The organism is Paenibacillus piscarius, assembly GCF_022234545.1.
Taxonomy (GTDB): Bacteria; Bacillota; Bacilli; order Paenibacillales; family Paenibacillaceae; genus Paenibacillus_AQ; species Paenibacillus_AQ piscarius.
In genome coordinates this window covers 230,686-346,028 of the sequence record NZ_JAIEUI010000004.1, presented here as the reverse complement: position 1 = coordinate 346,028, position 115,343 = coordinate 230,686, and the positions used below count along the sequence as shown (strand labels likewise).

At 57.5% G+C, this 115,343-nt stretch carries 94 protein-coding genes and 1 riboswitch (1 of these 95 running past the window's edge); of the genes, 62 read left to right on the top strand and 32 right to left on the bottom strand.

Annotated features, from left to right (window positions below; genetic code table 11):
• A protein-coding gene (gene hcp, locus K1558_RS09775; protein ID WP_238651499.1) for a hydroxylamine reductase crosses the window boundary here: on the top strand, positions 1–1,574 show its 3' portion. Its footprint begins 70 nt before the window's first position; 1,574 of the gene's 1,644 nt are visible here — the last part of the coding sequence; its start codon lies beyond the left edge, outside the window; it ends in the stop codon at positions 1,572–1,574.
• A gap of 79 nt (positions 1,575–1,653) precedes the next feature.
• On the opposite strand, the gene K1558_RS09770 is transcribed toward hcp, so the two are convergent.
• Together K1558_RS09770 and K1558_RS09765 are read right to left on the bottom strand one after the other, a co-directional pair.
• On the bottom strand, positions 1,654–2,628 hold the full coding sequence (locus K1558_RS09770) for an aldo/keto reductase (RefSeq protein WP_238651363.1): 975 nt from the start codon (positions 2,626–2,628) through the stop codon (positions 1,654–1,656).
• A 5-nt stretch (positions 2,629–2,633) separates the two neighbouring features.
• On the bottom strand, positions 2,634–3,563 hold the full coding sequence (locus tag K1558_RS09765; protein WP_238651361.1) for a LysR family transcriptional regulator: 930 nt from the start codon (positions 3,561–3,563) through the stop codon (positions 2,634–2,636).
• A gap of 96 nt (positions 3,564–3,659) precedes the next feature.
• Here K1558_RS09765 and K1558_RS09760 point away from each other — a divergent pair, with 96 nt between their 5' ends.
• On the top strand, positions 3,660–4,577 hold the full coding sequence (locus K1558_RS09760) for a DMT family transporter (protein WP_238651359.1): 918 nt from the start codon (positions 3,660–3,662) through the stop codon (positions 4,575–4,577).
• A gap of 90 nt (positions 4,578–4,667) precedes the next feature.
• On the opposite strand, the gene K1558_RS09755 is transcribed toward K1558_RS09760, so the two are convergent.
• A complete protein-coding gene (locus K1558_RS09755) occupies positions 4,668–6,275 on the bottom strand; it encodes a flagellar assembly protein A (RefSeq protein WP_238651357.1) in 1,608 nt (535 codons plus the stop codon).
• A gap of 108 nt (positions 6,276–6,383) precedes the next feature.
• Positions 6,384–6,479, bottom strand: a riboswitch (cyclic di-GMP riboswitch).
• 690 nt (positions 6,480–7,169) lie between these two features.
• Between K1558_RS09755 and biuH the strand changes: the two genes are divergently transcribed.
• Genes biuH through atzF form a run of 8 tightly spaced genes read left to right on the top strand, consistent with a single transcriptional unit; the run spans position 7,170 to position 15,420 of the window.
• Positions 7,170–7,853 (top strand): biuret amidohydrolase, encoded by a 684-nt coding sequence (gene biuH, locus K1558_RS09750; protein WP_238651356.1) that lies wholly within the window; start codon positions 7,170–7,172, stop codon positions 7,851–7,853.
• A 28-nt stretch (positions 7,854–7,881) separates the two neighbouring features.
• A complete protein-coding gene (locus tag K1558_RS09745) occupies positions 7,882–8,895 on the top strand; it encodes an ABC transporter substrate-binding protein (RefSeq protein ID WP_238651355.1) in 1,014 nt (337 codons plus the stop codon).
• A 13-nt stretch (positions 8,896–8,908) separates the two neighbouring features.
• Positions 8,909–9,718 carry an ABC transporter ATP-binding protein gene (locus tag K1558_RS09740; RefSeq protein WP_238651354.1) on the top strand — a complete coding sequence of 270 codons (810 nt, stop codon included), beginning with the start codon at positions 8,909–8,911 and terminating at the stop codon, positions 9,716–9,718.
• Positions 9,715–10,467, top strand: coding sequence for an ABC transporter permease (locus K1558_RS09735; RefSeq protein ID WP_238651353.1), 753 nt, complete (start codon positions 9,715–9,717; stop codon positions 10,465–10,467). Before K1558_RS09740 ends, K1558_RS09735 begins: the two co-directional genes overlap by 4 nt.
• The gene (gene atzD / locus K1558_RS09730; protein ID WP_238651352.1) at positions 10,464–11,537 is read left to right on the top strand and encodes a cyanuric acid amidohydrolase; all 1,074 of its coding nucleotides are present in this window, start codon (positions 10,464–10,466) and stop codon (positions 11,535–11,537) included. Before K1558_RS09735 ends, atzD begins: the two co-directional genes overlap by 4 nt.
• 28 nt (positions 11,538–11,565) lie before the next feature.
• Complete coding sequence (locus tag K1558_RS09725) at positions 11,566–12,006, top strand: cupin domain-containing protein (RefSeq protein ID WP_238651351.1); 441 nt, start codon at positions 11,566–11,568, stop codon at positions 12,004–12,006.
• A gap of 13 nt (positions 12,007–12,019) precedes the next feature.
• Positions 12,020–13,657, top strand: a complete 1,638-nt coding sequence (locus tag K1558_RS09720) for a PucR family transcriptional regulator (protein ID WP_238651350.1) — start codon at positions 12,020–12,022, stop codon at positions 13,655–13,657.
• A 5-nt stretch (positions 13,658–13,662) separates the two neighbouring features.
• A complete protein-coding gene (atzF, locus tag K1558_RS09715; protein WP_420800423.1) occupies positions 13,663–15,420 on the top strand; it encodes an allophanate hydrolase in 1,758 nt (585 codons plus the stop codon).
• A gap of 57 nt (positions 15,421–15,477) precedes the next feature.
• On the opposite strand, the gene K1558_RS09710 is transcribed toward atzF, so the two are convergent.
• The gene (locus K1558_RS09710; protein ID WP_238651348.1) at positions 15,478–16,581 is read right to left on the bottom strand and encodes an FUSC family protein; all 1,104 of its coding nucleotides are present in this window, start codon (positions 16,579–16,581) and stop codon (positions 15,478–15,480) included.
• Positions 16,582–16,879: 298 nt separating this feature from the next.
• Between K1558_RS09710 and K1558_RS09705 the strand changes: the two genes are divergently transcribed.
• Genes K1558_RS09705 through K1558_RS09690 form a run of 4 tightly spaced genes read left to right on the top strand, consistent with a single transcriptional unit; the run spans position 16,880 to position 20,712 of the window.
• Entirely contained in the window at positions 16,880–18,004 is a 1,125-nt protein-coding gene (locus K1558_RS09705) for an ABC transporter ATP-binding protein (RefSeq protein ID WP_238651347.1), read from the top strand.
• A complete protein-coding gene (locus K1558_RS09700; protein WP_238651346.1) occupies positions 17,994–18,800 on the top strand; it encodes an ABC transporter permease in 807 nt (268 codons plus the stop codon). The genes K1558_RS09705 and K1558_RS09700 overlap by 11 nt, the downstream gene beginning before the upstream one ends.
• Positions 18,797–19,642, top strand: coding sequence for an ABC transporter permease (locus tag K1558_RS09695; RefSeq protein WP_238651345.1), 846 nt, complete (start codon positions 18,797–18,799; stop codon positions 19,640–19,642). Before K1558_RS09700 ends, K1558_RS09695 begins: the two co-directional genes overlap by 4 nt.
• Complete coding sequence (locus tag K1558_RS09690; protein ID WP_238651344.1) at positions 19,639–20,712, top strand: ABC transporter substrate-binding protein; 1,074 nt, start codon at positions 19,639–19,641, stop codon at positions 20,710–20,712. Before K1558_RS09695 ends, K1558_RS09690 begins: the two co-directional genes overlap by 4 nt.
• 424 nt (positions 20,713–21,136) lie before the next feature.
• Here K1558_RS09690 and K1558_RS09685 read toward each other — a convergent pair whose 3' ends face one another.
• The 4 genes from K1558_RS09685 to K1558_RS09670 all read right to left on the bottom strand — a co-directional run bounded on the left by K1558_RS09685 (position 21,137) and on the right by K1558_RS09670 (position 24,344).
• Positions 21,137–21,811, bottom strand: a complete 675-nt coding sequence (locus K1558_RS09685) for a hypothetical protein (protein ID WP_238651343.1) — start codon at positions 21,809–21,811, stop codon at positions 21,137–21,139.
• A 134-nt stretch (positions 21,812–21,945) separates the two neighbouring features.
• On the bottom strand, positions 21,946–22,770 hold the full coding sequence (locus tag K1558_RS09680; RefSeq protein WP_238651342.1) for a class I SAM-dependent methyltransferase: 825 nt from the start codon (positions 22,768–22,770) through the stop codon (positions 21,946–21,948).
• Between the two features lie 30 nt (positions 22,771–22,800).
• On the bottom strand, positions 22,801–23,652 hold the full coding sequence (locus tag K1558_RS09675; RefSeq protein ID WP_238651341.1) for a 1,4-dihydroxy-6-naphtoate synthase: 852 nt from the start codon (positions 23,650–23,652) through the stop codon (positions 22,801–22,803).
• Entirely contained in the window at positions 23,652–24,344 is a 693-nt protein-coding gene (locus K1558_RS09670) for a futalosine hydrolase (RefSeq protein WP_238651339.1), read from the bottom strand. Before K1558_RS09670 ends, K1558_RS09675 begins: the two co-directional genes overlap by 1 nt.
• A 291-nt stretch (positions 24,345–24,635) precedes the next feature.
• Between K1558_RS09670 and K1558_RS09665 the strand changes: the two genes are divergently transcribed.
• The 6 genes from K1558_RS09665 to mprF all read left to right on the top strand — a co-directional run bounded on the left by K1558_RS09665 (position 24,636) and on the right by mprF (position 32,179).
• Positions 24,636–25,109, top strand: a complete 474-nt coding sequence (locus K1558_RS09665) for a MarR family winged helix-turn-helix transcriptional regulator (RefSeq protein ID WP_274528482.1) — start codon at positions 24,636–24,638, stop codon at positions 25,107–25,109.
• 275 nt (positions 25,110–25,384) lie between these two features.
• Complete coding sequence (locus tag K1558_RS09660; RefSeq protein WP_238651337.1) at positions 25,385–25,786, top strand: DoxX family protein; 402 nt, start codon at positions 25,385–25,387, stop codon at positions 25,784–25,786.
• A gap of 110 nt (positions 25,787–25,896) precedes the next feature.
• The gene (locus K1558_RS09655) at positions 25,897–26,847 is read left to right on the top strand and encodes a ring-cleaving dioxygenase (protein WP_238651335.1); all 951 of its coding nucleotides are present in this window, start codon (positions 25,897–25,899) and stop codon (positions 26,845–26,847) included.
• Positions 26,844–27,461, top strand: coding sequence for an alpha/beta hydrolase (locus K1558_RS09650; protein ID WP_238651334.1), 618 nt, complete (start codon positions 26,844–26,846; stop codon positions 27,459–27,461). The genes K1558_RS09655 and K1558_RS09650 overlap by 4 nt, the downstream gene beginning before the upstream one ends.
• Positions 27,462–28,041: 580 nt before the next feature.
• Positions 28,042–29,271, top strand: coding sequence for a multidrug effflux MFS transporter (locus K1558_RS09645; protein WP_238651332.1), 1,230 nt, complete (start codon positions 28,042–28,044; stop codon positions 29,269–29,271).
• A gap of 238 nt (positions 29,272–29,509) precedes the next feature.
• Complete coding sequence (mprF, locus tag K1558_RS09640) at positions 29,510–32,179, top strand: bifunctional lysylphosphatidylglycerol flippase/synthetase MprF (RefSeq protein WP_238651330.1); 2,670 nt, start codon at positions 29,510–29,512, stop codon at positions 32,177–32,179.
• A gap of 184 nt (positions 32,180–32,363) precedes the next feature.
• On the opposite strand, the gene K1558_RS09635 is transcribed toward mprF, so the two are convergent.
• Positions 32,364–34,016 (bottom strand): ATP-binding cassette domain-containing protein, encoded by a 1,653-nt coding sequence (locus K1558_RS09635; protein WP_238651328.1) that lies wholly within the window; start codon positions 34,014–34,016, stop codon positions 32,364–32,366.
• Positions 34,013–34,825 (bottom strand): ATP-binding cassette domain-containing protein, encoded by an 813-nt coding sequence (locus K1558_RS09630; protein WP_238651327.1) that lies wholly within the window; start codon positions 34,823–34,825, stop codon positions 34,013–34,015. Before K1558_RS09630 ends, K1558_RS09635 begins: the two co-directional genes overlap by 4 nt.
• A 123-nt stretch (positions 34,826–34,948) precedes the next feature.
• On the opposite strand from K1558_RS09630, the gene K1558_RS09625 reads away from it, so the two are divergent.
• Positions 34,949–35,557 (top strand): biotin transporter BioY, encoded by a 609-nt coding sequence (locus K1558_RS09625; protein WP_238651326.1) that lies wholly within the window; start codon positions 34,949–34,951, stop codon positions 35,555–35,557.
• A gap of 681 nt (positions 35,558–36,238) precedes the next feature.
• On the opposite strand, the gene K1558_RS09620 is transcribed toward K1558_RS09625, so the two are convergent.
• The 3 genes from K1558_RS09620 to K1558_RS09610 form a co-directional block, all read right to left on the bottom strand.
• Positions 36,239–37,729: an alpha-amylase gene (locus tag K1558_RS09620; RefSeq protein WP_238651325.1), complete on the bottom strand. Its 1,491-nt coding sequence runs from the start codon at positions 37,727–37,729 to the stop codon at positions 36,239–36,241.
• Between the two features lie 108 nt (positions 37,730–37,837).
• Entirely contained in the window at positions 37,838–38,683 is an 846-nt protein-coding gene (locus K1558_RS09615; RefSeq protein WP_238651324.1) for a DUF72 domain-containing protein, read from the bottom strand.
• Positions 38,684–38,841: 158 nt separating this feature from the next.
• A complete protein-coding gene (locus K1558_RS09610) occupies positions 38,842–40,434 on the bottom strand; it encodes a histidine kinase N-terminal 7TM domain-containing diguanylate cyclase (protein ID WP_238651323.1) in 1,593 nt (530 codons plus the stop codon).
• Positions 40,435–40,776: 342 nt separating this feature from the next.
• On the opposite strand from K1558_RS09610, the gene K1558_RS09605 reads away from it, so the two are divergent.
• From K1558_RS09605 to K1558_RS09580, 6 genes are all read left to right on the top strand, one after another.
• Positions 40,777–41,556 carry an ABC transporter ATP-binding protein gene (locus tag K1558_RS09605; protein ID WP_238651322.1) on the top strand — a complete coding sequence of 260 codons (780 nt, stop codon included), beginning with the start codon at positions 40,777–40,779 and terminating at the stop codon, positions 41,554–41,556.
• 2 nt (positions 41,557–41,558) lie between these two features.
• Entirely contained in the window at positions 41,559–42,371 is an 813-nt protein-coding gene (locus K1558_RS09600; RefSeq protein WP_238651321.1) for an ABC transporter permease, read from the top strand.
• Positions 42,371–43,270: an ABC transporter permease gene (locus tag K1558_RS09595; protein ID WP_238651320.1), complete on the top strand. Its 900-nt coding sequence runs from the start codon at positions 42,371–42,373 to the stop codon at positions 43,268–43,270. The genes K1558_RS09600 and K1558_RS09595 overlap by 1 nt, the downstream gene beginning before the upstream one ends.
• A gap of 84 nt (positions 43,271–43,354) precedes the next feature.
• On the top strand, positions 43,355–44,464 hold the full coding sequence (locus K1558_RS09590; protein WP_238651319.1) for an ABC transporter substrate-binding protein: 1,110 nt from the start codon (positions 43,355–43,357) through the stop codon (positions 44,462–44,464).
• A gap of 26 nt (positions 44,465–44,490) precedes the next feature.
• Positions 44,491–45,954 (top strand): CoA-acylating methylmalonate-semialdehyde dehydrogenase, encoded by a 1,464-nt coding sequence (locus K1558_RS09585; RefSeq protein ID WP_238651318.1) that lies wholly within the window; start codon positions 44,491–44,493, stop codon positions 45,952–45,954.
• A gap of 32 nt (positions 45,955–45,986) precedes the next feature.
• Positions 45,987–47,354: an aspartate aminotransferase family protein gene (locus K1558_RS09580; protein ID WP_338019677.1), complete on the top strand. Its 1,368-nt coding sequence runs from the start codon at positions 45,987–45,989 to the stop codon at positions 47,352–47,354.
• On the opposite strand, the gene K1558_RS09575 is transcribed toward K1558_RS09580, so the two are convergent.
• The gene (locus K1558_RS09575) at positions 47,320–49,008 is read right to left on the bottom strand and encodes a PucR family transcriptional regulator (RefSeq protein WP_238651316.1); all 1,689 of its coding nucleotides are present in this window, start codon (positions 49,006–49,008) and stop codon (positions 47,320–47,322) included. The genes K1558_RS09580 and K1558_RS09575 overlap by 35 nt on opposite strands.
• Positions 49,009–49,318: 310 nt before the next feature.
• Here K1558_RS09575 and K1558_RS09570 point away from each other — a divergent pair, with 310 nt between their 5' ends.
• From K1558_RS09570 to K1558_RS09555, 4 genes are read left to right on the top strand one after another with little or no spacing between them, the layout of a single operon-like run.
• Positions 49,319–50,710: an NAD(P)-dependent oxidoreductase gene (locus tag K1558_RS09570; RefSeq protein ID WP_238651313.1), complete on the top strand. Its 1,392-nt coding sequence runs from the start codon at positions 49,319–49,321 to the stop codon at positions 50,708–50,710.
• 43 nt (positions 50,711–50,753) lie between these two features.
• Positions 50,754–52,043 (top strand): NAD-dependent dihydropyrimidine dehydrogenase subunit PreA, encoded by a 1,290-nt coding sequence (gene preA, locus K1558_RS09565; RefSeq protein WP_238651311.1) that lies wholly within the window; start codon positions 50,754–50,756, stop codon positions 52,041–52,043.
• A gap of 1 nt (position 52,044) precedes the next feature.
• On the top strand, positions 52,045–53,472 hold the full coding sequence (hydA, locus tag K1558_RS09560; RefSeq protein ID WP_238651310.1) for a dihydropyrimidinase: 1,428 nt from the start codon (positions 52,045–52,047) through the stop codon (positions 53,470–53,472).
• A gap of 1 nt (position 53,473) precedes the next feature.
• Entirely contained in the window at positions 53,474–53,716 is a 243-nt protein-coding gene (locus K1558_RS09555) for a hypothetical protein (protein ID WP_238651308.1), read from the top strand.
• Between the two features lie 209 nt (positions 53,717–53,925).
• On the opposite strand, the gene K1558_RS09550 is transcribed toward K1558_RS09555, so the two are convergent.
• From K1558_RS09550 to K1558_RS09535, 4 genes are all read right to left on the bottom strand, one after another.
• Positions 53,926–54,441, bottom strand: a complete 516-nt coding sequence (locus K1558_RS09550) for a GNAT family N-acetyltransferase (protein WP_238651307.1) — start codon at positions 54,439–54,441, stop codon at positions 53,926–53,928.
• A gap of 111 nt (positions 54,442–54,552) precedes the next feature.
• Positions 54,553–55,227 (bottom strand): hypothetical protein, encoded by a 675-nt coding sequence (locus tag K1558_RS09545; RefSeq protein ID WP_238651306.1) that lies wholly within the window; start codon positions 55,225–55,227, stop codon positions 54,553–54,555.
• Between the two features lie 177 nt (positions 55,228–55,404).
• On the bottom strand, positions 55,405–56,499 hold the full coding sequence (locus K1558_RS09540) for a response regulator (protein ID WP_238651305.1): 1,095 nt from the start codon (positions 56,497–56,499) through the stop codon (positions 55,405–55,407).
• A gap of 11 nt (positions 56,500–56,510) precedes the next feature.
• Entirely contained in the window at positions 56,511–59,654 is a 3,144-nt protein-coding gene (locus K1558_RS09535) for an ATP-binding protein (protein WP_238651304.1), read from the bottom strand.
• Between the two features lie 279 nt (positions 59,655–59,933).
• Between K1558_RS09535 and K1558_RS09530 the strand changes: the two genes are divergently transcribed.
• Positions 59,934–60,569 carry a TVP38/TMEM64 family protein gene (locus K1558_RS09530; RefSeq protein WP_238651302.1) on the top strand — a complete coding sequence of 212 codons (636 nt, stop codon included), beginning with the start codon at positions 59,934–59,936 and terminating at the stop codon, positions 60,567–60,569.
• Here the strand turns inward: K1558_RS09530 and K1558_RS09525 are convergent.
• The 5 genes from K1558_RS09525 to K1558_RS09505 all read right to left on the bottom strand — a co-directional run bounded on the left by K1558_RS09525 (position 60,555) and on the right by K1558_RS09505 (position 68,236).
• Positions 60,555–62,072 (bottom strand): aminotransferase class V-fold PLP-dependent enzyme, encoded by a 1,518-nt coding sequence (locus K1558_RS09525; protein WP_420800422.1) that lies wholly within the window; start codon positions 62,070–62,072, stop codon positions 60,555–60,557. The genes K1558_RS09530 and K1558_RS09525 overlap by 15 nt on opposite strands.
• Before the next feature lie 96 nt (positions 62,073–62,168).
• Positions 62,169–62,645: a DsrE/DsrF/DrsH-like family protein gene (locus K1558_RS09520; RefSeq protein ID WP_238651299.1), complete on the bottom strand. Its 477-nt coding sequence runs from the start codon at positions 62,643–62,645 to the stop codon at positions 62,169–62,171.
• A 73-nt stretch (positions 62,646–62,718) separates the two neighbouring features.
• Positions 62,719–64,863 carry a bifunctional diguanylate cyclase/phosphodiesterase gene (locus tag K1558_RS09515; RefSeq protein ID WP_238651297.1) on the bottom strand — a complete coding sequence of 715 codons (2,145 nt, stop codon included), beginning with the start codon at positions 64,861–64,863 and terminating at the stop codon, positions 62,719–62,721.
• Positions 64,864–65,119: 256 nt separating this feature from the next.
• The gene (locus K1558_RS09510; RefSeq protein WP_238651296.1) at positions 65,120–65,743 is read right to left on the bottom strand and encodes an acetate uptake transporter; all 624 of its coding nucleotides are present in this window, start codon (positions 65,741–65,743) and stop codon (positions 65,120–65,122) included.
• A 120-nt stretch (positions 65,744–65,863) separates the two neighbouring features.
• On the bottom strand, positions 65,864–68,236 hold the full coding sequence (locus K1558_RS09505; RefSeq protein WP_238651294.1) for a bifunctional diguanylate cyclase/phosphodiesterase: 2,373 nt from the start codon (positions 68,234–68,236) through the stop codon (positions 65,864–65,866).
• Positions 68,237–68,413: 177 nt separating this feature from the next.
• Between K1558_RS09505 and menA the strand changes: the two genes are divergently transcribed.
• From menA to K1558_RS09480, 5 genes are all read left to right on the top strand, one after another.
• On the top strand, positions 68,414–69,373 hold the full coding sequence (menA, locus tag K1558_RS09500) for a 1,4-dihydroxy-2-naphthoate polyprenyltransferase (protein ID WP_238651293.1): 960 nt from the start codon (positions 68,414–68,416) through the stop codon (positions 69,371–69,373).
• Between the two features lie 45 nt (positions 69,374–69,418).
• A complete protein-coding gene (locus K1558_RS09495; RefSeq protein ID WP_238651292.1) occupies positions 69,419–70,417 on the top strand; it encodes a Gfo/Idh/MocA family protein in 999 nt (332 codons plus the stop codon).
• A 209-nt stretch (positions 70,418–70,626) separates the two neighbouring features.
• Positions 70,627–71,427, top strand: coding sequence for an ABC transporter ATP-binding protein (locus K1558_RS09490; RefSeq protein WP_238651291.1), 801 nt, complete (start codon positions 70,627–70,629; stop codon positions 71,425–71,427).
• On the top strand, positions 71,420–73,084 hold the full coding sequence (locus K1558_RS09485; protein ID WP_238651290.1) for a hypothetical protein: 1,665 nt from the start codon (positions 71,420–71,422) through the stop codon (positions 73,082–73,084). Before K1558_RS09490 ends, K1558_RS09485 begins: the two co-directional genes overlap by 8 nt.
• A gap of 213 nt (positions 73,085–73,297) precedes the next feature.
• Positions 73,298–75,307, top strand: a complete 2,010-nt coding sequence (locus tag K1558_RS09480; RefSeq protein ID WP_238651289.1) for a putative bifunctional diguanylate cyclase/phosphodiesterase — start codon at positions 73,298–73,300, stop codon at positions 75,305–75,307.
• Between the two features lie 205 nt (positions 75,308–75,512).
• On the opposite strand, the gene K1558_RS09475 is transcribed toward K1558_RS09480, so the two are convergent.
• Positions 75,513–75,872, bottom strand: coding sequence for a hypothetical protein (locus K1558_RS09475; RefSeq protein WP_238651288.1), 360 nt, complete (start codon positions 75,870–75,872; stop codon positions 75,513–75,515).
• Positions 75,873–75,876: 4 nt separating this feature from the next.
• Entirely contained in the window at positions 75,877–77,571 is a 1,695-nt protein-coding gene (locus tag K1558_RS09470; protein ID WP_238651286.1) for a methyl-accepting chemotaxis protein, read from the bottom strand.
• Positions 77,572–77,821: 250 nt separating this feature from the next.
• On the opposite strand from K1558_RS09470, the gene K1558_RS09465 reads away from it, so the two are divergent.
• A complete protein-coding gene (locus K1558_RS09465) occupies positions 77,822–78,253 on the top strand; it encodes a MarR family winged helix-turn-helix transcriptional regulator (RefSeq protein ID WP_238651285.1) in 432 nt (143 codons plus the stop codon).
• A 79-nt stretch (positions 78,254–78,332) separates the two neighbouring features.
• Here K1558_RS09465 and K1558_RS09460 read toward each other — a convergent pair whose 3' ends face one another.
• Positions 78,333–80,198, bottom strand: coding sequence for an LTA synthase family protein (locus K1558_RS09460; RefSeq protein ID WP_238651284.1), 1,866 nt, complete (start codon positions 80,196–80,198; stop codon positions 78,333–78,335).
• 241 nt (positions 80,199–80,439) lie between these two features.
• On the opposite strand from K1558_RS09460, the gene K1558_RS09455 reads away from it, so the two are divergent.
• Both K1558_RS09455 and K1558_RS09450 read left to right on the top strand, forming a co-directional pair.
• Positions 80,440–82,755, top strand: a complete 2,316-nt coding sequence (locus K1558_RS09455; protein WP_238651283.1) for an ATP-dependent DNA helicase — start codon at positions 80,440–80,442, stop codon at positions 82,753–82,755.
• A 62-nt stretch (positions 82,756–82,817) separates the two neighbouring features.
• On the top strand, positions 82,818–83,786 hold the full coding sequence (locus K1558_RS09450) for a Gfo/Idh/MocA family protein (protein ID WP_238651282.1): 969 nt from the start codon (positions 82,818–82,820) through the stop codon (positions 83,784–83,786).
• Positions 83,787–83,813: 27 nt separating this feature from the next.
• Here K1558_RS09450 and K1558_RS09445 read toward each other — a convergent pair whose 3' ends face one another.
• Both K1558_RS09445 and K1558_RS09440 read right to left on the bottom strand, forming a co-directional pair.
• A complete protein-coding gene (locus K1558_RS09445; RefSeq protein ID WP_238651280.1) occupies positions 83,814–84,497 on the bottom strand; it encodes a CidB/LrgB family autolysis modulator in 684 nt (227 codons plus the stop codon).
• Entirely contained in the window at positions 84,494–84,865 is a 372-nt protein-coding gene (locus K1558_RS09440) for a CidA/LrgA family protein (RefSeq protein ID WP_238651279.1), read from the bottom strand. The genes K1558_RS09445 and K1558_RS09440 overlap by 4 nt, the downstream gene beginning before the upstream one ends.
• Before the next feature lie 111 nt (positions 84,866–84,976).
• Between K1558_RS09440 and cidR the strand changes: the two genes are divergently transcribed.
• From cidR to K1558_RS09405, 7 genes are all read left to right on the top strand, one after another.
• Positions 84,977–85,861, top strand: a complete 885-nt coding sequence (gene cidR / locus K1558_RS09435; RefSeq protein ID WP_238651278.1) for a cidABC operon transcriptional activator CidR — start codon at positions 84,977–84,979, stop codon at positions 85,859–85,861.
• Between the two features lie 114 nt (positions 85,862–85,975).
• The gene (locus K1558_RS09430) at positions 85,976–86,251 is read left to right on the top strand and encodes an aspartyl-phosphate phosphatase Spo0E family protein (protein WP_238651277.1); all 276 of its coding nucleotides are present in this window, start codon (positions 85,976–85,978) and stop codon (positions 86,249–86,251) included.
• A 144-nt stretch (positions 86,252–86,395) separates the two neighbouring features.
• Positions 86,396–87,802, top strand: a complete 1,407-nt coding sequence (locus tag K1558_RS09425) for a DNA-binding protein (protein ID WP_238651276.1) — start codon at positions 86,396–86,398, stop codon at positions 87,800–87,802.
• A gap of 459 nt (positions 87,803–88,261) precedes the next feature.
• Positions 88,262–88,648 (top strand): MarR family winged helix-turn-helix transcriptional regulator, encoded by a 387-nt coding sequence (locus K1558_RS09420; protein WP_238651275.1) that lies wholly within the window; start codon positions 88,262–88,264, stop codon positions 88,646–88,648.
• Positions 88,641–90,377: an ABC transporter ATP-binding protein gene (locus tag K1558_RS09415; RefSeq protein WP_238651274.1), complete on the top strand. Its 1,737-nt coding sequence runs from the start codon at positions 88,641–88,643 to the stop codon at positions 90,375–90,377. The genes K1558_RS09420 and K1558_RS09415 overlap by 8 nt, the downstream gene beginning before the upstream one ends.
• On the top strand, positions 90,374–92,266 hold the full coding sequence (locus K1558_RS09410) for an ABC transporter ATP-binding protein (RefSeq protein WP_238651272.1): 1,893 nt from the start codon (positions 90,374–90,376) through the stop codon (positions 92,264–92,266). Before K1558_RS09415 ends, K1558_RS09410 begins: the two co-directional genes overlap by 4 nt.
• Positions 92,267–92,733: 467 nt before the next feature.
• Complete coding sequence (locus K1558_RS09405) at positions 92,734–94,956, top strand: MMPL family transporter (RefSeq protein ID WP_238651271.1); 2,223 nt, start codon at positions 92,734–92,736, stop codon at positions 94,954–94,956.
• 60 nt (positions 94,957–95,016) lie between these two features.
• On the opposite strand, the gene K1558_RS09400 is transcribed toward K1558_RS09405, so the two are convergent.
• From K1558_RS09400 to K1558_RS09390, 3 genes are all read right to left on the bottom strand, one after another.
• Positions 95,017–95,334, bottom strand: a complete 318-nt coding sequence (locus tag K1558_RS09400; protein WP_238651270.1) for an antibiotic biosynthesis monooxygenase — start codon at positions 95,332–95,334, stop codon at positions 95,017–95,019.
• A gap of 64 nt (positions 95,335–95,398) precedes the next feature.
• Positions 95,399–96,118 carry a 3-ketoacyl-ACP reductase gene (locus tag K1558_RS09395; RefSeq protein WP_238651269.1) on the bottom strand — a complete coding sequence of 240 codons (720 nt, stop codon included), beginning with the start codon at positions 96,116–96,118 and terminating at the stop codon, positions 95,399–95,401.
• A gap of 135 nt (positions 96,119–96,253) precedes the next feature.
• Complete coding sequence (locus K1558_RS09390; protein WP_238651268.1) at positions 96,254–97,813, bottom strand: FAD-dependent oxidoreductase; 1,560 nt, start codon at positions 97,811–97,813, stop codon at positions 96,254–96,256.
• Between the two features lie 274 nt (positions 97,814–98,087).
• On the opposite strand from K1558_RS09390, the gene K1558_RS09385 reads away from it, so the two are divergent.
• From K1558_RS09385 to K1558_RS09335, 11 genes are all read left to right on the top strand, one after another.
• Positions 98,088–98,489: a Fur family transcriptional regulator gene (locus K1558_RS09385; RefSeq protein ID WP_238651267.1), complete on the top strand. Its 402-nt coding sequence runs from the start codon at positions 98,088–98,090 to the stop codon at positions 98,487–98,489.
• 184 nt (positions 98,490–98,673) lie between these two features.
• Positions 98,674–99,486, top strand: a complete 813-nt coding sequence (locus tag K1558_RS09380) for a uroporphyrinogen-III synthase (RefSeq protein ID WP_238651266.1) — start codon at positions 98,674–98,676, stop codon at positions 99,484–99,486.
• A gap of 71 nt (positions 99,487–99,557) precedes the next feature.
• Positions 99,558–100,190: a ThuA domain-containing protein gene (locus K1558_RS09375; RefSeq protein WP_238651264.1), complete on the top strand. Its 633-nt coding sequence runs from the start codon at positions 99,558–99,560 to the stop codon at positions 100,188–100,190.
• A 104-nt stretch (positions 100,191–100,294) separates the two neighbouring features.
• Positions 100,295–100,642, top strand: a complete 348-nt coding sequence (locus K1558_RS09370) for a phasin family protein (protein ID WP_238651262.1) — start codon at positions 100,295–100,297, stop codon at positions 100,640–100,642.
• On the top strand, positions 100,643–102,313 hold the full coding sequence (locus K1558_RS09365) for an ABC1 kinase family protein (RefSeq protein WP_238651260.1): 1,671 nt from the start codon (positions 100,643–100,645) through the stop codon (positions 102,311–102,313).
• Between the two features lie 344 nt (positions 102,314–102,657).
• Positions 102,658–104,490, top strand: a complete 1,833-nt coding sequence (locus K1558_RS09360) for a DEAD/DEAH box helicase (protein ID WP_238651258.1) — start codon at positions 102,658–102,660, stop codon at positions 104,488–104,490.
• A 422-nt stretch (positions 104,491–104,912) separates the two neighbouring features.
• Complete coding sequence (locus tag K1558_RS09355; protein ID WP_238651256.1) at positions 104,913–105,743, top strand: M15 family metallopeptidase; 831 nt, start codon at positions 104,913–104,915, stop codon at positions 105,741–105,743.
• Positions 105,744–105,901: 158 nt separating this feature from the next.
• Positions 105,902–106,243, top strand: a complete 342-nt coding sequence (locus tag K1558_RS09350; protein WP_238651255.1) for a DUF3243 domain-containing protein — start codon at positions 105,902–105,904, stop codon at positions 106,241–106,243.
• Positions 106,244–106,425: 182 nt separating this feature from the next.
• The gene (locus K1558_RS09345) at positions 106,426–106,911 is read left to right on the top strand and encodes a glutathione peroxidase (protein ID WP_238651254.1); all 486 of its coding nucleotides are present in this window, start codon (positions 106,426–106,428) and stop codon (positions 106,909–106,911) included.
• 229 nt (positions 106,912–107,140) lie between these two features.
• On the top strand, positions 107,141–108,775 hold the full coding sequence (locus K1558_RS09340; RefSeq protein WP_238651253.1) for a formate--tetrahydrofolate ligase: 1,635 nt from the start codon (positions 107,141–107,143) through the stop codon (positions 108,773–108,775).
• 704 nt (positions 108,776–109,479) lie between these two features.
• Positions 109,480–110,844: an FAD-dependent oxidoreductase gene (locus tag K1558_RS09335; protein ID WP_238651252.1), complete on the top strand. Its 1,365-nt coding sequence runs from the start codon at positions 109,480–109,482 to the stop codon at positions 110,842–110,844.
• Between the two features lie 60 nt (positions 110,845–110,904).
• Here the strand turns inward: K1558_RS09335 and K1558_RS09330 are convergent, their stop codons facing one another.
• Positions 110,905–111,291 (bottom strand): nuclear transport factor 2 family protein, encoded by a 387-nt coding sequence (locus K1558_RS09330; protein ID WP_238651251.1) that lies wholly within the window; start codon positions 111,289–111,291, stop codon positions 110,905–110,907.
• Between the two features lie 282 nt (positions 111,292–111,573).
• Here K1558_RS09330 and K1558_RS09325 point away from each other — a divergent pair, with 282 nt between their 5' ends.
• The 4 genes from K1558_RS09325 (at position 111,574) to K1558_RS09310 (ending at position 115,318) form a co-directional block, all read left to right on the top strand.
• Complete coding sequence (locus K1558_RS09325; protein WP_238651249.1) at positions 111,574–112,401, top strand: formate/nitrite transporter family protein; 828 nt, start codon at positions 111,574–111,576, stop codon at positions 112,399–112,401.
• Positions 112,402–112,839: 438 nt separating this feature from the next.
• On the top strand, positions 112,840–114,054 hold the full coding sequence (locus tag K1558_RS09320; RefSeq protein WP_238651247.1) for an MFS transporter: 1,215 nt from the start codon (positions 112,840–112,842) through the stop codon (positions 114,052–114,054).
• A 66-nt stretch (positions 114,055–114,120) separates the two neighbouring features.
• Complete coding sequence (locus K1558_RS09315) at positions 114,121–114,645, top strand: GNAT family N-acetyltransferase (protein ID WP_238651244.1); 525 nt, start codon at positions 114,121–114,123, stop codon at positions 114,643–114,645.
• On the top strand, positions 114,635–115,318 hold the full coding sequence (locus tag K1558_RS09310) for an MOSC domain-containing protein (protein WP_238651242.1): 684 nt from the start codon (positions 114,635–114,637) through the stop codon (positions 115,316–115,318). The genes K1558_RS09315 and K1558_RS09310 overlap by 11 nt, the downstream gene beginning before the upstream one ends.
• Positions 115,319–115,343: the final 25 nt, after the last annotated feature.

Below are 115,343 nucleotides of genomic sequence, written 5' to 3'. Positions count from 1 at the left end.
CCAGTGAAGTAGCGAATCTGCAGGACCTGCTGGTGTATACGCTCAAAGGCATTGCCATCTTCGCGCGCTGCGGCCGTGAGCTGGGGATCACCGATCCGGTTACCGAGAAATTTACGATAGAGAGCTTGTTCGCTACCATTACCAATGCCAATTTTGTTCCCGAATATTTCACCTCGAAGATCCGTGAGGGATTGGCCCTGCGGGACACCTGGCGCAGCCGAGTGCAGGATGCCGGAGTGGAGGCTTACCTGGCCGATCATGACGCAGCCAAATGGAATGCGGGTACAGATGAGGAGCTGATGGACAAGGCGGCCACCGTTGGTGTACTGGCAACCGCGCATGAGGATATCCGCTCTCTGCGTGAGCTGCTGACCTATGGCCTGAAGGGCATGGCAGCCTACATGGAACATGCGGCGGTGCTGGGCTTCTATGAAGCGGGCGCACATGCTTTTATGGAGAAGGGTCTGGCGGCTACACTGGATGACAACCTGGACGGCGGGCAGCTGACCGCGCTGGTGCTGGAATGCGGCAAGTTCGGCGTGGATGTGATGGCGCTGCTGGACCGTGCAAATACGGCGGCTTACGGCAACCCTGAGATTACCAAGGTGAATATCGGAGTCGGCACGAATCCGGGCATTCTGATCAGCGGACATGATCTGAAGGATATGGAGGAGCTGCTGAAGCAGACCGAGGGAACCGGAGTGGATGTGTATACGCACAGCGAGATGCTGCCGGCTCACTATTATCCCGCCTTCAAGAAGTACGGCCACTTCGTGGGTAACTACGGCAACGCCTGGTGGAAGCAGAATGAGGAGTTTGCCAGCTTCAACGGCCCGATTCTGATGACCACGAACTGCATTGTACCGCCGAAGGAGAGCTATAAGGACCGGCTGTACACCACAGGCAACACAGGTTATCCGGGTGTTCGGCATATCGCGGCAGGAGCCGACGGGGTGAAGGACTTCTCGGCCATCATTGAGCAGGCGAAGAGCTGCGGGGCTCCTGTGGAGATTGAGACAGGCGAGATTGTCGGCGGCTTCGCTCATGCGGCGGTGATGAATGTGGCGGATCAGGTAGTCGGAGCGGTGGAGAGCGGCGCAATCAAGCAGTTCTTCGTGATGGCCGGCTGCGACGGACGGATGAAGAGCCGGAATTACTATACAGACTTCGCGACCGAGCTGCCGCAGGATACGGTCATTCTTACCGCAGGCTGCGCCAAATACAAATACAACAAGCTGCCGCTTGGCGATATCGGCGGGATTCCGCGGGTGCTTGACGCCGGACAGTGCAATGATTCCTACTCGCTGGTAGTGATCGCACTGAAGCTGAAGGAGGTCTTCGGCCTTGCAGACATCAACGACCTGCCGATCTCCTATAACATTGCCTGGTATGAGCAGAAGGCGGTTATCGTGCTGCTGGCGCTGCTGCATCTGGGTGTGAAGAACATTCACCTGGGCCCGACTCTTCCGGCATTCCTGTCGCCCAATGTCGCTAAGGTGCTGGTGGATACCTTCGGTATCGGCGGGATTACAACGGTGAAAGAAGATATGGAGCAGTTTATTGCTGCTGTGTAGAGTGTATTATAGGTAGGCAAAAAGAGTCCCCGGCCGGGTGCGGCCGGGGACTTATGCGTATGCGGCAATCGGCCGGCGGTTACGGCAGCCGGTAGAAGGCGAACGGCTCGCCGCTGCGGAAGACGGCGCTGGCTTGCTCCAGCCGCTCCAACGTCTGCTTGTCCAGCTTGACGGAGAGGCTAACCAGATTCTCCTGCACCTGCTCCGCACGGGTGGCGCCAACAATTACCGTGGAGACGGCGGGACGGTTCATCAGCCAGGCCAGGGACAGTGCTGCTGGTGAAGTGCCCAGCTCCTCGGCTATTGCTTGGACCTGCTCCCCGAGCGAGATGCGCTCCGGAGTCAGGAAGCGGCGGAAGTTCGGGTCGGTGACTGCTCTCGAAGCTGCAGGGGCGCTGCCGCCGGAAGCGTATTTGCCGGTGAGGATGCCCCCGGCCAGCGGGAAGTAAGGGATGATCCCGAGGCCCTGATCGAGAGACAGCGGCAGCAGCTCGGTCTCCGGGGTGCGGTCAGCGAGCGAGTAGCTGCACTGGATCGAGACATACTTGGCCCAGTGCCGGGCTTCGCTGATGCCGAGCGCCTTCATCAGCTCCCAGGCGGCATAGTTGGAGGCTCCGATATAGCGCACCTTGCCCGCCGTGATCATGTCATCAAGCGTGCGGAGCGTCTCCTCCAGCGGGGTATAGGGATCGAAGGTGTGGATCTGATACAGATCCACATGGTCGGTCTTCAGGCGGCGCAGGCTGCCCTCCAGCTCCTGCATCAGATGGCGGCGGGAGGACCCGCTGCCGCCGGGGCCGTCATGCTTCGGCAGACCGGCTTTGGTTGTCAGCACGGCATCCTGGCGCCTGCCTTCAAGCGCAAGGCTGATGATCCGCTCCGACTCGGAGCCGGCATAGATATTGGCGGTGTCGATGAAGTTAACTCCCTGATCCATGGCAGTATGGATGATGCGGATCGAGGTCTCCTGGTCCGCCCGCTTGCCAAATGCATTGGTTCCCAGGCCCAGGGCGGATACCTGCAGCCCGCTGTGTCCCAGACGGTTATATTGCATAATGATCACTCCTCGATTATAGTAGTGTGTCCGGCTGCTCCGGCCAGGGATGGCAATGGAGCCTCTGTGCCGGAGAATAGCTGTGTTGCGGTATCTATCGCCACCTGTACGGCAATCGAGGCCTCCTGCAGGGAAGGGACGGCCAGGTGAATATCACGGTAAGCCCCCTCAGCAAGCTCCCGGACGACGACCTCCGGCGGGAGTGACAGTAGGGAGAGCTGGGACATGACGCCGACAGCTAGTCCCTCCTTAATCATATTCAACGAGGTAGGGTAGCTGCTTACTTCATATTTCACATTCAACGTGCTGCCGGCTCTGCGGAATACCTCAACAACCGGAGGCTCATAACCTGATCTGCAGAGCAGCATAGGCTCGTCCTCCAGCTCCTTCACGCTAATGACCGGCTGCCGGGCCAGCCTGTGCTTACGGGGGAGCACGGCATAGAGCTTCTCCCGGAACAGCGGCACGGTATCGAACTCTTCCCCCGGAGAAATCACCAGACCTATGTCAATGTAGCGCGAGGCCAGCCATTCCTTCACTTCGGCGACCGAGCCTTCATGCAGGCTGATCCCGATGCCGGGATACCCGGCTGAGAGGGTGCGGATGATCTTCGGGACGAAAAAGGCGGCGGCCACCGGGAAGGCCCCGATGCGGATATGGCCCTTCTCCAGTCCTTTCTCGGCGGCAATCTCCTGGTCAATCTTGTCAAGGCCGCTGAGAATGCTGCGGCAGATGACCAGAATCCGCTTGCCGATGCCGGTCAGCATCAGTCCATTGCGCCGGTCCCGCACCAGCAGCTTCACATTCAGCTCCGCTTCAAGGGCGGAGATGGCCCGGCTTACTGCAGGCTGGGTCATATTCAGCTCAAGACCGGCCTTGGTGAAGCTGCGGCTCTCGGCGATTAACACGAACAGGCGAATCTGAGTGTTATTCATATCTTATTTGTTATACCCCTCATGACAATTATTCATTTCAATTATGACTGGAACTATTGTATCATTTGATAAGAAAACAGGGCAAGGGGTGAACGAATGCAGAAGCGAAACCAAACGATAGGTCTGTTAATCTTCCTGGTTCTGGTCTGGGGAATTAACTGGCCGCTCTCCAAAATAGCCTTAACCTACGCTCCGCCCTTGCTGTTTGCCGGCATCCGTACCGTCATTGCCGGTATTCTGCTGATTCTTGCCGCTCTGCCGAAGTGGAGTCGGCTGCAATTCAGGCGGCTCTGGCCGGTCTATCTGGCGTCAGCCTTCCTGAGTATTGTCTTCTATTATGGCTTTCAGACAGTGGGCTTACAATATGTTCCGTCAGGGCTGTTCTCGGCGATTGTATTCCTGCAGCCGGTGCTGCTGGGGATCTTGGCCTGGATCTGGCTGGGAGAGCGGATGTACGGGCTTAAGATTGCCGGACTGGTCATCGGCTTCCTTGGGGTCGGTTCGCTAAGTATTGGAGGATTGACCGGCAGTATCTCGGCAATCGGCGTACTGCTGGCCTTGGCCAGTGCCGTCAGCTGGGCGCTGGCTACGGTGTACACCAAACGCAATGCGGCCAGGGTCGATATGCTGTGGATGACAGCGATGCAGATCATGATCGGCGGAGTGATCCTGCTGGCCGCAGGCTCCGTCTCAGAGAGCTGGAGTGATATTACCTGGAGCGGAACCTTTGTAGCGAACACACTGTTCATTGCGGTTTTTGTGATCGCGCTTGGTTGGATGGTCTATTTCAAGCTCATCAATGAAGGGGAGGCGGGCAGGGTGGGTTCGTTCACCTTCCTGATTCCGCTGGTATCGATCGGCTCCAGTGTAATTCTAATGCATGAGCAGATCACGGTGAATCTGATTGTGGGTATGGTGCTGATTGTCAGCAGTATTATTCTGGTAAATGCGAGGCTGGGCCGGGCTGCCGGACAGCCAGTGCAGCCCCCGGTAACCGAAACCGGCAAGAACTAAGAAACGGCTGCTCCCTGTGTAAGGGGGCGGCCGTTTCTTAGTTCAGGGAACAGATCTGCCGAGGCGTGAGCAGATCAGGCTTCTATGCCGTTACTTGCGCAGCAGCAGTGCTCCGCCCGATTCCAGGCGGCTGTCCTGCGAGTCGGCCAGACTGACCATCACATACTCCTCCTGGAGCTGTTCAATAGCTTCAGCCAGCCTGCGCAGCAGCTTGGCGAGGCTGCTCAGGAGGTTGTCCGTAAGATGTTCAGTGAACTGGCCCGGATGGGCGAGGATCTCCAGGAGCTGCCGAAGCTGAAGCGTATCCGGCGCATGCTCCCCGTGCATAACATCCAGTGCGCCTTGCAGTCCGCAGGTCATGCCTGCGAAATGGCTGTATTTATCCTCCAGCAGCAGCAAGACGACCAGTCCGTACTTCACAGATTGCTGCCGGGATTTAACATTCCGGGCCAGCTGTCCTGCCGCTTCCCGCAGTCCCTGCGTCTCAGCCAGCAATAGGCTGGAGAGACGGTGCAGACGGTGCTGTTGTACCCCGGGAAGTCCGGCGTACAGGCTGCAGCCGGTGACTTGGCCGCTGACATAGATGCTCCCGGTCGCTATAACCGTACTTTGGCTTACACTGCCGTAGATATACACGTTCCCCAATGCTTCAATGACGGCTGGCCCTTCAATGCTGCCGGTGATAATGAGATCGCCGGCGAACAGGAAGTCCCCGGCGTCCTTCACCATCTCCGGGGTAATGAGCCGGGCCGGCGGGAAATCGCAGGTTCTGACGCTGCCGGCTCCCTTACAGATCCGGGGCCGGCCGGAGTGCAGCGCCACGATGCTGCCGCAGGGGAGGAGGCGGGCATTCGCTCCTGCGGTGAAGAGGATATCCTGCGGCGGAGGCGGAGGCAGCACTCCGCCGGCCGTATCGTAGCCGGGAATGCCTTCCTCAGCCGGCACCTTACGGGCGAAGACCTCGCCCTCCCGGGCGAAGGGTGCTCCGGGGAAGCGGAGGTATTCCAGTATATCTGCCGCTTCCTCCCGGTGGTTCTCCCGGAGCATTCCGTTGCCCTCCAGCGTATGCGCCGGGAGCGTGAGCTCCAGATGCGATTCCCGGCCGGGCCGCGGGGCTCTTCCTTCGGCGATGCAGACCGGAAGATAGGTGGGGTTCTCCAGCTCGGCATATAGGGCCGGAATATTCAGGTTGCGCTGAATGTAACGGTTGTCCAGTGAAGCAATAATCTGTTCTACGGTGAGCGTGGATAACAGCGCAGCCGGATTGGGCCGGGCACGGACCACCGCCTCACAGGCCGCAGGGCAGTTGACCAGATTCCAGGCGTACTTCTCAGCGCGGTACAGCGTGAAGTAGACCTTGAGCTTGTCCGGGGAGACGGTAATCTGGTACTGCGGCTTCTCGCAGATCTCCCAGGAGATATCATCCGCCGCGGTTACTCCGGTCGGTTGTGTGACGGTCTTGCCGTTAATCTTCAGGACAACAGGGTGAACCGCAGAGATTCTGGCGGGTGTACCGCCAGGAAGCGGAGGGGTGATGAAGATCTGGTTGTTCTGCACAAGGATGATTCCATTCCTATCTCCATTGGTCCCGTCAGAAGCTCGCCCCTCTACAGAGAATGAATCCAGCAGCTCGCCCCGCTCAAGCATCAGGGACTCCACGAATTCATATCGTTTTGGTTCGATGAACTGCTGCGGCATTATAGTAACCTCACTTTTTTGTATAATCAATGGCGTTCGTACAGACAAGAACATCATAGAGCCTGGAAGCGGGAGCACCTCCCGGGACAGCCGGCTTACGTGGTCTCTATTGGCGGCCTGGCAACCATGAACGCCGGTCCTGCCGGCGCTTGTAGGCCCATTGCTTTGCGTCCTGCCCTTTCGGGAAGTTTGCCTTTAGAAATAGAACAATGATATACACTCTGTATGAGGAAGGTTATAGATCGACTGCAATCGACAAAAAAGGCCGAAACTGGTTCCTTCGTTATATTAACTTCTGCAAACAAGCTTAATTCTAGTACTTAAAGAGCTATTTTTCAACTATATTATGCCTATTTATCAAGTTTCTTAAAATCTGCAACACCAATTTTTCGGAAAAACTGGTTTCCCCAGCAATTACAGCTTATGGAAAGGAGGTACAGATGTATGCGGAAAACCGGATACGATATGCAGCGGCGGGGATGTGCGGATGGAATGTAATCGAAAAACCGATCACAATTGGCTGGCGTGGGGCGTATGGGCGGAATGTAGTCGAAAAACCGATCACATTGGGCGGACGCAGGGATATGAGGGGCGGATGTAATCGAAAAACCGATTACATTGAACGGGCGCAGGGTATGAGGACAGATGTGGGTGTGAGGTTCGTAGGTACACAAAGGTAGAAAGCGGCCGAAACCGCGTCCTTTTCACCCTTTATGTGTCATATATATGTTAACTATGTTAAAAAACACAAACATTTATCCTATTATTTCGTAATAAAAACGAAGACACTCTAAATTGTTTGTAATATAATCTAACTCATATCAAGGAAACAGACACGAGTGTTAACAAAGTTAACATTTATAGAGACAGGGTAACAGGAGAGGAGCATGAACCATGCAGATTGCAGCAGCACCTTACACTTGGCCGTATGACGGCGCGCTTGATCCGGCAAAGACGGCACTGATGATTATCGACATGCAGACGGATTTCTGCGGCAAAGGCGGCTACGTGGACAGAATGGGCTACGACCTCTCGCTGACGGCAAGAGCCATCGCACCGATTCAGCGGCTGCTGGCCCGTGTCCGGGAGATTGAAGGCTTTACCGTGATTCATACCCGGGAGGGCCATAAGCCCGACCTGTCCGATCTTCCGGCGAACAAACGCTGGCGGAGTAAGCAGATCGGTGCAGAGATCGGCTCGGCGGGACCGGCGGGACGTATCCTGGTACGGGGTGAACGCGGCTGGCAGATCATTGACGAGCTGGCACCCGCCGACGGAGAGTACATTGTGGATAAGCCGGGCAAAGGCAGCTTTTATGCAACAGACCTGGACCTGATCCTGAACAATAAAGGCATTACCCATCTGATTCTGACCGGCATCACCACCGATGTCTGTGTGCACACCACGATGCGGGAAGCGAATGACCGCGGGTATGAGTGCCTGATTCTGTCAGATTGCACGGGTGCTACGGATGAAGCGAATCATCTGGCGGCACTGAATATGGTTCAAATGCAGGGCGGCGTCTTCGGCAGTGTGAGCGACTCACAAGCGGTGCTTCAGGCACTGGAGCAATACTAAACTACTTCATATAACTGGGGGAATCATCATGTGGAACAAGTCCAGAACCAAAGCGCTTATGCTGTTAACCTCGCTGCTTCTGCTACTGACAGCCTGCGGCAATAATGCCGGGACAGAGAAGGCCGAAGGCCAGGGAGCGGAAGGCTCCGGTGAGCTGAAAAAGGTAGTCCTCCGGTTAAAGTGGATTCATCAGGCACAGTTTGCTGGCTTTTATACCGCAGTGGAGAAGGGTTTCTATAAAGAAGCAGGGCTCGATGTTGAGATCCGTCCGGGGGGCTCGGATTTCCCGGCGGTGCAGATGGTCGCTTCCGGCAGTGAGGAATTTGGTGTAACCGGGGCAGATCAGATTATTATCGCCAGAGAAAAGGGCGTGCCGGTTACCGCACTATCGGCCATCTACCGTAAGACCCCGTTCGTGATGTTCGCGCTCAAAGAGTCCGGCATCAAGACAATGGAAGACCTGGTCGGCCAGAAGGTGGGCATCAAGCTGGGCGGCAATGAAGAGCTGACCTTCCGGGCCATGGAGAAAAGCGCAGGCATCGAAACGTCGCAGATTGAAGAGATGCCGATCAAATATGACCTCAGCCCGCTGCTGACCGGACAGGTCAAGGCTTGGCCCGGCTACGTGATCAATGAAGTGCTGGCAGTCGAGGAACAGGGCAAGGAAGTCAACATTATTGACCCGAACGACTACGGCATCAATTTCTATGCCGACACGCTGTTTACCACTGAATCGGTGATCAAGAAGGACCCGGAGATGGTACGCGGATTCGTTCAGGCCTCGATGAAGGGCTGGGATTACGCGGTGCAGCATCCGGAGGAGGCGGCAGAGTTCGGTCTGAAATACGGGGAGAAGCTCGATCTGAAGCATGAGGTTAGTATGATGAAGGCCAGCATTCCGCTGCTGGAGCCGGAGAAGCTGCCGCTGGGCTCGATGGATGAGGCTGCCTGGAAGACGCTGCAGGAGAATCTGATTGATCTGAAGTTTGTCAAAAAAGAGCAGGACATCAGCGCATTATTCACCAACGAGTATCTGAACTAAGGAGGGACCGAAGATGACAACAGCGATCAAAGAACAGATGGATACTGCCCCTGTACAGCATCCCGGTGCCCGCGAGGTCATGCTCTCCCTGCGTAATTGTTCCTTATCCTTCGGAGATGTACCGGTTCTCAATAATGTCAGCCTTGATGTGTACCGGAATGAATTCATCTCCATTCTCGGGCCAAGCGGCTGCGGGAAATCAACGACACTGCGGCTGATGCTGCGGCTGTTAAGCCCGCAAGCAGGCGGTGAGGTAGCCTACTCCTCGCCTGATCTGTCGCTGGGCATGGTCTTCCAGAAGCCGGTCCTGATGCCTTGGCTCAGTGCGCTGCAGAACGTCATGCTGCCGCTGGAGCTGGGCGAGAAGAAGAAGTTCAGCAAGAGCGAAGCACGGGAAAAGGCGGAAAGCGCCCTGCGGCTGGTCGGGCTGCAGGACTACCTGAACCATTACCCGCATCAGCTCAGCGGCGGGATGCAGCAGCGGGCGGCGATTGCCCGCGCACTCGCTGCCGATCCGACCGTGCTGCTGATGGATGAGCCGTTCGGCGCACTGGATGAATTGACCCGCGAGAAGCTGAACTTCGAGCTGCTCCGGCTGTGGGAGAGTCCCGAGACCAGTCTCAGCAGCATTGTGATGGTGACCCACTCCATTCAGGAATCGGTGCTGCTGTCGGACCGGGTTGTGATGATGTCACCCCGCCCGGCCGGTGTTACAGATATTATACCGGTGCCGCTCCCGTCCCCGCGTGAAGCCGGGATGGAGGAGCTGCCGGAATTCCACCGGACCGTCAAGGCACTAAGGAAGCAGGTGAAGCATCTATGACCGCCAGAATCAAAGACAGTCTGTATCCCGTTACTTTTGCGCTCGGCTTCCTGATTCTGTGGGAGCTGGCGGTGCGGCTCCTTGCCGTGCCGGTATACCTGCTGCCGGCCCCTACGGCAGTGGTCTCGGCCCTTACCGGCTCGCTATGGTCACATACGCTGGTTACGCTGGGCGAAGCACTGGCCGGATTCATTCTGGCCAACATCCTCGGCCTGGTGACCGCCATTATATTCGTGCATTCCAAGCCGATTGAGAAAGGGATGTTCCCGCTCGCCATCGCCCTGAAGACGACCCCGCTGGTAGCACTGGCGCCACTGTTGGTTGTATGGCTGGGCACAGGGTATTCGTCGAAGGTGATTGCTTCGATGCTGATCTGCTTTTTCCCGATTCTGGTCAACAGTGTCAAGGGCCTGAAGGCCATTGAATATGAAGCCTGGGAGCTGTTCTCGACCTATAAAGGGACGAAGCGCGAAATCTTCTGGAAGCTGCGCCTGCCGACGAGTCTGCCTTATATCTTCTCTGCCCTCAAAATCTCGACCTCGCTGGCCATTGTCGGAGCGATTGTCGGCGAATTCGTCGGTGCGAACAAGGGGCTGGGCTATGTGGTGCTGGTCTCTTCCTATCATATGGATACCCCGGTGATGTTCTCGGCGATTATTGCCTCCGCGCTGTGCGGCCTGCTGCTGTTCTGGAGTATCGGGCTGCTGGAGAAGAAGGTTATTTTCTGGACCAGGAGTGATGATCTATGATGAAATGCTCGGTATTCAAAATCCCTGCAGGCGCGCCGCACGATATGTCCGGCCTGCAGATGTTAATTGAAGACGGACGGCTCCGGCCGGAAGAGGTGGTCGCCGTATTGGGCAAGACCGAAGGGAACGGCTGTGTCAACGACTTCACCCGCGGTTACGCGGTCATGGCGCTGAAGGCGTTCTTCGCGGCATCCGCCAAGGGAGGAGCTGCCGATATCTCCTACGTGATGTCCGGCGGAACTGAAGGCGTGCTTAGCCCGCACTTCACAGTCATCAGCCGCAGCGGCCAGGCGGAGCCTTCAGGCTCTGTTGGCGGGCAGAAGTCGCTGGCGGTAGGCGTAGCCAGAACCCGGAACTTCCGGCCGGAGGAGCTGGGACGGCTCAGCCAGGTGGATGAAGTAGCCGATGCGGTCGCCCGGGCCATCCTGGATGCAGGGATCGCTTCTGCGGAGGATGTGCATTTTGTACAGATCAAATGCCCGCTGCTTACCGCAGAGCAAATCTATGAGGCGCATAGCCGTCAGGCGTCGCTGGTGACAGAGGATACGTACAAATCGATGGGGTATTCCAGAGGCGCTTCCGCCCTGGGTACCGCTGTGGCCCTTGGCGAAGTGGAGCGCTCTTCGCTTATAGAAGAAGAGATATGTGTGAACTGGGACAAATACAGCACCGTCGCCTCCACCTCGGCGGGCAGCGAGCTGGCCTGCTGTGAGGTCATTGTCTTCGGCAACTCGCTGGCTGCGGACGGCCCGTACTATATCGATCACGCCGTCATGAAGGATGCAATCGACGGCGCTGCGCTGCAGGGCCTGCTGGACCGCTATCCCGGCGATGAGCTGGTCCAGGTGCTGGCCAAGGCTGAGGCCGACCCGGACGGCGTGATCCGTGGACGGCGGCATATCATGCTGGATGATTCCGACATCAATCATACCCGCCACGCCCGGGCGGTGGTCGGCGGAGTGCTGGCCTATGTCGGCAGCGACCCGATGATCTACGTCTCCGGCGGGGGCGAGCATCAGGGCCCGAAGGGCGGAGGTCCGGTGGCGGCGGTATTCCGCAGGCAGAGCTAACTATAACTTATCCATTCTGGAGGAATGAATGATGCATACACAGACACAGGTTACCGAAGTGCTGAGCGCGGCGGACATGACATGGGAGCTTATGCCCAACCACATTGAGTTGTATCACCGGGAGATCGTCTCGGCCGAGCAGGCGGACCGTCTGGGCATCCGCATGAGCTCTATTCTATGGGAGAAGCTGGGCGTCGACGGGCAGGTCGTGCCGCATTATCATGATGTCGCCGAGATTATCCATATCACAGCGGGTGAGGTCAAGCTGCTGTCAGGCGGGGAGTGGTACAGCTACCGGGCCGGAGATACATTCCATGTGCCTGCGGGCGTTATCCATTCCGTAGCGAATGTTGGCGATACGCCGTCGGAGCAGATCAGTATTTTTGTACCGGTGGAGGCGGATGTGCCGGGGAACAGCTTTTTTGGGACCACACTGATTGAGGATGTCTACTCTAACAAGCTAAAGTAAAGGCGGCGGAGCCATGGGTACCCAAGTCATCAACGGATTAACCTGCAGCGACCTTCTGCTCATTCCCGATCTGAAGGAGGCGGTTGTCCTCGCCGGAGCGGGAGGGCTGGGCCGTTATATCAACCGGGTCAATGTCATGGAGGTGCCCGATGTGATTGACTGGGTCCGGCCCGGAGAATTCCTGATTACGAGCGGCTTCCCCTTTCAGGGCCAGCCGGAGCTGCTGACCGCGATTATCCCGCAGCTCCACCAGAAGGGCGTGTCCGCGCTTGGAATCAAGACGAAGCGTTATATCGATGAGGTTCCGGCCCGGGCGCTGGAGCTGGCGGACCAGCTGGACTTCCCGGTGTTCGAGCTGCCGGCGTCGACCTCCTTCTCCGATGTCGTGCGCGACATCATGGAGCGGGTGCTGGTCCAGGAGGCGCGCGAGCTGTCTCAGCTGCAGAGCCGCTTCCAGAAGCTGTCCCGGCAGCTGCTCCACGGCGACGGCATCGAGGATTTCCTGCAGACGCTGGACGGGATGCTGCATAATCCGGTCGTGCTGCTGGATGAGACCGACCAGGTCTTCTGTTCCCCGCAGGCGGAGGCGCTGGAGCTGGCGGAGCAGCTTCCGGCCTGGATGCAGCTGCGCCAGGAGGGCAGTCTCGGCACCACCTTCCTGACGGTCGGGGAACGGCGCATCCGCGCCTATGTCTCGGCCGTCAATGACAAGGGCCCGGACCAGTGCCTGCTGGTGCTGCTGGAGTGGAACAGCGAGCTGTCCGTTGTGGACCAGCTGACCATTGACCGGGTCGGCGTGCTGGTCGGGCTGGAGCTGATCAATGCCGGCGCGCGCCGGGAGGTGGAGCTGAAATATGTGGACCAGTTCCTGCAGGACTGGATCAGCGGGCGGATTACCGCTGCCGGGGACCTGAAGCTGCGGGCTGAGGCCTGCGGCTGTCCGCTCCCGGAGCAACCCTTGCGCGCGGTAGCCGTAGGCTGGCTGGATGCGAAGCCGGAGCTGAAGCAGCTCCAGCAGGTCGTAAGACGGGTGCGGGCCAGAAGCGAGCTTCAGCAGATGAAGATCACCATCATGGAAGGGGAGCTGGTGCTGACAGTGCCTGACCAGCCGGAGCTTCCGGTGGAGGAGGTGCTGGCCCCCTTGCTTGGCGAGCTGAACCGGGCATTCTCCAATGGGGAGTGCGCCTTCTGTATCGGCGACCTTGCGGCAGGCCCTGACCAGGTGCGCTTCAGCTATGAGTCGGCCCGCAAAATCGCCCGTATCCGCGAGATCAGCGGCTACAGCGGAACGTATGTGGATTACCGGAAGCTGGGGGTATTCCGGCTCCTGTATCATTTGCCGGAGCAGGAAGAGATCAATGAATACAGGGACCAGTATATCGTTCCGCTGCTGGAGTATGACAGCAGGCATAACGCCTCCTTGCTGCATACCCTCCAGCTCTATTTCAAATGCAATCGTAACATCAAACGGACCTCCGGCGAGCTGTTCACGCATTATAATACCGTCACCTACCGGATTGACCGGGCCTGTGAGCTGCTCGGGCTGAACCAGGATGACGGGAACGATATGCTGGAGCTGCAGCTTGCGCTCAAGCTGCATGAGATGGGCCAGGGCCGCAGCAGACATGCGGATTCACAGAGAAGGAGATGAGCATCATGACGGTTAAGAAGACTTTTCCCGCCAAGCTGACCACCGAGTGGCTGCATAAGCAATATGCAAGCGGCGAGTTAAGCCCGGAGGAGGTGATCCAGGAGATCATCCGCCGCGCGGAGCGCGACCAGGCGATGAATATCTGGATTGAACCCCCGGCTGAGGCGCACATCCGCCCTTATCTGGAGGCGCTGGGTGAGCTGGACCTGGAGCGCCGTCCGCTGTGGGGCCTCCCGTTCGCGGTCAAGGATAATATTGATGTGCAGGGGCTGCCGACAACGGCGGCGTGTCCTGAATATGCTTATCAGCCGGAGGAGGATGCAGCGGTTGTGGCAAGGCTGATTGCCGCAGGGGCCATCCCGGTCGGCAAAACCAATCTCGACCAGTTCGCCACCGGCCTGGTCGGTGTACGCAGCCCGTACGGCGAGACGCATAATGCCCTGCGTCCCGAATACATCAGCGGCGGCTCCAGTGCGGGCTCCGCCGTGGCTGTGGCCCGGGGCCAGGCGGTGTTCAGCCTGGGCACCGATACGGCAGGCTCGGGCCGCGTGCCTGCCGCACTGAACGGGCTGGTCGGCTTCAAGCCCAGCCTGGGGGCCTGGCCGGTGCGCGGCGTTGTACCGGCCTGTGCCAGCCTGGATTGTGTGACCGTGTTCGCACACAATCTGGATGAGGCCCTCGCGATGGACCGCGTGGCCCGGGGCTTCGACGCGGCCGATCCCTGGTCGCGTGCCGTCAAGCGGCGGTCCGCCGCACTTCCCGCGAAGCTGCTGCTTCCGGCGGACCCGCCCGGGTTCTATGGACCCCATGCGGACGAATACCGTCAGGCCTGGGAGCGGGCAGAAGCGGCAGTCCAGGCAATGGGCCTGCCGGTGGAGCGGGTGGACTGCACGCTGTTCTACGAAGCGGCAGCCATTCTGTATGAAGGGCCCTGGGTCGCAGAGCGCTGGGCCGGCCTGGGCGCATTCGTGGAGCAGCACCGCGAAGCAGTGCTGCCGGTAACGGCGTCCATCCTGTCGTCCGGGGCGGCGGAGCAGCATACCGCCGCCAGCCTGTTCGCCGCGATGCACCGGCTGCAAGGTTATAAGCGTGAAGCGGAGCTACTGCTGAGCGGGGCTGTGCTGGTGCTGCCGACCTGCGGCGGGACCTGGACCCGGGAGCAGGTCGCGGCTGATCCGGCCGGGGCCAACTCGGCGATGGGCCGCTATACGAACCACTGCAACCTGCTTGATCTGTCGGCGCTGGCGGTTCCGGCCGGCGAGGCTGCCGGGGATCTGCCGTTCGGCCTTACTCTGTTCGCGCTGGCGGACGGCGAGCATCTGCTGGCCGGAGCCGGCGCGCAGCTTCTGGCGGAACGCCTGGCACCGGATGAGGATGCCGGCATGGTGACGCTGGCCGTCTGCGGGCTGCATATGCGCGGCTTCCCGCTGGAGCAGCAGATGCTGGCGCATGGTGCCCGGTTCTGGCAGACGGCGCAGACCGCCCCTTGCTACGAACTGGTCAAGCTTCCCACGAAGCCGGCCAAGCCGGGCCTGCTGCGGCAGGCGGAAGGAGGCGGCGCGGTGGAGCTGGAGCTGTGGCGGATGCCGGTGGAATCGCTCGGGGCGTTCGCACAGCTCATCCCGGCCCCGCTGGGCCTGGGAAGGGTGCTGCTTGCGGACGGCCGGGAGGTAACCGGCTTCATCTGTGAGGGCTATGCCGGAGCGCAGGGCGGAGCCGAGAACATTACGGCGTACGGGGGCTGGAGATATGTGCCTGCCTGATTGAAGAGCGGAATTGATCCGCGGCAAATAGACGACAAAAAAGGGACGCTTCCAGGCTTAAAGCTTGTGGAAGAGTCCCTTTTGTATGAATTGTATTGCCCGGGCAGGATGGGCCTTGACTGGCTGCGGTGCAGCCGAGAGGGCCGCGTAATCGGCCCGTTCAATCTCTTCAAGAATCCGGTTCAGGTGGGAGAACACCGCGCCGAGATCGCGGAAGGCGGCCAGCGGGCATTGGTCCTGCAGCTCCGCATACCAGGCAAGCTGGAGATCGCGGGCCCGTCTCAGGCTCTCAGGGAGTGAACGCCCGCCGGTTTCAGCATCCGACAATGTCCGTGTGCCGTATAGAGCGATGCAGTCTGACGTTGCGCTTAGGACCTCCAGCATCCAGTCGGCGGCGGCATAATGGGCCGGCAGCAGAGCGATCTCTTCGGCAATGCCTTTGACGTAGGCATGAACCTTGATCAGATGCGAGGTCGATTGTGACAGCTTGCCGATGTCCTTGCGGCACTGGTAGTGAGACACTGTGTAGTGAATCTCTTTCTGCAGCCGGTCGCTCTTCTTCAGCATGTCCCCGGAGGCTTCAAGGGCCTTCTTGGCCTCTGCAGCATCCCGCCCGCTTGCGGCAAGTCCGGTCAAGGCATCGGATAAGGTCAGGCTGCCCTTCAGCGCCAGTTCCTTCACCTTGACGAAGCTCTTGGGCGGAACGATAATCATATTGATGATCAGGGCGATCAGCACACCGATCAGCGTCTCGGCGACTCTCCAGACGATATATTGGTCATGATAGAAGGTGAGTGCAAGCACCGAGGTGACGCCAACCTGCGAGACGGCCTGGATGTTGATCCGGCAGGCGGTGGCTACCCCGATCCCGATCAAGAGCATCAGCAGGATCGACAGCGCGCCCACATCGAAGAACTTGCCCACGATCAGGCTGACAATGCCGCCAAGGACCACGCCGGTCATGCGGTAGACGCCTTTTTCGAGGGAGGCCTTGACACTGCTCTGGGTAATCAGAATCGCCGCCAGCGGCGCGAAGTACAAGTAATGGTCCCCGTAGATGATGTGCACGGCCAGCCACGAGAGAGAAGCGGCGAGCGTAATCCGTATCATATATAAGGATAATCCGAACTTTTCAAGGCGCTCCTGTAAGCCCTCGTTCATGTCTGTCATCTTCTTTCATGTAAATAGGAAAAATTTTATGGTTTTCATCCGTTTTCATTATAGCACCTCAAAACAGGCTGGAGGCGGGCAAGATTTTACGAACTTGTTAAGTTTTTGTGCGCGATTTCACAATGTAAGCTATCGCATATGTTGCAGGATTCCTTTATGCTATATATTATGGAAGTCTGTCGAACCAAGGCAGGAATTGTCGCTTCATTGGCGCCCGGGCTGGCTCCGGCCGGATTGTCCCCCGCAGGAAGCGGGTAAAATAGGTTGTACCTACATAAGGTAAGGGAGGTTGTTAGCTATAGCTACCCCGGAAGGCACTATTATTTCTTTTGATCAGGTGATTAAGCAATATGACGACGAAGAGCCGGTACTCAAAGGCGTAAGCTTTGAAATTGAACGCGGTAAATTCTACACGCTGCTGGGCCCGTCGGGCTGCGGCAAAACGACCATCCTGCGGCTGATCGCCGGCTTCGCGGAGCCAACGGAGGGTTCGATCTATCTGAACGGCAAGATCATCAACCACATTCCCGCCAACGAGCGGCAGGTCAATACGGTGTTTCAGGATTATGCGCTGTTTCCGCACCTGAACGTATTCGAGAATGTGGCCTTCGGTCTGCGCATTAAGAAGCTTAAGAAGGATGTTATCCGGCAAAAGGTGCAGGAAGCGCTGCGCTTCGTCAACCTGGTCGGCTATGAGCAGCGGGCCATTAATGAAATGTCCGGCGGACAGAGACAGCGTGTAGCCATTGCGCGCGCCATTGTCAACGAGCCGCAGGTGCTGCTCCTGGATGAGCCGTTGTCGGCGCTCGACCTGAAGCTGCGTACCGAGATGCAGTATATTCTGCGGGAGATGCAGCAGCGGCTGGGCATTACCTTCATCTTCGTTACGCATGACCAGGAAGAGGCGCTGGCGATGTCTGACTGGATCTTCGTCATGAACGGCGGCAGAATCGAGCAGAGCGGTACGCCGAACGATATCTATGATGAACCGATCAACCGGTTCGTGGCCGACTTCATCGGCGAGTCGAATATCGTGCCGGGCGTGATGATAGAGGACTATGTCGTGGAATTTAACGGCCACCGGTTTGAATGTGTCGATGCCGGCCTGCGGCCGAATGAAGCCGTGGAGGTTGTCATCCGTCCAGAGGATCTGGAGATTGCTGCGGTTGAGGCGGGCAAGCTGAAGGTCCGGGTGGATTCGCAGCTGTTCCGCGGCGTGCATTACGAGATCAGCTGTTACGACGGCTCGGGCCATGAATGGCTCGTCCATTCGACCCGTAAGGCGGAGGTAGGCTCCGAGATCGGGTTGTATTTTGACCCGGAAGCTATCCATGTTATGCGCTTCGGTGAAACGGAGGAAGAGTTCGACAAGCGTCTGGAGGCCTACGGCGAGGTGGAGAGCCATGAACAGTAAGGGTAAATCGTATTACCTCATCCCCTACTATCTGTGGATCGCGCTGTTTGTCATTGCCCCGGTGCTGCTGGTGGTCTATTATTCGCTGTTCGATCTGGACGGGAAGCTGACGCTGGATAATTACGTTAACTTCTTCACGCCGGTCTATATGCGGATGATGCTGAATTCGTTCTGGTATGCGTTTCTGATCACGCTGTTCTCGCTGCTGGTGGCGTATCCGGCCGCTTATCTGCTGACGCGCACCAAGCATAAGCAGCTCTGGCTGCTGCTGATTATTCTGCCGACCTGGATCAATCTGCTGCTGAAGACATATGCCTTCATCGGCATCTTCGGCACCTTCGGCCCGGTCAACAACTTCCTGGACCTGCTCGGGCTGGGCGAACAGCAGATCCTGTTCACAGGGTTCAGCTTTGTGTTCGTGTCGGTGTATATTTTCATTCCGTTCATGATTCTGCCGATCTTCAGCGCACTGGAGGAGATGAACCTGTCGCTGGTCGATGCGGCGCGCGATCTGGGCGCTTCCGGCTGGACGACATTCCGGCGGGTGGTCTTCCCGCTGACAATCTCGGGCGTGCGCTCCGGCTGCATGGCGGTATTCATTCCGGCGCTGTCGCTGTTCATGATTACGCGGCTGATTGCCGGCAACCGGGTGATCACGCTCGGTACGGCCATTGAGCAGCACTTCCTGGTCACGCAGGACTGGGGCATGGGCTCGACCGTCGCGGTGTTCCTGATCGCTATTATGGCGCTGTTCATGATTCTGACCGGCGGCTCGCGGAAGGGGGTGCGCGGATGAAGAACACACGTAAGGTCAAGAATAAAAACGGCATCGCTAATATTTATCTGGTGCTGGTCTTCCTGGTCCTGTACGCACCGATTTTCTATCTGATGTACTACTCGTTCAACAGCGGCGGCACGATGCATAAGTTCGAGGGCTTCACGCTGGATTATTACCGCGAAGTGGTGGCCGACACCCGGCTGATGATTATCGTCATTAACACGCTGGTTATCGCGCTGCTGTCCTCGGCCATTGCGACGGTAATCGCGGTGATCGGCGCACTGGCGATTCATCATGTCCGCAGCCGCCGGGCGAAGAACACACTGCTCTCACTGAACAATGTGCTGATTGTCAGCCCGGACGTTATTATTGGAGCCTCGTTCCTGATTCTGTTCACCATTGTCGGGATCAAGCTGGGCTTCACCTCCGTGCTGCTCTCGCATGTGGCGTTCAGCATCCCGATTGCCGTCATCATGATCCTGCCGCATCTGCAGGAGATGAGCCCGACCCTGACGGATGCCGCCCGCGATCTCGGCGCTACGCGCCGCGATGTGCTGACGAAGGTCATTCTGCCGATCATCAAGCCGGGAATTTTCAGCGGATTCTTCATGGCGCTGACTTACTCCCTGGACGACTTTGCGGTGACCTTCTTCGTTACAGGCAACGGCTATTCCACCCTGTCGGTGGAGATCTATTCCCGCGCCCGGCAAGGGGTCTCGCTGTCGATTAACGCGCTGTCCACGCTGATCTTCCTCTTCACCATTCTGCTGGTGATCGGATATTACTATCTGAACCAGCGCAAGAGCCGTCCGCCGATGCAGATCGCCGAGCCGGTGGCCGAAGCGGGGGTGCCTAGATGAAGCAGTTAGTGAATACATTCCTGGCCATTCTGATCGTCGCCTTCGGGCTGATGTTCCTGGCCTCCCGGCTGAACTCAGCCCAGGGTTATTCGGGCGGCAATACGCTGACGATCTATAACTGGGGGGACTATGTGGACCCCGACCTGCTGAAGCAGTTCCAGGAGGAGACCGGAATTACGGTCATCTATCAGACATTCGATTCTAATGAAGCGATGCTGACCAAGGTAGAGCAGGGCGGTACGATCTTCGATGTCGTCATCCCGTCCGACTACGCCATCGCCAAAATGCGGGAGGAGAATCTGCTGCTGCCGCTGGATCACAGCAAGCTGCCGAATCTCGCCAACATCGATGCCAAGTTCATGGATCTGTCCTTCGACCCCGGCAACAAGTATTCGGTTCCTTATTTCTGGGGAACGGTGGGAATTATTTTCAACCCGGATATGACGAAGGGCATCGATTTCAGCAGCTGGGATTCCTTGTGGGATAAGCGATTGAAGAATAATATCTTCCTGGTAGACGGTGCCCGTGAGGTCATGGGCATGGCGCTGAACAGCCTGCACTACTCCGTCAACGACACGAATGAGAAGCATCTGCAGGAGGCGCTGGCCAAGCTGAACAAGCTGTCTCCGAATGTGAAGGCGATTGTGGGCGATGAGGTCAAAATGCTGCTCGCCAACGAAGAGGCGGCGGTCGGGATCGTCTGGTCCGGCGATGCCTCGGAGATTATGGACGATAACGACAAGCTCGATTTCGTCGTGCCGGAGGAAGGCTCGAACAAATGGTTCGACAACATGGTCATTCCGCGTACCGCCGGCAATGTCGAGGGCGCGCACAAGTTCATCAACTTCATGCTCCGCCCCGAGGTTGCGGCCCAGAACGCGGAATACGTCGGCTACTCCACGCCGAACGTGCCCGCGCTGAAGCTGCTGCCGGAGGACATCTCCGGCGACGAACGCTTTTACCCGCCCGCCGAGCTCACCGACCGCCTGGAGGTCTACGACAACCTCGGCAAGCGGATGCTCGCCCATTATAATGAACTGTTCCTGATGTTCAAGATGAATAAGAAGTAACAGGCGGGCTGTAGGCCTGCATTGAAGCCCCCGTTTGTGCGTATGTGCAGGCGGGGGCTTTTGGATTTGGGCAGGAAATGGAGGGGATGAGAACGGGGCTTGGGGGCTGGTATCGAACTAACCTCGGTTTTATGGTGCGGGAGCGGACAGCAGTTGGATTTTATCCACTTATAAATGTACGAATGGAGGTTGTGGCAGAAGCAGTTGGAAAAACAGCAGTTAATTTCTCGCAGTTCACCCGATGTCGGCAAAGCTTAGAGCAATAGATGCTGTTTTTTCACTTGTTGCCGGAAATTCTTCAGAAACCGGGAATTTAAGATACGTTTTTCCAATTGTTTGCCTCAGAGAGGGGGACGGTACCTTCCGTTATTCCCTACGAATGCCCTTTATAGCTGGCAGCTGCGAATGAGTCAGCGAAAGCAGATTAGTTAAAATAGTTCAGCACCCCACGCTTCAGCTCATAGCGGGCGGTTCGTTCCTGGTTCCCCGTGGGGATGGGAAGAAGCCAGCCCTGATCTGAGAGATTGCGCAGCATTCGGACAGCAGTTCTGTAATCAACGGAGAAGTGCTGCTTCACATCCTGCGGACGTATCGGCCTGGCCAGATGAATGGTCAAACGAATCACCTCCTGCTCCAATAGACGCACACGTGATACCGGGGCTTCGGCAGGCTGATATTTGCCCAGCACCATCCGCAGCAACGTCATACAGAGTTCAGGCCGTTGTTCCACATCATCATACGCGAAGGAAATGACGTGGTATCCCATGGCATACAGGAAGGTCTCACGGTTCAATTCGCCGCAATATTTGTTCCGGTCCATATCACGGACATGTGCAGCATAACCCTTGATCTCTATCAGCAGCTTCACATATCCGGGCAGCCAAGCAAAGTCAGCAAAATAAGATCGTCCCCGCCAGTCCAACACCTCGTACTCCGGGTGAAGTCCGGTGAACTGCCCCCGCAAAGGCCACCATACGTTCTTGAGGAACAATACCTCGGCATGACGATGTCCCCGCTCCAGCCTTGCCTTGCGTTCGCCCTCAGTTCTGCTCCCCAGATGGCTGCTGATAAATTGTCCATGTGCTTCTTCAAACTTCATCCTAATCATTCCTCTCTCCAAAAATAGAAAACGCCCCGGCTTCCCCTAAAGGGTTAACCGGGACGTTCTTCGTCTCGCTGATATAAGTATAGGTTAGATATGGAAATTTGGCTAGAATAGAGCGAGTAAAAACGTCACTTCACCCCAACCCGCATCCGGTAGCTGACCGGCACCTGCAAGGTGCGGCCCTGGAAGAACGCCTGTACCTCGGCCGAGAATGCGGCGATGTCCTGCGTAAGGGAGGCCGGGCTGAGCTTCAGGAGTGACTGGATGCCGCCCTGGCTGAGGGCCAGACCGATATAGCGCTCGGCATCACATGACTCGAAGTTGTGGAACACAATTTCCCTGGCATAGGTGAACCATCCGCTGGCCTGGATACGGCCCAGATGTCCCTCTTTGTCCCATTTACGGGCCTGGTCGGGGGCAGGCTGAAGCTCGGTTAGCAGGGCATCCGATGCGGCAATCATCCGGTTGTACCGTGCTTCAATGGACGGCTGCAGCACCAGAGGCCAGTCGCAGTCATAGGCGGCGAACACTCCGCCGGGCCGCAGGCAGCGGGCGATCTCCTGAAGGGTGCTGGCCGGGTCCATCCAGTGGAAGGACTGCGAGCAGGTAATGATGTCCACACTCTCCGCATCAAAGGGGAGCTGGTTGGAGTAGCCCGGGACAAAAGACAGGTTATCCTCCCCGCTGCCTAGAAGACGCAGCTTCTCCTGCGCCTTCCCCCGCATATCGGGATTAGGCTCTACGCCGGTGACGGCATCGGCAGCGTCCTTCCATAGGAAGGTGGACAGTCCGGTGCCGCAGCCGATATCGGCCACATGGGAAGGACGGCGGCCCAGGTAATTGCTCAGCACGGTAATCACCAGCTGCGGAGCTTCGGGCCGGTAACGGTCGTATTCATCCTGGTATCCCAGGAAACGGTCGATATTCGCCTTGCTGTTGTCAGAAGGAATCATAGGAACAGCCTCCTTGCGAAGTGGAATCAATCAGCGGAGAAGCCACGGGTCAACGGCAGGAACTAGTCCCTCCGCAGCGGCCCGGGTCAGCAGTGCAGAGATAGCGGCATAGCCATCCTCGCCCAGATTCATCGTGAACTCGTTGACATAGAGGTCAATATGCGACTTGGCGACCTCCGGCGACAGCTCCTGAGCGTGACTCAGCACATACTCCTGGCAATCCAGAGGATGATCCCATGCATATTGGAGCGAGCTGCGAATCCAGCCGCTGATGGCCTCATGATCCAGATCGCGGCGGGCGATAATCGCCCCGAGCGGGATCGGCAGGCCGGTGTCGCTCTCCCACCAGCTTCCGAGGTCGGTCAGCAGGTTAAGATTATAGGACGGATAAGTGAAGCGGGCCTCATGGATGACAAGTCCTGCATCTATCTTGCCCTGCTGTACAGCAGGCATGATCTCATCAAAAGGAAGAACGACGATCTCGGCCGGGCCGTCCGGTATCTGCTGCGCCGCCCAGAGGCGGAAAAGCAGATAGGCGGTGGAGCGCTCGCTCGGCACGGCAATTCTGCGGCCGGACAGCTCGCGCGGGTGCTTGATGGCACCGGCGCCTTTGCGGGTCAGCACCAGCGGGCCGCAGCCCCGTCCCAGCGCGCCGCCGCAGGACAGCAGCTTGTACTTGTCCAGCACCCAGGGGAGGGCGGCGTAGGAGATTTTGAGCACCTCCGGCCCTGCACCGTCTGCTGCCAGCCCATTCGTAATATCAATATCGGCAAACATTACATCCAGCTTGGGTGCGCCGGGAACCAGGCCATGCGCCCAGGCATGAAAGACAAAGGTATCGTTCGGACAAGGGGAATAAGCAATATGAAGCTCTTGTGTCATTACAGCACCTCCCGTAAAATAGCCGCCGCCGCCGCCAGAGCGTCCAGCGCTTCATTGATCTTCCACGCGGCCCGGTCGCGCGGGCCGACCGGGTTCGAGATCGCGCGCACCTCCAGCGCCGCGATCCCCAGCGCCTGGGCGGCCACGGCAACCCCGTGGCCTTCCATCGCCTCCGCCGCCGCCTCCGGGTGGCGTGCGGCCAGAGCCGCGGCCGTCCCGGCGGTGCCGGTCGCGGTCGACACGGTAAGCACGGGACCCGTGCTTACCGTAAGGCCGGCCGCTGCCAGCGCGGCCGCAAGGGCCTGCACCGTGCCGGCCGGGGCAGGCACGGACACGCTGCCGAAGCCAAGCTCGGCAGCGCTGCGGAAGCCCTCCGGCGTCTCAGCGCCGAGGGCCGCGTCCCGCATCTCGCTGGCGACGACCAGCGAGCCTACGGGTGCGCGCCCCGCGAAGCCGCCGCCGATCCCGGCGCTGACGGCGCAGCCGTAGGAGCCGGCTGCCAGGGCGGCGGCGGTGCCCGCCGCTGCCGCAGCGGGCCCGGCCCCCGCTGCGATGACATTGAAGCGGCGGCTGCCGGCCAGGCCGCGCAGAACCGCGTCGCGCTCGGCCGCGACGGCGGTTACGATCAGCACGCGCGGCTGCTCTTCTGCTTTTTCGGGGTGCACGGAAGTAGAATCAAGCTTTGCTTCCATAATAGTCTCCTTCTATAATGAAGATTCTCAAGTCTCAATAATCAATAAATTCGCTTGTTGCCCGGTTGGATCAGGGATACTCACCTTTTGAAAGTCTACGCCGTTTTGGGGAACAGGTCAAATTCACTGCGGGTGGACGGAGAGGGGAAGGGGTGTTTGAGTATGCAAACCCTGGGTCACTGAATTATTAAAGTTAGGGAGTTGACAGATGATTCGGAGTGGAGTATATTTATCTTAACTTAAAGATAATTAATTTGAAGATAAACATAGAGAGGATAGGAGGTGCCCTATATGAGCAGTAAGAATAAGACAGCAGCCACAGCGGCTGACGCACAGACGGAGCTGGAGCAGGCGGCATCGCTGAAGCTGTTCGTGGTCCTGTCCAAGGCATACAAGAGCCTGATGGATTTGGCAGTGAAGGATATGAAGAAGCACGGGCTGGCTTCAGCCGAATTCATGGTGCTGGAGGTTCTGTATCACAGAACGCGGATTCCGCTGCAGCAGATCGGTGAGAAGATTCTGGTCACCAGCGGCAGCATCACCTACAACATCGACAAGCTGGAGAAGCGCGGGTTACTGAGGCGCGTTCCCTGCGAGGACGACCGCCGTGTGACGTATGCAGAGATTACAGAGGCGGGGCGTGAGCTGTTTGATGATATTTTTCCGCAGCATGTTGATTTCATACACAGTCTCATGGGCGGATTGGACAGCGAAGAGAAGACCCAGGCTGCACTGCTGCTGAAGAAGCTGGGCAAGGGTGTGTAGAAGCGCTCACCGATATGCAGGGGCTGTAATGATGCCTGACGTTAATTGAAGAAGTAGCTTGTATCCCCTGCCTGATTGATTGCAGATAAGGCCCGTTATATATAGAACTAGTATAGAGCAGTAAAGGCTGGCGTACCCTTGCGGGCCAAGGATTTACGCCGGATCTGAAGGCGTAATGTTCATTTTAAAGTGCGGCATACGAGGAAGCACAAAATTTTTTAGTCAATATCTTAACATTAAGATAATCAAAATCGAGAGAATGGAGTGTGTTTAAAATGGTTAGTGTAGGTTTATTGTTGATGAGATTGGTAATTGGTGTGGCGTTCATCGGGCATGGCGCGCAGAAGCTGTTCGGCTGGTTTGGCGGGTTCGGCCCCAAAGGGACAGGCGGCTGGATGGAGTCCATCGGCATTAAGCCTGGTGTACGCATGGCAGTGCTGGCCGGTCTGATGGAGCTGGTGGGCGGGCTGCTGTTCACCCTCGGTCTGCTGACTCCGGTGGCTGCGGTGCTGATTGCTGCAACAATGCTTGGTGCGATTGCCAAAGTCCATGCGCCTAACGGCTTCTGGTCCACCGCGAATGGGATCGAGTTCCCGCTGATCGTGCTGGTGGTTGCGGTAGGTGTAGCGCTGACGGGTCCGGGTGCGGTATCGCTGGATGCCCTATTTTTCAACTAATACGTACGGCAAGCCGATCTTGCTCTGAAAATCATAGAAAGAACCGTGACACAACGTTAGCCTCTTTTTACGAAAAATAGTACCATAACAACTATCAGGAGGGTTTACTCATGACTATGCATACTGCCGGGATTCATCATATTACTGCTTTTGTTCAGGACGCCCAGCGCAATGCTGATTTCTATGCCGGTATTCTGGGCCTGCGGCTTGTCAAAAAAACCATCAACTTCGATGCCCCCGAGGTCTACCACCTCTACTTCGGCAATGAGCAAGGCGCTCCGGGCACCATTATCACCTTCTTCCCCTGGGCCCATGGACGCAAGGGCAGAATCGGCGGCGGCCAAGTGGGAGTAACGACTTATGCTGTACCTGTTGGCTCCCTGGGATTCTGGGAAAAGCGGCTGGCCGCTTATCAGATTCCGGTGACCGCTGTCAGCCGGATCGGTGAATCGTATCTCTCGTTCGCTGATTATGACGGCTTGCGGATTGAACTGGTGGAACGGGAAGCGGGCGCGCTGAGCACCTGGTCCTTCGCCGGAGTACCTGTAGAGCACGCGATTAAAGGCTTCGGGGGAGCTGTCCTCTACAGCTCAGCTCCCGACCGGACGGCCGACACCCTCTCCCGTACGCTAGGTATGGAGCGGATTGCAGAGGGAGACGGCTATATCCGGTATAGAGCGGCTGGAGACATCGGCAATATTATTGACCTGAAAGCTTCTCCGGTTCCGCAGGGGTCCGGCGGTACAGGAACGGTTCACCATATCGCCTGGCGCGCCAAGGATGACAGCGAGCAGCTCGAATGGGGCCGCCGCGTACAGAGTCACGGCTACCGGCCGACACCTGTGCAGGACCGCCAGTACTTTAATGCCATCTACTTCCGGGAAGAAGGGGGAATCCTGTTCGAGATTGCGACTGATCCTCCAGGCTTCGCCCTGGATGAAGCGCCGGAGGCGCTGGGGCAGAAGCTGATGCTTCCGCCATGGTTTGAACCGCAGCGTGAGGCGATTGAAGCTAATTTAAGCGCTTTTGAAATCCGTGAGATTGGAGTGAAGCAAATATGATCCATGTATTCGAGCAAGGCACTGATGCAACTCAGCCGACACTGGTATTATTCCACGGCACAGGCGGCAACGAACGTGATCTGCTGCCGCTGGCCGAGCTGCTGGCACCCGGCGCTTCCGTGCTGGGGATCCGCGGCAATGTACTGGAGAACGGGATGCCCCGCTTCTTCCGGCGGCTGGCGGAGGGGATCTTTGATGAGGAGGATCTCATCTTCCGCACCCATGAGGTGAAGCAGTTCCTGGATGAGGCGGCGGCCAAGTACGGCTTCGATCCCGGCAATCTGGTGGCGGTCGGCTACTCGAATGGGGCAAATATTGCGGGCAGTCTGCTGTTCCACTACGGGAACATCTTCCGGGCGGCGGTGCTGCTGCACCCGATGGTTCCGCTGCGCGGTCTGACGCTTCCTTCACTTGAAGGGGTCCCGGTCTTCATCGGGGCAGGCACCAATGATCCGATTATCCCTACTCCCGAGACCAAGGAGCTGGAAGCGCTGCTCAGCGGAGCCGGAGCCGAGGTTACCTCCCACTGGGGCAATCACGGACACCGCCTGAGCGCCGCTGAAGCGGAGGCGGCCAGAGACTGGCTGGCTAATCTTACCGGTTCAGCAAAGTGACATTAGCATCACCCATCACCGTGAACAACCGCCTGCGGGCCTGCCGATCATAGAGGATTGGCGGCTGCCGCAGGCGGTTGTTTGTTGTTGTGGTGATGGGCGGGGGCGGACGGGCCGAATGTATGTGGAAAACCGAACACATTGGGTAGTCGCGGAGGGCAAGCGGGTACGTGGCTTAAAGTCGGCGCTAATTGGGGTTGCGTTTGTTGCACTTCGTGCAGGATATGCGCACAGGTCGCTCCTGTCGGGCCACAATGTTGCACATATTGCAGGATTTTTCTAAATTTGTTACTGGCTTTAGCACATTGTTGCATCTTTTGCAGGAATTTCGGAGCTCCGGTGCTGGTTGGGCTGTGAATGTTGCATATCGTGCAGGAATTCCGTGCAGACGGCTTCTATTGAGTAACATTGTTGCATTCTGTGCAGGATTTTGCGGGTAGACCGCCCGCATCCATCCGTTCTGCCGAACCGCTCCTTCCGCCGCCGCTCCATCTCCCGAACCAGAATTTCATTGAACATTCCAGCGGTAATCGGTACTATGGAGAAATATAAAAACGGGCAGAAAGGTTGTATCGTATTCATGATAAAGCATAATCCGGTTTCGAGCCTGGCCGAGGGCGGGCCGTCCAGAAGCCAGCGGCTGCAGCTTGCAGTCATTCTGGGGGCGATTGCCACCATCGGCCCGCTGTCGATTGATATGTATTTGCCGGCTTTGCCGGAGCTTAGCGTCTATTTCGGCACCAGTCCGGCGATGGTTCAGCTCAGCTTAACCTTTTTCCTGCTGGGGCTGGCTTCCGGCCAGCTGGTAGCCGGACCGCTGAGCGATGTGCACGGACGCCGGACCCCGCTGCTGATCGGGATGATCATCTATGCCATATCTTCATTGCTCTGCGCATTCAGCCCGTCGATCGGCCTGCTGGTCTGCCTGCGGTTCATCCAGGGGCTGGCCGGCTCCGTAGGTGTCGTGATCTCCCGGGCGGCGGTCCGCGATATGTACAGCGGCTCCGAGCTGACGCGCTTCTTCTCGCTGCTGATGGTCGTCAACGGGCTGGGCCCGATCTTCGCACCGGTCATCGGCGGGCAGCTGCTGAGAGTGACTGACTGGCAAGGCGTATTTGTTGTCTTATTCGTCTGCGGTCTCCTCTTCGCGGCGGTTATTCTGCTGCGGCTGCCGGAGACGCTGCCCAAGGACAAACGTATCCAGAGCGGGCTGGCCGGAACGCTGCGCACGTTCCGTACCCTGCTCCGTAACGGCCGGTTCATGGGCAATGCTCTCTCTCAGGGCTTTGTCACCGCAGCGATGTTCGCTTATATCTCGGGATCTTCCTTTGTCCTGCAGATCATCTACGGGGTATCCCCGCAAATGTATAGCCTGATCTTCGCGGTGAACGGCTTCGGTATTATTCTGACCGGGCAGGTAGCCGGACGGCTGTCGGCAAAAGTGGGCGAGCGCAAGCTGCTCGTCTGCGGCCTCCTGCTCAGCACCGCAGGCGGTATCCTGCTGCTGGTCACCCTCCTGGCCGGAGGCGGGCTGGCACTAATCCTGCCTTGTCTGTTCGCCGTGGTCTCCAGTGTAGGCTTAGTGGGTACCACCAGCTTCTCGCTGGCGATGCAGGACCAGGGTGAGACCGCAGGCAGCGCCTCGGCGCTCCTGGGTCTGCTTCCCCTGCTGCTTGGAAGCTGCGCTGCCCCGCTGGTCGGGCTTGGCGGCAGCGGCTCGGCCCTGCCGATGGCGATCGTCATCGCCGGTGCCGGCCTCCTGTCGGTGCTGTCCTATGTGCTGCTCTGCCGGGGAGAGTCCCGGCCATGAGCCGCAAGGATTTCGGTATTCTGCTGCTGGCCTGCACCCGAGGCGTCCCCTTCCTGTTCATGCGGACCGGATTCATATGATTTTTTTGCAGGGATGTACCTGCCTATGGCTGTCTAACCCTTATAGAGCATGTGACCATTATACGGGCCTTGCCCGGCCGATCTTGTTATAATGGTTGGTGTAATGGCTGAACAGGATCAGGCAACATGCGTGTTCGGCAGTTAGGACAGGTGAATTCATGCATAATGTGATCAAAAATAAACTCGAACGCTTCAGGCTCGTCCGCCTGCTGGTCTCGATCTACCGGATCAAGGCGGTGCGGGCGCTATTTCCGCTGCTGATCATCGGGCTGGTGTACTTAGAAGGACAGCATGAGCTGAAGCAGATTCATTTGGGCAAAATCATCCATGACCTGAAGTCCGTTCCCGTGCCTGCCATCCTGCAGATGCTGGGCATCTCTCTGCTGTCCGTTGCGGTCATGAGTACTTACGATTATCTGATCCGCAGGCATTTCCGCTTGCAGACCGGGGCCTGGCGGACGTTCCGGTATGCCTGGATCGCCAATACGTTCAATAATATGATCGGCTTTGCCGGGCTGGCCGGTGCCGGTCTAAGGACGCTGCTCTACAAAAGAAGCCATGTGCCTGCAGCCGTGCTGGCCCCTGCGATTGTGTTCCTGTCGCCGCTGATGATTACGGGACTCTCGCTGCTCGCCTGGGGTACGATCACCGGGCTGCTGCCGGCGGACCGGCTGCTTGCGGCGCATCATTGGCTGATCTTCGCCGTCTGGGGGATGGCACTGTATCTGCCGGGCTTCGTGCTGCTGCAGCGTTCCTCGCTTTTTGCCAAATGGATCAACCGGGGGGAGGGGAGAACCGCCTGGCTGACTGTGGGCGCTTCGGTGGGGGCGTCTCTGCTGGAGTGGGTGTTCGCCGGACTGACCTTCTGGATGATTGCCGGAAAGCTGCTGGGCGAGGCTCCGTTCATTCTCATCTTCAGCATCTATGTCGTGGCCGCCATTGCCGGCATTCTGAGCATGGCTCCCGGCGGTATCGGGGCCTTCGACCTGATTGCGCTGCTGGGGCTGACCCAGCTTGGCTTCAAGACGGACCATGCCATGGCGGTGCTGGTCATCTACAGATTGTTCTATTACATCATTCCGTGGCTAATGGGATTGGTGCTGGCTGCGCTGGAGTTTGGACTGCCGGGCACCAAGGGCGCTGAACGCAGCATGGACAGGGTGGAGGCCCCGCTGACGGTCTGGCAGAAAATATGGGGCTGGCCCGGCCAATACACCTTCCTGAGCGATCTCGGGGTATGGGCGCTTGGCAAGCTGGTGCTGGCCAGCGGCTTGCTCCTGCTGCTATCCGCAGCTACACCTGAGCTGCTCTACCGGCTGAAGGTAACGGAGGAGCTGCTGTCTCTGCCCGTGATGCAGATCTCGCACCATCTGTCGGTGCTGATCGGCTTCATGCTGATTCTGCTGTCGCGGGGAATTTCCCTGCGCGTGCACCGGGCGTATGTGTGGACGAGCGTGCTGCTTTTTGGCGGAGCGGTGTTTGCGTTCACGAAGGGGTTTGACTATGAGGAGGCGCTGTTCCTGCTGCTGGTTGCCCTGATTCTCTGGATCTCCCGCACCCGGTTCTACCGCGTCAGTGTCCCGCTTGGTACGAGAAGCACGGTCTGGTGGCTGGTTCTGACCACGCTAATCGCCCTCTGTTATTATTGGCTGGGCAGCTATACCCACCATGGCTTCCTGAAGCATCTGCCGGCCGGTGTTCAGCCGGAATGGCTGCGGAGGTACGGCAATGCGGCGGTTACGGCGGCAGGCGGGCTGATCTTCTCCTGGCTGCTGCTTAGCATGATGGCTGCGCTCAGGCCGCAGCGCAAGGCAGACGCCATTCTGGCGGATCAGGATATGGAGCGGCTGGAGCGCTTCCTCTCGGAAGGCTGGGGCAATGCGCTGAGTCACATGCTGTTCCTGGGCGACAAAAGCTTCTTCTGGGCGCAGGCAGGCAAGGTGCTGTTCGCCTTTTCCAGGGTGCGGGATAAGCTTGTGGTGCTGGGTGACCCGCTGGGCCCTCCGAGCCTGTTCAATAATGCGATCAGCGAGTTCAGGCAGGCGGCCGATCTGTACGGTCTCTCGGTGGTGTTCTATCAGGCGACGCCGGCCAATCTGCCCGTGTATCATGAGCAGGGGTACCGGTTCTTCAAGCTGGGGGAGGAGGCGCTTGTGCCGCTGGAGAGCTTCACGACCAGCGGACCGCAGAACGCTAATCTGCGCAGCGTTAGAAACCGGTTCGAGCGGGCGGGCTATGTCTTCGAGATTACGGATGCAGTGCATGCTGCCGAACTGCTGCAGGAGCTGCGTCTGGTGTCGGAGGAATGGCTGGCCGGACGACAGGAGAAGGGCTATTCGCTGGGCTGGTTCAGCGAGCCGTATCTGCAGCTGGCTCCGCTGGCGCTGCTGCGTGCACCGGATGGCCGCCTGCTGGCTTTTGCCTCCTTGGCCCCGGGGTATGACCGTCACAAGACGGTGTCCGTGGACCTGATGCGCCACTGCAAGGATACACCGAACGGTACGATGGATTACCTGTTCCTGAAGCTGCTGGAGTGGGCGAAGTCGCGCGGCTACAGCTGCTTCAATCTGGGCCATGCCCCGCTGTCCAGTGTCGGGCGCAATCCCGGGGCGCTGCGGGAGGAGAAGCTGGCCCGGCTTGTCTTCGAGCGCGGCGGCCACTGGTACGGCTTCTCCGGCCTGCGCCGGTACAAGGAGAAGTTCGGCCCTGCCTGGGAGCCGCGATATCTGGCCTATCCTGCTTCCGTCACCCTTCCGCTGCTGACCATTGATCTGGTTCGGCTGGTCTCGCGCCGCCCGGAGCAGAAGAGCGGGGGCGCTGCGGAATAACAGATATAACGAATATTATAGGTATAGGGCGATTCAGTAGAACCACACAAATATGAAGACGGCTGCCGTCCTTAGAATAGGACATGGCAGCCGTCTTTTTATGTCTAGGCAAGTTAGTAATCCGGGGGAGAGAACAGGGCCGGAGATTGGGCGGAGCTGCCAGTTATATTCCGCTTGACTGAAGTCAGCTGATCCGCGCTATCCACCAGAGCATGGCTGCAACCGCCAGAATGCACAGTGCTGCCGCTGTATCGCGTCTGCTCCAGGATAGCTGGTATACCGGGGTCCGCTGCCGGGCGGGATCATATCCCCGTGATTCCACAGCAGTCGCCAGCTCGTCGCCCATGCCCAGCACCAGGATCAGCAGAGGAACGATCATAAGCACAATCTGTCTGGGCGACCAGCGTCCGGGTCCCCGGGTGCGCCGTCCGCGTGAACGCAGGGCGAGCTGAAGCTGGGCCAGCTTGCCGAGAATCCACGGCACGAACTGTAAGGTTACCGATACGGCCAGCGACCAGTTGCGGGTGCGGATGCCCAGAGCGCGCAGCGGAGCGATGGCCCATTCCAGCCCCTCCTGCAGGGGGGCGCCGGTTGTGGTCTCGGTGAACAGGAAGCCCAAGGCGATCAGCAGCAGGAAGCGCAACACACTGATCCCCCCGCGCAGGATTCCTGCATAACTGAACCCGACCGGCCCGAGGGCGAAATCCGGGGAGCTCCAGCTGAGCCCGGACAGCAGCCAGAGGAACAGGAACATCACGAGGAACGGCCGGAAGAAGCGGGCGGCTCTGCGCCAGGAGACATGTGCCGATACGGCAAGAACGGCCAGCAGGCCTGCCGTAAGCAGCAGCGGAAGCAGCGTATCCGCCGCCAGCAGGGCCAGCGAGCCGAGCAGCATCCCCAGCCATTTGACCCTGGGGTCCAGATGCTGCCAGCCGCTCCGGGCAGCAGGCTGCTCTGACTCCAGGCTCCGGCCGGCCGGCCGGTCTGCCCCGGCTCTGGCCTGAGGTGCTGCAGCGATCGCAGGCGGGCCGTCAGCCTGCGGCAGCGGCAGGGGGTGCTGCACCAGTCCCGCCAGCAGCTCCTCCAGACTGTGCGGCATGGCTTCAAGCAGGCCGCGTTCCACCGCCCTGCGCCCTATGGAGGCATACGCGGGCGGGGTGAGGCCAGCCTCAGCCAGCAGACAGGGTTCAGCTGCCAGAATGGATGCAGGCCCGTCATAGTGGACCGTGCCTTGCCTCATCACGATGACCTGATCGGCTGCCGGCAGGAAGCTGTCCAGGTCGTGGGTGCCGACAATGAGTGTCATGCCGCTTCCGCGCAGCTCCTGCACCAGATCGAGCAGCGCCCCCGCCGCCTGCGGGTCCAGCCCGGCCGTGGGCTCATCAAGAATTAAGAGCCCCGGCTGGACAGCCAGCGCGCCGGCAATACAGACACGGCGCTTCTCGCCTCCGCTCAGCAGGAAGGGGGAGCGGGCGGCGAATTCATCATAAGCCAGCCCGGTCTGCTGCAGAACGCTGGCGATGATCTTCGTCCGCTGCACCTTGGGCACGCCGCGCTCTGCCAGGCCATACTCGATGTCCTTATGCACCGTGCCCGCGAATAGCTGGGTCTCCGGCTGCTGAAAGACCATCGATACGCTCTTCCCGGCATCATGGCGAATCTGCCCGGAGGAAGGCACCGCCAGCCCCGCGAGCAGGCGGAGCAGCGTGGACTTGCCGCTCCCGTTCACTCCGCATAGAACGGTCAGCGTACCGGGCGGGATATGAAGCGAGATATCCCGTAGTGCCAGCCGGCCGTCTGTGTACCGGAAGGAGATCTGCTCTGCCTGTATGCTCATAGCAGCGCCTCCAGCTCCGGCGTGGTCAGCGGCAGCAGGTCCAGCGGCCAGCCCTGCTGCTGCAGCAGCAGGCCGACACGGACGGCCGGAGCGGGAATCCAGCCGAGAGTATCCGGCAGCTCTGAATCATAGAACAGGCTGCGCGGGCCGCCGTCATAGAGCAGCTGCCCTCCGCCCAGTACGGCGATACGCGGGCTCTCCGCCAGCTCCTCCATCCGCTGGGTCACCCAGAGAATGGTTGTTCCTCTCCGCCATAGCTCCCGGGCCAGGTCCAGAATGTCCTGTCTTCCCGCCGGGTCCAGCATGGAGGTGGCCTCATCGAAGATGATCAGCTCCGCCTCCAGTGCCAGGCAGCAGCCGACGGCCAGGCGCTGGCGTTCCCCGCCGGACAGGGTAGCGACATCGGCCCCGGCCTTGTGAGCCAGTCCCACCTGCTCAAGAATCCCGCTGATCCGTGCCAGCATCCGGTCCCGGTCCAGTCCCCGGTTCTCCAGCCCGAAGGCGATATCCTCCTCTGGAGTAGAGCCGACCGTCTGTGATTCAGGATTCTGAAACACCAGTTGCACGTGCTGCTTCACTGCTGTGCGGCTGCCGGGCTTGCGCAGATCGAGCCCGGCCACAGTCAGGCTGCCGCCGGAGGGGGTAGAGAGCCCGTTGAAGGTGCGGATGAGCGAGGTTTTGCCGCAGCCGTTCGCTCCGGTGAGCGCCACCCATTCCCCTCTCCCGATATCAATATTTAGCCCTTGCAGTACCGTACGGGTGTGCTGTCCCTCCCGCACAGACAAGGTGAGATTGTGCGCCCTGATCATCCTCATGCCTGCTTTCCGTCAATCTTATAGTCAACAATTGCTACCCATTATAACAAACATTCCAGGATTGATGTATCCAGAGGGGGATGGTATAGTGATCCTAAAAAAAGGGGGACTCCGGCCATGAAGAAATGGACCACCCGCGGCCTGATTTTCAGCGCGTTATTCGCAGCAGTCATGATTGCCCTGAGTTATCTGAAAATCTCGCTGCCCTTCTCCACGGTCCCCATTACGATGCAGACCCTCGCAGTAATGCTGGCCGGGTCTATTCTCGGGGCCCGCTACGGCTCACTGGCGGTGCTGATTGTCATTGGACTTGCCGCCGCCGGGTTCCAGGTGATGGGCGGCAGCGGCGGACTCGCGGTGCTGACAGGGCCTACCGCCGGATATATTTTCTCCTGGCCGTTCGTGGCCTGGCTGATCGGCTTCTTCGCTGAGCGGATCAAGCAGGACAGATACACCTTCTTCAAGCTGCTGGCGGCCAACTTCGTCTGCGGCGCGCTGCTTGTCTATCCCGGCGGTGTAGCCTGGCTGGCCTATTCCACCGGCATGAATTCGCTCGGCAAGGCCTTAACAGCAGGCATGTGGCCCTTTATCCCGGGCGATCTGCTCAAAGCCGTATTATGCTCAGCGGTGGTCACCGCTGTATGGAGAGTGTATCCGATCGAACGCATCCTGAACAGTGACGCTGGCACCTGGACAGACGGGGATCAACCTACTGTTAGCCGGTAATTGTATGTGTCAGGGCAACAGGACGGATGGGCAGTCAAGGAAGCCAGATCATTGTACACTGAAATTAGACAAGCAGCCGGACGGTCCTCCAGCCAACAGTTATCCTCCAGCGAGTGATCTTCTGTAACCTGTAGGGTCCTGATCCCGGCAAACTGAAAAGGCGACTCTATAGCCACTATGGCTGGGGTCGCCTGTTTGTGCTGTTCAACTAACTTAGTTTGGGAAAATTATCTTCGCGGCGGGACGAATTGTGGATAAATTGTGCATAAGTCTGGGGGTAAATCCCTCTGATCAGTCCAATCGTAGCAAGAAAGTGGGATAAATGCTGCTGAGACTGATTAAATTCGTATGTCTATCGGGAGTAAAGTTAAAGTAACATGTTTCAGCTTGTGGAAAAGTAATATTAGTGTTGTGGATAAAGCATGGAATTTGTGCATAAATTGTGGATAAGATGAAATCGGATGTGGATAATGCTCTAGTGGGGGGCTCGTATTCGAGATCAGCTGGTGAAAAGTTAGTTTGAGAGTTGTTTAGAAGCACAAGTGCACCTGAATCGGGCCAAAAGTGGGCATGAGGCGGAAACGAGGAGCACTTGTGCACCAAAAAGCCAAAAAAAGCGGGCAACGCAGCCGCATTTCCGGCCACCTTGCCCGCTCCAGCGTTTACCCGCCGAACGGCGGATTAATCCTCCTCTGCCGCACAGGCGTCCGCCGGCTTCGGCTCCGGCAGCGCCCAGACAGAGACGCTTCCCCCGTTCACGGGGAAGACGGCCCAGCCGTCTTCGCCGATGGTGACCGTCTCCCCGCGGTTGCGGGTGAAGTCCTCCCACACCTCGCCGCGGCGCTCTTCGCCTACGAACATCCGCTTCTCGCCGTTGTCGCCGTTCGAGATCACCACAGCACAGCCGGAGCCTTCGATCTCCGGCACGCCGCGCCGCACCCAGCCGATGGTGTTGGGATGATCGAAGTAATCATCCTGCTCCCCGTAGGCTTTGGTGTACCGGGCGCAGAGCAGCGGGTCGATGGCATCCTTCTTGCCCTCCATCGGAGCAGGGCCGCCGATGCCGTAGTAATCCCCGTAGAACACCACGGGGTAGCCGTCGCGCCGCAGCAGAATCAGAGCATAGGCGCTCTGCTTGAACCAGTCGCCAACCCACGATTCCAGCGCTTCATGCGGCTGGGAATCGTGATTGTCCACGAAGGTTACGGCATTGGCGGGGTGGGTCTGGACCAGCGTATCGTCCAGAATATGCCTTAAGTCGAAATCTCGGCCGGCCAGCGCCGCCGAGTAGAACTTATAGTGCAGCGAGACATCGAACAGGTCGATCTGGTAATCGACCGTGTTCAGGAATTCGCGGCAGGCCTCCAGGTTGGAGTTCCAGAATTCGCCGACGATGTAGAAGTCCTCGCCGCGTTTCTTTTTCATCTCCATGGCGAATTCCTTGATGAACTCGTGGTTGATATGCTTGATCGCATCCAGGCGGTACCCGCTGCATTGCAGCGTATCGACCAGCCATTTGCCCCAGTTCAGCATCTCCTGCTTCACTTCATCGTTAAGATAATCGATATTCGCGAACATCAGGTAGTCGTAATTGCCGAATTCATCATCGACATTCTGATTCCAGCTCCGGTTCGTCCCGTCAATGCGGAACACGCCGGTGCGGCCCTCCTTGGCATCGAAATCGGTACCGTTGAAGTGCGTATGGTTCCATTTGAAGCTGGAATGCTCATTCCCCCGTCCCGGAAAATCGAACTTCGTCCATCCCTCAATCTCGAACGGCTGGGAAATATCCTTGTTGCGGTCGTTAGGATCAACCTCAATCACCTCAAACACCTCGGTCTCATCCGCTCCGGCCTTATGGTTCATGACCAGGTCGACATAGACGGCAATACCGTTCTTCAGACACTCGGCGATGGCATCAATCAGTTCTTGCTTGGTTCCGTATTTCGTCCGTACGGCGCCCTTTTGATCGAATTCGCCGAGGTCGTAGAGGTCATAGACCCCATAACCGGTGTCTTCCGGGGAGACCGCTTTAGTCACGGGGGGGACCCACACGGCATCAATGCCTGCCGCCTTCAGCTCCGGAGCCATCTGGGCAAGGCGCTTCCAGTGCTCTCCGTCCGCCGCAACATGCCATTCAAAAAACTGCATCATGGTATGGTTTCTCTTCATACGCTTATGGCCTCCTTTACATGGATAAGACGACATAGGTGGACTACAGGTCTGTATATTCTATGCGTACAGCACGGTGTGAGAGTAATATATGTAAATCTGTGTACATCAGGTGAATAAATCAAGCTGGCGCGGGGCGAGTCCGCCGTCGATACCGAGCAGCGATTGCAGCTCCAGCGCATTGGGGGTAGCGTCCCCGGCAGAGTTATTGTTGAATACGACATAAATGTCCTTGCAGGTCTGCTCAAGCGCCAGCAGCCGGTCCCGCCATTCCGTCAGCTCTTCCGTGCTGTAACGGTACAGGTAGCGCAGCTTGCGCCAGTCGGGGTGGCTGCTCTGGTTCCAGCCTCCGATATTGCGGCCGTGCAGCCGCACATAGGTGAACTCCGGCGAGGTAGCCACCGGAACAATCGGGATGGAGCCTGAGCCCGCCTGCGGCTCATCGGCAACGGTATGAATCCAGCCCTCCTGCTCAAGGAAGCGGAGCGTCCGGTCACGCATCTCTGGACTGTACCAGGACTCATTGCGGAATTCGACCGCAGAGGGCACATCAAGCATTCTCTCCTTAATCTCCCGCAGAAATTCCACATTGTCCCGGGTGCAGTCGAACCAGGGCGGGAACTGGAACAGCGTCATGGCCAGCTTGCCGGCCGAACGCACAGGGGCGATGGAAGTATGGAATGCCTGGTACATCTCCTCCGGTGTGTCGTAGTAGTTCTTCGAGCCGCGCAGATGTCCGGTCATTCCCTGATAGGCCTTCACAATGAACTTGAAGGACTCCGGGGTCTGATTCACCCACTTCTCATAGTTCTTCACCGGCTGTACGGCATAGAAGGAGCTGTCGATCTCAACGATTGAGAAATAAGCGCTGTAGGCAGGAAGCCGCTCGGCGGGCTTGATTCTGCCGTACAGCTCCTCATGGTCGCCGAAGCCGGTAAGCCCGATCTTAATCATGGTAAGCCCTCCTTGTCGGTCTGATCTCACCGGTAGCAATACTGGCTACCTACTTATTAAACTGAAAACCAGTCAAAGCAAACAAAGGGCCGGGGAATGGGTGAAACAGAGAGCGAAGGGAGGCTGATGGAGAGCAGGTTGCCGGGGAGCTTCTCCCATCACCCGGGCATATAGCGGGTGATGGAGGCACCGCTGGACAGATGGACGGTGTTACGGCCGTTCCGCTTGGAGGAGTAGAGAGCGTGGTCGGCTTCGGAGAGTAGCTCCTCGAGCGGCTGCGGGCTGCGGAAGGCTTCGGCCGCGCCGAAGCTGGCCGTTAAGGTGATGGGACCGGACAGGGTGGACAATACGCTCTGCTCCAGATCGGCGCGGATGCGCTCAGCGGTCCCGGCGGCCTCCTGCAAGGTTGCACCCGGCAGGCTGAGGACGAATTCCTCACCGCCATACCGTCCGAAAATATCATCAGGCCGTAGATGCCGGCGGCAAACGTTGACTACATGCTGAAGCGCCATGTCTCCATATTGATGGCCGTACCGGTCGTTAATGCTTTTGAAGAAGTCGACGTCGAGCAGGATGATGGAGAAGGGGGTGGCGGTATCGGCGGCTTCCTTCAGCCGCTCACGGCTCAGCTCCAGGTAATGGGTGCGGTTATAGATCCCCGTCAGGCTGTCGATAGTGGCGAGCTGCAGCAGCTTCTCCTGAAGCAGTGTGCGTTCTGTGACATCGATCAGCATGATCATCCGTCCGGCCAGCAGCCCGTCATGCTTCAGCACGGGAGAGGAGCGGACCTGGTAGTAGCGGACCTCACCGTCTGCATGCCAGACCAGCTCCCGTTCTTCACTGTCCTGCGGGTTGGAATTCATGACATAATCAGCCGCCTCCCGTCCTGCCGGAAGGAAGAGCTGGGCCAGCGGTCTGCCGATAGCGGCGGCGTCCAGACCCTCCAGCATCTCCGCCGCAGCGCGGTTATAGTCCACCAGCTTATCGGAGAGGTCCATCACCAGCACGCCGTCACGCATACTCTCGAACAGATTCTCGCGGGCTATGGGTGCTGCGGTCAGCATCCCCCGGGAGAGAATTGCCCAGATATACAGGGAGGAGGTCACACTCATCACCACGGGCACGGGGTCCATGCCGTAAGGGGTCAGATCCATCAGGTAGAGAAAAGCGCCCAGGGCCGGAAGGAACTGCCCGGTGAAGATAATCAGCATCTGCCGCAGGTAGGCCCGTCTCATCCGGCTCCAGCGCCACAGAATCAGACACATCCCGGCCAGCATACAGCCGAAGGTCAGACTGCCCTGCACGATGTACCAGGGGCCCATCACAATATCCACCAGCGGCGCAGGCGCATTTTGCCGGAAGTAAATGGATTGGTAGAACAGGTGGTGGAGGTCGTTGGTCCATACCAGCACCGTAGAGATCAGAGGGATGGAGTATAAGAAAATCAGTAATTTGCGGGTAATCAGCCGCTCCAGGCCTACGAAGTGCATAATCATCAGCAGGCTTGAAGGGGCAATATAAGGCATTCCAAGGTACTCCAGCTGGATCCAGAACTTGATCTCCTGCATGGAGCTTCCGGAGAGTTCGAGTGCGAAGGCGAACGTGTACACGGCCGAGGCGGCGGAGCTGACGATGAAGGCGTTAAGCCCGGAGAAATCCGTTTTGCGGTAAAAAGCAAACAAGGCCAATAGCGCACTCAGCACACCGGATATGGAGACGATAATAATGTAATTTGAAATCATAGATTCCATGGAAGGGCCTCCAGGTGTTGAAATCAGTAGTTAAATGATAGCACACATCCGCATAGATGATAGGGGCGAGCGGGCTCGGACCGGCGGAAGGCGTAATGCTTACTATTTTTATCGGCATAACGCTGCCGATATTAACAATACAAACGGCTAAATAACAGATTACATACCTGGACAAAATGACGGAAAATCACGACCTCCCTTTTACGCTTTGTCTAGTGTGGGAGTTGCGCGCAGCGTGTAACATGTTAATTAACCCTACATTGAAAACGAATGAATGTTTTTAGAGAGATGTTGTGTTATATTAATTAACATTAAATTAACTCAGGAACGGAGGAGAACCGGATGTCATTAGCGGCAAAGATTCCTGAAATCCAACTGGACAGCGTTGAGATGCGCTACCGGACCGAAGCGGCGGATGTGCTCGCGCTGCATCAGGTGAGCCTGGATATTGCCAAGGGTGAATTTGTCTCCCTGCTGGGTCCTTCGGGCTGCGGTAAGACGACCTTGCTGAGACTGATGGCAGATCTTATAACACCAACTGCAGGGGATATTAGGGTAGCCGGCAAAAGTGCCAAGGAAGCCCGGCTGGCCCAGAAATACGGTATAGTCTTCCAAAGTCCTGTCTTGTACGACTGGCGGAAGGTGAAGCACAATATTACGCTGCCGCTGGAGCTGCTGGGGGTCAAGCGGTCCGTCCGCGAGGAGAAGGCGCTGGAGCTGCTGGAGCTGGTCGGTCTGCAGGGCTTCGCCGACAAATACCCCTGGCAGCTCAGCGGAGGGATGCAGCAGCGCGTCGCCATTGCCCGGGCGCTCTCCATGGAGCCGGAAATTCTGCTCATGGATGAGCCGTTCTCGGCGCTGGATGAATTCACGCGCGAGCGGCTGAACGAGGAGCTGCTGTCCGTGTGGAGCAAGGTGCAGAGCACGATTGTGTTCGTGACCCATAGCATTCCTGAATCGATCTTCCTGTCGGACCGGGTCTTCGTCCTGTCTCCGCACCCGGGGCGGCTCTCGGCAGTTGTGGATATTCCGCTGCCGCGTCCGCGTACACCACAGATGCGGAACAGCCCGGAATTCTTCGAGCTGGTTGCCCGGATTCGCGGCAGCTTCGAAGGGGTGTAGCCATGAAGCTGAACCCTGCGGTGATGCTCAGGCGCGCGCTGCCGCTGTTCGTCTGGGTCTGCGGTCTATTGATCCTGTGGGAGGCGGCCTCGTGGTGGCTGCTGCATGTGGCTCGAACGCCGCTGGCCCAGTCTAAGCTGCCTTATGTGCATGAGATAGCAGCCACACTCTGGAAGTACAGCGGTACGCTCTTCCGGGAAGGGGGAGCGACCTTCGGCAATGCCGGGGCCGGGTTCCTAATCGGAGCCTTCGCCGGGGTGCTGCTGGCAGTGCTGATGAGCCTGTCGCGCACGATCGAACAGCTCGCCTTCCCTTATGCGGTAGCTTCGCAGATGATTCCGATTCTGGGCCTTGCGCCGATTATCTACGGGATTGTGCGCGATGAGCAGGTGTCGAGAATTATCATCTCCGGGTATATTACCTTTTTTCCGGTCGCACTGAATATGCTGCGCGGTCTGCGCAGTGTTGAACCCTCTGCCCTGGAGCTGATGCATTCCTATGCCGCTAAGACGTGGACAGTATATTGGAAGCTGCGGCTTCCAGCCTCGCTCCCCGCGCTGTTCAGCGGGCTGAAGATTGCTGCACCGCTGGCGGTTACCGGGGCTATCCTCGTTGAGCTGATGGGCGCGCAGCGGGGAATCGGAGTCATCATGCTGCGCAATCTCTATTATGGTCCATCCCATGCATACATGTTCTGGTCTACGGTTCTGGTCGGTGCCCTGCTCGGGATCGCCAGCTATGGGCTGATGAGTCTGATCGAGCGTCTGGCCGCCCCATGGCAGCCTGAATTCCGCTCCCAAGGAGGCGGGCGCTGATGGAGAGCCATCCTGTCCGGGAGATTCCGTATGCCGCATCCGGCGGTAAAGAGGAGGATGCCCAGCTGAAAACATCCTCTAACAACACTGTTGAGACTATTCCTGATCGTAACAGAAGCTTTGGAATATCCCTGAAATGGCTGAACCGCGGAGTGGCTCTGCCGCTGTTGGCGGGAATCCTGTTCCTGCTCCTGTGGGAAGCCCAGATCTTTCACAGCCTCTTCGGCCTGAAAAAATACCAGCTTCCCCTGCCCTCTGCCATTGCTGAAGCGATGCGGGATAATATCAGCCTGCTGCTCTCTTACACCGGCTATACTCTTGCTGAGGCGGTCCTCGGGATGCTGATCGGGTCCGCCTGCGGCTTCCTTATTGCCCTGGCTGCTACCGCCTGGCCCCGCTGGGGCGGGAGCAGCCTGACCATGGTGGCGGCGCTGAATGCGGTGCCGATCGTTGCCCTGGCTCCCATCATGAACCTGTGGTTCGGGGACGGCATCGGCTCGCGGGCCGCGATTGTGACGGCAACCACGATGGCGGCGATGGCGATCAATGCCTACAAGGGCATGGCCGCCGTTGATCCGCTGGCGCTGGATCTGATGCATTCCTATGCGGCCGGCAAGCCGGCGGTCTTCCGCTATCTGCGGATACAGAACAGTCTGCCTTATGTATTCACCGCGCTGAAGATCAACGCCACCGCCAGTATGATCGGAGCGATTGTCGGGGAATTCTTTTTCTCCTCGCGGGGTCTGGGTTATCTGCTCTCGAACTCGATCAAGGTGGCGAAAATGCCGCTGGGCTGGTCCTGCATCGTGCTGGCGGCCATTGCCGGAGTGATCTTCTACCTGGCCGTTGAACGGCTGGAGAAGCTGTTTATCAAGTGGCATCCCTCCCGGCGTGCGTAATATTGGGAGTGAAATGCATAGAGCATCATCAGTAACCATGCTGTGCAGGGCCGATTACAAAACTAGACGGTAGGGGGAGTTGCAATGAGACAAGGAACACAGGGCAAGGTGCGCATCAGGTTATGGGTGGCGGCGGTGCTGATGCTGCTCCCGCTGCTTGCGGGCTGCGGCGGGAATAATAATGCAGGTGCTCCAGCGGCAGAGGCGGGCGGCGGTAATGCGGCTACAGCGTCACCGGAAACGGCAGCCACCAGTGAACCGGCGGCTGAGCCGGTGACGGTGAAGCTGCAGCTGAAGTGGGTGCCGCAGGCGCAATTCGCCGGCTACTTCCTGGCCCAGGACAAGGGCTATTATGACGCTGAAGGGCTGAAGGTCGAGATTCTGCCCGGCGGGCCCGACATCGTACCGGAGCAGCAGGTGGCCGGCGGATCGGCCGACATCGGCGTAGACTGGGTGGCGAGCCTGCTGACCAGCCAGGAGCAGGAGATGCCGCTGGTCCAGATCGCCCAGATTTTCCAGAAGAGCGGGCTGGTACTGGTATCCAAGAAGGAGGCGGGCATCAATACCCCAGCGGACTTGAAGGGTAAGAAGGTCGGTAACTGGATGGGCGGCAATGAGTTCGAGCTGCTGGCGCTGTTCGACAAATATAAGCTGGATTCAGGCAAGGATCTGAACTTCACCAAGCAGGGCTTCACCATGGACCAGTTCCTCGGCGGCGAGCTGGATGCAGCTTCGGCTATGACCTATAACGAATATCAGGTTGTGCTGGAGTCGGGCGTCAAGCCCGAGGAGCTGAGCGTTATCGATATGAATGACGAAGGCGTGGCGATGCTCGAAGATAACCTGTTCGCGAACAAGGAGTGGCTGGAGGGCAATAAAGAGACGGCCGCCAAGTTCGTCCGTGCATCGCTGAAGGGCTGGGCGGATGCGATTGCCGACCCGGAAGCGGCGGTAGACAGTGTAATGAAGCTTGCCGAAGCAGGAAGCACCACCAGAGAGCATCAGCTGACCATGATGAAGGAGGTCGCCAAGCTGATTCAGCCGGAGGGCTTCGACGCTTCCAAGCTGGGTTACACGGATGCGGCAGCATTCCAGCAGACGGCGGACATTGCGCTGAAGTTCGGTGTGATCAAGACCGCCGCCAAGGTGGATGAGGCGTATACGAATGAGATTGTGGAGATGGCGGCGAAATAACGGTGTCAGGGGAAGGGGTGCAGGCGATGTCACTGCTCGCAGGGCAGGCTGTGCAAGTTAAGAATTATGTGAACGGAGCCTGGATGGAGTCCGGCTCTGGACAGCAGGAGGAGGTACTCAATCCGGCGACAGGCGAAGTGATTGCTTATGTACCGATCTCCAGCCGGGAGGAGCTGGAGGCAGCAGTGGAGGCAGCTGCCGGGGCTTATCCCTTATGGTCCAAAGTGGCCGTGCCCCGCCGGGCCCGCTACTTCTTCCAGTACCAGCAGCTGCTGGTGCAGCACTGGAGAGAGCTTGCGGAGCTGATCACACTGGAGAACGGCAAGAGCCTGGAGGAGTCGCTGGGCGAGGTGCAGCGCGGCATCGAATGCGTAGAATTCGCCGCCGGTATCCCTACGCTGATGATGGGCAGCCAATTGCCGGATATCGCCACAGGCGTTGAGTCCGGCATGTACCGCTATCCGTTGGGAGTGGTAGGCGGCATCGCCCCGTTCAACTTCCCGATGATGGTGCCCTGCTGGATGTTCCCGCTGGCCATTGCCTGCGGCAACACCTTCGTGCTGAAGCCCTCCGAGCGGACGCCGCTGCTGGCGAATCGGCTGGCCGGGCTGTTCGCGGAGGCGGGCTTCCCGCCGGGGGTGCTGAATATCGTGCACGGGGCGCATGAGGTGGTGGACGGCCTGCTGGCCCATGAAGCGGTGAAGGCAGTCTCCTTCGTCGGCTCGCAGCCGGTGGCGGAATATGTATATAAGCAGGGAACGGCGCACGGCAAGCGGGTCCAGGCGCTGGCCGGAGCGAAGAACCACTCAATTGTGCTGCCGGATGCCGATCTGGACAATGCGGTGAAGAACATTATCTCCGCCGCCTTCGGCTCCGCCGGGGAGCGCTGCATGGCCTGCGCCGTCGTGGTGGTGCATGAGGCGGTGGCCGATGAGCTGGTGGGCCGGCTGGCCGCAGCCGCCAGCGGGCTGAGGATCGGAGACGGGATGGAAGACGGTGTCTTCCTGGGACCGGTCATCCGGCAGGGGAACAAAGACCGGACGATTGCCTACATTGAGTCGGGGCTGGCCGAGCAGGCGGAGCTGGTGCTGGACGGCCGGAAGGCCGCTGCGGCGGCGGGCGGAGGATTTTTCCTCGGGCCTACGATCTTCGACCATGTGCACACAGGGATGGCGATCTGGCGTGAAGAGATCTTTGCGCCGCTGCTGTCAGTGGTGCGGGTGAAGGATCTGGGGGAGGCGATCGCGGTGACGAACCGGTCCTCTTTTGCCAATGGAGCCTGTATCTATACCGACAGTGCCAGTGCCATCCGCCAGTTCCGCGAGGAGATCGATGCCGGGATGCTGGGGGTGAATCTGGGCGTGCCAGCCCCGATGGCGTTCTTCCCCTTCTCGGGCTACAAGAAGTCGTTCTACGGCGATCTTCATGCGAACGGCCGCGACGGCGTGGAGTTCTATACCCGCAAGAAAATGATTACCGCGCGTTACTAAATCTGCGGCGAGTGCCGAGAGGAGTGAGGGCAGTGCAGAGCCTGGGCCAAGACAGCGAGCTGGCGCTTCAGCAGGACCAGCAATATTTGTGGCATAACATGACCCCGTATAGCGAGAAGAATCCGCCGATGATTGCCGCCGCAGCGAGCGGTTCATGGGTGACGGATCTGGACGGTAAGCGGTATCTGGACGGGATGTCCGGCCTGTGGTGCGTGAATGTCGGCTACGGGCGCAAGGAGCTGGCAGAGGCGGCGTATCAGCAGCTCCTGACCCTGCCTTATTTCCCGCTGACCCAGAGTCATATGCCCGCTATCGCCCTGGCTGCGAAGCTGAACGAATGGCTGGAGGGCGATTATGTGATCTTCTTCTCCAACAGCGGCTCCGAGGCTAATGAAGCTGCCTTCAAAATCGCCCGCCAATACCACCGCCAGACCGGTCAGCCGGACCGCCATAAATTCATTGCCCGCTACCGGGGATATCATGGCAGCTCGCTGGGCGCGCTATCCGCGACCGGACAGCCGCAGCGCAAATACCGGTACGAGCCGTTGGGTAGCGGGTTCCTGCATGTGGCGCCGCCCGACAGCTACCGCCGCCCGGACGGGATGACGGAGGAGGCCTTCAACCTCCAGTGCGCGCAAGCGATTGAGGATACGATTATCTGGGAGGGAGCTGAATCGGTGGCGGCGGTGATCATGGAGCCGGTAATTACCGGCGGCGGCGTGATTGTGCCGCATCAGGTCTATATGGACCGGGTCCAGGAAATCTGCCGTACCCACGGCGTACTGCTGATCATCGATGAGGTGATCTGCGGCTTCGGGCGGTCCGGCCGCCGGTTCGGACACCACAATTACGGAAGCAAGCCCGATATTGTAACGATGGCCAAGGGGCTGACCAGCGCCTATCTGCCCCTGTCGGCCACTGCCGTGCGGAGGGAGATCTACGAAGCCTTCAAGGATAACAGCGATGATTACGGGCATTTCCGCCATGTGAATACCTTCGGCGGGAACCCGGCCGCCTGTGCGCTCGCCCTCCGCAACCTGGAGATTCTGGAGCAGGAGAAGCTGATTGAACGCGCCGCTGTGCTGGGCAAGCGGCTGGCGGATGCCTTCGCCCGGCTCCTCAGCCACAAGCTGGTAGGCGATATCCGCAGCTTCGGGCTGGTGCTGGGTATCGAGCTGGTGGCGGACCAGGCCACCCGCGAGCCTGCCCCGCTTAGCACCGTCAAGGGCATTATTGCCGACTGCAAGGCCAAGGGGCTGATTATCGGCAAGAACGGGGACACGGTGGCAGGCTACAATAATGTGCTCACCCTCGCTCCGCCTTTATCCTCCACCGATGAGGATATCCAGTTCATCATTGATACCCTTACAGCTGTGCTGAACGGGCGCTGGGCAGAGTGAGCTTCTCCGGGTAGAGCAGCTGGTAGGCCCGCAGGGCGACCTGGATGGAGATCCGGTTCTCCGGGAGCATGAAGTCCTCGCCCAGCAGCTCGGTGATTTTGTCCAGCCGGTAGTATAGCGATTGCCGCACGATGAACAGGCTGCGCGCGGCAATCTGCTTGGAGCCGTCATGGTCGAGATACACGCGCAGCGTCAGCAGCAGCTCGCTGCCCTTCGCCTGGTCGTGGTCAATCAGCGGGCCGAGATAGCTGCGGATGAAGCTCTCCAGCGTCCGGCCGTCATTCAGGCTCAGCAGCAGCTGGAAGACACCCAGCTCCTCATACATGAGAATCGGCTTCTGGTAACAAGAGTAGAGCGACAGCGCCTGAACCGCTTCCTGGTATCCGGCATGGGCGTGCTTCAGCCCCCGGTGGGACTTGCTGACGCCGGTGACGAGCTGCAGGTCCTTCAGCTTCTCGTCGGCGCGGATATGCTGCAGGGCGTCCAGCGCCTGCTGCAGGCGCAGCTTGCCGGGCACCCGCGACTGGATGTCCAGTGCAATGACGGTCAGGCGGTTGTTCTTCAGCGTAATCAGCGGGCGGAGCGAGTGCTTCTCGAAGATCGAACGCAGCAGGAGCGAGAGGTGGAAGGTCATCGATTCCCAGTCGTTCTCCGGGCTGTTCCACTTCACTTCAGGCGGATTCTCGATCTCAATCAGGCAGACACGGTAGGGCAGCTCATTCACCAGATTGAAGTCAGGGCCGACCAGCCCCTTGAGCCGGTTGTCATCCTGGCTGCGTCCCCCGACCAGCTCCTCCACCCACAGATTCTCCGAGAAAAGCTTCCGCTCCTCCATATACCGTGTCCGCAGCAGCTCCTGCGCGATCGACAGGGAGGCGGAATCCAGCAGCAGGCAGTCGAATTCCTGCGGCTTGTGCGGGCAGACCATCAGGATATACGCCCAGGTCTGGTCCAGCGCGCCCACCGGCTTCACCGCAAGGGTCTTATGGCCGTATTCGCGGAGCTGGGGGGCGGCCTCCGGCTGCACTCCGTCCATCTCTTCGCGGAAGGCTGCGAAGGCATCCAGCAGCGGCTGCTGTTCTCCGGGCGGCAAGGCCGGGAAGAAGAGCGGTTTGCTCTGGGGCTGCACATAGACGATCTGGGTGCGGGTGCTTTTGCATAACAATTGCAGCACCTTAAGGGTTCCCTGCGAGGTCAGGGTCAGCCGGTGGAATTCACGGGAGATGCTCTCCAGCTCCTGCAGCATCCGGTGATGGCGGTTGATAATCAGGGAATGCAGATCGAGAGTGATATCGACAAAGCGCACAGTGCGGGTGAACTGAATCAGCGGAAAATCGTGCAGGTTAGCCAGAGCGATCATCTCCTGCGGAATCTCGCTGAAATAGGTCCCCAGCTCAATACACAGGCAGGCGGCGTTCCGGTCGATCAGATTCTGCATGAAGGAACAGGCGGCGGCTGTATCCCGGCTTGCGCCCATGCCGGTGGTCAGAATCATCTCTTCCCCGTGAATCAGACTCTCCAGGCTCGGACTCTCCAGCACATGTACCCAGCGGACCGCCCGGTTCAGGCCGCTCCGGCCCCCGATCAGCTCGGCCTCTGCGAAAAGCGGCCGTTTCAGCGCATCACGGATCGTTAATACTAGCTCCCAGTCCATAAGCTTCCTCCCCCATTTACAGTCAGTCCCGGCCGCTCCTGGCGCACCGGGTAAAAAATAGACTTTTGAAATTAGACAATCTGTCTAATGTAACCCGGAAACGAAATGACTATAGTGTTGAATAAGATATGTCAGGAAAACTAACTTATTATGGAGTGTGATTAGAGCTTTCAGTAGTGGTGGTGTCTATTTTACTACAATAATGGTTAGAAGTAAGTGAAATATTCAGGGAATTTCAATAATAATGTTATATTATATGACGTGATTCTACTTGAGAGCGGAAGCTGCTCATCCAGAAGGAGGGTAATCCATGGAGCTGACCTCACCGTTAACGGCAGATACACCGGATCTGATCCTGCGAAATTTCGCCGAAGTGGAGCAAGGACTCACCCGTAAGGGGGCTATCGAGGAGTCCAACCGCTGCCTGTATTGCTATGATGCGCCCTGTATTAAGGCCTGCCCGACCGGCATTAATATCCCGTCCTTTATCAAGCGGATTGCTACCGACAATCTGCGGGGCTCGGCACAGACCATTATGGATTCCAATCCTGTAGGCGCTAGCTGCGCCCGGGTCTGCCCGACGGAGGAGCTGTGCGAAGGAGCATGTGTCCTGAATGACGCTTCCGCGCCGATTCAGATCGGTCTGCTGCAGCGGTATGCTACCGACTGGGCGCTCCGCAGCGGCATTCAGCTGTTCCAGGCGGGAGAGCCTAACGGGCTGAAGGTCGCTGTGATCGGGGGCGGGCCCGCTGGCCTGTCTGCGGCACGGGAGCTTGCGCGTGAAGGCTTCAAGGTAGTCATCTATGAAGCGAAGCCGTTGGCCGGCGGGCTGAATACCCACGGCATTGTCTCGTTCCGGCTGCCGCAGGATATCTCTCTCTGGGAGGTGGAGCAGGTGGAGAAGCTGGGTGTAGAGATCCGCACGGGTGTGAAGGTAGGCGCGGATATTTCCATTGCCGGGCTTAAGGCGGAATATGATGCTATTGTGCTGGCTGCGGGGATGGGCAAGGTTCCGCCGCTGGGCATCGAGGGCGAAGGCTTGTCCGGTGTCTACGATGCGATCGAGCTGGTCGGGTCCACTAAGCCGGGCATGACAGCGCCTGAGCTGGCTGGCCGGCGGGTGGCGGTCATCGGGGCGGGCAACACGGCCATCGATGCTGCTACCTGCTCGGTGCGGCTGGGCGCAGCGAATGTGAAGATGGTCTACCGCCGGACCCGGGCGGAGATGACGGCGTATGATTTCGAATATGAATTCGCCAAGCAGGAGGGCGTAGAATTCAGCTGGCTGACCCTGCCGAAGCGGATCATCGGCGATGAGCAGGGCAAGGTCACCGCCCTGGAATGCGTACAGATGAGGCTGACCGGCGAAGCGGGGCCGGATGGACGCCAGGCTCCGGTACCGGTGGAGGGCTCGGAATTCCTGCTTCCGGTGGATGCGGTGGTAATAGCCATCGGCCAGCAGCGGCGGCTGGACCTGATTGAGGCACTGGGGCTGGCGCACCGCCGGGGTGTGGTGGAGATTGATGCGAAGACTGGCCGGACCTCTGATCCGCAGATTTTTGCCGCCGGGGATATGGTGTTCGGCACAGGCGCAGGGGAGGCGATGGTCGTCTCCGCCGCACAGCAGGGCAAGGCAGCCGCCTATGCAATTTGCGAGCAGTTGTCCGGGCGTCTGGATCGTGCAGCCGGTTCGGCTGTATAACCTGGGCTTCTATTTAGCTTCTTAGGAGAGGGAGGGAATCGAAATGGCAGATCTCCGTATTGATTTTGCAGGCATTCAGTCACCGAATCCGTTCTGGCTGGCCTCGGCGCCGCCTACGAATACAGGCTATCAGGTGCAGCGCGCCTTCGAGGCGGGCTGGGGAGGCGCGGTGTGGAAGACGCTCGGCGAGCCGGTGATCAACACCTCCTCCCGGTTCGCCGCTGTTCATTTTGGCGGGCAGCGGGTGGCAGGCTTCAATAATATTGAGCTGATCACTGACCGGCCGCTGGAGGTCAATCTGAAGGAAATCGCCGAGACGAAGAAAAGGTTCCCGGACCGGACAATCATTGCCTCCCTGATGGTAGAGCCGAAGCGGGAGAAATGGCATGAGATCGTCAAGCGTGTCGAGGCAGTCGGCGTGGACGGGCTGGAGCTGAACTTCGGCTGTCCGCATGGCATGGCGGAGCGGGGGATGGGCGCGGCTTCCGGCCAGCAGCCGGATCTGGTGCAGGCGCAGACGGCGTGGGTCAAGGAGGTGGCACAGACGCCGGTCATCGTGAAGCTGACCCCGAACATCACCGACATCACGGTCGTTGCCCGCCATGCGGTCAAGGGCGGCGCCGATGCGATCAGCCTGATCAATACGATCAACAGTCTGGCCGGGGTGGACATCCATAGCTGGAACACGATTCCGCATGTCGGCGGACAAGGGGCGCACGGAGGCTATTGCGGTCCGGCAGTCAAGCCGATTGCCCTCAGCATGGTGGCGGAATGTGCCCGCGACCGTGAGGTCGGCGTACCGATCTCCGGCATTGGCGGTATTTCCACCTGGCAGGATGTTGTGGAGTTCATGCTGATGGGCTCGACCGGAATTCAGGTCTGCACGGCGGTGATGCACCACGGCTTCCGGATTGTTGAAGAGATGATCGACGGCTTGAACAATTACCTGGATGACAAAGGCCTGTCCTCCGTTATGGAGCTGATTGGCAAGTCTGTACCCAGATATTCCAACTGGGGCGACCTTGACCTGAATTACAAAGTGGTTGCGCGGATCAACGAGGAGCACTGCATTAACTGCAACAAATGCCATATTGCCTGTGAGGATGCCTCGCATCAATGCATCGATATGCTGACGGATGCTGCGGGCAAGGCCATTTTGCAGGTGCGTGAAGAGGATTGTGTAGGCTGTAACCTGTGTTCCATTGTCTGCCCGGCAGACGGCGCCATCGATATGATTGCTGTGGACACGGGGGCAGCCCCGATGAGCTGGAATCAGCGCAATCAGATCATTAGCGGACTGGGCAGCTCCTATTCCGAAGTGGAGGTGGGTTAAGATGAAGAAGCTGATCAAGAACGGGATTATCGTTACGGCAGCGGATACGTACAGCGGAGAGGTCCTGATTGAGGATGGAATCATTACGGGTATTGGTCTTGACCTGGATGCGGCAGGGGCGGAGGTGATCGATGCTTCCGGCTGCTATGTGTTCCCTGGCGGGATTGATCCTCATACCCACCTGGATATGCCCTTCGGCGGCACAGTGACTGCCGATGACTTCGAGACCGGCACCATCGCCGCTGCCTATGGCGGGACGACCACCGTGATCGACTTCTGCCTGACCCAGAAGGGCCAGCCGCTTCAGCAGGCCGTAGATACCTGGCATAACAAATCGCAGGATAAAGCCGTCATTGACTACAGCTTCCATCTGATGGTCTCAGAGCTGAACGACCAGGTGCTGGGCGAGCTGCCGCAGATTATCGAGCAGGAGGGCATTACCTCGCTGAAGGTATTCATGGCCTACAAAAATACATTCCAGGCCGACGACGGCGTACTCTACAAGACGCTGCTGGCAGCGAAGCGCGAAGGGGCGCTGGTGATGGTACACGCTGAGAACGGCGATGTGATTGAGTATCTGGTAGACCAGGCGCTTGCCGCAGGAAATACCGATCCGGTGTATCATGCTCTGACCCGTCCTCCTGAGCTGGAAGGCGAAGCGACGGGCCGGGCGGCGTATTTGACCGGGATGGCGGATTCGCAGCTCTATGTTGTGCATGTCACCTGTGCCGAGGCCGTGTGGAAAATTGCCGAAGCCCGCAAAAAGGGGCTGCGCGTCTACGGCGAGACCTGCCCGCAGTATCTGGCGCTGGATGTGACGGCGCTTGCGCAGCCGGATTTCGAAGGGGCCAAGTATGTGTGGTCGCCTCCGCTGCGCGAGGTGTGGAACCAGGAGGTGCTGTGGGATGCGCTCTGGAGCGGCACGCTGCAGACGATCGGCTCCGACCAGTGCTCGTTCAACTTCAAGGGGCAGAAGGAGCTGGGGCGGGGCGACTTCTCGAAGATTCCGAACGGCGGGCCGACGATCGAAGACCGGTTCAGCCTGCTCTACTCCGAGGGCGTGGAGAAGGGGCGGATTACCCTGAACCGGTTCGTGGATATCATCTCCACTTCAAGCGCCAGACTGTTCGGCCTGTTCCCGCAGAAGGGGACCATCGCGGTCGGCAGTGACGCAGATATCGTGATCTTCGACCCGGCAGCAGAGCGGATTCTGTCTGCGGAGACCCATCATATGAATGTGGACTATAACGCATTTGAAGGGATGAAGGTGAAGGGCGAGCCGGTCTCGGTACTCAGCCGGGGCGAATTCGTGATCCGTGACAAGGTATTCGTCGGAGCCGCAGGTAAGGGCAAGTACCTGCACCGCAAGCGCTTCGGGGCCGCTCAGACGGCCCCGGCTGCGGCAGAGATCAGCGGGGGAGTGGTCTGAGATGTCAGCATTCGCAGAGTTCGAGGAGGAGCGCCGGCAGATCGACAGTCTGCTCGGTCAGGGCTATACGGTTGCGGGCATTATGGAAGACCTGGACGGCGCCAGGGTCAAGTTCATCCGCAGGGAGCAGCCGTCCGGAGCGCCGGTGGAGCTGCTGCTGCTCACCGCCGATGCGCGCAAGCATGTGACGGCAGTGCTTCATGGCGGAACCGGATCGGTGAAGGCGCTTGAAGCCCACGCATAAACGTAAACCGGAATAATGGAGATCAAGCTACGAACGTCGCTGACGTGGGCTTGGTCTTTTTGTGTGTGCAGGGAGTTGTGAGTTACGTCTACCCGTGGATAAGTGCGCTTACGAATGGCCGGCAGGCAGGTAACTGGTCCCGATGTAATAAGAAAAACCGATCACATTGGGACCGGGGAGCGGCGCGCACTCCCATGGTTGCCCTCTGACTAGCAGGTTGGCGAAGAGTTCATTCGTATGTATTCATGGCGGAGGATCGACATGATCTGGATGGACTCAAATCCCTCTTCAGTCCGTAGACATTCGCGCAGTGTGCCTTCCAGCTTGAAGCCGGTATTGGCATAGAGCCGTTGTGCTCTTACATTATGATCTTTAACATCCAGCCATAGCCGGTGAGTATCTGTATGAGCGAATGCCCAATGGATCAGCAGCTTCAGTGTTAAGGTTCCATAGCCGCGGCCCTTGGTCTGAATGACAAGCCGTCTGATGTTAATTGTGAGATCCGGGTCCTGAATTCCGGTAAGGATTACGTAACCCTCGCTTCCCCCCGCTGGACCCTCGACAATGAGATGTATGATATCTTTGTCCGTCAAGGCTGCTGCGTGCTGCTCCCTGCTCCACTGTCCAACGAACCTGCGGTTTAGCTCGTGCCCTTCGGCAGACAGGACAAAGTCGAGATCCTCCAGTGTCGTGGGCCGTAAATTGATAAGGTCTGAATGCAGCATTATCTCCACCTGCTTCCCTGAGTATGTATACAGCCATAGTACAGGAAGTATCGCCAGCTGCCAATCTGTTAGAGTAAGTAGGTGGAGTGGATCTGGTCCGCAGAATATCTTCTATACCAGACGTTTGCCTAATGGACGTTCGGAGAAGACCGAGACGGAAGGGGATGGGACAATATCCACCCGAGCCGGAGCGCTGACCGTCACATCGGGGGAATAGAGGTAGAAGCTGCTGCCTGCCTCGGAGGTACGGATTCGGGTGAATTCATTGGCCAGACTGATCAATGAGGAGGAAGCCAGGGTGTGTTCTTTGATCCGCAGCTTGAAGGTGGCCAGGGTCTGGTTCACGGCCGGAATGGACTGCTGCCCGCCGTCTGCTTCGACCTGGATATCAATACCGCGTATACTGGTGTTCATTCCGAGATAGATGCTGCCGTCCACAGGGTTCTGGAAATGGAATGCCTGCCGGTTACTAACTTCCTCTCCTGCCGTATAGTTGCCTTCGGTATATACGGAGTGCTGCGTGTATTCGAGGTTGCTGAACACCTCACTGTCGTATTGAACAATAAAGTTGAAGTAGCTGTAGCCGTTGTCGCCTGGAGCAAAATCTCTCAGATGTACCTGAACAGTGACCTCTTCGCCTGGCGAATAGGTCTCTTTGTCGGTGGTGACCTCAACACGCATTGCCGGAGAGGTAGTATCCACGGTTACTTCGCGGATCATGGATAACATCAGCGGAAGAACCTTGATGCGTCTGACAGCTTGTTTGAAGCGGAACCTTCTATTCATGTTACATCCCCCATTGCCCTAATTGATTGCATTCTTGTGCACAAATGCTAGTCTATATGAGCAATGGTAACAATTGTCACTGATAAAACACTGATAAAACGCTGATAAAAGTCGAACATTGCCATAAAATATCGAAAACTCACACTCTGTACGGCCCGGCAGCCGGACCGTACGCCCCTACCTGCCCAGCCGCTCATACTCCTCGGTGAACCAATCCGGCAATTCATCGCCCGTCTCCGCAATATATGAATTACGGAACTGGGTGTAACTGCGATGGGCACGCAGCGGCTTGCCGATTTCGTAATAGATGGAGATCAGCCGCAGAGTATAGCTCTCCTCCAGCGGTTCCAGCTCGGTCAGGCGCACCGCATAATCCTCGGCCTCGTACGGTCTGCCAGTCTGGACCAGCTCCAGGGTAAGCTGCTCCAGCAGCTTAAGATACAAGCGGCGGTATTTATCACGCGCGGCATATACCCACAGGCTGTCCAGCGATTGCAGCAGATCGCCTGTATACAGGGCCGCCGCCCTGCGCATGTCTTCGAACTGGTTACTCTGCAGAGCGAGTGTGGCAGCATCGTAGAACTGCTCGGTGTCACCCTCAATACCGCGCGATTCCAGCCGGTAGTTCTCCCTGTTGAAGCTCAGCTCGATGCTGTCCTCGAGCCCCGCCTTCTTCAGGGTTTTGCGGATCTGATAGACGGTGGTGTGCAGATACTGCTTGCCCTTCTCATAATTCCACTGGGGGAACACATCGTTCAGAATCAGGCTGACGCTGCCCTGCCGGTGAATCCACAGATAAGCGAATAGCTCCTGCGCCTTGTGGGTTCTCCATTTCACGGTGCCCTGCGGGCTGGTCAGCTCATCATTCCCGAGGAGACGGAAGGCCATCTGTTCATCCCCAGTTCCGGCGGTTACGGAGGTCTTACGTTTGCTGAGCAGCTTGTTCCAGGTCTTCAGCAGACGCGAGGGGTCCACGGGCTTCAGCAGATAATCCATCGCCGACAGGTCGAAGGCCTCGACGGCATAATTCCGGTAGGCGGTGACAAATACAATGTCGGTATCCGGCGACAACGGCAGCAGCTTCTCGGCAAAAGCGAGCCCGGACAGCTCCGGCATCTGAATGTCCAGGAACAGAATATCCGGCTTCAGCTCGGCGGCGGCGGTGAAGGCCTCATACGGATTATCGTAAGTCAGAACAGAGGAGATACCCTCACACTGGAGCAGCAGCTCCTGCATCTGCTCCAGTGCCGGCTGTTCGTCATCAATGACCATGACTGAGATACTCAGGAGAACTCATCCTTCCACTTGGGATTTTCCATTGGGATTGTTATAGTTACATCTATGCCTCCGTCGGCTCCGCGGGTGATCACCAGCGGACGGCCGAACTGGGTCAGCAGCCGCCGGTTAATATTGCGCAGGCCGATGCCGGTACCTCCCCCATGCGGAGAACGGTATCCCTCCATCATCCAGGAGGATAATTGTTCATCGCTCATTCCCTTCCCGTTATCGGAGACGGTAATCAGGATGTCATTGCCTTCTTGCCGGGTGGAGATGATAACTGTTCCTCCACCGATCTTCTCCATCAGTCCGTGGCGGACGGCATTCTCTACAATCGGCTGTACAATCAGCGGCGGCAGCGGGAATTCGCTGACCCCGATGTGATACCGTGCCTTCAGCCGCTTGCCGAACCGGGCCTGCTCCAGCGACAGATAGGCTTCGATCAGCTCCAGCTCTTTCTCGAACGGAATGGCGGTCTCCTGGTTGCTGAAGTCGAAGCTCCCGCGCAGGAAGTGGCTCAGATCATAGAGGAGCTGCTGGGTCTTCTCGGTATCGCGGGTGCTCATCCAGATGATGGTGTTGATCGCATTGTAGAGAAAATGGGGCTTGATCTGCGCGCGCAGCATGGCGATCTCGGAGCTGAGCCGCTCGGAGACTGACCGTCTGAGCTGGACCAGTGTATTGACGCGTCCCTTGAGATCGCTCCAGGCATACGGCTTATGGATGAAGTCATTCGCACCGGCGCGGAAGGCTGCCTCATTGAAATGAAGCTGCTGTCCCGCAGTAGCCATCAGGACCGGCAGATCCAGAGGGGTGTAGGTCTGGCGGATGAGCCTGCACAGCTCAAGGCCTGACATTTCCGGCATCATAACATCGATAATACAGAGATCGAAGCTGCGGTCAGCGGCGAGCAGGGCGAGCGCTTCCCTGCCGCTGCTGCGGGTGGAGATGCTGTACTGCTCCAGCGACAGCAGATTGGTCAGCGCCTTCAGATTGGCATAATCGTCATCGACAATCAGAATACGCGGAGCATGGGGCGCTGCCGGATCAGCCGATTGCGGAGGGTCGGCTGAACGATACCTCCAGCTGTCGTCCAGCATCTCCGGCGGCGGCTGGACCGGCCGGTCCGGCTGGAGGAGCGGCGGTTCCCCGGCTTCCCGGGCACAGGCGGCTTCCGCTTGCGTCCCCGGGAGAGTGAAGGTGAACGTGCTGCCGTAGCCTACCCGGGATGACACAGAGATGCTGCCCCCGTGCAGCTCTACCAGCTTGCGGCTGATGGCAAGACTCAGCCCAAGTCCCCCGGTCTCCAGCGAGTCAGCCTCACTGATCTGCTCATAATCGCGGAAGATGCTCTCGAACTGATCTTCGGGAATGCCGCGTCCCGTATCAGTCACCGCAACGGACACGAAGGCCTCCTGCCAGGCGGCCTCGATCACCACACTGCCGCGGTCCGTGAACTTCAGCGCATTATCCAGCAGCGTGTAGAGAATCTGCATCAGCCGCTGCTCGTCCGCCTGGACCAGATAGACGCCCGGCGGAATGTGGTTCTTGATGCGGATGCTGCCCTTCTTGTTAAGGAACTGGAAGACCTCAATGACAATCGCGGCCACCCCTTGAACATCTACCGTCCCCCAATGCAGAGTGATACGCTGGTGCTTGATCTGCTCATAATCCAGAATGTCCCGGACCAGGAAGGCCAGCCGCCTGCCGGTCCCGAGAATCAGCCGCATATCCTCCCGCTGGGACAGGCTGAGCTGACCGCCTGCTCCCTCATGCATAGACTGGGCGATATTGATAATGGCATTCAGCGGGGTGCGCAGCTGGGTCGAAGTTTTGAGCAGGAATTCGTCCTTATCCCTGTCCTTACGCTCCAGTTGAAGGGACAATTGCTTGATCGTCTGATACGCATGGGCATGACGCGCGGACAGGAACAGCCCCTCGGCCAGAATAAAGACCGGTCCGGGCAGCGGCGGGACAATATAGAGCTCTGTGCCCAGGAAGAGATTGCTGGTTAAGGAGCAGGTGAACATGACGGCGGCAACAACCCCGATGAGCAGATAATAGGAGCCGGTCTCGCGCAGGTAGATGGCCTTCACCATGATATAGAAGGTGTAACAGACAGAGATGAAGCTGACTGCCAGCAGGATTCCGGTGATTCTGGAGTAGACCAGCGTGGATGTCAGCAATACAATACCGCAGAAGGCCAGGGCATAGACGAAGCAGAACCGCTTGAAGAACCGGGAATAGAGTGCAGGAAACAGGGAATACGTATAGCTGGACATACAGTAGAACCCGACCATCCCGGATATGGACTGCAGCTTGCTGAACCACTCATACGGCAGGGATGGGGCATAATCGAACAGCAGCTTCTCGCTGTGTGTCAGCATATAGAGGACGATCATGAAGCAATAGATTGCCAGATGAAGTGAGGACTTATCCTCCTTGCGCTGAAATCCCTGCCCGAAGAAATAGAAGCCGATACAAGCAAAGCCCGCCACCAGCAGGATATCGTAGGTGCTGTTCCGCTCGTTGACCGCCTGGATGGCGGCGGGCGTTCCGATGCGGAGGGGTTCGGCAATACCTCCGCCGGCATAGGTGAAATCGGAGACATGGATCAGAATCTCCGCAGTGTTGTTCTTGCTGCTGAAGGTTACGGTATAGGGCTGGTTGCGCGGCTCCGTAGCCTGCCGGGATTCGCCCGGCGTTCCGCTTCCGCCCAGGCGCTCACCGTTCACGAACACCTCGCTGGCATTGCGGATATTCGTCACCTTGAGGGAGTAGACCGGTACCTCGGGCGGAAGCTGGACCAGCAGGCGGTAGGTCGCATAGCCGTAGCGGGAGAAGCCGGTGGCTTCGCTCCAGGGGGCCCATGCTCCGGGCACAGGCATATAAGCCGGCGTCTCTGGAGCCGGGCGGGTGCTCTGCGGGTCCAAGTGCTGCTGCCAATAGAACTCCCATTCTCCGCCCAGCGGATAAACCGAAGTGTCATCGAAGGTGCAGGCGGACAGATCCGCCCAGCCGGACCGGGGCGTATAGCAGGCCGGTGAAGTGCTGCGGAGCAGCGGAAATACAGCGGCTCCGGTGAGCAGGCCGATGCAGAGCAGGGCCAGCACTCTTTGAGCCAGCAGGCTGTAATCAAATGTTCTCATGAAGACCTCACTTCGGGCTGGCGGTAGATTCAGTCAAGATTTCCGTTCATACAGGAGTCAGCCCGGATTCATAATGTCCGGGTACCCTTTGAATTCATCATATCTCCGGCGGCTTACGCTTGTCCAGCCTGTTCGTCCGCGGATCGACACGGAATATCCCCCGTTATGGATCTACTCCGGGTCTCAGAGAAGCTGAAAGTATTGTATAATTGAAGCTCACTTGCTGTATCTCTAGGGGAATAGCGAAGAATTCTGTATGTCACAGGGAGCGCTGAAGAAATGTATGCAATAGATATCATGTCATGGCTGACCGAGGAACGGCTGCGGATGCTGCTGGAGCAGTACCGTTCGCTCGGGCCGCTGCCGGGTGTGGGGCTGACCTTCATGAAGTCCTTTGTGCCGCCGCTGCCGACGATTGCGATTGTCGGTCTTAATGCAGCGGTGTACGGATTATGGCTGGGGTTCCTGTATTCGTGGATCGGTCTCGTGGCTGGCTGTACCGTTACCTTCCTGATTATCCGGGCGATTGCCACCCACCCCTACCTGGATAAATGGGCGAAGCGGCCCAAGGTGGCCAAGGCCATGACCTGGGTCCGCCAGAGCGGGTTCAGCTACGTATTCCTGCTCAGCCTGTTTCCGGTGGGCCCGTTTGTAGTGATTAATATGGCTGCCGGCCTGGCCGGAATGAAGCTGCGCTCCTTCCTGATTGCCTTGTGCGCAGGCAAAGCGATTATGGTGCTCGCCGTATCTTATATCGGCAACGATGTGGAACGGTTCATCCGCCATCCGGGGGAGCTGATCTATGTGGTGCTGTTCATCGGATTGTCACTCTGGGGGGTCAAAGCGATTGAGGCCGGGTTCGCCCGGCGGGCGCGGGAACGGGAGCTGCGCAGCAAGCCGCTACAGAACGAATAGTCTGCTGATCTCCTCTGGTGTCCCGCCCCGTTCTGCGGCATGCAGCCAGCTGTTCGTAGCCGCATTGTAGCTGTAGTCGCCTGCCCATTCTTCATGATGGGCCGCGATGGACCTTACGGCGCAGAGCATATGCTCCACCTCACGGTCGGTCATGATCGGGTGCAGGGACAGGCGGACCCAGCCCGGCTTCAGCGACTGGTCTCCGGCTTGAATCGCCTGGATGAACGCCTTGGATTGCTCAGGGCCGAGCCCGAGCAGCTGATGGCCGTAGGGTCCGGCGCAGGAGCAGCCTCCGCGGGCCTGAATGCCGAAGCGGTCATTCAGCAGCCGTACCGCCAGATTGTAATGAAGCTCCTTCATGGTGAAGGAGATGATGCCATGGCGCTCGGACTGGGCTCCCTCCAGCACGGAGCAGCCGGGAATCTGGGCAAGCCCGGAGAGCAGCCTACGGCACAGCTCCTGTTCCCGGAGGGCCATATACTGGCCGGGGCCGTTCATCTGCTCCTTCAGACGGATGCACAGCGCGGTGCGGATGGCCTGGAGGAATCCGGGGGTGCCGCCGTCCTCACGAACCTCGATATCATCGATATAGCGGCGGCCGCCCCAGCGGTTCACCCAGACCACGGTGCCTCCGCCGGGCTCATCCGGCAGGCGGCCGGTGCAGAGGGCGGTGTCGAACAGCAGCACGCCGCCGGTGCCGGGGCCGCCAAGGAATTTGTGCGGGGAGAAGAAGACTGCGTCCAGCTTCTCCAGCGGGGAAGCCGGGTGCATGTTGATCTCTGCATAAGGAGCGCTGGCGGCGAAGTCCACGAAGCAGACCCCGCCATGCCGGTGCATCAGCGCCGCGAGCTGATGGTAGGCGGTCTCTATGCCGGTGACATTGGAGCAGGCAGTGAAGGAGCCGATCTTGAAGCGGCGGCTCCGGTAACGCAGAAGCAGCTCCTCCAGCTGCTTCAGATCCACCCGTCCGCCCGCTCCGGACGGAACGGTCACCACATCGCCGATGCCCTCCTGCCAGGGCAGGAGGTTGGAGTGATGCTCCATATGGCTCACGAAGATGACCGGCCGCTCCTCCGGCGGGCAGACGGCTTCCGGCGTCAGCCATTCCGGCAGCTTCAGGCCCATAATCCGCAGCAGCTTGTTCACTGCCCCGGTGGTGCCGTTGCCGCAGAAGAGCAGCGCATCGGCGGGACCGGCATTGACATGCCGGCGGATGATCTGCCGCGCTTCCTGATAGGCCAGGGTCATCGTCAGTCCGGTGGTGTTAGAGTCGGTATGCGGATTGCTGACATAAGGGCCGAAGGTCTCCTGCATTTTGCGCTCAATCGGCTCATACAGGCGGCCGCTGGCGGTCCAGTCGGCATAGAGCAGCGGCTGGCGCCCGTACGGGGTGGAGATCAGATGGCGGCTGCCGATCGTATGCTCACGGAATGCCGCGAAATGCTCCTGCAGTGAAGACGGCACCTCTGCTGCAGCGGGGCGTTGGATACTGAGCACGGACAATCCCTCCAGGCATATGGCTTAAGTCTTGGTCTGCCCCAGTATATGCCCCTGGCGGGAAATAGGTTAATGCCCATGAGATGCCCTTCAAAAGCCTTCTCAGATAAAGAGCTGAATATCGCTCTCCAGCGCGTCTCTCAGATAAGCGGCAGCATCGATAATCTCCACCTCCGGCAGCAGCTCCTCGGGCTTGAAGCCCATTATCTCCACCGACAGCTTGCAGGCGTAGAACTTGATGTTTTTTTTGCGCGCGCCCTTCAGGAAATGAATCAGCTTCGGGGCATGCTGGTCCTCCATCATCTCCTCCAGCATCAGCTTGCCGAGCCCGCTGAAGTTCATCCGCGAGAGCGGCAGCTGCTCCGGTCCCTTGGGCGTAATCACGTCCATCAGCTTCTCGTAGATACTCTTGTCTTCCAGCGTCATAGTGTCCGGGTCCCGGACCAGGAACAGCCCCCAGAAGGAGAAGAACATCGTTACCTCAACCTCGATATCCCTCGCCGCATTGGCCAGAATCAGCCCCGCCATCGCTTTGTCATATTCTCCGCTGAACATCAGCAGATTCAATTTTTTACCCATTCGCCAGCCCTCCATTGGTATCCATAGAATGTCATTAGTATGGTTACCCGGAGGGAAAGTATGCCTGTACCGTCTACGAAGCCAGCTTGCGGATCTCATCGGCAGGCAGCGGAGGGTGGAAGAGGAAGCCCTGGATATGCGGGCAGTTGTGCTGCACCAGGAAGGCAAGCTGCTCCTCGGTCTCAACGCCTTCAGCAATCAGGTCGTAACCTAACTGTGAGGCGACGAAGACAATGGATTTAATAATGGTCTCATCAATGGAGCTGACGCCGATGCCGGTGATGAAGGTGCGGTCAATCTTGATTTTGTTCACGGGAAAATGCTTCAGGTAATTCAGGGAAGAATACTTCGTTCCGAAGTCATCGATCGAGACGATGATTCCGTGATCGCGCATCTGCTGCAGCAGCGGATAATGCTCTTCAAGCAGGGCGGTGCTCTCCGTGATCTCGAACTCCAGCACCCCGGTATCCAGCCCGTACTGGCCCAGCACAGCGAACAGATTCTCGATCAGATTGCGGTTGTAGAACCAGCTGTTGGAGATGTTGATCGAGGTCCGCAGCAGCGGCATGCCCATGCCCCGCCACTCACACAGCTGGCGGCACACCTCGCGCAGCACCCAGTCAGTCAGCTGAATCATCAGCCCGGCCTCTTCGACGGCTGTAATGAACATTCCCGGGCCGATCAGCCCTTTCTCGGGATGATTCCAGCGGACGAGGGCCTCAATGCCGATCATCTGGCCGGTGACGGCGTTGATCTGAGGCTGGTAATGCAGCACGAATTCCTCGCGTTCGAGGGCCGTGTGCAGGTATTTGGCAATCATCGTCTTCTGCTCCAGCTTCTCGCGCAGCCCCCAGTCGAAGATGAAATAATTAGCCTCTTCCAGCGACTTGGCGCGGTACATGGACATATCGGCGAATTTCAGCAGGTCGTCCGTATTCTGTGAATGCTCGGGGTACAGGGAGATTCCGATGCTGGTAGACAAGCTGATATGGGCGCCGGAGATCAGCAGGGTCTGTGAGATCAGCGCACTGATCTGCGCCGCCATGGCAGGAATCCCTGCGCGCGGCAGATCCGGGAAGACCATGACGAACTCATCTCCGCCGGTACGGGCGAACAGCTTGAAGGGCAGATTCCCCGTCTTCAGCCGTCCGGCCAGGGTCTTGATGACCTGATCGCCGATGGAGTGGCCTAAGGTATCGTTGATCTCCTTGAAGCGGTTGAGGTCAAAAAAGAACAGGCTATAGGTCTGCGTCGGGTCGGAGCTCTGCAGCAGGCGCTTGAACTCGTCCATGAAGTAACGCCGGTTCGGAATCTCCGTCAGGCTGTCATAATGGGCAAGCTTCTCATAGAGCCGTTTGGAGATCCGCAGATCGCGGGTACGGATGCTGACGACCCGCTCCAGCTCACGGTTGAAGCGGCGCTGGTACCAGAAAATATAGAGAATAAAGGCAATCACAAGCAGGAAGGCGATATCGATCCACAGGACGCTGAGGAATACCTGCCACTTCTTGTAGGGAGGCAAGGAAACGCCCATCAGCCAGTGCTGGTTATAGGCGGTCACAGGAATGGTCAGTTTCGGGTCTTTCGTATGGGAATTCTCACCGAACAGGAAGGTGTGGTCTGTAGCGGTCACATGGATATGGCTGTCCTTGAAAGCCAGCTGGTTGATGATATTATCCATCTTGACGGTCACCGAGACAACGCCCTCGAAGGCATTATTCCTGTAAATGGCTTGCCGGATTACCATACCATAGCCGCCTTGGGCCAGATTACGGGGACCGTCAATCGTAATACTGCGGGAGCGCAGAGTCTCTTGAACCAGGCCTGGAGAAGACAGGGAAGGATCCAGCAGCAGGCTTTTGCCGAGCAGGGATGTATTGCCTTCAAGCGGATAGAGGTAACGGATCAGGCCGTCAGGAGCAATCATAATGTTCATGACATTGCTTGCGTTGTTCGCATGGGAGGTGACCAGGTAATTGCGGATGACCTCCGGATCGGCTTCGAAGCCAACGGTTTGAATAAAGGAGCTGACGCCCTTGACGATCGCGACCCGTTCTTCAATATTCGAAGTGAGCATCACCGCCTGAGAGGACAGATCCGCCTTCACGGCCCTGTATTCCCGGTTCAAGGAGACGGAATAATAGTAGAAGAGAGAGAGCTGCAGCACCACGATGAAGCTGATGATGATCGTTAAAGGCTTTTTACTGAGGAAAGCCATGAATTGCCTCCGATACCCGAAAAATTAAGCGTTGTTGTCTTAGTGGGTTGTAACCGTGCCTGCATGGCGGGGAATTGTCGAGATATGTCGCAGGTGTTTCTATAGCATGTCATTTTTAACGTATTTGCGCAAGGGAAATCCTAACAAAACATGCTTGAATTCAAAAACGGATAAATACGGTCTGCCCGGGGACAGTGTGTATTTATCCGCTGAAGTGTTAGCGTGTGGGTAACAATAATGAGGCCGAGGCAAAAGACTACTTCTTGAAGATGCGCAGCGGTGCGCCAACCGGCAGGAAGGTACGTCCGAAATGGGCATTCAGCACGGAAGCGCCGCAGCCGTAGAGCGATACAATTCCGATGAGAAGCTCCGATACGGCAGCCAGCTTATGGAAGAATTCTGCAGCGACCCCGAAGGCATTCATCGAGAGGCCCAGGAAGAGAAAGTCGATCAGAATGAAGATGATCAGCAGTACGCGGTTCGCCTCGACGGCACCCAGAGTCATGAAGAGGGTGAATACCAGATATCCGGCAAAAACAAAGCCGAGCTGCTTGGGATCAACGCCCTCTGCCAGCACTGCGCCGAACACACCGAGCTTGATCAGCCAGCTGGCTCCCATACCGAACCAGAAGAACGCATAGGCGCCGAAGGCGGTCATGCCGAAGGTGTTGTTGTGCTTGGCATCCTGAATGGATGCGAACAGCTGGGCGAAGGCTCCGAGGAAGATGGCCCACGGGATACAGTAGCTCAGGCCTGTTGTGATTTCGAGCTTTTGGGAAGAAGCGACCAGGGTGACGATAGCCAGTCCGAACAGGCCGATGGCGCTGGGGTCGGCGGTGATGATTTTGACGGATTGGGCGGATTGCGGTTGCGCTGACATAACGAAGAAAGCCTCCAATATTTATAAGTGTTCGCATAGATAACAGCACCCGCTTCCGGGTGCTGTTATCAGCTTGCCTATCATATCATATCGCCCGTAGCTTGCCTATAAGATAAGTTCTCACTTGGGCTTGCCATCATATTGCTCCTGTTCCAGAAAAGAATACAGCGCGTCCGCCCGGAGCGGCCGGCTGATATAGTACCCCTGAAGCTCATCGCTGCCCAGTGTGCGCAGCCTGTCGAACTGCTCCTTCTGCTCAATGCCTTCGGAGACCACCCGCAGCCCCAGATTATGGCTCAGCTCGATAATCGCCTTGACCAGCACGCCGCCCCGGGCATCCTGAGACATCTCCGAGACGAAGGAGCGGTCAATCTTGATGACATCGACCGGGAAGCGGCGCAGATAGCTCAGGGAGGAGAAGCCGGTGCCGAAGTCGTCAAGCGAGATCCGGAAGCCGTGGGCCCTAAGCTGCTGCAGCGACTGGAAGATGCCGTCGCCGGAGACGAGAACGCTCTCGGTGATCTCCAGCTCCAGGCTCGATGCAGGCAGCCCGTAGGTGTCCAGAAGCTCCAGCAGCAGCTCCAGCAGGCCGGGCTGCATCAGCTGCAGCGCTGAGATATTGACTGCGGCGGTAAGCTCCAGGCCTTGCATGCGGAACTCGCGCAGATCGGAGCAGACCTGGCGCAGCACCCAGGTACCGATGCCTATAATCGAGCCGCTGCTCTCGGCCAGCGGAATGAATTCGGCCGGCGAGATGCTGCCATGGTCCGGGTTATTCCAGCGCAGAAGGGCCTCTACCTTGGTGACCTGCAGGTGGCCGGCGCCGAGAATCGGCTGGTAATGCAGCTCGAACTCGTTCCCGGCGGCCGCATGGAGAAGCTGCTGGGCGAGCACCTTCCTGCGCCGGATGCCTGCCTCCAGCTCCCCGGAATACTGGAAGATGTTATTGCGGCCGTTCTCCTTGACATGGAACATGGCCAGATCAGCCTGCTTGACCAGATCATCGGCGTCTTCCCCGTTCAGCGGATAGATACTGGTGCCGATGCTGGCGGTGCTGTACAGCAGATGGCCCTTGATCCGGTGCGGCATGGAGAGCGTCTCCTGAATACGGGAGAGCTGAACAGCCATGCTGGCGGCATCCGGAACATCGTAGAGCAGAATGGTGAATTCATCCCCGCCGAGCCGCGAGACTACATCCTGCCTGCCGACCACACGGGTCAGCCGGAACGCGGTCTCCTTCAGGATGGCATCGCCGAAATCATGCCCCAGCATATCGTTGACCGTCTTGAAATGATCCAGATCGATGAAGACCAGGACCAGCTGGCGGCCGCTGCCCTTAAGCGCAGCAATGGCTTCATTCAATTTGTCAAAAAAAAGCGAGCGGTTCGGCAGCCGGGTCAACGGGTCCAGCATCGATTGCTGGCGCAGCTCATCCTGGGTCTGTTCCAGCGAGTCAAGCATCCGGTTGAATTCCATCTCTACCTCACTGAACTCATCCTGAACAGTGGGGGGGATGCGGACCGACAGATCCTTGCTGCTGCCGATGAACCGGATATTGCTGACCAGGGCAGAGATCCGGCGCAGAATGGAGCGGTTGACGAACAGGAGACTTGCGGCAAGCAGCAGCAGAATGAAGAGGAAATAGTACGGGCGGAAGGCACCGAGCGCCTTAATCCCGCTGTCATACAGCTCACGGGGCTTCTCCAGGGAGAGCACCAGCCCGGAATTGCCGAACAGATCCCTCATCACGGCGTGAATGGTCATCTGTCCGCCTGCAGGCGGGCTGGTCCAGATACGGCTGCCGCCGCTGTCCGCCAGCAGCGCCGGGGTCAGGCTGCCGATCTGAATGCGGGACTCCGGAGCATCCCGGAGCTTGGCGATCTCTTCCTTACGGAGCATCCGCCCGGCAACCGCTGTTCCGGGGGAAGGCTTGTCTGCGCTGCTGTTCAGCACAGGTGCAAGGGTAACCAGCATCAGGCCCTTGTCCAGATTCACAAGGCCCGTTCTGCTCTCGCCGGCTGTTCTGGGGGCGGGCAGGCGGTTATGGATCATCCCGATCAGCGTCAGCTGCTCCCGGGATAGAGGGGTGACCGTTCCGGCGGCTTCATCATAGGAGCCGCCGGAACGGGGCTGGCCGCTATCATCAAGCAGGGCAATAAGATCAAAGCGGTTCATGGGATAGGCAGCCGGATCAAGGCTGCGGGTAATGAAGGCTGTATCGGCAGGGCCCGAGGAGACGGAGCCTTGATCCGCCGGGGAGGCCATGAAGGTATAGGTCTCATCCCGTATGGTGAAATTCAGCAGCCGGGCTCTCATATTCTCCAGCTCCTGGTCATATGCAGCGACGGTTTGCTCCAGGCTGCGCCGCAGCCCGGCCTCATCCAGCTGGACGAAGCGGTTCAGCAGAAACGTATGGAGCAGCAGGTAAGTGATGCCCATTCCGAGTCCAACAGCCAGACTAATGAAGATGATTATTTTTTGACGGAGTCTCATGATGTTCCCCTTTAGGATGTCAGACTTAATAGGAAATAAGTACCATCTTTAATAGTGTACCATGATTAGGGAATATTTTGCAGCGTCTTTCTGCCCGAAGTGTCGAAATTTGAGGTATAATTATTAGATGATAATGATTATCACATGTATGTATATCACTGATAAGGATGAATGACTGTGAATGTAAGAACGTTCTTCAAGTTTGTAGAGCTGCCGACCAAGGTGGCCAGTATGCTGCCGCTGCTGCTGGGTACGCTGTATGCCCTGTACCGGTTCGAGCACTTCTATCCCCTGCGCTTCGTGCTAATGCTGGTGTCGCTGCTGAGCTTCGATATGGCGACCACAGCGATCAACAACTATTACGATTTCAAGAAAGCGTCCAAAACCCACGGCTACGGCTACGAGACCCATAATCCGATCGTTCACTACCGGATGAAGGAGAGCACGGTGGTAGCGGTTATCATCCTCTTGCTTGTACTTGCGGCCGGCGGGGGGCTGGCCCTGGTCGCCCAGACGGGACTGCTGGTCTTTCTGCTCGGTGGCTTGTCCTTCCTGATCGGCATCCTCTATTCGTTCGGGCCGATTCCGATCTCGCGGATGCCGCTCGGCGAGCTGTTCTCCGGCCTGTTCATGGGGTTCGTCATTATTTTCATCTCCGCCTATATCCATTCGGACGGGACGGTAATCACCCTGCTGCTGCAAAGGGAATGGATCAGCCTGCATCTCAATCTGCTGGAGGTCTTATACCTGTTCTGGTTCTCGGTACCGGCCATCCTGGGGATCGCCGGGATCATGCTGGCGAACAACATCTGCGATATTGAGGATGATATCGAGAACCGCAGATACACGCTGCCGGTCTACATCGGCCGGGAGAATGCGCTGCTGCTGTACAAGCTGCTGTATTACGTATCTTTTATTGATATGGTGGTTCTGGTGCTGCTTGGGGTGCATCCGGTGCTGGTGCTGGTGCTGCTGCTCACGCTGATTCCGCTGCGCCGCAACATCGCACGGTTCCGCCGGGAGCAGCATAAAGGCACAACGTTCATTCTGTCTGTCAGGAATTTCATCCTGATGAGCGCGGCAAGAATCCTCGTGCTGGGTATAGCTGTTATATGGGCCGCCCTATGGCCTGCCTAGAGATCTACGCGGAAGAAATCGAATAAGGAAGGTGTGTGTGTGACTATGACACAGAAGCTTCGCTGGGGAATTATGGGCTGTGCGCAGATCGCTACAGGCTCGGTGATGCCGGCCATTCAGGAATCCGAGACCGGGATGATCCGGGCGGTGGCCAGCCGCGGGCTTGAGAAGAGCGGCGGCGTCGCCGCCGAGTTCGGCATTGAGCAGGCTTACGGCAGCTATGAAGAGCTGCTGGCTGACCCGGAGGTAGATGCGGTCTATATCCCGCTGCCGAATCATCTGCACTGCGAGTGGGTCATCCGGGCGGCTGAGGCGGGCAAGCATGTGCTGTGCGAGAAGCCGATTGCCCTGAACAGCCGCGAGGCCGCCGAGATGGTGGAGGCCTGCCGGAAGGCGGGCGTCCACTTGGCGGAGGCGTATATGTACCGCCATCATCCGCGTATCGCAGAGCTGCAGGCGATTATCGCCGGCGGCGAGATCGGCGAGCTGCGCTCCATCCGCGGTACATTCACTTATAATGATGCAGAGGACACCACGAATATCCGCTTCAAGTCGGCCTGGGGCGGCGGATCGCTGTATGATATCGGCTGCTACCCGCTCACCGCTGCCCGGCTGCTGTTCGGTGCAGAGCCGGAGGCGGTCACCGTACAGGCGATGTTCTCCCCGGAGCATGACGATGTCGACATGATGGCCTCCGGGCTGGTGGAGTTCCCCGGCGGCAGAGGGCTCATCTTCGACTGCGGAATGTGGGCATACAACCGCCAGCTGCTGGAGGTGCTGGGCTCGGAGGGGCGGATCGAGGTGCCGATGCCGTTCAATGCCCGGTTCGACGATGCCGAATTCTTCGTGTACGGCAGCAGCGGTGAGCCCCGGCGTGTCGAAGCCTTCGGAGCCAACCCCTACGTCCAGCAGGCGGATCATTTCGCCACGGCGGTCTTCACAGGCAAGCCTTGGATTGCGGCTGAGGACCCGGTCCTCAATATGCGGCTGATCGAGAGCTGCCTGGCGTCGGCCCGCAGACGGGAGCGGATCCGCCTGACGTAATCATGTATATTCACTTCGCTGATAACGCCAAGCAGCGGTTCTTCCGGTTAAGGAGGAATCGCTGCTTTTTGGCATTTCATCCTCGTCGTAAGCCTTGCTTGCGAAACATCACAGGTCTTCTGTGTTAAAATTTGCTAGAATAGGGACAAGATTAATCCTGCTGCGCAAGCAGGCCACAATCAGGATCAGGGATGAGAGGGGAGACAGCTATGAGCTTTACCGAAGAACCGGTGATTTCAATTGAAGGACTATGGATGAACTACAGTGACAGAATGGTTCTGCGGGGAATTGATCTTCGGGTGTACCGCGGACAGATTATCGGATATATCGGACCTAATGGCGCAGGCAAAAGCACCACCGTTAAGATCATGCTGGGTCTGGTGGAGGGCTATAACGGAACCATACGCATTTTCGGCCGGGACATTTCAGATGGGGATACCGCCTACAAAAGAAGGATCGGCTACGTCCCCGAAGTGGCGGAGCTGTACGACAGCCTGACTGCCCGGGAGTATCTGACCTTCACGGGTGAGCTGTACGGCTTGCAGCACGAGGAAGCTGATGCCAAGGCGAAGAAGCTGATGGAGCTGCTCAATCTGGACAAAGCCTATGATATGCGGATTGCCTCCTATTCCAAAGGGATGAAGCAGAAGGTGCTGCTGATTGCCAGTCTGCTGCATGACCCGGACATTCTGTTCCTGGACGAGCCGCTCAGCGGTCTGGATGCCAACAGTGTGATGGTGGTGAAGGAGATTTTCGCCACGCTTGCTGCAAGGGGCAAGACGATTTTTTATTCCTCGCACATTATGGATGTGGTCGAGAAGATCAGCAGCCGGATCATACTGCTGGACGGGGGCGATATAGTAGCGGACGGCACATTCACGGAATTGCGGGAGCAGAGCCGGGAGGGAACGCTTGAGGACATCTTCAACCAGCTGACCGGGTTCGACAAGTACAGGGATATCGCCAGCGAATTCGTGGCTGTGATCGGCGAGGGTGCGGCGCATGAATGATTTCCGGGTGCTGAAGCTGCTAGACCGGGTCCAGTGGATCTTCAAGGGACTCGGGGCCGATTATGCTGTAATGCGCCGCATTCTTCAGGTTAAGCTGACGATGGACGGCAGGCGGACCCCCACGATCTTCACAGGAACGCAGGATGCCAAGGCAGATAAGGAGGGCTCGCCGCTGCGGGTCCAATGGTTCTACCTGCTGCTGGGGCTGATTCTGATCGCTCTGGTGGCACCCAGAGAGCATCATATCCTGATGATGAGCCTGCTGTTCAGCATCGTAATGTTCATGATTACAACGACGCTGATCTCTGATTTCTCGTCCGTGATGCTGGACCTGCGGGACAAGAACATTCTTTTCTCCAAGCCCGTGGACCGCCGCACACTGAACATGGCCAAAAGTCTGCATATTCTCATCTATCTGCTGACGATTACGCTGACCTTCACAGGGCCTTCGCTCGTGTTCTCTCTCTTCCGTCACGGCCCGGGCTTCTTCTTCATCTATGCAGCGGAGATTCTGCTGATGGATGGCTTCATCCTTGTGTTCACTGCCATGGTCTATCTGCTGATCCTGAGGTTCTTCGACGGGGAAAAGCTGAAGGACATCATTAATTATGTGCAGATTATTCTGTCTCTGGGGGTCACCGTCGGCTCCCAAGTCGTAACCCGGCTGTTCAATATCTCGGAGCTGGGTCTGAATTTCACTCCGGCCTGGTGGCATTACCTGGTGCCGCCTATCTGGTTCGGAGCGCCGTTCGAGTTGTTGGTCAGCGGGACTCAGGAGCGGAATGTCATAATTCTGGCCGCGCTGTCCCTGGTCGTTCCTGTCGTGTTATTCGCCGCCTACATCCGGCTGATGCCGCTGTTTGAACGCAGTCTCCAGAAGCTGGCCGAGCAGGGGGCGGCGGGGAAGGACAGCGGACGGCTTCCCCGTCTGTTATCGGAGGCGGTCTGCCGGGACCGGGTGGAGGCTATGTTCTTCCGTTTCACCTGGTCAATGATGAAGAATGAGCGCGAGTTCAAGCTGCGGGTGTATCCGACCATCGGCTTTTCGCTGATTTTTCCGTTTATCTTCATGTTCAATCAGGTATGGAGCGGCGATCTGGCAGGCATCCGCAGCTCGAAGTCCTTCCTGTTCATCTATTACTGTGCCCTGCTGATGATGACTGTCGTGCAGATGGTCCGCTATTCGTCCAGCTACAAGGGCGCCTGGATCTATCAGGTTATCCCGCTGCAGGGAACGGGCATGGTGCACCGGGGAATGCTGAAGGCGATTGTTATTAAGCTGCTGCTTCCGCTGTTTGCCTTAGAGGCAGCCGTATTCATCCTGCTCCTGGGCCGGTGGATTATTGCCGATCTGGCGGCCGTACTGCTGGCTCTGCTGCTGTACGCTGTGATCTGTCTGTTTACTTTTCCCAGGGCGCTGCCCTTCTCGGAGAAGTATGAGGCCGCACAGCGCAAGGATTATACGGCGAGCGCGTTTCTGCAGCTGTTCATTCTGGCGGGACTGGCCGGAATCCATTATGTGTTCACCTTAATTCCTGCGGGAATATACATCTATCTGGTAATTCTGGCAGCGGCAAATGTATGGATCTGGCATCAGGCCTTCCAGCCCGGCGGACTGCGGAAGGGCAGGCTGGAAACCCCGCGGTTCCGGGGTTGAATGCAAATATGGACATTTTTTGCCGACATTCAAAAAAGGGCCTGAGTTCCAGTATTTACTTAGACAGTCTGCCAAATAAAAGGTAAAATACAGCTAAAGTTAGGTCTCACGGATAGCCATAATCTTTATATACTCTTCCACTTATCTGATATTCGTATAATGATTTTTAGCTTGAGATAGACGCTGATAATAAAACCGGTGAAGAGGTCAACTATGGATCAAATGGGAATCCACTATAATATCTGGATTGTATTACTATCCTTCGCGCTTGTAGCTGCAGCATCTTACTCTGCGCTTAATCTGATTTCCCAGGTCTCCCATTCAGCGGGCCGGATCCGGCGTCTATGGCTGCTCTCAGGTGCCTGCGTGCTCGGCAGCGGAATATGGGCGATGCATTTCGTAGGCATTATGGCCAGCCGTCTGCCCTTCAAGGTCAGTTATCATCCCGGCACAGCGGTTCTGTCTCTGCTCATTATCATGTCAGCCTGTTACGTATCGCTCCAGATCGTGACGTCTTCCCCCCAGAGAAGCTGGCGGTTCCTTGCCGGCGGTGCGATCCTGGGCAGCGGTATCTCGATTATGCACTACACCGGGATGTCCGCGATGAAGCTGGAGATCCAGGTTCATTACAGGCTTACTGATCAGGCCGTCTCGGTATTGATCGCCTTGATCTCTTCTTCTATCGGATTGTTCCTGCTCCGCCGATTCAAGGATGTGACCGGCTTCAGCCGCTGGAAGCTGTATTCTGCCCTCTTCATCGCCCTGGCGGTTACGGGTATGCATTACACCAGCTTGAGGACAAGCATCCTGCACCCGCAAGGACCGCAGGGAGCCGCGCCGCTGCTGATGGAGACAGATGTGATCCTGCTGACCGGCATCTCGATGGTTACCTTGTTCGTGCTTGCGGTATCCGGCGGCGCGGTGTTCCTGGACAGGAATGTTCTGGAGCGCATGGCCTACCATGATCCGCTCACGGAGCTGCCGAACCGGCATGGCCTGGAGCGTTATTTCCGGGAGGAGTTCTTCCGGGGCACGGCGGGGGCCGTGTTCTTTGTGGATCTGGACCGCTTCAAGTCGATCAATGATACGCTTGGGCATGATATCGGCGATCTGCTGCTGTGCGAGGTATCGGCCAGGCTGACCGCCTGCGTTGGTGCGCAGGGCAAGGTGTTCCGGCTTGGCGGGGATGAGTTCCTGATTGCCCTGCCGGATTGCAGCATCGCGGTGGCGGAGGAGACAGCCCAGCATATTCTGCTGGAGCTTAAGAAGTCCTATAGCATCGAGGACAATGAGCTCTATGTAACAGCGAGTGTGGGAATCAGCCTGACCCCTGCGCACGGCACCGACCGTTCAGCACTGATGAAGGCGGCCGACACGGCGCTGTATACCTCCAAGGATTCGGGCAAGAACAAATTCAGCGTGTTCGATCTGGAGATGAACCGCCACCAGGTGCGGCGGATGTCTCTGGAGAAGGACCTGCGCAAGGCCTTGGCCCGTTCAGAGTTCATGGTCGTCTATCAGCCGAAATGGGATTCTCTTCTGAATGTGACAGTGGGGCTTGAGGCGCTGCTGCGGTGGAGGCATCCGGAGCATGGCATTATTTCACCGGGCGAGTTCATTCCGATTGCTGAAGAGACCGGCCTGATTGTCCCGATTACCTACTGGATGCTGCATGAGGTCTGCGGACAGAATATGCTCTGGCATACAGCGAATGTGGCGAATGTTGCCGTCTCTATTAATATGTCTGCGCGGATGTTCGAAGGCGGAAGCCTCTGTGATGTGGTGGAGGAAGCACTGGCGTGCTCCGGCCTGGCCCCGCATTTCCTTGAATTGGAGATTACTGAATCCATTGCCATGAACAATATGGAGGAGACGGTGGCTCAGCTCTCCAAGCTGCGGGAGCTGGGGGTCAGGGTCTCGCTGGACGACTTCGGAACCGGTTTCTCATCACTCGGCAACCTCGATGAGATTCCGGTTAATACGCTGAAGATCGATCAGGTGTTCATCCGCAAGAGCAAGATGCACTCCAAGAAGGCGATCATCAGCAACATTATTGCCATTGCCAGCAACCTGAACATGGAGGTTGTTGCCGAGGGCGTCGAGACGACCGAGCAGATTGAGCTGCTGCAATCACTGGGCTGCCGGGTCATGCAGGGCTTCTATTACGGGCGTCCCATGCCGGTCAAGGAATTAGGCCAGTGGTTTATCGAGAATACGGCCTGACGGCCTGTGAGCGGCCCGAATGATACAAAGGCTGTCCTGATGCGAAGCAGGTGCTCCGCATCAGGACAGCCTTTTTAGTTACGATTCGTAGAGTGACTTTGAAGCTGAATGTGGCGGAAGATTGACTTAGAACCTATAGAAGTGGATGTTTACAGCGGCCTAAGGAACAAATGCGAATGTATGTGAAAAACAGTATACATTGTGTTCACTCGAAGGTACACAGGCCAAATGTAATCGAAAAACCGATCACATTGGAGCCGGGAACGGCGCGTGAGCCAAATGTAATCGAAAAACCGATCACATTGGAGCCGGGAACGGCGCGTGAGTCAAATGTAATCGAAAAACCGATCACATTGGAGCCGGGAACGGCGCGTGAGTCAAATATAATCGAAAAACCGACCACATTGGAGCCGGGAACGGCGCGTGAGTCAAATGTAATCGAAAAACCGACCACATTGGAGCCGGGAACGGCGCGTGAGTCAAATGTAATCGAAAAACCGATCACATTGGAGCCGGGAACGGCGCGTGAGCCAAATGTAATCGAAAAACCGATCACATTAGGCACAAAACTAGACCTTGAAGTTCTCCACCAGCACCTGCAGCTTCTCGGCAAGCGAGGACAGGAAGGCTGCGGAGGACTCGACCTCCTCCATCGCGGCAAGCTGCTCTTGGGAGGAGGCGGATAGAGTCTCTGCGCCTTCTGCGGTCTGGTTAGACACAGCGACAATCTTCTGGATGGCTGTGACCAGCCCTTCGGAGATCTGGGACAGCTCGCGGACAGTGGCCGAAATCTGCTGGCTCTGGACAGACATATCAGATACGGAGACTTCGATCTCGGAGAAGGAATGCCCGGCCGCGATGATCATCTCTTTGCCGTGCTCCATCTCATCTGTGGAACGCTGCATCGTCTTCCCGGCCTTGTCCATCTGGGCGACGATCAGGCTGACCAGCTCGCCGATCTGGCGGGCCGACCCGGCGGAGCGCTCCGCGAGCTTGCGTACAGACCCTGCCACCACCGCGAAGCCCCGGCCCTCTTCTCCGGCCCGCGCAGCCTCAATCGCGGCATTGAGGGATAACAGATTGGTCTCCTCGGCTATACTGGCTATAGTACCGACAATATTCTCGATCTCCTTGGAATGGCTGCCCAGCGCTTCAATAATGCCGGACAGATCTGAGATACTGGCGCCGACAATGCCCATCTGGGCTCTGGTGGAATCCATCGACTCCCGGCCGATCCGCGCCTTCTCGGAGTTAACGGCTGCCTGGTTCATCGCACTGTCTGCATTGCCGGCGATTTCGGTAATGAAGTGCGACATGTCCTGCACAGCCTTGAAGCTTCCTTCCAGGTTCTGCAGCTGGGTATGTGCCCCGTCAGCCAGCTCCAGAGTCACATTCACGCTGTGTTCTCCGGCCCGGTTCGTCTCTTGGGCGCTGGCAGACAGCTCCTGCGAGGAGGAGGCGACCAGCATGGAGGTATCGTTGACCTGGGTAATCAGATTGCGCAGATTCAAGGTCATGGCATTGAAGTCGCGGGCCAGCTGGCCGATCTCGTCCTTACTGGTGAAGAGCAGCGGTTCGCGGGTAAGGTCGCCTTTGGCCACGGTATTGACAGAGGCAGACAGCTTGGTGAGCGGGCGGATCATCCGGCGGATCAGCAGGTAAGCGGCGAGAATGGCAATAATGAGAATGGAGCTGCCGATGATGAAGGGGCGGGTAATAATGTCCATCGTCCGGGTCTGAATCAGCGGGCCGTCGAAATTAATCGCCATAAGTGCAATGATGGGTTTGGTCGGGTCATGATCCTGGTAGATGGGGCCGTAGCCGGTTTTGAGCGAGGTGCCTTCGTAGGTATAGACCTTGGAGTAGGTAGAATGCTTCATGCTGGTGATCATCTGTTTATCGGTATCAGAGAAGTAGAAGCTGTCCCCTGCCTTGTATCCTCTTGACTTGAAGCGTTTGTCTGCAGCCAGAACCTTGCCGTCCAGGGAGAGGATGAATGCCTCCTTGAAAATCGGCTTATGGTCCGTAATCCAGCCTATACGGTCTTCGATGGTACTTAGCTTGCTGGTGTCGCCGGCAGCCAGAGCGGTAATGTCGGCAGGATCGATAAGGCCGGTGGTTATATTCGCGCAGCCTACCAATTCAATGCCTGCGGCTTCATCGATCTGCTTGTAAGCAGCACGATATCCGAAGAAGCCTATGGATGAGCCCACCAGAAGCAATACAACCAGCATCATCCAGGTTAATTTTGTTGCCAATTTCATAAGAAATATCACCAGCCCTGACTCTAAGTATATTCAGTGATTCTAGCTATCACTGCTACGATTATAGCGCATCCGCTGCGCTTTGAGCATAGAGCGGAAAAAGAATTTTTGTGTCGAAAAAAAGTGGATAATGTATGAAATATCACTGCAAAACCAGGCCTTTTGGCGTTAATGAAATACAAATCTATTGAATGTGTTGCTTGGATAATGGTACGCTTGAAACAGAATGAACAGGCCGGGAGCTGAAGGAATGTCACAAGAAATTAATCCGCTGATCGAACGTGTAGGCTTATCCATGTGGAGGGTTCAGCGCAGAATCATGTCACAGATGTCGCTGCATAAGGAGCTGGGGCTGACGGTACCGCAGTTTGGGCTGCTGCAGATGATCTCTCAGGAGAAGCAGGCGAGAGTCATTCAGCTGGCTGAGAAGCTGGAGGTCAAATCCAGTGCAGTCACTGTCATGCTCGACCGTCTGGAGCTGCTGGAGCTGATTACCCGGGTACCGGACGAGAATGACCGCAGAGCTGTGCTTGTTACTATAACCGATAAAGGGCAGGGCGTTCTGGAGGAAGCGCAGCACCGTTCCCTGCTGCAGCTGCAGGAGCATCTGTCCATTCTGGAGCCGGCAGAGCTGGAGAAATTCGCCCGTTATTTCCTCATGCTGGAGAACCAGGAGCGCTAAGCTAACCTGTGCATATATAATAATAAGCCAGCCCTTAAGGGCTGGCTTATTTGCATTTAGACTATGGTCCGGCTGCCGATTACTTCGCTTCCGGTGCTTTGGCCGGCAGCTGGGTAATGTAGCTGTCCGACAGCTGGCGCAGCCGCAGCGCGCGGCTGTATTCATCCTCGGTACCGGCTGGAGCACGCCCTCCGGCAGCCAGCTTATACTGTGTATGATCCTCGAAGCTGTTGCCGGGAATCAGCAGCGCCGAGCTGGAAATGAAGGAGCCGGTCGGCAGGTAATAACGCTGCGGCAGCAGATTATAGGACTGGCTTAGCAGATCCTGGCCGAAATGAATCTGATGATCCACCGGTACACCCAGCAGACTGGCGGCGGTCGGCAGGATATCTACTTCTCCGCCTACCTGCTCCAGCTTCTGCGGAGCAAGGACGCCCTCGCTATGAATCAGCAGCGGAATATTGAGCATATCGGCATAGCTGTAATCATGGCCGTAGATTTCCTTCATTAATTGCTTGTCATCATGGTCAAGCGAGTAGATTGGCAGCCCCATATGATCGCCGTAGACCATAATCAGGCTGTTCTCCCACAGGCCATCCGCCTTCAGTTCATCCACGAATTGGCCGAAGGCATAGTCCGCATAATTCTGCGAACGGATATAATCCCCTACGAACGTGCCTTCATACCGCTCCGGCAGCTTCATCTTGTACTTCTCGGCAGGAATCGTGAACGGATGGTGTGCAGACATGGAGATTACCTGAGCGTAGAACGGCTGGCCGGCTGCATTCATCTCCTTCAGTTTGCCGGCGGTTTTGCGGTAGAGCACCTCATCGGAGGCGCCGAAGAAGAAGGCATCCTCATCCTTGAAGAACTCATGGTCATAATACTTCTCGAAGCCCAGCGCGCTGTACAATTCCCCGCGGTTCCAGAATTCCACCACATTCGTATGGAAGGTGGCAGTCTGATAGCCGCTGGCCTGAAGCAGACGGGGCAGGCTCGGCAGCTTCTTGTCGACATAGGACATGGTCGCTGCACCCTGCGGAGGAATGTAGAATGACGAGTTGACTACGAATTCCGCGTCAGAGGTATTGCCCTGGCCGACCATCTGATAGAAGTTGTTGAAGTATACACTGTCCTCCATCAGGCGGTTCAGGTTAGGGGTGATCTCCTGGCCGTCCAGCTTCAGGCCGAGCAGGAAGCTCTGGAATGATTCCAGCTGGATGACAATCAGATTCTTATTCCTCGCAGCACCGGCATAAGGTGAGACGGCTGAGGGATCAATACCCTTGAGCTGGTTGATACTGTCCTGGGTGATCTCACTGGCCTGCACCAGCTCTGTCCGGTCTTGAGCAAAGATCGTATATGCTTCATAATTAAGGATGCCCATCTCCTGGGCCTTCTTGATCTCGTTCATGCTGGCCTTATTCGGAAGAATATTGAACAGGCAGAGTCCGAGCGATACCGCGAACAGTACAACATGCAGCGCCCGGCCGTTCGGCCGGTTGATCTTATCCTTCTTATAATTGCGCCCGTTCTTGTTAATGAAGAAATAGAAGCCAAGCACGATAATATCGGTGAAGATCAGCAGATAATACGGGTCCATCAGGGAGAATACGCTGTTCTTGACGGCGGTCACCTGGTTCACCTGCTCTGCCGCATGGTAAGTGACGATAACCCCGTAATATTTGAAATACATAATCGCGGCAAAAAAGATCGCCGTCACCAACAAATTCACGGTCATGTAATAGCCGAGCTTCCGTCTTGACGCGAAGCGCTCAATCAGGAAGAACAGCGCCCAGACGAACGGCAGCTCCGTCAGAATCGATTTCCAGAATTGCATATCATCAAAGATGACACCCCAGGCCAACAGGCTCTTGAACAGAAACAGAATGGAAAAGAATACAAATGGCTTCAGCAACCATCGCTTCAAGGTTACGGATGACACAGCTTCGCCTTCTTTCTAAAGAGGACATAAAAATTCCATTATCAATAAAATTTATTATGCAATGTCAGGCAGGGAATGTCAAAAATCAGAACCTGCCGTATACGCTCTGAAGCGTGCGTAAAACCCGCTATATAAGAACTATGCCGCATGTATTTCCCTCAGGCAGCGGAATACCGCGGGTAAAGGATGAATATCGGTTAATCGCCATAAAATGATCCGGTAATTGTTGGAGGTGACTCCTATGGAGTATACGGAAATTGCCCTGTCCGTGAGGGCGCTGGTGGAATATGCCTTCAGCAGCGGCAGTCTGGAGCCCGGCTTCCGCAGCGGGACGGCGATGGCGGAGGGAACGCGCAGCCATCAGCTGATTCAGAAGCAATATAAGGAGGGCGACCGGAAGGAGGTCTACCTTAAAACGGAGCTGCGCCGGGGAGAGCTGCTGTTCGTGATTGACGGCCGCTGCGATGGTCTGCTGACCGGGGAGGACGGCAGCCTGACGGTAGAGGAGATCAAGTCCATAGCCGGGGCGCCGGATGCTTCGCTTGAGGGCAAGGAGGTGCACTGGGCACAGGCGTATATGTATGCCTACATGCTTGTGAGCGATCTGGAGCTTCCCGCCATTAAGGTGAAGCTCACCTATGTGCAGCGGGGAGGCGGAGCGCAGCACAGCCTGTACCGGGAGATGAGCCGTGAAGCGCTGGCGGCTTTCGCCGAAGTGGCTGTGGACCGGTATGTACCGTATGCTGAGATGATGTTCCGGTATAGAGCGAAGCGGGGAGAGAGTATTCCCGGTTTGGCATTTCCGTTCCCGGCCTACCGGGAAGGCCAGCGGCATTTCGCTGCCGCAGTATACACCGCAATCGCCGAGGGGGCCAATCTTTACGCCCAGGCCCCTACAGGCATCGGCAAGACCATGTCCACCCTGTTCCCGGCAGTCAAAGCGCTGGGTGAGGGCAAAGCGGCCGGCATCTTCTATCTGACGGCCAAGACGGTTACACGGATCGCGGCGCAGGAGGCATTGGCGGTGCTGAACAGCCGGGGACTGCATCTGCATGTTATTGCGCTGACGGCTAAGGAGAAGGCCTGCTTCCGGGAGGAGGGCCTCTGCAGCCTGGAGTCCTGCCCGTATGCCGAAGGCTATTATGACCGGATCAATGGCGCGCTGCTCGATATGCTGGAGCATGAGACGCTGATGACGCGTGAGACCATAGCCGCCTATGCCCGCAAGCATGAGGTCTGCCCGTTTGAATTCTCGCTGGATGCTGCCTATGCCTGCGATGTGGTCATCTGCGATTACAATTATATCTATGATCCGCGGATCAGCCTGAAGCGGATGTCTGAGGAACGGAAGAAGCATACGGTGCTGCTGGTGGATGAAGCGCATAATCTGGTGGACCGGGGACGGGAGATGTATTCCGCCTCGCTGACAAAGGCCCCGTTCCTGGCACTGCAGCGGCAGTTCAAGACGGTGAATCCGCGGCTCAGCGCTGCGGCCAAGGCGGTGAACGCCTTCTTCATCGCGCTGCGCAAGAGCTGCGGCGACCGCAAGGCGGGGGAGTGGAAGGCCTATCCTGCGGAGCTGCCGGAGCTGCTGGAGCAGTTCTCTGCTGAGGCGGAGCAGGAGCTGCTGCATTCCTCTGCTCCGCTCCTCCCGCCGCAGGCGGAGGGGGCGGGAGAGGACAGCCTGCTCGATACCTTTTACGCCGTCCAGGCGATGCTGCGCACCTTCCGGACCTATGATGAACGCTATATCACTTATGCCGAGGTAAGCGGCGGCGATGTATTCCTGAAGCTGTTCAATCTCGATCCTTCGCATCTGCTGCAGCAGATGGCGAAGAGCTTCCGCAGCCAGATTCTGTTCTCGGCCACCCTCTCGCCGCTCCATTATTACAGGGATATGATCGGGGCGGAGGAGGATGACTACAGTCTGAGCCTGCCGTCGCCTTTTCATAAGGAGCAGTGGCAGGTGTCGGTTCTTCCCGTATCCACCCGGTATCATGACCGTGAGGCTTCTCTGAAGCCGCTCAGCGATGCGCTGATGGGCATGGCCGCGAAGAAGGGGAACTACCTGGTCTTCTTCCCTTCGTACCTGTATCTGAAGAATGTCTATGAGGTGTTTACGGAGAGTTACCCGCAGGTCCGCACGCTGCTGCAGGGCAGCGGAATGAGCGAGACGGAGCGGGAGGAGTTCCTGGCGGCGTTCTCGCCGGACAACCCGGAGACGCTGCTGGGTTTTGCCGTGCTGGGCGGCATTTTCTCCGAAGGGGTGGATCTTCCGGGTGACCGGCTGAACGGGGTAATGGTCGTCGGGGTCGGCCTGCCGCAGGTGGGGCTGGAACGCAATCTGCTGCGGAGCTACTTCCAGGCACAGGGCAGGAACGGCTTCGATTATGCTTACGTCTATCCGGGAATGTGCAAGGTCCGGCAGGCTGGAGGCCGGCTGATCCGCAGCGAGGAGGACCACGGTGTCATTATTCTTGCGGATGACCGCTTCCTGCAGACGGGCTACCGGCAGCTGCTCCCTGAGGAGTGGCGGGACTATTCGGTCCTGGGCTAATGCGGGTATAATCAACGAATAAGGCTTGCAGCAAGAATACACAGGACACAGGAGGTAGTAATATGACGCTTAACATCGGAATCGTGGGAACCGGCTGGTTCTCCAAGGTACATGCGGATCTGCTGGCAGGCATGGAGGATGTATCGCTGAAGGCGGTCTGCGGCAGCAGCCGGGCGAAGGGGGAGGAGATGGCCCGTCCTTACGGAGCGGAGGGCTACGGCGAGATTACCGAGATGCTGGACAGCCACAAGCTGGATGCCGTCTACATCTGTGTGCCTCCCCAGTCGCATGGGGCAATTGAGCGGTCGCTGATCCGCCGGGACATTCCCTTCTTCGTAGAGAAGCCGCTTGGCTCGAGCACCATGATTCCTGCCAGTCTGCTGGAGGATATCAAAGCGCATAACCTGCTGACCTCGGTAGGCTATCACTTCCGCTACCAGGAGAATACCCAGCGGCTGAAGCAGCTGCTCTCCGGGGACAAGGTCGGAATGATCACCGGGGAATGGATGGGCGGAATGCCCGGCGTAGCCTGGTGGCGCAATCAGGAGCAGTCCGGCGGGCAGTTCACGGAGCAGACGACACATATCGTGGACCTGCTGCGGTATCTGGCCGGGGAAGTTACCGAGGTTTACGGCATGTTCGGTAACCGGATTATGCACGAGAAGCATGAAGGGGTGACCGTATCTGATGTGGGCACGGTATCGCTGAAGCTGGCGAGCGGGGTAATTGCGAGTATCTCCAATACCTGTGTGCTGCCGGGCGAGGTCGGCAAGACCGGCATCAGCTTCTATAATGACAACGGGCTGCTGGACTGGAGCCCGGAGCGGTTGCTTGAGGTCCGCAGCGGGGACAGCAAGGAATATAAGAATACGGGCAACCCGTATGCGGCAGAGAGCGAGGCCTTCCTGCACGCGGTCCGTACCGGGGACCGCTCCCGGATTCTCAGCGATTATGAGGACGGGTACAAGACGCTGAAGGTCACCTGCGCGGCCTATGAGTCCTCCAAGAGCGGATCGCCTGTGAAGCTGTAGGCCTCAAGGGTCCGGCCGGGAGCCTCGTTAGTGAATAAATACGGCGAGCAGCGCCGGGGCCAGCCCGATCGAGAACAGCGCGGCCAGAATCATCGAGATGCTGGAGATGGTGCCGGTCAGCGAGCTGAGCTCGAAGGCCTTGGAGGTGCCGGTACCATGCGCTGCCGTTCCGAGCGACACGCCGCGCGCGATTTCATTCTCAATCCGGAAGAGACGCAGCACGGTAGGGCCCATCATCGTTCCCAGTACACCGGTCAGGATGACGAAGACTGCGGTAATGCTGGGTACGCCGCCGATGCTCTGCGAGATGCTCATGGCGATCGGTGTCGTCACGGAGCGCGGAACCAGGCTGGTCGCCAGATCGCCGCTTAAGTGCAGCCACTTGGCCAGCAGCATGGAGGACAGCACCGCCGTAACCGTTCCTGACAGCACGCCTGCCGCAATTTCGGCGGCGTGCTTTTTGAGCACCTTGAAGTTCTTGTGCAGCGGGATAGCAAAGGCGATGGTTGCCGGCTGAAGCAGGTCGGACAGCCATTTGCCGCCTGCATTATAGGATTCGTAAGAGCTGCCCGTCATCAGCAGGAAGGCGATGATCAGCAGGGGAGTAATAATGAGCGGGGACATATACATTTTGCCAGTGGCAGCATAAATCCGCTTGGTCAGAAGATATACGCCGATCGTCAGTCCCAGGAATAACAGTCCGGTTGTCATGAGCTTTTACGCTCCTTCACTTTATAGATAGCGCCTGTCAGCAGGCCCGAGCTGGCCATGACGGCAAAGGTTCCCACAAGCACCACAGCCAGCACCTGCAGGCCGTCGGCCTCAAGCAGGGTGGAGTATTTCATCACGCCGATTGCAGAGGGAATGAAGAACAGCAGCAGCTCGGCCAGCAGCCAGGAAGCGCCTGCCTCCACCCAATTCAGGCGGACCACGCCGGACTCCAGCAGTATAAATAATACAATCATCCCAATGATGCTGCCGGGCAGCGGAATATGCAGGCTGGCGGTCAACAGGTTAATCAGCAGCGAGAATACGGTAAGCCCGGCAACCTGCAGCAGGCTTAAGGCAATCTTTCTCATCAGGAATCCCTCCTTTCATCTTACTGAAAGTTTACATCTATTTCTTTCATAGGTACAATGAATAGATTGAATATCTCACATTCCTTGTGTCTATATATTGGAGGGTAAATTATGGAGATCCGACAACTGGAGTACTTCGTGCAGGCCGCCAGGCTGAACAGCTTCTCCCGGGCCGCAGAATCACTGTATATCACCCAGCCGACAATCAGTAAGATGATCCGCAATCTGGAGCTGGAGCTTGGCGCAGACCTGTTCTACCGTGAGGGCAAAAGCATCCGCCTGACGGATGCCGGAGAGCTGCTGCTCGTCAAGGCGCAGAATATTGTTGAATCGTTCGCCAGCCTCTCCTCCGAGCTGGACAGTCTGCGGAATCTGAAGCGGGGGCATATCCGCATCGGACTGCCGCCGATGGTGGGGGCGAGCTTCTTCCCGGCGGTAATCGGGGAATTCCACCGGAAGTATCCCGATGTGACGATCCGGCTGCATGAAGACGGGGCCAAAAAAGTCGAGGATGATGTAGAGTCCGGCCTGCTCGACATCGGAGCGATTGTGCTGCCGGTGGATGCGGCCCGGTTCCACTGCTTCACCTTCGTGGAGGAGAAGCTGGAGCTGCTGGTTCCCGCAGGCCACCGACTGGACGGGGCGCAGCAGGTCAGGCTGAAGGAGCTGGCGGAGGAGGAATTCGTGCTGTTCCGTGAGGACTTCGCCCTGCATGACCGCATCATCTCGGAATGTGTGAAGGCGGGCTTCCAGCCCAGGGTGGTCTATGAGAGCTCACAGTGGGATCTTATCAGCCGGATGGTTGCGGCGGGCATGGGCATCGCGCTGCTGCCGGAGACCATCTGCCAGGAGGTTGACCGCTCGCGGATCGCAGTCATCCCCCTGACCGAGCCGGTCATTCCCTGGCAGCTCGGCATGATCTGGCGCAGAGACCGCTACCTGTCCTTTGCGGCGAGGGAGTGGATCGCCTTTGCGATGAAGGTGCTCGGGGTATAAATAAAAGAGAGGATTCATGCTTCTGCCGACATTTTTTTCTTTTTTTGCAAATTTTGTTTTTTGGCATCATGATTTATGATAGGGTAGAAGTTGATAGAGAGAAGGTGAGTAACCGTGAACCTTTACCCCCATTCTACTGAGGCCAAAGCCCAGGATTACAGAGAAGATGAGCTGTTCCTTACTATAGAGAACTTAAGAAGCGAGCTGTTGGAGGTTGCCCAGGAACGCAGTTTTAGCGATCATGTGGTTCTGGAGCTTAGCCAGCGGCTGGACGGATATATTGTGATGGCCCAGAATCTGATGATGGAGAGCCTGCGCAGCCGCAAGGCCGGAGCCGTGCCCTATGGCAAGAGCAAGCGGATCAGGAATAAGGCAGCTTTGCAGCAGTAGTCTAGCTTATATTTATATCCCAAACGCTGTTTGGACCGCAGGCCCTGCATAATGTAGGGCCATTTTGTTGTGCTTTCCATAGCCATGTCCTATAATGGGAATTAATAGAAGTATAACCTGATGGATGGATTAAGGAGGTAACGGGTGGAGCCGAAGCTGACAACTATACGATCGGAAATCGAGAAGCATCTGTCGCGCTCGGGCCATAATCTTGCCTCCTTTGCCAAGATTTCCGGCCTGAACCGCGGGAGTCTCAGTGCTATTCTGCACGGAAATCCGGCGAAGCCGATCTCCCTGGGACAGCTTGATGCGATGACCCGCGCCTTCGGCTTCCCTGAAGGCTGGCTGTATCCGCTGTATGTAGAGGAATGCTTCACCGATGAACGGGTATCCCGCCGGCGGATCGAGCCATTCCTGGTCAAATGTGCTGAGATGGGCAAGGTGCAATGTATTGAAGAGGTCCTGAGCCGTCTTTTGGAGTATCCGCGTCCGCTGGATATCATCTACCGGGTGGCCGAGCGGCTGTTCAGCAGCGGCAAGGTACAGGAATCTATTATATTCTACCAATTAATCGTTGAGAATGAGCCGGACGGCTCCTCCGAGCGGATGGCGATCAGCAAGTACCGCATCTTCAAGTCCCTGCAGTCCACCCCCGATGTGGACAAGGAGCAGACGCTGCGGGCCGTAATCAGCTTCGAGCCATACCGCGGGCTGCTGCCGGAAGAGATGCAGCTGGACGGCCTACTCAAGCTGGCTAAGATATGCTTCTCTCTGCACCGCTGGAAGGATGTGGAGCAATTCGCCGATGAGCTGCGGGCACTGGCCAGCGGCATCTACCGCGAGGAGCTGCGGCGCAGCAAGGGGAGGCGGTCAGAGCCCTTCCGGGCGGAGCGCCCGCTGGTGGTCTATTACGGGCACGGGTATCTGCTCAAGGCTTCGGCGCTGACCAAGCAGGGGGAGTATGAGCAGGCCAAGCGGTATACCGCCGGCTATGCCGATCTGAGCTGGTTCGAGCTGATGGACGATGAGGGGCGCAGCAGTGTGGAGAGCTTCAAGCTGTTCGCTGTTGCCAACGGCTTCACGCTGGAGATGCTGATGGGCAACACCTCGGTGCTGCCCTCCTATCTGGCGTTCCTGTCCGAGAATCCCGGCGAGATTCTGTCCGGCATGGTGATCATTATGGAGTCGGCCAACCGGTTCGGCTTCTCCGCCGATGCGGTGATTGCGCGCTTTTCCAGAGAGATGCTGCGCTTTGAACAGTTCCAGGACACCATTAATGTGGACCGCCTGTACCGTCTCTACTATCAGATAGCCGTTTATTATATCTCCCGCAACCAGTGCCCCAGGGGGATCGACTATATTATCCATTGCCTGCGCCTGACCATCCGGCTGAACAGCGGCAAGGACTTCATTGATTGTGTAACCCTGTTTGAGGTGAATAGAGATTATGCCTCTGCCGCGCAGCAGAACGCGTACCGTGAACTGATTAGGGAGGTGAGACAGCATGAAGAAATCACTGTTGATGACGGCCAGCGTTTTGGTATTGTTTAGCCTGGTTTTTGCCGGTACAGGAGCCGTTCAGAAGTCTACAGGAAAAGGATTAACCACCCTTGAACACGGAGTGGAATTCTAAGCGGAGGCCTGGCGCAATGCGCCTCGCCCTGTTGCCCGCAGCAACCGCCTATACTTATTACAGATGTACAGAGCACTCCCCGGCCTTGCGGCTGCGGGAGTGTTTGTGCGTGGAGGCGGCTTCCGGATGGGAGTTCTTCAATCTGTAAAAATTGATGGCGTATTCAAGAATTGACAAAGTACCGGGCGGAAAATATAATTAGGTAGCCTAATTAATACAGTATTTAATTATTTGATGACCTAACAATAAGAGGTGAGTGCATTGGGATAAATGGCGAAGGGGAAAATACAGTCGGGCAGAAGCTTTTCTATGCTCTGCGTAAGCTGCGCAAGGGGCCTTGGCATCACCATTCGGTGGAGGGGCATAAGCCCAGTGAGATGACTCTGCTGGTCTGTATTGCCCGGTCGGCTCCATCTGCAGAGCAGGGGCTGAAGGTATCCGAGATCAGCCGGTATCTGGGACTTACCCCGCCAACGGTTACCCAGCTGATCAATAGTCTGGAAGCCAAAGAACTGGTTGAACGTCAGCCTGATCCCTCCGACCGGAGGGTGGTCCGTATCAGGTTAACCAAACAGGGCAAAATTATTACCCGCAAAGGCAGGGACCATATGAACGCCACTCTGAAAAGAATGGTGGAGTATTTAGGCGAGGAAGAGTCGGATCAACTGGCTGAACTGCTGCTTAAGGTCTATACCTTCATGGAGAATAATCCCCCGCCCAATCTGGACCGGCTACAAATGAACGGAGATGAGAAGCATGATTAAATTACTGAAACAACTGAAGCCCTTCCGCCTGGCCATCGCTGGTGTGCTGATTCTTGTATTTCTTCAGTCCATGGGCGATCTGTATCTTCCGACCCTCATGAGCGACATCATCGACAAGGGGATCGTGGAAGGCGATCAGTCTTACATCTGGAGAATCGGTGGCTTCATGCTGCTGGTTGCGGCCGGGGGTGTAGCGTGCTCCATTATTGCCAGTTATCTGTCAGCCAGAGTGGCGGCAGGCTTCGGCAAGAATACCCGCTCGCGGATGTTCAATCATGTAGAGAACTTCACTCTTCATGAATTCGACAAGGTGGGCACGGCTTCACTGATTACCCGCACCACCAATGATATTACACAGGTTCAGACCGTACTGACGATGATGCTCCGCATGATGGTGGGAGCTCCGATGATGATGATCGGCGGGATTATTATGGCGGTGTCGGAGGATGCGAAGCTGTCGCTGATCTTCGTGGTCGTTCTCCCGCTGCTGATCGGGGCCATTGTACTGATCGGCTCGAAGGGCCTTCCGCTGTTCAAGGCGATCCAGATTAAGCTGGATAAATTGAACCTTGTGCTGCGCGAGCATCTGACCGGTATCCGCGTCATCCGCTCGTTTAACCGTATTGAGCATGAGAACCGGCGGTTCAGTGCGGCTAACCGTGACCTGACCGACACTGCCATCAAAGTCAATAAGATAATGGCCGGGCTGATGCCGATGATGATGATCATTATGAACTTCTCGATGATTGCCATTCTGTATTACGGCGGAATCCGTATCGGCGACGGGAATCTGCAGGTAGGCTCTCTGATGGCCTTCATTCAATATGCGATGCAGATCATGTTCTCCCTGATTATGGTCTCGATGATGTTCGTACTGATTCCGAGAGCCTCCGCCTCCGCGCTGCGCATCAATGAGGTGCTTGATATGCAGCCTGAGATCGAAGATCCGGCAGCCCCTGCCTCGGCCCAAGGCAGCAACGGGATGCACGGCTATGTGGAGTTCGACAATGTATCCTTCTCTTATCCGGGTGCTGAACAGCCGGCGTTGTCGGGAGTCAGCTTCAGCGCACGCCCCGGTGAGATCACCGCGATTATCGGCGGAACCGGATCAGGCAAGTCCACACTGCTGAATATGATCCCGAGATTCTACGATGCCGTCGAAGGTGCCGTCCGGGTCAACGGTGTAGATGTGCGCCAGATGACGCAGGAAGAGCTGCGGAGCAAGATCGGTTATGTCCCGCAAAAAGCCGTGCTGTTCACAGGCACCATCAACGAGAATATCCGGTACGGAAAAGAGGATGCCACAGAGGAAGAAATCATTCATGCTGCCAAGGTGGCCCAGGCTTATGACTTCGTCTCCGCAATGAAGGACGGCTTCGAGTCGCCGATCTCCCAGGGTGGCGGCAATGTCTCCGGCGGCCAGAAGCAGCGTCTGTCGATTGCCCGTGCACTCGTCCGCAAGCCGGAGGTCTACCTGTTCGACGACAGCTTCTCGGCGCTGGACTTCAAGACTGACGCCAAGCTGCGTGCAGCACTCAAGGAGGAGACCACCGAATCCACGGTCCTGATTGTCGCACAGCGCGTAAGCACCGTTATGGATGCCGACCGGATTATTGTGCTGGATGAAGGCCAAGTGGTAGGCATGGGCACGCACCGGGAGCTGCTGGACCACAATGAGGTGTACCGCGAGATCGTATCCTCGCAGCTGTCAGAGGAGGAAATAGCATGAGTGAGCAAAATAAAGCGATGAAGCAGCCGCCCCGCAGACACGGCGGATTCGGCGGCGGAGGTCCCGGGATGAGTATGCCTGCCGAGAAGGCGAAGGACTTCAAGGGAACCCTGCGCCGCCTGGTCCGGTACCTGCGTCCGCGCCAGGTCCAGCTGATCCTGGTCTTCGCAATGGCGATTGCCAGTACGGTATTCAGTATCTTCAGCCCCAAGGTTATGGGGAAGGCCACTACGAAGCTGTTTGAAGGCGCTTATGGCAAAATGATGGGTGTGCCCGGGGCGGAGATTGATTTTGGCTATGTGAATGATATTCTGATTCTTCTGGCCGGCTTGTACCTGTTCAGCGCATTATTCAGTTATATCCAGCAGTACGTCATGGCCGGGGTAGCCCAGAAGGTTGTATATGATATGCGCGAGCAGATCAACAGCAAGCTGGAGCGGCTGCCGCTGAAATATTTCGACTCCCGGACCCACGGGGAGATTCTCAGCCGGGCGACCAATGATGTGGACAATATCAGTACGACCCTCCAGCAGAGCTTGACCCAGCTGATTACATCGATTGTTACGATCATCGGGGTCATTGTCATGATGCTGACAATCAGTCCGTGGCTGACGCTGATTACAATCGTTACGCTGCCGCTGAGCTTCGTGGTCATTATGATGATTACCAAGCGTTCACAGACCTACTTCATCGGCCAGCAGAGATCGCTCGGCCAGTTGAACGGGCATGTCGAGGAGATGTACACCGGACACCGGATTATCAAAGCCTTCGGACGCGAGAAGCATTCCCTGAAGGACTTTGACACCATCAATGACGACCTGTACAACTCCGGATGGAGAGCCCAGTTCATCTCCGGGATTATTATGCCGCTGATGATGTTCATCGGGAACCTTGGCTATGTGCTGGTCTGTGTGGTCGGCGGGATCTTCGTGACCAAAAAAGCAATCGACGTCGGCGACATCCAGGCCTTCATCCAGTACTCGCGCCAGTTCACTATGCCGATCACGCAGACTGCCAACATTGCGAACATTATTCAGTCAACCATCGCTTCGGCGGAGCGGGTATTCGAGCTGCTGGATGAGGAAGAGGAAACCCCTGAAGTAGGTACCTCACTGGCTAAGGCTCCGGCGGATGCCGAAGAGGGCGCTGTGGAATTCCGCCATGTGCAGTTCGGCTACAAGCCGGATGAACTCCTGATTGAGGATATGAACATTGAGGTTAGCCCGGGACAGACCATTGCGATTGTAGGGCCAACCGGAGCCGGTAAAACCACCCTGATTAACCTGCTGATGCGCTTCTACGAAATCAGCGGCGGGGAGATTGTCATTGACGGCGTGAATATTACCGACATGAAGCGCAGCGAGCTGCGCAGCAAATTCGGGATGGTGCTCCAGGATACCTGGCTGTTCAACGGCACGATCCGCGATAATATCGCTTATGGCCGCGAAGGGGCTACGGAAGCCGATGTGGTGCGGGCCGCCAAGGCTGCGCATGCGGATCACTTCATCCGCACGCTGCCGCTCGGCTATGACACTATTCTGAACGAGGAAGCGTCCAACATCTCGCAGGGGCAGAAGCAGCTGCTGACCATTGCCCGGGCGATTCTGGCCGATCCGTCCATTCTGATTCTTGATGAGGCGACGAGCAGCGTCGATACCCGGACGGAGGTTCAGATTCAGAAGGCGATGAACACCCTGATGCACGGAAGAACCAGCTTCGTCATCGCCCACCGCCTGTCCACTATCCGCGATGCGGATCTGATCCTGGTCATGAACCAGGGCAGCGTAATCGAGAAGGGGACGCATCTGGAGCTGCTGGAGGCAGACGGCTTCTACGCCGACCTGTACAACAGCCAGTTCTCCGGGGATGATCTGCCGGATGCAGGCTAATCCGGAATAAGAACATACAATCAAGCTTAGCCCGCGTCCATGCGGAGAGTCTTCATGATTCTCTGGATGGACGCTTTTTGTTGTGCAGGTAACTCACCGCCAACTTTTCCTGCACAAATTGCAGCTTTCCCCGCGTCCAGTTGGCCTAAATTCAAAAATGTTGCACAAAAGTCAGCAATCCTGTACCATCCATCGGTTACTCATAAAAATTCCTGCATTCTGTGCAGCATTCTCCTAGAACATCACGTTATCTGTACGCCAAAGTTGCAATATTTGCAAGATTTCCATCTGCGGGGTTGAAGTCAGTGGGCGAAATCGAGGTCGCAAGCTGGGCATAAATCAATGCTGCAATCAGCCACCCGCCTGCGTTTTCAAAAAAAGATTTGCTTAAAATTTTCGTGATAGATATGATAGGGGTATAAAAATGACCCGCGGCTCATTTTGGTGGCTGGCGGATGGGAGAAAGGATGAATAGGATGTCAGGCTACGGGAAATGGGTAGCAGGAAGCAAGACGAAATGGATTACGCTGCTGGTGTGGATTGCAGTGGTAGGTGTGCTGACTATGCTATGGCCTTCAGTCAACTCACAGGTGGCCAACAATGCGTCCAACCTGCCGGAGAATGCCCCGTCTGTCCAGGGTTCAGTGGTTGCTGAGAGGGAGTTCCCTTCCGGAAGCGGGGTTCCTGCATTGCTCGTATGGCATCGCGGGGGCGGGATGACTGAAGAGGATCTTGTACATATTACAGCCCTATATAGCAAGCTGGAGCATCAGCCGCTGGAGCATCAGAACTTCGTTCCGCCACTCGGGAAGGTGCCGCCGCAGGCGCTGCAGGCTTCCTTGTCGAAGGATAGAAGCACCCTGGTGACGCCGGTGCTGTTCGACAAGAGTGCGGACAGTGAACAGCTCGGCGAATCTCTAAAAAGCCTGAAGGAGCTGGTCCGGACAGAGACCGGGACTGATCCTTCAGCAGCAAAGCCGGACAGCAGTGACTTAAGCCTGCGGATATCCGGTCCTGTCGGCATCTCGGTCGATGCAACCGGCCTGTTCAAGAATGCCGATGTGTCGCTGCTGATTGCTACGGTGATTCTGGTGCTGGTCTTCCTGCTCCTGATCTACCGCTCGCCGATTCTGGCCCTGATTCCGCTGGTCGCGGTTGGCTTTGCTTATGGCGTAACCAGCCCGGTTCTCGGCCTGATGGCCAGAGAAGGCTGGATTACGGTGGATTCGCAGGCCGTATCGATTATGACCGTGCTGCTCTTCGGGGCGGGAACCGACTATTGCCTGTTCATGATCGCGCGCTTCCGCCAGATGCTGAAGGTGGAGGAGAACAAGGGACGTGCGCTGCTGAGTGCGATCTCTCATTCCTCCGGGGCTATTGCGATGAGCGGCTTCACTGTTGTTCTGGCCCTGTTCGCCCTGCTGCTGGCAAAGTACGGTGCCTATCACCGCTTTGCCGTACCGTTCAGCGTCTCCATTCTCATTATGGGGGTTGCCAGCCTTACGCTGGTGCCGGCCTTGCTGGCGATCTTCGGGCGGGCCTCGTTCTTCCCGTTCGTGCCGCGGACCCCGGAGATGGAAGCAGAGCGTGCCCGGGCCAAGGGCAAGCCTGCGCCGCAGCCGAAGCCGCGGGGCCGCAAAGGGATCGGACACCTAGTCGTTTCCCGCCCGTGGGTAATTGTCGGCGTAACGGTGGTGCTGCTCGGGGTGCTGGCTTCCTTCTCCAGCGGCATCAAGTTCACTTATGACATCCTGTCCTCCTTCCCGAAGACGATGGAGTCGCGGGAGGGCTTCGCCCTGATCGGCGAGCAGTTCTCCCCCGGCGAGCTGGCTCCCGTCAAGCTGATGGTGGATACAGAAGGATTGTCCGGCGGAGAGGATCTGAAGTCCGTGCTGGGCAGCCTGTCTTATGTAGATGTAGTCTCCGACCCGCAGCCGGGGGCAGTTAACGCCAAGATTGCCGGATATGATATTGAATTCAAGGATAATCCGTATTCCATGGAAGCGATGGATCATATACCGGCTTTACGGACCACCGTGGAGCAGGCCTTGGCGGAGTCGGGCATCCAGAACCCGGAAGACAAGGTCTGGATCGGCGGCCAGACGGCCACCCAATATGATACGAAGGAGCTGGGGGAACGCGATACCGACCTGATTATCCCGGTAGTTATCGGCCTGATTACCCTGCTGCTGCTGGCGTATCTGAGATCCGTGGTAGCAACCATTTATCTGGTGGGGACGGTTATTCTGTCGTTCTTCTCGGCGCTGGGGCTCGGCTGGATCATTATCCACTATGTGCTCGGCGCAGATGCGATTCAAGGGGCTATTCCGCTCTATTCGTTCGTCTTCCTGGTTGCGCTCGGGGAGGATTACAACATCTTCATGATCTCGAATATCTGGAAAAAGCGTAAGCATATGCCGCTGAAACGCGCAATTGCCGAAGGGGTGAACGAAACCGGGTCGGTCATTACCTCCGCCGGACTCATCCTGGCCGGGACCTTCGCTGTATTGGCGAGCCTGCCGATTCAGGTGCTGGTGCAGTTCGGCATTATCACCGCAATCGGGGTGCTGCTGGATACCTTCGTCGTCCGTCCGTTCCTGGTGCCTGCCATTACGGTGCTCTTCGGCCGCGTCGCCTTCTGGCCGGGCAAGCACCATGAGGTCAGCGAAGCCCAGGCCTCAGATCACTAAGCCTAACCACAAAAGATGCCCCGCAGCCTTCCTGGCCTGCGGGGCATTCCTGTATGGGGCTTAAGCCTGACCGTTCGGAGTCCGGCTGAACTTCAGATCGTATTTGTCGAGCGAAGCACCGACAATGGCTTCATTGCGTCCGGCACCGCGGTGCGATTCGCGGAAGGCCGGGCTTGAGGTCCAGCCGTTCAGCGCTTCCTCGTTCTCCCAGACGGTGCAGATTTTCAATTCCTCGACGCCATCCTTCGGCGCGCCCTGCCAGACCTCCAAGCGGATGAAGCCGGGCATGGTCTGCACGCCGTTGTCCGCGCCAAACCGTGCAGCAATCGTGTCTCCATGGCCTTCCTTAATTCTAATCGTATTGGTAACTACCAGCATGTTAAATCCTCCTCTTAGGGCGCTACACAGGTGTAGTGCATGGCATTACCCATGTGTAGCGTAATTATTGCGGATTGGTGGTCCAGATGCCGGCGGTCTTCAGGAAGACACGGTCCGGCAGCTTCAGGGCAGCGAGTGTCAACTCCGCCACATCCTCCGGCTGCATCATCCGGTCCTCGTCCCCGATCTTCAGGCCTGCGTCTGCAGCAAGCCCGGTGTTTACCGTGCTTGGAGTCAGAGCCACGACACGGATATTGTGCTTGCGGACCTCCATAGCCAGCGCCTCGGTCATGCCCATCAGCGCAAACTTGGAGGCACAGTAGGCCGAGCCTGTGGCGAAGCCGCGTTCGCCTGCTGTAGAAGCGATATTAATAATATTGCCGCTGGAGCGTTCGATCATGGCTGGCAGAGCAGCCCGGGTAACATAGTAGGCCCCGAACAGATTGACCTGCATATGCCGTTCCCAGTCGGCAGGGTCCATCTCCAGCAGCGTCCCGAACCGGGCAATCCCGGCGTTATTGATCAAGGCATCGAAGGGGCCTAGATCATTCTGCAGGGCGACCACCGCGCGTTCGGCCTCTTCCCGTACAGAAATATCCGCAACGGCAATGCTGACCTTGACATCATACACCTCGCTCAGCGCCTGCTTCAGCGCCTCCAGATCGGCTGCGGTCCGGGAGATCAGTCCCAGGTTCGCGCCTTCCTTGGCCAGCGCCATCGCGAGCGCCTTGCCGATCCCCTTGCCTGCACCTGTAATGACTACACTGGTTCCTCTCAAATCCATAACCTGTCGTCACGCTCCTTCATTGGAATAGTATCATCCTGCAAGATAGACATAAGGCTAAGGCTATTATACCTGAGCGGACCGGGACAATCACGCCGGAGCAGCCCGGTTCGGTACAAACCATACCGCCCGGCTCTAGTTCACATCCTCCGCTTCAATGCTCTTAAGCGGCACCGTGGCTGGTCCTTCAAGCACCTGGCCTTCATAGGAGAAGCGGGAGCCGTGGCACGGGCAGTCCCAGGAACGCTCCCCGTCATTCCATTCACATTCGCAGCCCATATGGGTGCAGGTTCGGTCCACGAGATGCAGCTTGCCCTCAGGGTCGCGGTAGGCACCCACGCGTCTGCCTTCATGAACGACGACAGCACCTTCATCCGGCCCAAGCTCCCGCGTCTTTTTGTGAACAATCTCCACCTTGCCGCTGACCAGCTCCTTGGCGACAGAGAAGTTCTGCACAATGAAGTTCTTGATGCCCGGCACCGCCTTGAAGCGTGTGGGATCATACAGCCCGGTATAAGGGTTGCTGTTGCCCATAATTCCGTCCGCAATCAGGCGGGCCGCCAGCGTTCCGTTCGTCATGCCCCATTTGCCGAAGCCGGTGGCGATATAAATCTCTTCATCCTCGGCCCGTTTGCCGATGTAAGGCACGTTGTCGAGCGTGATCAGATCCTGGGTGGACCACCGGTAAGGAATGCTGCGGATGCCCAGCAGCTCTCCTGCGAACCGCTCCAGCTTCTCATAATGGCCGAAGGTGCAGATGCCCTGACCGGTCTTGTGGTTCTCCCCGCCGGCGATCACCAGCTTCTTGTCACCCCACTCCACCGCACGGAGCGACCGGGTCGGCCCGCTGGCGCTCAGATACATGCCGCCTTCATAATCGGTCTCCGGCTCGAAGGCCAGGCAGTAGGACCGCTCGGCGTGCAGCCGCGAGAAGTAGAGTGAACCGCCGTCATAGAAGGGGAAATGGGAGGCAGACACCGCATGGCGGCAGCGGATCTGGAACTCTTCTCCCTCGGTATGCAGCGTAAGATGGCCCTCCGTATCGACCTTCTCGCCAATCGTCGTATGCTCGTAGACCTTGCCTCCCTGATCAAGCACTGCCTGCAGCAGCCCCTTCAGATAGTGCAGCGGGTGGAAGCGGGCTTGCCCGGGCAGCCGGATTGCACCGCCTGCGCCAAGCGGCAGCGGCACCTGATCCAGCCACTCGCCGGGAATACCCAGCTTCTGGTAAGCTGCGAATTCAGCCTCCAGATCCTTCAGCTTCTTACCGTCCTCCTTATCCGTATACAGGTAGGCAGCTTCCCGCGTCATCCCGCAGTCCAGGCTGAGATCCTCCGCAGTGGCAATCATCCACTCCAGCGCTTCATGATTCGACTGGTAATACATCCGGGCCTGCTCTTCGCCGAAATGCTTCAGCAGATCATCGTAGATCATTCCGTGCTGGGTAGAGATTTTGGCGCTGGTGAAGCCTGTAGTACCGCTGAGAATCTCGCCTGCCTCCAGCAGAGTAACCTGGTATCCGGCCTTGGACAGCAGATAGGCGGTAGTGATGCCGGTTATCCCTGCCCCTACAATGGCTACGTCGGTGACATGATCCTCAGTAAGCTTCGGAAACGAAGGAAGCTCCGTGCTGCCTCTCCAGAAGGATTCCGGAAATTGCGGCAGGCCTTGCGAAACATGCTCCTGTGAACCCATGCTATATCCCTCCTAGTCAGTATCCATCTCATTTATTACCACTCTTCCGGGAAAAGAAACGCTCCTTCTCTGGCAGCAGGCCCCCGGCACAGCACTGAGGAGATGATGACCCATCCTATGGTGGAGTTAATTTCGGGAATGGATCAAATCATACTGGAACCCAAGGTATCCCGCTGCAAAGTGCTGTGCCGATGCCGTTACCGCCCTAATCAGATTGACGCTGAGGCTGCCAGGATTTATACTTGATCTAAAAACAAGTCAGAGGATGATCACGATGAAGACCCTGAACTTAACTGCGCAACGTCAAGCCGTTTATGATATTGTCCGTAATTCCCATGACCATCCCACTGCTGCAGAGGTAATGAACCGGCTTGTCGAGCAGGGACATAATCTGGCCTACGGGACTGTATATAATTCCCTGCGTTATCTGTCGGATAAGCAGATGATCCGCGAGCTGAAGCTCGGCGAGGCGGCAAGCCGCTACGATGCCCGCCTCGATGACCATCAGCATATTATCTGCGAGGTCTGCGGCGCGGTGGATGAAGTGATGAGCCAGGTTCCGCAGGAGTGGATGGATTCGGTTGCGGCCGATACCGGCTACTCTATCACCCATACCCATGTTGTATTCGGCGGGGTGTGCCCGGCTTGCCGGAGCAAGAATCCGCGCAAGAATTAGAGGCCGGGCTCCGGCCACCCTCCAGAAGAGGCCGTCCGCACCCGGACGGTCTTTTGCCTGTGCGGTGGCGGACCTCCGGAAGGCAGCGGATCCGGGGGAAATATCCCATATGGTCTTTTCTTTTACCTGCTTTTGCAAGTATACTGATAAGCAATAATATGGGGTGTTGAGGGGAGAATCGTTCATGGCAGAGCAATTGAAGGGGCTGACCGTAGCCCTGGCCGGCCCGCGCAAAGCGGAGGAAATGGCGAAGCTGGTAGAGAATATGGGCGGGACCGCCCTGCACCGTCCGGCCCAGGGCACGTCCTTCCTGGATGATGCCGCACTGCATGACGGGCTGAAGGCATGGGTGGAGCAGCCGCCGGATCTGGCCGTGCTGACTACCGGCATGGGGCTTGAAGCCCTGTTCGGAATGGCCGCGAAGCTGGGGCTGGCGGAGCGCTTCCAGGAGGTTCTCTCCGCTTCACCGATTGCTGCGCGAGGCTACAAGACCGTGAATGCGCTGAAGAAGCGGGGGCTTGAGCCGGTGGTGCGTGATGATGACGGCAGCAATGCCGGCCTGATCCGCGGCTTGCAGGAGTGGGACCTCCAGGGTAAACGGGTCATGCTGCAGCTGCACGGGGAGACCGCGCCGCAGCTCACCGGGTGGCTGGAGCAGGCCGGGGCAAGCGTCGGCTGTGTGCAGCCCTACCGGTATACCGAGCCTGAGCCGGGGGCGCTGGAGCAGCTGCTTGGTGATATTACCGGAGGGAAGGTAGATGCGGTAGCGTTCACCAGCGGGCCGCAATTCCGCTTCCTGGCGCAGCATGCCCGGGAACAGGGACGGCTTGAAGCCCTTGTTCAGGCTCTGGAGGACAGGGTTCTGGCTGTGTCTGTCGGCAGGGTGACCTCGGAGGCGCTGAAGGAAGAGGGCGTGAAGCGGATCATCATGCCGGAGCATGAGCGGATGGGCAGCATGCTGGTCAGCCTGGGGCGGTATCTCGCAGCGAACCGGTAGCTGATAGACGTTAAGGGAATTCAATGAACAGTATTGCATCATTATAAAGATAAGAATTGAGGAGGAGACCTATGGATAAGAGAAAGTGCCTGTTGTTAGGCGATTATACACACCCGCGGTTTCACCCGCTGCAAGGAGTAGACAAGCAGGTCAGCGGGATTCTAAATGAGCTGCTGACGGTGCAGTGCTCGGAGAACCGGAAGCTGCTCCTGAGTGAGCATCTGGCCGGGTATGATCTCTGTATTGCTTATAATGAATTATGGAATGAAGCGGTATCTCCGCAGCAGACCGCCGGTCTGCTGAGTTATGTCAGCGGTGGCGGCGGCCTGATTGTGCTCCACACCGGAATATCGCTGGCGAAGCGTTACGAGCTGGCCCAGCTGATTGGGGGAAGATTCACCGGCCATCCCCCGTATACTACACTGAACTTCAAAGTGCATGAGCATGATATCACCGAAGGAATAGAGGACTTCCAGCTGGACGAGGAGCCGTACCAGTTCGATTTCGATCCGTTCACCGAGAAGACGATTCTGCTTGAATACGAGGCGGACGGCGAACGGGTGCCGGCGGCCTGGTGCCATAGCTACGGCCAGGGGCGGGTGGTCTTCCTGATGCCGGGCCATCATGAGCCGACCTTCCATCATCCGTCTGTCCGTAAGCTTATTCTGCAGGCGGCCACCTGGGCTGCGCGAATCCCCAGATAACCGTAAGAGGATGGCGTTAGGGGCGTGAATCCGCCTTTTTTTGTGAAATGGCGGGCTAAGGGGTATACTTTATCCATAATTGTAATCTTTGGGAGGGAAGTACCATGAGTGATTTGTTCAAGAAAGCAATCTCTTTAGGCGTAGGCCTCACCATTGTCAGTAAGGAGAAAGTAGAGAAGGTTGTAGACGACCTGGTCAAGCGGGGAGAGCTGGCGCCCTCTGAATCGAAGGCGCTGGTAGACCGGCTCATTGAGCGCGGAGATGAAGAGCGGGGAGCGTTCAAATCGGTTGTGCAGGAGCAGGTACAGCGGGTGCTCAAAGAGCTTAAGGTGCCGGTTCAGGCCGACATCGCCACGCTGGAATCGCGTATCGCCGTGCTGGAGAGCCGTGTGGCCGAGCTGGAAGGGGCATCGCCCCGGGAGAACCCCGCGCCGGACACGCCAGCGGAATAAATGGCGGTCCGCATCAGACATGCCGGACGTTACCGGGCAATAGCCATGGCGCTTATGCGTCATGGCTTCGGCTATATGGTGGAAGAGCTGGGACTGTATCATCTCTTGTCGCTGCCGCGCCGGATCATCACGCAGGAAGTTCATGAGAGTGTGACGCTGGGTGAACGGATCCGCCGGGTGCTGGAGGAGTTAGGGCCGACCTTCGTGAAGCTGGGCCAGCTCGCCAGCACGCGCTCCGATCTGCTGCCCGATTCCATCATCCAGGAGCTGGTCAAGCTCCAGGACAATGTGCCGCCCTTCTCGGCCGAGACGGCGCGCAACATCATTGAACAGGAGCTGGATCAGAGGATTGATGCGGTCTTCGAATACTTCGAGAATCACCCGCTTGCTGCCGCTTCCATCGGCCAGGTTCACCGGGCGGTGCTGCATGGCGGACAGAGCGTTGCCGTCAAAATCCAGCGCCCCGGCGTCATGCGGACTATGACCAGGGATCTTGAGATTCTGAAGGACCTGAGCCTGCTGGCGGAGCGCAGAATGGATTGGGCGAAGCAATACGGCCTGGCCCGGATGATTGAGGAGTTCTCCCGGGCTCTGCTGGCGGAGCTGGATTATACTCAGGAAGGGCGCAATGCCGAACGTATAGCCGGACAGCTGTCGGCTCAAGATAATGTATATATTCCAACCATCTATTGGGACTACAGCTCAACGAGGGTGCTGGCGATGGAATATATGGAAGGGGTCACCCTGAACCGCAGGGAGGAGCTGCTTGGCTCAGGCTTCAAGCTCAAGACCATTGCCGAGCAGTTTGTGCAGATGATGCTGAACCAGATCTTCATTCACGGCTTCTTCCATGCCGATCCCCATCCCGGGAACGTGATGGTGATGGAGGACGGGAAGCTGGCCCTGATCGACTTCGGAATGGTCGGGCGGCTCAGCGAGGACATGAAGGATGGCCTGTCTGCACTGGTCATCGCGCTTATGCGCAAGAATACCGATTCCATGGTACGGGCAATCCTGCGCCTGGGAGTCATCCCGGAGGATGCTGACCGGGCGGCTCTGCATGATGATATGGACCGGCTCCGGGAGCAGTATTATGACATCCCGTTCAAGCAGGTCAGCATCGGCAAGGCGCTGAACGACCTGTTCAGCATTGCCCGCAAGCACCGGCTGGTCATTCCGCCGGACCTGGCAATGCTGGGCAAGACGATGCTGACCCTGGAAGGCATGGTGGCCAGTCTGGACCCGGCCTTCAGCATCATGCAGATGGCGGAGCCGTTCGGCAGGCAGCTGCTGAAGCAGCGCTTCAGCGGCAGCCGCCTGCAGCGTAAGCTGCTGGGCGGGGTGGCTGACCTTGCCGAGAGCCTGGTCGAGCTGCCTGCACAGGCGAGGCAGCTGTCCGCCCTGATCAGCAAAGGCAAGCTGAAGGTGGAGATTGGGGTGCCGGAGCTGCAGGGGCTGGAGCACAAGTTCAGCCGGATCGGCAACCGGCTCTCCTTCAGTATCGTGCTGCTGGCCTTCAGCATCATTATGGCCGGGCTGATTATCGCTTCTTCGCTGCGCGGCGAGCCCTCGCTGCTCTGGGATTTCCCGATCGTAGAGATCGGCTCGGTCATCGCCCTGCTGATGATTCTGTGGCTGCTGTTCTCCATTTTCAAGTCAGGAAGATTCTAGCTGTGCGGGCCGGAGCAGAAATATTCTCCGGCCCGTACACACAAGAGGCGCGCAATCAAGTACAATGGATAAGGATAACTTGCCACAATTCAAATGTAATGGAACGCAAATGGAGTGCCGTCTGAATGTCCGGTGGATCGCTGCTGCCCAGAAACCGAACTTCGACCGCAGCCTTGCGGGCCTATGGGACGGAAGGGCTCCGGTGACGGGGCGCTTCCGCTTTTGTGTGAAGAGGAACTTGCAGAAGCAGCAGGAACTGACACATTTCGTACATTACTCCGTTCAAGGATTGAATATAAGTTATGACATGCATGTAAATTCAGGAATATAGTGAGGTGGAGCAATTGCCTAGTTTCAAAGATTTAGGAGTATCTGAAGTGCTGAATGATCTGCTCAGAGGGCAGGGCATCGTCAAGCCGACGCCGGTGCAGGAGGAGGCAATCCCGCCTGTGGTGCAGGGGCTGGATGTTATAGCCCGGGCGAAGACGGGAACGGGGAAGACGCTGGCTTTTCTGCTGCCGATCCTGGACAAGATCCGGGTGGAGGCAGCTTATCCGCAGGCGCTGATCCTCGCGCCGACGCGTGAGCTGGCGCTGCAGATTACGGAGGAAGCGCGCAAGCTGGCGCGCCATACCGGGGTGAAGATTCTGGCCGTCTACGGCGGCCAGGATGTGGAGAAGCAGCTCCGCAAGCTCGAAGGCGGACGGCATCTGATCATCGGTACGCCGGGACGGCTGCTGGATCACCTGCGCCGCGAGACGCTGGACCTTGGCGGCGTGAAGATGCTGGTGCTGGATGAGGCCGACCAGATGCTGCATATGGGCTTCCTGGAGGATGTGGAGACGATCATTACGTCGGTGCCGTACCGCCGCCAGACGATGCTATTCTCGGCAACCATGCCGGACCCGATCAAGCGGCTGGCTGCGAACTACATGAAGGAGCCGCTGGACATCATTATCCGCAGCGGATCGCCGATCCCGCTGGATAACATCCGCCAGCAGGTAGTGGAGTGCTCTGACCGCAATAAGGAGGAAGCGCTGATCTCGCTGATTGAGCGCGACCGCCCATATCTCGCGATCATCTTCTGCCGGACCAAGCGCCGGGTCTCGAAGCTGAATGAAGCGCTGCAGGCAGCCGGATATGATTGCGATGAGCTGCACGGCGACCTGTCGCAGGGCAAGCGCGAGGCGGTCATGAAACGGTTCCGTGACGCGAAGCTGCAGCTGCTGGTTGCGACCGATGTAGCGGCCCGCGGCCTGGACGTGGAGGGAATCACCCACGTCTTCAACTATGACCTGCCGCTGGACCCGGACAGCTACATCCACCGGATCGGCCGCACGGGCCGCGCCGGAGGCAAGGGCCTCGCGGTGACGTTCGCTTCGCCGCGCGACCGCGCCGGGCTCGAAGACATCGAGCGCGGCATCTCCCAGCGGCTGGACCGCCGCCGGTACGAGAAGGATGAATTCGGGACTGGCGAATTCATCCCGGTGCAGGGCGGCGGCTCGCCGCGCGGCGGACGGCAGAACGCTGCGCCTGAAGCGGCGCGCGCCGGACGCGGCGGCCGCGGGCAGGGCCGCAGCGGCGGTGCGCCGCGCGCGGAGGCCTCAGGGCGTCCGGGCGGGCGCGGACGCGGCGGCAAGGAAGCAGGCGGCTGGGGCGCGCCTGCGGAAGGCAACAAGCGCAGCGGCAATGGCGCAGCTGCGCGGGGTGGTGCCGCCGGAGGACGCGGCGGCAAGGAAGCAGGCGGCTGGAACGCGCCTGCGGAAGGCGGCAAGCGCAGCGGCAGTGGCGCAGCTGCGCGGGGTGGTGCCGCCGGAGGACGCGGCGGCAAGGAAGCAGGCGGCTGGAACGCGCCTGCGGAAGGCGGCAAGCGCAGCGGCTACAGCAGCAACGTGTCCAGAGGCGCAGACGCCGGCGGCTTCAGCTACGGCGCCTCCAAGGGGGCCGGCTCCGGCGCGGGGTACAACCCGGGCGGTGCGCAGGCCAGCCCGAAATACCGGGCGCATGTAGCGCGCAGCCATGACGCCTCTGCCGGCGGCTCACGCGGCGCCGGCTCGAAGGGCGGCAAAGGCGGCTTCGGCTCCGGCGGACGTGGCGGTAGCGGGGGCTCCACGCGCGGCAAGCGCGGCGGCAGCTCCGGCGGTGGTTCGCGCGGCGGACGCGGCTCCTCCAGATAAAGGCGCTTTACAGCCGGATCGGCTGCTTGGTACCATAGGATAGCTGGCCGGGCGGCCAGTTGTTCTGTGGTATTATTTATTATGCAGGGAATGCGAGGCTCATCGCATACCTCCCCCGGCAACATCAATGTCCGCAATTGTAGTCGAAAAACCGACCACATTGCGCCGTGTGATAGCGTGAGTACCAAATGTGATCGGAAAACCGACCACAATTCGTCATGTGATAGCGTGAGGACCAAATGTAATCGGAAAACCGACCACATTTCGTCGTGTGATAGCGAGCGGGCCAAATGTAGTCGGAAAACCGACTATAATGCACTGGACCACTCCCAGTAGTATCCAAGTGAAACATTTTGCCTGCCGGGCATGTCTAATAGTTATAATGAAGCCGTGTGCGTAACCTATAGGAGGATTAATCAAGCATGTCCAAAACCGCCAAGATTGTTATTCTACTTATTGTTGTGGTTGCCGTCGGCTGGGGGATCGGTAAATACACTGCTCCATCCGCTTCCCCGGCAAACGGAACTAATGCAGGCACAGGTACGGACCTGGGAGCCGGGCCGGATGCTGCGCCTGAAGCCTCCCCGCTGCCGGACGGAGAACAGACCCCGGGCAACGATGCTTCGGCAACAGCGCCTCCGGCGTCAGACGGCTCTGAGATGGTAGTCGCCGATCCCGACAGCACTGCGGTTATGGTGAATAAGCAGTACAGCCTGCCGGAGGAGTACAAGCCTGCCGATCTGGTCTATCCGGATGTGCCTTTTATCTTCTCGGAGAAGATTGAGAAGCGGATGCTCCGCCGGGAAGCGGCGGCCGCGCTGGAGGAGATGGTTGCTGCCGCGAAGCAGGACGGGGTTCATCTTGCCGGTGTATCGGGCTACCGCTCAGAAGCGACCCAGCGCAGACTGTTTAACAACTATGTGAAAAAAGACGGCGAAGAGAAAGCCCGCACCTACAGCGCAATGCCTGGACACAGCGAGCATCAGACGGGACTGGCCATCGATCTGTCCGGCAGTGACGGCAAATGTGCCGCCGAGAGCTGCTTCGCCGGGACGAAGGAGGCGCAGTGGCTGGCTGACCATGCCACAGAGTACGGATATATTATCCGGTTCCCTGAGGGCAAGGAGACTATAACCGGCTACAAGTATGAGCCTTGGCATGTCCGCTATGTAGGCAAGGAGATCGCCGCATCGATTGCCGAGCGGGGCATTACGCTGGAGGAATACTTCGATGCCATTCCGGTGAGCAAGTAAGCAGACAAGCGAATCAGGCTATAATCAGGCGGTCCTGCGGAATGATGCGGGGCCGCTTCTTTTCTCCGCCGTAACCTGAAGCTGTACCTATGGTTCAACCTCCAGACTGCTGGTTAAGTAGTGGGAAACCTCATACAAACTGAATGGAGGCATGCAGAATGGCTGAACACAATCATGTGGTAAGCAAGGACGGCAATGTGACCATGGACCGGGTAACCGAGGCACTGGGCAGGATTGAGCCGGGGCAGAAGGAACGCATTCTGAGTGATTTTGAACAGTTCAAGGTCTACTTGGGAAAGCGCATTCAATTAGCGCAGCGGATCGGGTTGAATGAGGAGCAGCTGGCGCTGGCCGCCGGCAAAATCGCGGATTATCTGGCCGCTTATGAAGAGCCCCGGAACAGTGAGGAGAAGCTGCTGCTGGAGCTCTGGAGAGCGGGCAACAAGGAGGAGCGCCACCGGCTTGCACATATGCTGGTGAAGATGGTGCAGCAGGAATAGCAGCAAGACACACAGCTCAATGAACGAGAGACGGTTGCGCACCAGTGGCGGACCGTTTTTTTGTTGATGCATCATAATCTGCCATTTGTTCATTAGTGGGACCCGGGCGCTGTTTTGGTTCTTGGCTGCAGATAGGATACAATGAAAGAGAGAAAATCTACAGCCGAAAGGATGCGAGCAGGATGTCGATCTACAGTTTTGCCGCCGTTACGCCTTCGGGCGCAGAGGTGTCCTTCAAAGACTATGAGGGCAAGGTGCTGCTGATTGCGAATACCGCCAGCCAGTGCGGGCTAACCCCGCAATACGGAGAGCTGCAAAAGCTGCATGAGCAGTATGCGGACCAGGGACTGGTAGTCCTCGGCTTCCCGTGTAACCAGTTTGGCGGCCAGGAGCCCGGTACCAGCGAGGAGGCAGAGGCCTTCTGCCAGTTGAATTACGGGGTGACGTTCCCGGTATTTGCCAAGGTGGATGTCAACGGGCCGGAGGCCAGCCTGCTGTTCCGGTATCTGAAGGGCCAGCAGCCGGGTGACGGGGAGAGCAGCGATATCCAGTGGAACTTCACGAAGTTCCTGGTGGACCGCAGCGGCCAAGTGATTGCCCGGGTTGAACCGAAGGAATCGCCGGAGAGCATGAAGGGGCTTATTGAGGCTGCGCTGGCCTCGAGCTGAATCTAACTGAATGATATTAAGAAGACATAGCCCTGCGGTCTGCAGGGCTTTATTCATGCATCGGCGGGCCCCTTCAGCGTCTGCTGACCGGCCGGTATGAAAATTATCCTTGAATCTTTTCAGGGACCATGTATCCTTTGAAGAGAATGCTCCACGCATCCCTTGGACATGGAACGTATAGAGAATTGAAGGATGCAGGATAATAACGGCAGGAGGGTTACATACAGGCATGAGGTTAATTACAGAGGTAGCGGCGGCAGCCGGGATCAAGGAAGAGCATCTGGAGTTGTACGGTAAATATAAAAGCAAGCTCTCCCCGTCACTGTGGGCCGAGCTGAAGGATAAGCCGGACGGCAGACTGGTGCTGGTTACGGCGGTGAATCCGACCCCGGCGGGCGAGGGCAAAACCCTGACCACCATCGGACTTGCCCAGGCAATGAATGCTTCCGGCGTTAAGACGGTAGCTGCGCTGCGTGAGCCATCACTGGGCCCGTGCCTTGGCATGAAGGGCGGGGCGACCGGGGGCGGCCGGGCGCAGATCATTCCGGCAGACGATATTAATCTGCACTTCACAGGGGACATCCATGCGGTGAGCGCAGCCCATAATCTGCTCTCGGCGATGATTGACAATCATCTGTTCCAGGGCAACAGTCTCGGTCTTGATCCGCAGCGGATCGTCTGGAAAAGGGTCATGGATATGAATGACCGCAGCCTGCGGAATATTGTGACCGGACTTGGCGACGGCAACGGAACGGTGCGGGAGAGCGGCTTCCAGATTACTACGGCCTCTGAGATCATGGCGGTGCTCTGCCTATGCAGCGATCTTGCTGATCTGAAGCAGCGGCTTAGCCGGATTCTGATCGGTTATGACCAGCAGGGACAGCCGGTCACTGCGAAGGAGATCGGAGCGGTGGAAGCGATGACTGCGCTGCTGAAGGAGGCGGTTAAGCCTAATCTGGTGCAGACGCTCGAAGGCACGCCGGTGATTGTGCATGGCGGACCGTTCGCCAATATTGCCCATGGCTGCAGCAGTGTGATCGGCACCCGATATGCACTCAAGCTGGGCGAGGTAGTGGTGACGGAAGCAGGCTTCGGCGCTGATCTGGGAGCTGAGAAATTCATGGACATCAAGTGCCGCCAGGCCGGGCTGACGCCTTCCGCCGCTGTGCTGGTGGTTACGGTGAAGTCCCTGAAATATAACGGCGGCGTCCGCAAGGAAGAGCTGTATGAAGGCAACCGGGCCGCGCTGCTCTCGGGGTTAGCCAACATGGAGCGTCATATTGAGAACCTGCGCAAATTCGGTGTCCCGGTGCTGGTGGCGCTCAACCACTTTGAAGGGGATTCGCCTGCGGAAGTCGGGGATGTACTGGAGGCCTGCCGCCGGCTGGGCGTCCCTGCTGCAGTATCCAAGGTTTGGGCTGAAGGAAGCGCGGGCGGACAGGAGCTTGCTGAGGCGCTTAAGAAGCTGCTCGTGCAGGAGGAAGCTGTGAATTTCGCTCCTCTGTACGAAGATCATCTGGATATTCCGTCCAAAATCAACCGAATCGTTACCGAGATCTACCGCGGCGCAGGCGTGGCCTTCTCTCCTGCTGCCAAGCGGAGCCTGGCAGCGATTGAGCGGCTGGGGCTGAACCAGCTTCAGGTCTGCATGGCGAAGACCCCGTATTCCTTCTCGGATCAGCCGCGTCTGCTGGGAGCACCGGAAGGCTTCACCATGGGCGTGCGGGACATTACCCTGTCGCTGGGTGCAGGCTTTGCCGTGGTCATCACCGGCAACATGGTCACCATGCCCGGCCTTCCCGCCAAGCCCGCAGCCGAGAGTCTGCTGGTGGACGAGGATGGCGTAATTTCCGGTCTGCAATAAGGCGCCTTCCCGTCTGTGCATTTGCCGGAGCATAGCCATCGGCCAGTATAGCCGTTAGATATAGCTTGGCCTCACTTTACCGCAGGTATGCTGCGGGGGTGAGGCTTTTTTGTGTGCTAAATACCGAAAATACATTGACTATTACTGTCCAATCCACACAAAAAAAGCTGCAGAGATTGAATCTAACGCAGCTTTCAAACATTAATGTCTTTGTTTCAGTTTGTCCAGTTCATCCATAGATAGTCCTGTTAGTTCAGCAATGGTAGGGAAATCCTTGTGCCATGATTACCAGTTCTGTTGCATACTGACGTTCCCTTCAAGGAACGGTTGTTAGTTTTACATCAGCCAGCTCGTGCAGCTTGCGAGCAGAAGCGAGGCGAGTGCGGCCAAGTTCACCCCTGCTCCTTCCTGCTCCTGGCAGACATAATGCCCCTTCTCCGGGGGAAACTAAATCAACGATAGCCGTAAAGCGGCAGTGTGCTTGTAACGGATCATCCGGTTAACTCAAGGATAAATAAAATTTGAAATTGTGAACAATGTGAGAAAAATCACAATAACTATTGAAATGTGATAAATATCACAATATAATCAATGTATAAAGTGAAAACAATCACAAACGAATTAAGACTCAAAACCAGTCATTCCAGTTAACGCAGTCACAAGTATAGACAAATAAGCTTTTTAACTTGGAGGAGGAAGAAATCATGAAAGTAGCAGTCATTGGATGTACCCACGCCGGAACGGCCGCCATTGTGAATACCGCCCAGTTATACCCGGATGCCGAGATTACGGTCTATGAGCGTAACGATAATATTTCGTTCCTGTCTTGCGGGATTGCCCTGTATGTCGGGGGAGTCGTGAAGGATCCGCATGGATTATTCTATTCCTCGCCGGAGCAGCTGGCTGCGCTGGGTGTGCAGACGAAGATGCGCCATGAGGTAATTAACGTGGACACCGCCCGCCGGACGCTGAAGGTCCGCAATCTGGTAACGGGTGAAGAATTCGAAGATACCTATGACAAGCTGATCATGACCACCGGCTCATGGCCGGTTGTGCCTAAGCTGGAGGGGATTGACCTGAAGGGGATCCTGCTCTCGAAGAACTATCATCATTCCAACACCATTATTGAGGAAGCACAGAAGGTGAAGAGAATTACTGTTGTGGGTGCTGGTTATATCGGGGTGGAGCTGGTGGAGGCTTTTCAGATGAACGGCAAGGAGGTTACGCTGATCGACGGGGAAGAGCGGATTCTGAGCAAGTACCTGGATGAAGAATTCACTGCACCGATCGAGCAGTCGCTTAAGGATCACGGGATCAAGCTGGCACTTGGTGAAAAGGTTGCTTCCTTCGCCGGCGAGAACGGCAGAGTCACCAAGGTGATTACCAGCAAAGGTGAGCATGAGACGGATCTGGTTATTCTCTGCATCGGTTTCCGCCCGAATACGGAGCTGCTGAAGGGCCAAGTGGATATGCTGCCGAACGGCGCAATCATGGTCAACGACTATATGCAGACCAGCCTGCCGGATGTGTATGCTGCCGGTGACAGCTGTGCGATTCATTACAACCCGACTGGTAAACACGCGTACATTCCGCTCGCCACCAACGCAGTACGCATGGGAACACTCGTCGCCCGCAATCTGGTTGAGAATACCATCCCGTACATGGGCACGCAAGGAACGTCAGGCATCAAGATCTATGAAGACAATATTGCCGGAACCGGCTTGACGGAAGAAGCAGCCAAGACGGAAGGAATGGATACGGAAAGTGTGATGCTGGTGGACAATTACCGTCCGGAGTTCATGCCAACCTTCGAGCAGGTTCAGGTCAAGGTCGTCTATGAACGTGCCACCCGCCGCATTCTCGGCGCACAGATCATGTCCAAGATGGATCTGACCCAGTCGATCAACACCGTATCGGTCTGCATCCAGAATAAAATGACCGTAGACCAGCTGGCCTTCATCGACTTCTTCTTCCAGCCGCATTATAACAAGCCTTGGAATTTCCTGAACACCGCAGGTCTCCAGGCGCTGCCTAAGCCTGCTCCAGTCAGGGAGCCTGTCCACGCTTAATCATACCGTCACATCCGGAGCCCTCTTAAGGGCTCTTTTTTACATTCTAAAGTTGTCTTTTCAGCTGTAGTCTTCAATTAATGAGATTAAGCCATCCTTAATGCTGAATGTAGACGTTCCCTTTAATTGCAGGGTATCCCCGGCCGCTAATCCGCCCGGTAAATCCACGGCAAGAATGCCTTCGTAATCAATGGTCACCGCAACATTACTGTCTGGTGCTGCGCTGTACCCGGTAATGATCTGGCGGCGGCTGGAGAACATCGTTGATGATTGCTCTGCCAAAGCCCTGAAGGCCGGGATGCCGCTGGTTTCCGTGGTGATTACCCCATCTGAAATATTCCGGAAGATGACATCCTGGTGCATAAGGTCAACCATGCCTTGAATATCAAAAGAATTATATGCCCTGATATACGTTTCAATGATGTCCTGTTCTTCTTGGCTAACCATACTAAGACCCGTCTCTCTGGCCCGTTAACAAGCAGCCGGTATAACTTTTATCTTTTTTTATTCGCTGCTGGATGCTCCTGTTCCTTCCAGTGAGATTAATCTGTAAATCCTTAAGCTGTATTAAATCAGTGCATGAATCCAGCTTTTATGGTAAATTTGACATGTCAGTGAAAACTTTCACTTGTTTTTTGCATTGTGATTTTTGTCACGTAAATGTGATTGGGATCACGTTACAATGGCATAAAGGAACAAATTTTAAGTAATTCGAAGGGGATAGGAATCATGGCTTATAACAAACCGCAGGCAATCGCAGAAGTGACGGTGGAGAACGGAATTAAGAAGGCACATAATCCGCTCAGCACGGTACTCATTCTCGGTTTTCTGGGAGGAGCGTTTATTGCGCTCGGATTTTTGCTGGATATTCGCGTCATTGCCAGTGCACCCGCTGAATGGGGGTCCATTGCCAACTTCATCGGGGCGGCGGTGTTCCCGGTTGGGCTTATCCTGGTGCTGCTGGCCGGGGGGGAACTGCTGACAGGCAATATGATGGCGGTGCCGCTGGCCTTCATGGCGAAGAAGATCTCGTTCTGGGAAGTAATGAAGAACCTGGTATTGATCACGCTCAGCAACCTGGCAGGCGCACTGTTCGTGGCTTACTTCTTCGGACACATCGTTGGCCTAACCTCTGACGGGGCATATCTGGAGAAGCTGGTTAGTATGGCAGAGCATAAGATTGATGCCACCTTCCTGCAGGCCTTCATCTCCGGAATTGGCTGTAACTGGCTCGTTGCTCTGGCGGTATGGCTCTCGTACGGGGCAGATAATTTCAGCGGCAAAATCCTCGGTATCTGGTTCCCGACTATGGCGTTCGTGGCCATCGGCTTCCAGCACGTTGTAGCTAACATGTTCCTTATCCCTGCTGCGATCTTCGAAGGTCATTTCACCTGGGGCCAGTATTTCGGCAACTTCGTTCCGGTCTGGCTCGGCAATCTGACAGGCGGTGCTATCTTTGTCGCTGCCGCTTACTGGATGGCCTATCTGCGCAAGGAGCAGGCACCCGCTGCTTCCGCTGGGGCAATCCCTGCCACAGGGCTCAAGAAGCACGCTTAAGTTCATATAATCAGCCGGGCCCGGCAGCCCGGTGTGGCTTCAGGCACTTCCTGTCACTCAGCTTCCTCCTGCTCAGGGGGAGAGAGGCAGGGAGTGTTTTTTTGAACCGGCAAAAACAAAATTCACCGTGTACTCCGACTCGGGGGAACGAAATCGGAATTCACGGTGAACCAATTAGGGAGTGTTTCATATGCATTATTACCCTGGCTTCCGGGTGGCGAATCAGACCTGTTCCAGTAATTTTCTTTACGTGCCGGGGGCCGGACTATAGAATAGAAATAACGCTTGTCAGGCAGGGAGCGGCGGGTATTTTACAGTAGAACATTTCACCTATTACACGCGATAAAGCGTTAATGCGTATGCTTGATCTCCGCCCTGTTTTGGGATGATACTGGATGGATTGATGACAGAGATATTACAGGGGATGACAGACAAGCGATGAGATTTCTGCAAGCCTATCCGAAGGAAGTTAAGGTCTTCCTGATTGCAAGCTTAATTAATGCAACCGGCAGTGCGCTCATGTGGCCGCTGGTGACAATGTATGTATTCGATGAACTGGGACGCAGTATGACTGATGCAGGGCTCGTGCTGCTCGTGCAGTCCCTCGGGGGAATTGCCGGACAGCTCTTGGGCGGCTCTTTGTACCACAAGGTTGGCGTTAACCGGCTAATCGTCGGCGCCTTGGCGATGAATGCCCTGATGCTGTTCGCTCTCCCGTGGGCCAGCAGCAACTGGAGCGTGTTCATCATTGTAATGGGACTGGTGGGGCTGTTCAACTCTTTGTCGCTTCCGGCGATTCAGGCTTTCATCGGCTTCCGGTTCGCAGAGCAGCGTGCGGAGCTGTTCAATATTATCTATGTGGCGAATAATATCGGGGTAGCCCTAGGGACATCGCTGAGCGGCTTCCTGGGCAATTATATGCTGAGCTTTGTGCTGAACGGGGTGACCTCGGCGGTATTCGCCGGCTTCTTCTTCGTCTATCTGCGGAGGATAGGCTCGGCGCCTGCTCAAGACCAAACCGCAAGAAGACAGCCGCAGGGTGGTATGTCCGGCTGGAGACTGATGGGGAATACCCGGATCTACCTCTATATGGCGCTGGGTTCGATGTTTCTTTTGATCGGCAACTCGATCTGGAATACCGGTGTATCGCCATTCATTATCTCGAAGGGCTGGTCGAAGCAGCTCTACGGCTTCCTCTGGACGCTGAACGGTATACTGATCTTCGTGGCCCAGCCGCTGGTCAGTCTGATCAAACGCTGGTTCGCCAAGGCGTCCACTTCACAGATGACTGCAAGCGCGGTGTTCTACCTGGCCGGATACGCTGTCCTTCTGTTCCTGCCAAGCTATCCGGGTATGCTGCTGGCAATGGTTCTGGCTACCCTGGGGGAGATGCTGATCTCCCCGGCGATGCCTTCATTCATCTCGGAGCATGCGCAGCACAGTGCGCCTTTCTATCTGGGACTGAGCGGCGGAATCGGCGCGGCCGGACGGGTCATCGGCCCCTATCTGATGGGCATTCAATTCGACCGTGGCGGCTTGGCTCCGACAGGGTGGCTGGCTTGCGGCATGGCGGTGCTGGCCGTGGGATTCTTCGCGGTGCATGCCTATGTGAACCGCTCCGCTGAGCAGCGGCTTGCACGCAGAACGGCATAGATTCACTTGCAATAACCAATCCTTCTATTATCTGCTATGTGCTTAGCAAGGCAAGGAGGTACATTCATGCAACAATTAGACAGAGAGCCGGCGCTGGTCATCCGCCCGTCTGAGCTGAAGGATGTCCGGGAGCTGATAGTGCTCGATCATCTGATCTGGACGGAGCAGACGGCGCCTGGCCCGCTGATGTGGCGCTCCCGGGAGGACTATCTGCTTCATGCGCCGCCCGGCTCCCAGCTTGTAGCTGTGCATAATGGCGAGCTGTGCGGAGTTGTCGGCTTCGGCTGTCCCACAGAGATGGAGAGCAACCGCCACGTCTGCGAGGTGAATATTGCAGTCCATCCGCACTTTCAGCGCCAGGGTGTCGGCAGCCGCCTGATCGCAGAAATCAAGCGCCATGCTGCCTGCCATGGCATCCGTAAGCTGCGCCTGCGGGTGCTGTCCAGCAACACACCGGCGATCCTGTTCTACCGCAAGTGCGGATTCGAGGAAGAGGGCCGGCTGCGGGAGGAATTCTATCTGGGCGGGCGGTATGTAGATGAGATATTCATGAGCTGCAGGCTGACGGGAGGAGAAGGGGATGGAGACTGAGATGAAGACTGGGCTAAAGGGGCAAGTCGCCTCGCTGAATGTAGGCAAGCCGAAGACGATGGAGTACCGCAACCAGCCGCTATCCACCGGTATCTATAAGCTGCCGGTTGCCGGTAAGGTTGCGCTTCATATGGAAGGGTTCGACGGCGACGGGCAGGCGGATCTGGTGAACCATGGCGGACCGGACAAGGCGGTCTGCGTCTATCCGGTAGAGCATTATGCGTACTGGGAGGAGCAGCTTGACCGGAAGCTGGATTATTCCGCCTTCGGCGAGAATATCACAGCCCGCGGGCTGCTGGAGACCGAGGTCTGTATCGGGGATGTGTACGAGATCGGTACCGCCCTGCTGCAGGTGAGCCAGCCCCGCTTCCCGTGCTTCAAGCTCTCGCAGAAGCATGGCCCGGCGGACATGCCGGCGCGGGTGCTGTCTACCGGCTTCAGCGGCTTCTATTTCCGTGTGCTGCGTGAGGGCAGAATTGCGGCGGGTGACCAGATTGTGAAGCAGGAGAGCGGGAACGGCGGCTTCACCGTGAAGCAGGTGCTCTATTTCATGGAGCACGGCCGCAAGGATCAGAGCGGGCTGGCGGAGCTGGCCCGGCTGGAGAGCCTGGCGTCCGGCATCCGCGAGCGGTTCCAGCGCTGGCTGGAAGCTGCGGAGAGCGCGGAGAGCTAGGAGAGAGCTTAGGGCGAGGAAAGAC

What these genes read in the sequence shown, in the direction of transcription:
- K1558_RS09505 (WP_238651294.1), bottom strand. Translation starts at nt 68,236, where the DNA reads ATGAGACTCCGTCAAAAAATAATCATCTTCATTAGTCTGGCTGTTGGA.
- K1558_RS09685 (WP_238651343.1), bottom strand. Translation starts at nt 21,811, where the DNA reads ATGAAGTTTGAAGAAGCACATGGACAATTTATCAGCAGCCATCTGGGG.
- K1558_RS09760 (WP_238651359.1), top strand. Translation starts at nt 3,660, where the DNA reads ATGCAGAAGCGAAACCAAACGATAGGTCTGTTAATCTTCCTGGTTCTG.
- K1558_RS09495 (WP_238651292.1), top strand. Translation starts at nt 69,419, where the DNA reads ATGACACAGAAGCTTCGCTGGGGAATTATGGGCTGTGCGCAGATCGCT.
- preA (WP_238651311.1), top strand. Translation starts at nt 50,754, where the DNA reads ATGGCAGATCTCCGTATTGATTTTGCAGGCATTCAGTCACCGAATCCG.
- K1558_RS09575 (WP_238651316.1), bottom strand. Translation starts at nt 49,008, where the DNA reads ATGGACTGGGAGCTAGTATTAACGATCCGTGATGCGCTGAAACGGCCG.
- K1558_RS09765 (WP_238651361.1), bottom strand. Translation starts at nt 3,563, where the DNA reads ATGAATAACACTCAGATTCGCCTGTTCGTGTTAATCGCCGAGAGCCGC.
- K1558_RS09540 (WP_238651305.1), bottom strand. Translation starts at nt 56,499, where the DNA reads ATGGTCATTGATGACGAACAGCCGGCACTGGAGCAGATGCAGGAGCTG.
- K1558_RS09655 (WP_238651335.1), top strand. Translation starts at nt 25,897, where the DNA reads ATGACTATGCATACTGCCGGGATTCATCATATTACTGCTTTTGTTCAG.
- mprF (WP_238651330.1), top strand. Translation starts at nt 29,510, where the DNA reads ATGCATAATGTGATCAAAAATAAACTCGAACGCTTCAGGCTCGTCCGC.
- K1558_RS09535 (WP_238651304.1), bottom strand. Translation starts at nt 59,654, where the DNA reads ATGAGAACATTTGATTACAGCCTGCTGGCTCAAAGAGTGCTGGCCCTG.
- K1558_RS09555 (WP_238651308.1), top strand. Translation starts at nt 53,474, where the DNA reads ATGTCAGCATTCGCAGAGTTCGAGGAGGAGCGCCGGCAGATCGACAGT.
- K1558_RS09465 (WP_238651285.1), top strand. Translation starts at nt 77,822, where the DNA reads ATGTCACAAGAAATTAATCCGCTGATCGAACGTGTAGGCTTATCCATG.
- hydA (WP_238651310.1), top strand. Translation starts at nt 52,045, where the DNA reads ATGAAGAAGCTGATCAAGAACGGGATTATCGTTACGGCAGCGGATACG.
- K1558_RS09725 (WP_238651351.1), top strand. Translation starts at nt 11,566, where the DNA reads ATGATGCATACACAGACACAGGTTACCGAAGTGCTGAGCGCGGCGGAC.
- K1558_RS09375 (WP_238651264.1), top strand. Translation starts at nt 99,558, where the DNA reads ATGGATAAGAGAAAGTGCCTGTTGTTAGGCGATTATACACACCCGCGG.
- K1558_RS09770 (WP_238651363.1), bottom strand. Translation starts at nt 2,628, where the DNA reads ATGCAATATAACCGTCTGGGACACAGCGGGCTGCAGGTATCCGCCCTG.
- K1558_RS09520 (WP_238651299.1), bottom strand. Translation starts at nt 62,645, where the DNA reads ATGGGTAAAAAATTGAATCTGCTGATGTTCAGCGGAGAATATGACAAA.
- K1558_RS09325 (WP_238651249.1), top strand. Translation starts at nt 111,574, where the DNA reads ATGGCTTATAACAAACCGCAGGCAATCGCAGAAGTGACGGTGGAGAAC.
- K1558_RS09625 (WP_238651326.1), top strand. Translation starts at nt 34,949, where the DNA reads ATGAAGAAATGGACCACCCGCGGCCTGATTTTCAGCGCGTTATTCGCA.
- K1558_RS09630 (WP_238651327.1), bottom strand. Translation starts at nt 34,825, where the DNA reads ATGATCAGGGCGCACAATCTCACCTTGTCTGTGCGGGAGGGACAGCAC.
- K1558_RS09700 (WP_238651346.1), top strand. Translation starts at nt 17,994, where the DNA reads ATGAACAGTAAGGGTAAATCGTATTACCTCATCCCCTACTATCTGTGG.
- K1558_RS09380 (WP_238651266.1), top strand. Translation starts at nt 98,674, where the DNA reads ATGGCAGAGCAATTGAAGGGGCTGACCGTAGCCCTGGCCGGCCCGCGC.
- K1558_RS09445 (WP_238651280.1), bottom strand. Translation starts at nt 84,497, where the DNA reads ATGACAACCGGACTGTTATTCCTGGGACTGACGATCGGCGTATATCTT.
- K1558_RS09695 (WP_238651345.1), top strand. Translation starts at nt 18,797, where the DNA reads ATGAAGAACACACGTAAGGTCAAGAATAAAAACGGCATCGCTAATATT.
- K1558_RS09690 (WP_238651344.1), top strand. Translation starts at nt 19,639, where the DNA reads ATGAAGCAGTTAGTGAATACATTCCTGGCCATTCTGATCGTCGCCTTC.
- K1558_RS09650 (WP_238651334.1), top strand. Translation starts at nt 26,844, where the DNA reads ATGATCCATGTATTCGAGCAAGGCACTGATGCAACTCAGCCGACACTG.
- K1558_RS09390 (WP_238651268.1), bottom strand. Translation starts at nt 97,813, where the DNA reads ATGGGTTCACAGGAGCATGTTTCGCAAGGCCTGCCGCAATTTCCGGAA.
- K1558_RS09595 (WP_238651320.1), top strand. Translation starts at nt 42,371, where the DNA reads ATGGAGAGCCATCCTGTCCGGGAGATTCCGTATGCCGCATCCGGCGGT.
- atzD (WP_238651352.1), top strand. Translation starts at nt 10,464, where the DNA reads ATGATGAAATGCTCGGTATTCAAAATCCCTGCAGGCGCGCCGCACGAT.
- K1558_RS09490 (WP_238651291.1), top strand. Translation starts at nt 70,627, where the DNA reads ATGAGCTTTACCGAAGAACCGGTGATTTCAATTGAAGGACTATGGATG.
- K1558_RS09470 (WP_238651286.1), bottom strand. Translation starts at nt 77,571, where the DNA reads ATGAAATTGGCAACAAAATTAACCTGGATGATGCTGGTTGTATTGCTT.
- atzF (WP_420800423.1), top strand. Translation starts at nt 13,663, where the DNA reads ATGACGGTTAAGAAGACTTTTCCCGCCAAGCTGACCACCGAGTGGCTG.
- K1558_RS09350 (WP_238651255.1), top strand. Translation starts at nt 105,902, where the DNA reads ATGGCTGAACACAATCATGTGGTAAGCAAGGACGGCAATGTGACCATG.
- K1558_RS09315 (WP_238651244.1), top strand. Translation starts at nt 114,121, where the DNA reads ATGCAACAATTAGACAGAGAGCCGGCGCTGGTCATCCGCCCGTCTGAG.
- K1558_RS09600 (WP_238651321.1), top strand. Translation starts at nt 41,559, where the DNA reads ATGAAGCTGAACCCTGCGGTGATGCTCAGGCGCGCGCTGCCGCTGTTC.
- K1558_RS09345 (WP_238651254.1), top strand. Translation starts at nt 106,426, where the DNA reads ATGTCGATCTACAGTTTTGCCGCCGTTACGCCTTCGGGCGCAGAGGTG.
- K1558_RS09610 (WP_238651323.1), bottom strand. Translation starts at nt 40,434, where the DNA reads ATGGAATCTATGATTTCAAATTACATTATTATCGTCTCCATATCCGGT.
- K1558_RS09620 (WP_238651325.1), bottom strand. Translation starts at nt 37,729, where the DNA reads ATGAAGAGAAACCATACCATGATGCAGTTTTTTGAATGGCATGTTGCG.
- K1558_RS09320 (WP_238651247.1), top strand. Translation starts at nt 112,840, where the DNA reads ATGAGATTTCTGCAAGCCTATCCGAAGGAAGTTAAGGTCTTCCTGATT.
- K1558_RS09410 (WP_238651272.1), top strand. Translation starts at nt 90,374, where the DNA reads ATGAGTGAGCAAAATAAAGCGATGAAGCAGCCGCCCCGCAGACACGGC.
- K1558_RS09440 (WP_238651279.1), bottom strand. Translation starts at nt 84,865, where the DNA reads ATGAGAAAGATTGCCTTAAGCCTGCTGCAGGTTGCCGGGCTTACCGTA.
- K1558_RS09515 (WP_238651297.1), bottom strand. Translation starts at nt 64,863, where the DNA reads ATGGCTTTCCTCAGTAAAAAGCCTTTAACGATCATCATCAGCTTCATC.
- K1558_RS09455 (WP_238651283.1), top strand. Translation starts at nt 80,440, where the DNA reads ATGGAGTATACGGAAATTGCCCTGTCCGTGAGGGCGCTGGTGGAATAT.
- K1558_RS09335 (WP_238651252.1), top strand. Translation starts at nt 109,480, where the DNA reads ATGAAAGTAGCAGTCATTGGATGTACCCACGCCGGAACGGCCGCCATT.
- K1558_RS09665 (WP_274528482.1), top strand. Translation starts at nt 24,636, where the DNA reads ATGAGCAGTAAGAATAAGACAGCAGCCACAGCGGCTGACGCACAGACG.
- K1558_RS09395 (WP_238651269.1), bottom strand. Translation starts at nt 96,118, where the DNA reads ATGGATTTGAGAGGAACCAGTGTAGTCATTACAGGTGCAGGCAAGGGG.
- K1558_RS09400 (WP_238651270.1), bottom strand. Translation starts at nt 95,334, where the DNA reads ATGCTGGTAGTTACCAATACGATTAGAATTAAGGAAGGCCATGGAGAC.
- K1558_RS09585 (WP_238651318.1), top strand. Translation starts at nt 44,491, where the DNA reads ATGTCACTGCTCGCAGGGCAGGCTGTGCAAGTTAAGAATTATGTGAAC.
- K1558_RS09365 (WP_238651260.1), top strand. Translation starts at nt 100,643, where the DNA reads ATGGCGGTCCGCATCAGACATGCCGGACGTTACCGGGCAATAGCCATG.
- K1558_RS09405 (WP_238651271.1), top strand. Translation starts at nt 92,734, where the DNA reads ATGAATAGGATGTCAGGCTACGGGAAATGGGTAGCAGGAAGCAAGACG.
- K1558_RS09735 (WP_238651353.1), top strand. Translation starts at nt 9,715, where the DNA reads ATGACCGCCAGAATCAAAGACAGTCTGTATCCCGTTACTTTTGCGCTC.
- K1558_RS09485 (WP_238651290.1), top strand. Translation starts at nt 71,420, where the DNA reads ATGAATGATTTCCGGGTGCTGAAGCTGCTAGACCGGGTCCAGTGGATC.
- cidR (WP_238651278.1), top strand. Translation starts at nt 84,977, where the DNA reads ATGGAGATCCGACAACTGGAGTACTTCGTGCAGGCCGCCAGGCTGAAC.
- K1558_RS09670 (WP_238651339.1), bottom strand. Translation starts at nt 24,344, where the DNA reads ATGGAAGCAAAGCTTGATTCTACTTCCGTGCACCCCGAAAAAGCAGAA.
- K1558_RS09550 (WP_238651307.1), bottom strand. Translation starts at nt 54,441, where the DNA reads ATGCTGCATTCAGACCTTATCAATTTACGGCCCACGACACTGGAGGAT.
- K1558_RS09330 (WP_238651251.1), bottom strand. Translation starts at nt 111,291, where the DNA reads ATGGTTAGCCAAGAAGAACAGGACATCATTGAAACGTATATCAGGGCA.
- K1558_RS09355 (WP_238651256.1), top strand. Translation starts at nt 104,913, where the DNA reads ATGTCCAAAACCGCCAAGATTGTTATTCTACTTATTGTTGTGGTTGCC.
- K1558_RS09530 (WP_238651302.1), top strand. Translation starts at nt 59,934, where the DNA reads ATGTATGCAATAGATATCATGTCATGGCTGACCGAGGAACGGCTGCGG.
- K1558_RS09675 (WP_238651341.1), bottom strand. Translation starts at nt 23,652, where the DNA reads ATGACACAAGAGCTTCATATTGCTTATTCCCCTTGTCCGAACGATACC.
- K1558_RS09480 (WP_238651289.1), top strand. Translation starts at nt 73,298, where the DNA reads ATGGATCAAATGGGAATCCACTATAATATCTGGATTGTATTACTATCC.
- K1558_RS09720 (WP_238651350.1), top strand. Translation starts at nt 12,020, where the DNA reads ATGGGTACCCAAGTCATCAACGGATTAACCTGCAGCGACCTTCTGCTC.
- K1558_RS09605 (WP_238651322.1), top strand. Translation starts at nt 40,777, where the DNA reads ATGTCATTAGCGGCAAAGATTCCTGAAATCCAACTGGACAGCGTTGAG.
- K1558_RS09615 (WP_238651324.1), bottom strand. Translation starts at nt 38,683, where the DNA reads ATGATTAAGATCGGGCTTACCGGCTTCGGCGACCATGAGGAGCTGTAC.
- K1558_RS09340 (WP_238651253.1), top strand. Translation starts at nt 107,141, where the DNA reads ATGAGGTTAATTACAGAGGTAGCGGCGGCAGCCGGGATCAAGGAAGAG.
- K1558_RS09510 (WP_238651296.1), bottom strand. Translation starts at nt 65,743, where the DNA reads ATGTCAGCGCAACCGCAATCCGCCCAATCCGTCAAAATCATCACCGCC.
- K1558_RS09570 (WP_238651313.1), top strand. Translation starts at nt 49,319, where the DNA reads ATGGAGCTGACCTCACCGTTAACGGCAGATACACCGGATCTGATCCTG.
- K1558_RS09755 (WP_238651357.1), bottom strand. Translation starts at nt 6,275, where the DNA reads ATGCCGCAGCAGTTCATCGAACCAAAACGATATGAATTCGTGGAGTCC.
- K1558_RS09740 (WP_238651354.1), top strand. Translation starts at nt 8,909, where the DNA reads ATGACAACAGCGATCAAAGAACAGATGGATACTGCCCCTGTACAGCAT.
- K1558_RS09450 (WP_238651282.1), top strand. Translation starts at nt 82,818, where the DNA reads ATGACGCTTAACATCGGAATCGTGGGAACCGGCTGGTTCTCCAAGGTA.
- K1558_RS09710 (WP_238651348.1), bottom strand. Translation starts at nt 16,581, where the DNA reads ATGAACGAGGGCTTACAGGAGCGCCTTGAAAAGTTCGGATTATCCTTA.
- K1558_RS09645 (WP_238651332.1), top strand. Translation starts at nt 28,042, where the DNA reads ATGATAAAGCATAATCCGGTTTCGAGCCTGGCCGAGGGCGGGCCGTCC.
- K1558_RS09310 (WP_238651242.1), top strand. Translation starts at nt 114,635, where the DNA reads ATGGAGACTGAGATGAAGACTGGGCTAAAGGGGCAAGTCGCCTCGCTG.
- biuH (WP_238651356.1), top strand. Translation starts at nt 7,170, where the DNA reads ATGCAGATTGCAGCAGCACCTTACACTTGGCCGTATGACGGCGCGCTT.
- K1558_RS09385 (WP_238651267.1), top strand. Translation starts at nt 98,088, where the DNA reads ATGAAGACCCTGAACTTAACTGCGCAACGTCAAGCCGTTTATGATATT.
- K1558_RS09420 (WP_238651275.1), top strand. Translation starts at nt 88,262, where the DNA reads ATGACTCTGCTGGTCTGTATTGCCCGGTCGGCTCCATCTGCAGAGCAG.
- K1558_RS09545 (WP_238651306.1), bottom strand. Translation starts at nt 55,227, where the DNA reads ATGAATAGAAGGTTCCGCTTCAAACAAGCTGTCAGACGCATCAAGGTT.
- K1558_RS09660 (WP_238651337.1), top strand. Translation starts at nt 25,385, where the DNA reads ATGGTTAGTGTAGGTTTATTGTTGATGAGATTGGTAATTGGTGTGGCG.
- K1558_RS09415 (WP_238651274.1), top strand. Translation starts at nt 88,641, where the DNA reads ATGATTAAATTACTGAAACAACTGAAGCCCTTCCGCCTGGCCATCGCT.
- K1558_RS09370 (WP_238651262.1), top strand. Translation starts at nt 100,295, where the DNA reads ATGAGTGATTTGTTCAAGAAAGCAATCTCTTTAGGCGTAGGCCTCACC.
- K1558_RS09745 (WP_238651355.1), top strand. Translation starts at nt 7,882, where the DNA reads ATGTGGAACAAGTCCAGAACCAAAGCGCTTATGCTGTTAACCTCGCTG.
- K1558_RS09590 (WP_238651319.1), top strand. Translation starts at nt 43,355, where the DNA reads ATGAGACAAGGAACACAGGGCAAGGTGCGCATCAGGTTATGGGTGGCG.
- K1558_RS09635 (WP_238651328.1), bottom strand. Translation starts at nt 34,016, where the DNA reads ATGAGCATACAGGCAGAGCAGATCTCCTTCCGGTACACAGACGGCCGG.
- K1558_RS09680 (WP_238651342.1), bottom strand. Translation starts at nt 22,770, where the DNA reads ATGATTCCTTCTGACAACAGCAAGGCGAATATCGACCGTTTCCTGGGA.